The organism is Mesorhizobium sp. M0848 (genome assembly GCF_040319805.1).
Classification (GTDB): Bacteria; Pseudomonadota; Alphaproteobacteria; order Rhizobiales; family Rhizobiaceae; genus Mesorhizobium.
On record NZ_JAMYOM010000003.1, the window covers coordinates 57,672 to 171,734 of the forward strand.

Here is a 114,063-nt window from a genome sequence, read left to right on the forward strand (position 1 = left end):
GCTTGAACTCGTTGCCGACTGAGCCATGTCGATATCGAGTAACTTGGGAGGGTAGAAATGGCAGACTTGAAACGGACCCAGCCGCTGGCGCGCGATGCCATGGCCTATGTATTGGCCGGCGGCCGTGGGAGCCGCCTCAGGGAACTGACCGACCGGCGTGCCAAGCCGGCCGTATATTTCGGCGGCAAGACGCGCATTATCGACTTCGCGCTCTCCAATGCTCTGAATTCCGGCATTCGCCGCCTTGGCGTTGCCACCCAGTACAAGGCGCATTCGCTGATCCGTCATCTGCAGCGCGGCTGGAACTTCCTGCGGCCCGAGCGAAACGAGAGTTTCGACATCCTGCCGGCCAGCCAGCGCGTCTCGGAAACGCAGTGGTATGAAGGCACCGCCGACGCCGTTTATCAGAACATCGACATCATCGAGGCCTACGGGCCCGAATACATGGTGATCTTGGCCGGCGACCACATCTACAAGATGGACTACGAGATGATGCTTCGCCAGCACGTCGACGCCAATGCCGATGTCACCGTCGGCTGCCTCGAAGTGCCGCGCATGGAAGCCACCGGCTTCGGCGTCATGCATGTCGATGCCAAGGACAACATCATCGCCTTCGTCGAAAAACCCGCCGATCCGCCCGGCATTCCCGATAAGCCGGAATTCGCGCTGGCTTCGATGGGCATCTACGTGTTCAAGACCAAATTCCTGATGGAGCAATTGCGCCGCGATGCGGCCGAGCCGGGCTCAAGCCGCGACTTCGGCAAGGACATCATCCCCTATATCGTCCAGCACGGTAAGGCGATCGCGCATCGCTTCGCCAAATCCTGCGTCCGCTCGACCGCCGAGAACGAGGCCTACTGGCGCGACGTCGGAACGGTCGACGCCTATTGGGAAGCCAATATCGACCTGACCGACATCACGCCTGAACTCGACCTCTACGACCGCGACTGGCCGATCTGGACCTATGCCGAATTGAAGCCGCCGGCAAAGTTCGTGCATGACGAGGATGGCCGCCGCGGTTCGGCCGTGTCCTCGCTTGTCTCGGGCGACTGCATCGTCTCCGGTGCGTCGCTCAAAAGAAGCCTGATCTTCACCGGCGCGCGCATCAATTCCTTTTCGACGCTGGAAGAAGTCGTCATGCTGCCCGACGTTCATGTCGGCCGGAACGCAAAGTTGAAGCGCGTGGTCATCGACCATGGTGTTAGGATACCGGAAGGCCTGGTGGTCGGCGAAGATCCCGTCCTCGACGCCAAGCGCTTTCGGGTCTCGGAGAAAGGCATCTGCCTGGTCACCCAGGACATGATCGACAAGTTAGGGCTCTAACGCATGCAGGTTCTGTCGGTCACGCCCGAGATCTTTCCGCTGATCAAGACCGGAGGGCTTGCCGACGTGACCGGCGCGCTGCCCATTGCCTTGGCGGGCAAGGGCGTGACCGTGCGCACGCTCATCCCAGGGTTTCCGACCGTCATGGCCGCCTTCAAGAAGAAGCGGGCGGTTCTGCAATATCCCTTGCTGCAGGGCGGCAAGGCCTCCGTCCATTCAGTCCAACTCGCCGGGCTCGAACTGTTCGTGCTCGATGCGCCGCATCTGTTCGACCGTCCCGGCGGTCCCTACGGCAACGCCACCGGCGTGGACTGGCCAGACAATTGGCGGCGTTTCGCGGCGTTGAGCCAGGTCGGCGGCGACATCGCCGGTGGCGCCATCTCTGGCTACCAACCCGACATCGTCCATGCCCATGACTGGCAGTCGGCGATGACCCTGGCCTATATGCGCTACGGCAAGGCGGTCGGCGTGCCATCGATGATGACTGTCCACAACCTCGCTTTCCAAGGCCAGTTCGGCGCCGCCATCTTTGGCGAACTCGGCCTGCCGGCAGCGGCGATGGCGCTCGACGGCGTGGAATATTATGGCGGTGTCGGCTTCCTCAAGGCCGGCCTGCAGGCCGCCTGGGCGATCACCACGGTCAGTCCGACCTACGCGCAGGAGATCCGCTCGGCGGAATTCGGCATGGGCCTCGACGGCCTCATCAACATGCGCTCCAGCGATCTCTATGGCATAGTCAACGGCATCGACACCGACATCTGGGATCCGGAAACCGACAAGCACCTGGTGTCCACCTATACGGCTAGCACGCTGAAGGCGCGCGCGCCCAACAGGGTTGCCGTGGAAGACCGCTTCAGCCTTGAGCGCGACGACAGCCCGATCGTCTGCGTCGTCAGCCGCCTAACCTGGCAAAAGGGCATGGATACCTTGGCGACAGCGGTCGACGGCATTGTTGCGACCGGCGCGCGCCTGGCCATCCTCGGCTCGGGCGATGCCGGCCTCGAAGGCGCGCTGCTCGCCGCCGCCGCCCGGCATCGCGGCCGCATTGGGGTCGTCGTCGGCTACGACGAGGGGCTGTCGCACATCATGCAAGGCGGCTGCGACGCCATCGTCATTCCCTCGCGCTTCGAACCGTGCGGGCTGACGCAGCTTTACGGCCTGCGCTATGGCTGCGTACCCGTGGTTGCCCGCACCGGCGGCCTTGCCGACACGGTAATCGACGCCAATGAGGCTGCCGTTTCGGCCGGCGTCGCCACCGGCTTCCAGTTCGCGCCCAACAATGGCGGTGCCTTGCTGCACGCCATCCGCCGCCTCGTCGACGCACATGCCAGTCCGGCGGTCTGGGAATCGTTGCAGCGCCAGGGCATGAAGGCCGATGTGTCATGGGACAAGAGCGCGGAAAAATATGTCGAACTCTATCGCTCTCTGCTTTCGAAAAGGGTTGCCTGAAGCATGATACGCACCGTCCCCACCAAGCCTTATTCCGACCAGAAGCCCGGCACGTCGGGCCTGCGCAAGAAGGTGCCTGTCTTTCAGCAGGAGCACTATGCCGAGAATTTCATCCAGTCGATCTTCGACGCGCTCGACGGTTTCAAGGGCAAGACCCTGGTGATCGGCGGCGATGGCCGCTTCTACAACCGCGAGGTCATCCAGAAGGCCATCGCCATGGCAGCCGCCAACGGCTTCGGCAAGGTGATGGTCGGGCAGGGCGGTATCCTGTCGACGCCGGCCGCCTCGCATGTCATCCGCAAATACAAGACCTTTGGCGGCATCATCCTGTCGGCCAGCCACAATCCTGGCGGCCCGCATGAGGATTTCGGCATCAAGTACAATGCCGGCAATGGCGGCCCGGCGCCGGAAAAGCTGACCGACGCGATGTTCGAAAAGACCAGGGCGATTTCGAGCTTCAAGATCGCGGACATCGATCCGATCGACATCGACACAACAGGCACGGTCAAGGCCGCCGGCATGACGGTCGAGATCATCGACCCGGTCGCCGACTATGCCGAACTGATGGAAAGCCTGTTCGATTTCGATGCCTTGCGCAAACTGTTCAAATCCGGCTTCCGCATGCGCTTCGACGCCATGCACGCGGTGACCGGCCCCTACGCCAAGGAGATCCTGGAAAACCGGCTCGGCGCGCCCATCGGCACCTGCCGCAATTTCAAGCCGCTGCCGGATTTCGGCGGCCATCACCCGGACCCGAACCTCGTCCATGCCAAGCACCTCTATGACGAGATGATGGGACCAGACGCGCCGGATTTCGGCGCTGCCTCGGATGGCGACGGCGACCGCAATCTGATCATCGGCAAGGGCATTTTCGTCACCCCGTCGGACTCGGTTGCCATGCTTGCCGCCAACGCCCGCCTGGCGCCCGGCTACAAGGGCGGGCTGAAGGGCATCGCCCGCTCGATGCCGACCAGTGGCGCTGCCGACCGCGTCGCCGAAAAACTCGGCATCGCCCTCTATGAGACGCCGACAGGCTGGAAGTTCTTCGGCAATCTGCTCGACGCCGACATGGCGACGATCTGCGGCGAGGAAAGTGCCGGCACCGGTTCCAACCACGTCCGCGAAAAGGACGGCCTTTGGGCGGTGCTTTTGTGGCTCAACATCCTTGCCGCGCGGGGCGAAAGCTGCAAGCAGATCGTCGCCGAGCACTGGGCGACCTACGGTCGCAACTACTATTCGCGGCACGATTATGAAGAGGTTGAGAGCGACCGCGCCACCGCATTGGTCGACGAACTGCGCGCCAAGCTCGGCGCGCTGCCGGGTGCCAGCGTGCGCGGCATGACAATCGCCAGCGCCGAGGACTTTGCCTATCACGATCCCGTCGACGGTTCGATCAGCGAGCATCAGGGCATCAGGGTGCTGTTTGAAGGTGGTTCGCGGGTGGTCTTTCGGCTGTCCGGCACCGGCACGTCAGGTGCCACGCTGCGCGTCTATATCGAGCGCTACGAGTCGGACAAGTCGAGGCACGACCTCGACACCCAGGCCGCCCTTGCCGATCTGATAGCCGCGGCCGATGATATTGCCGGGATTCACAGCCATACCGGCCGCGCCGAGCCAAGTGTGATTACTTGAGGATGGCGCTGCACGCGCCCATAGCTCTCGCAGAGCGCCAGGTTAGATAATGACGGGCGTATGGCGCTGCACCCCCCTCTGGCCTGCCGGCCATCTCCCCCTCAAGGGGGGAGATCGGCAGTTTCAGCGCCTCGTTCCTCATGCTGCGTTGGCCGTTGGCGAAAGCGATGCGACGGTCCGATCTCCCCCCTTGAGGGGGAGATGCCCGGCAGGGCAGAGGGGGGTGCCTCGCGCTAACCTTGGCGGTATTTTCCAGTGACCCAGCTCGGCGCCACCGTCACCCGCGAAGGCATCCGCTTTGCCGCTTGGTCGCAGGCCGCCCGTCGGCTCTGGCTCTCGATCTTCGACGAGCAGGGCAATCGGGAAATCGAACGGCTCGAACTGCAGCCGGAAGGTGAGGGCGTCCATGCGCTGTTCGTTGCGGGCCTTGGCCAGGGCATCCGCTACGGCTTTCGCGCCGATGGCGACTACGCGCCGGAGCGCGGGCTGTGGTTCGACCCTGCCAAGCTCCTGACCGATCCTTACGCCGTCGAGATCGACAGGTCCTATGTCTATGACTGGCGGCTGGCCCAGCGCCGGGGCGAGGGCGCCGATACCGCACCGCTGATGCCGAAGGCGATTGCCGCTGCGCTGCCGAAGCCGGTGCAGGCTGCCCCGCCGCTATTCCAGCCGGGCGGCCTTATTTACGAAGTGCCGGTGCGCGCCTTCACCATGCTGCATCCGGACATTCCCGAAAAATTGCGCGGAACAGTCGCCGCACTTGCTCACCCGGCGGTTATCGAGCATCTGAAAAAACTCGGGGTTGGCGCGGTCGAACTGATGCCGGTGACCGCGTCGATCGATGAGCGACATTTGCCGCCGCTCGGGCTGCGCAATGCCTGGGGCTACAATCCCGTGACTTTCATGGCCCTCGATCCGCGTTTGGCGCCGGGCGGCATCATGGAGTTGCGAAACACGGTCGCCGTGCTGCGCGAGGCTGGCATCGGCGTCATCCTCGACCTCGTCTTCAACCACACCGGCGAGAGCGACTGGCTTGGCCCGACGTTGTCGCTGCGCGGTCTGGACAACCAGGCCTACTACCGGCACTCATCAGACGGCGGGCTGGCCAACGATACCGGCACCGGCAACACGGTCGCTTGCGACCATCCTGTCGTCCAGGAGATGGTCCTCGACACGCTTCGCCATTTCGTCAGGGATGCCGGCGTCGACGGCTTCCGCTTCGACCTGGCGCCCATTTTGGGCAGGGTCGAAGGAACATTCGATGCCGAGGCGTCGTTGCTGAGAGCGATGCGCGACGACCCGCTGCTGGCCGATCGGGTGTTGATCGCCGAGCCGTGGGACATCGGTTCCGACGGCTATCAGCTCGGTAATTTCCCGCCGCCCTTCCTCGAATGGAACGACAAGTATCGCGACGATGTCAGACGCTTCTGGCGCGGCGACGCCGGCATGGTCGGTGCGCTGGCGACCCGGCTTGCCGGTTCGTCCGATGTGTTCGCAACGAACAGGCAAAACGCCAGTCGGACCGTCAATTTCATCGCCGCCCATGACGGCATGACGCTCGCCGATATCGTGCGCTACGAGCGCAAGCACAACGAAGCCAATGGCGAGCAGAACCGCGACGGCCACAATGAAAACCTGTCCTGGAACAACGGCGCCGAAGGGGATGCGGACGATCCGGCCGTACCAACTGCTCGCCTGAACGATCAGCGCGCGCTGCTCGCCACGCTGTTTGCCTCACGCGGCACCATCATGCTGACCGCGGGCGACGAATTCGGCCGCACCCAGCAAGGCAACAACAACGCCTATGCGCAGGACAACGAGATCACCTGGCTCGTCTGGGCCGGCCGTGACCAGGCGCTGGAGCGCTACACGGTGGAACTCTCGAGGCTGCGCCGGTCGATGCCGGCGCTCTTCGATACAAGCTTCCTAACTGGCCAGCCGCAGGCAGGTTCGGGGACGCCGGACGTCGCATGGCTGACCGAAACGGGCACGCCGCTCGATGGACAAAGCTGGCAAGATCCGCAGCGGCACCGTCTTGTCATGATCCTGGGTGGCGCCAGCGACGACGAGCGCCGTCTCGCGGTGCTCGTCAACGGCGATCGTAGGGCCTGCATGTTCACCTTGCCTGAGCGTGAAGGATTTTGCTGGGTGCCAGCCCTCGAAACCGCCGAGCCAGCGGACAGCTCGCGACCGATATCGGGACGGGCGGTGATCTTCATGATCGAACGAGCGCAGGCCGGCACAGGGGAGAAGCGCAATGGCGGCAGGTGACAAGACCGGATGGTGGCGCGGTTGCGTCATCTACCAGATCTATCCGCGCTCCTTCCAGGACACGACCAGCGACGGCAGCGGCGATCTCGCCGGCATTACGTCGAGGCTCGCTCATGTCGCTTCGCTTGGTGTCGACGCAGTCTGGCTGTCGCCTTTCTTCAAGTCGCCGATGGCCGATATGGGCTACGACGTGTCGGATTACTGCGATGTCGATCCGATGTTCGGCACGCTCGAGGACTTCGATGCGCTGGTCGCCGAGGCGCATCGTCTCGGCCTGAAGATCGTCATCGACCAGGTGCTGTCGCATTCGTCCGACAAGCACGACTGGTTTGTCGAAAGCCGCGCCAGCCGCGATAACCCCAAGGCCGACTGGTACATCTGGGCCGATACCAAGCCCGATGGCGGCGCGCCCAACAACTGGCTCTCCGTCTTCGGTGGCCCGGCCTGGGAATGGGATTCGACCCGCCGGCAGTATTACATGCACAATTTCCTTGCCTCGCAGCCCGACCTGAATTTCCACAACCCGGAGGTCCAGGACGCGCTTCTCGACACGGTGCGGTTCTGGCTGGAGCGCGGCGTCGACGGCTTCCGGCTCGATACGGTCAATTACTATGTCCACGACCGCTGGCTGCGCAGCAATCCGCCGCTGGCGTCGAGCGTCGCCGGCACCAACGGCGAGACCAACACCTACCTCTACCAGGAGCATCTGTTCGACAAGACGCAGCCGGAAAACCTGGCGTTCCTGCGCCGCTTGAGGGCGCTGCTCAACGAATACGACAACCGCGCCGCGGTCGGCGAAATCGGCGATGAAGGCCGTTCGCTGCAGACGCTCGCCGCCTACACCTCCGGCGGCGACAAGCTGCATATGTGTTACACCTTCGACCTGCTCGGTCCGCAGTTCTCGGCCGCGCATGTGCGTGGCTGCGTCGCAGCCTTCGAGGCGGCCGTCTCCGACGGCTGGGTCTGCTGGGCATTCTCCAACCATGACGTCGTGCGCCATGTCAGCCGCTGGACAAGGCCGGATAGCGATCCCGACGCGGTCGCAAGATTCTCGATCATGCTGCTCGCCTGCCTGCGCGGCTCGATCTGCCTCTATGAGGGCGAGGAACTGGGCCTGGAGGAGGCGGAACTGGCCTATGAGGATCTGCGCGATCCCGTCGGCATCCGCTTCTGGCCAGGCGTCAAGGGCAGGGATGGGTGTCGCACGCCGATGGTCTGGGAGGCCGGCGCCGACAATGCAGGCTTCTCCACGGCCAAGCCGTGGCTGCCGATACCGGCCAGCCATCGCACCCACGCGGTCGACGTCCAGAATGCCGACACGGCCTCGGTGCTGAAGTCCTATCGGACCACGCTGGCCTTGCGCGGAGAGCATGAGGCGCTGGTATCAGGCTCGATCCGCTTTCTCGACGCCGAGGGTGACGTGCTCGCTTTCATTCGCGAGGGCGGCGGCGAAAGACTGCTCTGTGTCTTTAATTTCGCCGAGGGATCGGCCAATTGGCAGTTGCGGGGGGACATCGGAGCGGTTGTACAGCTGGATGGCAATGCCGCGGTCGTCGAGACCGAGCTTTTGCTGCCAGCGCTCGGAGCCTTTGTTGGCAGGCTCGACTGATACCCGGACCGTTACTGCACCAGCACCGCACGTCCGCATGTCGCGCCGGTGACCCGGACATCGGCTTCGCCGAGATGCACGCCGAGCGTATCGAGCAGATTGTAAAGCAATGTGTCGACTGGTGCGGTCACGGTTTTCAAGAGCGTCGTCACCGCAGGTTTCACTGCGCCGAGCAGGGCGGTTACGTCAAGCCCGAGGATACCCAGCGCGTTGACGGAGAGTGACAACTTGTCGACCAGTGATGTTGTCAGCGTCTGAGTCAGGTCCCGTGTCGGCGTCGTCTTGATGGTTTTGGCGGCGATCTCGGTTTTGTTGAAGACCAGGTTGGTCGGGCTGACGTTGGTGATATCGGCACCCGCCGACCCCTTCACCAGTATTAGCGGGATTTTTAGCAGCAACAGATTGAGGCTGACATCCGCTATGTTGGCGTCGGAGAACGACTGCGGGTTGCTGAAATCGGCGAAAGCGGTGGGGCTGTTATCGGCGTCGCTGGCGGCAAGGTTCACCGCGGCGACGCCGGGCTTCGCGGCAATGGTAACCTTCAGGCTGTCGGGGCCGGTCGGGCAGCTGATGTCGGTCAGCTTGGCCTCGGCGTAGGCCACTTCGACATTCAGCGGCAGCTTGACCGACAGCAGGCTGATGCCGCCGCCCAGGTTTGGATTGCCGACGCCGACCGTGACCAGCAGCTTGATGCGCGTTTGCGCGGTGCGCACCACGGTGCCGGCTTCTCCAACCGCCAGCCATGGCGAGGATTGCGGCGGTTCGCCGATGGCGATGGCGAGCGTGGTCGACAGCACCCCGGGAATGGTGGCGCCGAGGGCGACGTCGACCTGCTTCGAACCGTTTGCCAGTCCGGCAGCGGCCGTCAGCATTCCCAAGGCGCTGGCATCGACGCCGAGGCCGGCGGGCCTTTGCCCGAGGCCCAATTTGCCGACGGAGCCGAGATCGACCAGATGACTGAGCGGGATCTTTACCGTGCTGGTCGACTTGGACGCGATCGTCTGCAGGGCGACCTTGGCCGTGTTGCCAAGCCCGGGCACATTGGCCATGGCCGTGGCGATCTGGCCGACGGTCGCCTTCGATGCCAGCACATCCGAATACGACACGCCGGTCAGGTTCAGCTGTGTGGCAACGCCGTCGACGAAGGAGAGCACGCTCACATCCGCCGAGATCAGCGCGTTGTAGTCCATGACGCTGAGCGAGATGTTGCTGCCGAGAAGTCCGCCGAGAAGCGCGTTGAGGATGCCGCCATTGAGGCTGGCGAGCCTCGATCCGACCGAGAACGTCGCCTGCGGCGTCATGCTGGCGGTGGCTTGGGTGCCGATGACGGGAGTGGGGATCAGCGAACTCGCGAAATAGCGGGCAGGGATCTTCTTCAGGGTGACGCGGACGGCATTGTAGGGTGTTATGCTGGCCTGGAAACGCTGGCCCACATTGGCCCCGGATGCCACATATCTCCCGGGCGTGACCGTCACGACGGTTTTGCCGGCCGCCGGCTCGATCGTCTGTCCCGAGCTTTGAACGACAACCCCTGGCATGCCGTTGTCGGTCAGCGTGGTGACAACCGCTGTGTTGACTTTGGTCATGTTCGAGGCGGCGGTGATCGCCGCCAGATCCACCATTGCCTGTGCTTCGCGGCGCTCGGTGTAGATCGAGGCTTCGTCGATGGCCACCGCGGCCAGGGCCAGCGCCACCGGCGCGCTCAATGCCGCCATGACGGTGAAGTTCGCTTTCCTGTCACCCAGCATCAACCGGGCAAGCCGACCGATCCCATTGCACGCATGCAGCAGCATTTAAATGCCCCCGACCCTGATCGTTGACTGGCGCTTGATGGTGGTCCCGGGCATGGCTATGCCCGGGAAAAGGTTCCAGATCGGCAGGTTGCGGGCATCGTACTGGATGGCCACCACGAACTGGCTTCCATCGGCCGCGCTGTCGTTGGCCTGGTAGGTCAACTTGCTGACATCCACGAAGGGATATCCGCCGGCATTGTTGGTGACGAAGCTGGCCACGAGCGTCTGGCGCTCGGTCTGGTTCAGCCCGGCAATTGCCGTGCGGGCGGCATCCGCTGCGATCTGCTGGATCGAGTTGGCGGCGCCGAAGTATATACCATATGCAACCATTCCGAGTAGAAGAAGAATGAAAATCGGTGAAAGTAAGGCAAATTCGACCGCAGAAGTTCCACGTTCCTCTTGAAATTTTCGCACCAATTGAAAGACCTTGGGCAATTTACTTGCTCCGTTGCTCATAGCCGCCACGCGTCTGAGATCGAACTGTATAGAAGGCAATCATAATGTAACCTGTGGTTGCTTAAGAACGCATTAAGACATTCCGGCAAACTGGCGTGGCTCCGATTCGCGGTGAAAAATGACGTCGAGGTGAAGAAACCAAGTCAAGCTTCTGGTTTCGGCTGGTGTTTCAGCGGCCACGCCATAGCTTTCGTCCGCCTTACTTTGGGTGACCCAGAGAGTCTGTTGAAATAAAAATTCTCCGCGTTAGTGTCTGGGCACGAGCCGCAGGATGGGAACCAGCGGCGCGCTCAAAGGGGTCAGATATCGGCTCCAGGGCGTCAACACTTAATAGGCGCGCCAACGGCAGCGCCGACAGGGAGAACTTCATGCTGAAAAACATGCTGAAGGCGACGGTGCTCGCCACGACCATGGCGCTGGCCGCCGGCACGTTCTACACGCCGGCTTTCGCCGAGACCGTCTATAACAGAGGCAGCGCCGCCGAAGCGGAGACGGTCGATCCGCACAAGACCTCGACAGTCTACGAAGCCGATATCATACGCGACCTGTTCCAGGGCCTGGTCATGCATGACCAGAAGACGAACCTCATTCCGGGCGCGGCCGAAAGCTGGACAGTGTCCGACGACGGCACTGTCTACACCTTCAAGCTGCGCAAGGATGGCCTCTGGTCGGATGGCAGCCCGGTGACGGCGGACGACTTCGTCTATTCGTTTCGTCGGCTGGAAGACCCGGCCACCGCTGCCGAATACGCCTCGATGCTGTACCCGGTGAAGGGTGCGGAGGACGTCAACACCAAGAAGGGCAAGCCGGAGGATATGGGTGTCAAAGCGATTGATGCAAATACCCTCGAAGTCACGCTGAAGGCGCCGACGCCTTACTTCCTGGAGATGCTGACCCATCAGGCCACCTATCCGGTCAACAAGGCTTCGATCGACAAGCTCGGCGCCGACTGGATCAAGGCGGGTAATCTCGTTTCGAACGGCGCCTATACGCTGGCCGAGTGGATTCCCAACGACCACATGAAGCTGGTCAAGAATCCGAAATTCTGGGACGCCGCGACCGTCAAGATGGACGTCGTCAACTATATCCCGACCGAAGACCGCTCATCGGCGATGAAGCGCTTCGAGGCCGGCGAACTCGACAGCTACGGCGACCTGCCGACCGAACAGCTCGCTGACCTCAAGACCAAGTTCGGCGACCAGGTCCGCGTCGGACCTTATCTCGGCACCTATTATTATGCGATCAAGACCGACAAGGCGCCGTGGGACAATGTCGAACTGCGCAACGCCATCTCGATGGCGATCGACCGCGACTTCCTCGCCGAGAAGGTCTGGCAGAACTCGATGCTGCCTGGCTATTCGATGGTGCCTCCGGGCATCGCGGGCTACTCGCCGGCAACGGCCAAATACGCCGACATGTCGCAGATCGACCGCGAGGACGCTGCCAAGAAGACCCTCGAGAAACTCGGCTATACGCCCGAGCATCCCTTGAAGATGGAGATCCGCTACAACACGTCGGAAAACCACAAGAACACGGCCGTCGCCATCCAGGAACAGTTGAAGCCGCTCGGCGTCGACGTCTCGCTCGTCAACACCGACACCAAGACCCACTACTCCTTCCTCGAGCAGAAGGGCGACTACGACGTGGCGCGTGCCGCCTGGATCGCCGACTACAAGGATCCGGAGACCTTCCTCGGCATCACCCGCAAGGCCAGCGGTAACAACTATTCGAGCTATGTCAGCCCGGCATATGAAGCGGCCATGGACAAGGCGGCGGCTGCCGGCGGTAAGCCGGAAGAGCGCATGAAGGACCTCGCTGAGGCCGAGCGCATCCTTGTCGATGACGTCGGTAACATTCCGCTTCTCTACTACAGCTTCCACGACATCGTTTCCTCGAAGCTGCATGGCTTCGACGACAATGTGATGGATATCCATCCGTCCCGCTTCATCAGTAAGGACTGATCCTTAGCCGGGCCGCCGCGCAACTCAATGCGCGGCGGTGCTGGTTGGCCATCGCATCGGTCCGGAAACCGGAATCGATTTTCGGTATGTCGGTGCGAAGATTTGAAGGCTAGAGCGCAACCGTCCGGCTGGACGCGCGTTGCTCTGGATCAAGCGGGGCACCGATGCTGCGATACGTATTACGGCGGCTTCTGACCGCCATCCCGACGCTGTTCGTCATCGTGACCATGGCGTTTTTCCTGATGCGCGTCGCGCCGGGCGGCCCATTCAACCAAGAGCGGGGGCTGAGCCCCGAGATCAAGGCCAATCTCGAAGCCCAGTTCGGCCTCAACGACCCGCTCTGGCTGCAATTCGTCCATTATCTCGGCAATCTGCTGCGCGGCAATTTCGGCCCGAGCTACAACATGCCGGACTTCACCGTCACCGAACTCTTCGCCAAGGGCCTGCCTATATCGGTTCAGCTCGGCGCCTCGGCGCTCGTCCTGGCGCTGCTGCTCGGTTGTGTGCTCGGCACCATTGCGGCGCTTAACCAGAACAAGCTTGGCGACTATACGGTGATCGCGCTGGCGACGGCCGGCAGCACCATCCCAACCTTCGTCATCGCGCCGGTGATCCAACTCCTGTTCGGGCTGACCTGGAGGCTGCTGCCGATCGGTGGGTGGGGCGATGGCGCTTTCATCAACAAGGTCGGTCCGGTGTTGACGCTCGCTCTGCCGCAGATCGCCATCGTCGCCCGGCTGATGCGTGGCTCGATGATCGAATCCTTGCGGTCCCATCACATCCGCACGGCGCGCGCGCTCGGCCTGTCCGATTGGTCGGTGGTGGTCAAGCACGCGCTGCGCGGCGCCATCCTGCCGATCGTCTCCTTCACCGGTCCGGCGGCGGCGGCATTGCTGACCGGCTCGGTCATTGTCGAGACGATCTTCTCCATTCCAGGCGTTGGCCGCTATTTCGTCGATGCCGCGCTCAATCGTGACTACACGCTGGTGATGGGAACGGTGGTGGTGATCGCCATCTTTACCATTGTCTTCAACCTGATCGTCGACGTCATGTACGCGGTCGTCGATCCGAGGGTGCGCTATGACTGACATCGCAGCCACAGCCGCCCCCGCCGTCATCGGCCGTTCACTCTGGGGGGATGCCTGGGCGCGTCTCAAGGCCAATCGCGCCGCCATGTTCAGCCTGTACTACCTTGCCCTGATCGGTGTCGTCAGCGTATTCGGGCCGTGGTTCGTGCCACATCAATACACTACCATCTATGCCGACTATGTGCGCATGCCGCCAAGCCTGTCAGCCTATCCGAAGGCCGACATGGTCGAGACGGCGCTTACCGAAGCGATCAAGCGCATGCGGGTCGAGATCAAGGAGTGGCGGCAGGAAGGCAACCAGGTCTTCGTCACCGTCAAGTCGACCAGGCCGATCGACGATCGCAACATCCGTTATCTCGACCGTTCCGATGCCTTTGACGGCACCAAGATCGAGAGCAAGTCGCCCGACGGTCTTGAAGCGACGATGAGCGCCTCGATCAAGCAGCAATATTTCCTGTTCGGCACCGACAACACCGGCCGGGACCTATTGTCGCGCACGCTGATGGCCGGGCGCATATCGCTGGCCATCGGCCTGCTCGCGGGTGTCGTGGCGGTGGTCATCGGCGTGGTCTACGGGGCCGCTGCCGGCTTTGCCGGCGGCAAAATCGACGAGGTGATGATGCGCATCGTCGACGTGCTCTATTCCTTGCCCTTCATCTTCTTCGTCATCATGCTGGTGGTGTTCTTCGGCCGCAACTTCGTGCTGATGTTCCTGGCGGTCGGCGCCGTGCTGTGGCTCGACATGGCGCGGATCGTGCGCGGCCAGGCGCTGTCGATCCGCCGGCAGGAGTATGTCCAGGCGGCGGAAGCCATGGGTGTCGGCCAGCGCGGTATCCTGCTGCGCCACGTCATTCCCAATCTGCTCGGCCCGGTGGTCATCTACATGACGCTGCTGGTGCCGCAGGTCATCATCCTGGAGAGTTTCCTGTCATTCCTGGGGCTCGGCGTGCAGGAGCCGATGACCAGCTGGGGCGTGCTGATCTCGGTCGGCGCCAAGAACATCGGCACCGCCAACTGGCTGCTCCTGTTCCCCGCCTTCTTCCTCGTCTCGACGCTGTTCGCGCTGAATTTCGTCGGCGACGGCCTGCGCGACGCACTTGACCCAAGGGATCGCTAAGATGGGGATCGCCGAGATGGCTGCTTCCGAAACGATCCTCAGCGTCAAGGATCTGCGTGTCCGCTTCCGCACGCTTGACGGCGCCGTCGAAGCAGTCAAGGGCATCAACATCCATGTCAAATCTGGCGAGACCGTTGCCGTGGTTGGCGAATCCGGGTCCGGCAAAAGCCAGACGATGATGGCGGCGATGAGCCTGCTGGCATCGAATGGGGAAGCGACAGGCAGCGTCGATTATCGCGGCCGCAATCTTCTGACGCTTAGCAAATCCGAGCTCAACCAGGTTCGTGGCCGCAAGATCAGCATGATCTTTCAGGAGCCGATGACTTCGCTCGATCCGCTCTATTCGATTGGCAATCAGTTGATCGAGCCGATCCGCCGGCACCGGGGCCTGAATGCCCCCGACGCGCGGGAAGAGGCGCTCAAGCTGCTGCGGCTGGTGCATATTCCCGATCCCGAGCGGCGGATGAAATCCTATCCGCATGAAATGTCCGGTGGCCAGCGCCAGCGTGTGATGATCGCGATGGCGCTCGCCAACGACCCTGACATATTGATCGCCGACGAGCCGACGACGGCGCTCGACGTGACCATCCAGGCGCAGATCCTGATGCTTCTGGCCGAATTGCAGCGCAAGCTCGGCATGGCGATCGTCTTCATCACCCACGATCTTGGCATCGTCCGCCGCTTTGCCGACCGGGTCTATGTCATGCGCCAGGGCGAGGTTGTCGAGGAGGGGGAGGCGGAGGCCATCTTCGTCAATCCCCAGCATGCCTACACGAAAATGCTGCTGGCGTCCGAGCCGACCGGCAGCAAGGCGCCGCCGCCCGCCAATGCTCCGGTGCTGCTTGAAGGCAGAAATGTCGAAGTGACGTTCAGGATTGGCGGCGGGTTTCTTGCTGGTGAACCGCTGATGCTGCGTGCCGTCGATCACATCTCGATCCGGCTGCAGCGCAACCAGACCATCGGCATCGTTGGTGAATCCGGCTCGGGCAAGTCGACGCTCGGCCGCGCCTTGCTGCGGCTGTTGCCGAGCGACGGGCTTATCCGTTTCGGCGATCGCGACATTTCCCAAGCCGACAGGCAGGCGATGCGGCCGCTGCGGCGCCAGATGCAGCTTGTCTTCCAGGACCCGTTCGGCTCGCTGTCGCCGCGCATGACCGTCGGCCAGGTCATCACCGAAGGACTTCTGGTGCATGAGCCTGATCTCTCGGGCAAGCAGCGTGATCAACGCGCGGTCGACGCCTTGCGCGAGGTCGGCCTCGACCCCAACGCACGCAATCGCTACCCGCACGAATTCTCCGGCGGCCAGCGGCAGCGCATCGCCATTGCTCGCGCCATGATCCTGAAGCCCAGGCTGGTGGTATTGGATGAGCCGACCTCGGCGCTCGATCGCTCTGTGCAGAAACAGATCGTCGAACTGTTGCGCAAGCTGCAGGCGGACCACGAATTGTCCTATCTCTTCATCAGCCACGATCTGTCGGTCGTGCGCGCCATGGCCGACTACATCATCGTCATGAAACAGGGCAAGATCGTCGAGGAGGGGCCGACCGAGGCGATCTTCAGCGATCCGCGGCACGCTTACACACAGACGCTGATGGCCGCCGCGATCGACATGACGCGATTTCGCCTGAGCGCCTGAACCAGGCTTCGCACCGATACACTGGCTGTCCGCTCAATTTGTGGAGCTCGGGCACTTGCGTGCTCGCACAGCGGCAATGGCATCCTGTTGCTGCTTGAGCCGGTCGATCCTGGCTGTTTCACGGTTGGCCACCGCGGTCTTCACGCGTGAGCCGCCGAGCAGCCAGCGTGGAACATTGGTGTTGGCGACCTTGCCGCGCGTGATTGCCGTTTGCGAGATGTCACGGGCGACGTCTCCCATCGCCCTGTTGAGGTCGGTGCACGTCATCGAATCGTATTTCGCTGGATCGACGGTTCTGCCGAGCGATGAACAGCCAGCGACGAGAACCAGCGTCATCACGAGAATCAAGGGCGAGGCTGTGGTTGAATTCAAATTCATGTCGCACTCGGCCCGCCGTTCACTGACTCCATCAAGTTCACGACCCTAAGACCGACAGACCTTTTCGTCAAAATATGCGGCCTCGAAGAAACCTCCCACTGGGCCCGGCCTTTGCGGCCGACGCAGGAACATCTCAGTCACTGGAATTGCTATCTGCCGAGTGTTGGGCTCAATCGCTGGCAAACGGAGAGTACCGGTTCCGGCGACGTCGGGGCGGCCTTTCCTACGCTGCCTCGGCCACGAACCTCGACGGGGGGCAACCGCCGAGCACTGTCTGAGCGATGTCGGCGTCATTTTCATCGACATGCGCCGTCACCAGAACGACCCCTTCGGCAACCTCCTGATCATCCGCCTTTATGGCGGCCGTGGCGAATGTTCCAAACAGACCGGCAACGCCGCCACAGACCGCGCCAGCCACCGCTGTTGGCAATACGCCCGCAGCAACAGGATTGATGCCATAGGCCGCAACGGCACTCAGGCAGACCAACCCGCCGGCGGCAGCGCCAAATAACGATCCCAAAGCGGAAACCCGAAGAGATCCCGCCTCGTCATTGTAAGGCCCGATGATCGCGATCTGTACGCGAGGAATTCCGGCTGCCACCAAGTCGCTGGCGACCCGCGCCGCATCGACGGGGGAATCAAAAAGTCTGCAAATCGTCGGCATGGTCGCTTAACGCTTCTGGCTGTTCAGCGTCGTCTCGGTGAGGAATGACGCGGCCATCAGATCGTCAACCTCGATTGGGCCCTCGCCGCCCTCCATGATGGCTGCGACCTTCTGGAAGGTCTTCATCTCGTCTTCGGTAATCTGGGCTTCCTGCATCCTGGCTTTGATCTCTGTCATGCGCATGCTCAGGGCATAGGATTTCTTGGTCTCACGGTTCGACATGCTGCTGCTCATAGTTCATTGATCATTTTTTGCCCGCCACTCGAATTTGGGGCAAGGGCAAACGTTTCCAACCCTGGACTTCGGTCGGGGAGGGGTCGGACCTAAGTCTGGTCGTGGGCCGCAATGGTCTTGCCGACGGCGCCGCCAAAGCATGACCCAGGAATGCGTGCCAAAAGGCCTTTCGTGGCCCGACTCATCAAGAATCGGGCCGGAGATCTGCGATCAGTACCCGTCGTTTTCGATCACAACGGGATGGTGCCGATGGTGGTGACGATGGGTGGAGACGGAACCTGTCACGACAACAGTATCGCGGTGATGATGCCGGCGCCCATGGTCATAAAACGCTACGGTACCATGGCGGCGGTGGTGCAAGCGCTGGCCGTCTTCGTTGATGATCTTGACGCTTTCGTGATGTCGATGATGGGTTCTAACAACCACATCGGCTTCGGCTGCCGAAGCCACAACGGGCAGTCCAAGGGAAAGCGCCAACGCGCACATGATCATTGTTTTCATTGCAGTTTCTCCATTTTCTTAATTAGCCCTTCATTGGATAAACTGCCCCTGATCGCTTTGGTTCCGGTCGTCCGGCATCGACCCGAACGTTCACTGGTCATCGCTGGATCTCGTCAAACGGCGGAACATTAGGCGTGCCTGATGGTTTATTTCCCGCAGCCGGGATCACGATTTGGTGTCTGCTGCGGATCAGTCGGCAAAGGCTGGTCGGCCCGCGTTCTCTGCCAGAGGCGCGGGCTTCCCAGGCAACAGGAGAGAGATAATGAACAATATCATTTGGCTCGTGGGAGCTGTGGTCATCGTGATAGCGATCTTGAGCTTTTTTGGCCTCCGCTGAGGGGGACGCGCGTACCAGTCGGGATGTTTACCCGAAACTGTCCGCGAGCGCACGCATGAAGGCATCAGGCGGCCGGTTGACTGGTTACTGTCCAGTGCAACGGGCATCGCTGTCGGCCGGGTCACAGAGGCACGGCGAATAGAAATTCGCCCATCCGACTGGCGGGGGACGCGAGTAATCTCGCTTGAGGGGCAGGCGGAGCGCCGAAGTCGGGATGCGCTAACTCTTTGTTTTCTCTGGTCGGAGTGGCAGGATTTGAACCTGCGACCCCCTCGTCCCGAACGAGGTGCGCTACCAGGCTGCGCTACACTCCGTGACCAGACCGCGGGCTTATAGCCGCCACACTTGGTTCCTGCAAGCGGCACGGCGGCACTTCTGTCGCATTTCGTCGGCTTTCGTCGAGCATTGCCCGAAAGGCCCGGATTCCCTTCCGGAATAAACATGGCTTAAAGCCTTGTGTGCTAAGCCGCAGCCCTCGACAATTCGTAATTTCGGCCATTCGGAGTTTCCAGTCTTGTCCTTCAGCATCGTTGGCGACGCCCGGCCCAACAGTTTCGAATTCGAAACCACAGCGCTGATCAAGCCATCCGGCTTTCGCGAATATGATGCGCGCTGGTGGTTCGGCCATCCCGGCTCCGCGCAACGACCGGAACTCAATCTGATCGGCGTCCAGGCGCTCGGCATGGGGCTTGGTACGCTGATCCGCCGTCTCGGCGCCGGTCCCGATATCATTACCGGGCATGATTTCCGCTCCTATTCGCTGTCGATCAAACTGGCCCTGGTGTCCGGTTTGATGGCTGCAGGCGCACGGGTGAGGGACATCGGACTGGCGTTGTCGCCGATGGCGTATTTCGCTCAGTTCGCTTTGGATACGCCCTCGGTCGCCATGGTCACCGCTTCGCACAACGAAAATGGCTGGACCGGCGTCAAGATGGGTGCGGCGCGGCCGCTGACCTTCGGCCCGGGTGAGATGAGCGCGCTGAAAGCAATCGTGCTGTCCGGCGATTTTGACCTTATCGGCGGCGGCTCCTACGATTTCATCCGTGACTTTCGCGCGACCTATCTCGACGATCTGACCCGCGACAAGCGCATCGCCCGAAAACTGAAAGTGGTCGCAGCCTGCGGCAATGGCACCGCCGGCGCCTTCGCGCCGCAAGCGTTGCAGCGCATCGGCTGCGAGGTCATCGCGCTCGACGTCGAGCTCGACCATACATTTCCGCGCTACAATCCCAATCCCGAGGACATGCGGATGCTGCATGCCATCCGGGACAAGGTGCTGGCATCAGGCGCCGACATGGGCCTTGGCTTCGACGGCGATGGCGACCGCTGCGGTGTCGTCGACAATGAAGGCAATGAAATTTTTGCCGACAAGGTCGGTGTGATGCTGGCAAGGGATATTTCCAGCCAGCATCCCAACTCGACCTTCGTCGTCGACGTCAAATCGACCGGCCTGTTCCATACCGACGCAATGCTGCGCGCCAATGGCGCCGTCACTGACTATTGGAAAACCGGCCATTCCTACATCAAGCGCCGCGTCGCCGAACTCGGTGCTGTCGCCGGTTTCGAAAAGTCGGGTCATTTCTTTTTCAATCCGCCGATCGGGCGCGGATATGACGACGGCCTGGTCACCGCCATCGCCATCTGCCAGATGCTGGATCGCAGCCCGGGCAGTTCGATGGCCGATCTTTATCGCGCGCTGCCGCTGACCTTTGGCACGCCGACCATGTCGCCGCACTGCGCGGACGAGGTGAAGTATGGTGTGGTCGAACGGGTGGTTGCCGACTTTCAGGCCATGAAGCGGGATGGAAGGGTTTTCGCTGGGCAGAAGATCGCAGACCTCATCACCGTCAACGGCGTGCGCGTCGTCGCCGATGACGGCACCTGGGGGCTGGTGCGCGCCTCGTCGAACAAACCGGAACTGGTCGTGGTGGTCGAAAGCCCGGTGTCGTCGCAGCGTCGACGGGAGATGTTCGAGGCTGTCGACGCCGTGCTGCGCCGCAGCTCCGAGGTGGGCGCCTACAACCAGACCTTTTGAATGGTAGTTGAATGACCGAGCGGATCGTCAGTTTTGTCATGAGCGGTGGCGTCGGCTCGCGGCTGTGGCCGCTGTCGCGCGAGGACAACCCCAAGCAGTTCCACGATCTGTCCGGCGACGGCTCGATGCTGGCCAAGACCTTGCGTCGGCTGACCGCCCGGCTGGAAGGCGGAACGCCGATCTTCCTGATCGCCGCGGAGCGCCATGCTGATCGCGTTCACGCCGATCTTGCTGGTCTCGACCTCGCCGGCGGCGGTCCGCTGTTCGAGCCGACCGGGCGCAACACAGCCGCCGCCGTCGCACTGGCGACGCTGCGCACACTGTCCGAGTTCGGCGACAGCCTGGTGCTGGTGGTGCCGTCTGACCATGAGATATCGACCCCGCGCCAGTTTTGGCAGAGCGTCGAAGCCGGCACCGAGGCTGCGCGCGTCGGCAGGCTGGTGGTGTTCGGCATCAAGCCGACGCAACCAGAGACCGGCTATGGCTATATCGAGGTCGCGGCCGAAAGCGGCGGCACCTTCGACGTGTCGCGCTTCGTCGAAAAGCCGGATATTGCGACTGCGCAGAGCTATCTCAAGGCCGGAAATTTCTACTGGAACACCGGCATCTTCCTGTTTCGCGCCAGCACCATGCGTGACGCCTTCATAGCGTTCCAGCCGGATATCTGGCAGGCCACCGAAGCAGCCTACAAGGCGGCGACATCGGATCTGTCGGGCCTTTACATGCCGCTGGAACTCTACGCCGCCATTCCGTCGAACTCGATCGACTACGCCATCATGGAGCGGGCAAAAGACATCGCCATGGTGCCGGCGGGCTTCCGCTGGAACGATCTCGGCTCGTGGCAGTCGCTGCTCGATGTCGGCCCCGCAGACGACCGGGGCAATGTCATCATCGGCGATGTCGTCGCCATCGATTGCGAGAATTCCTACATTCGCAGCGACGGCCGCCTGCTGTCGGCGATCGGCATGAAGGATATCGCCATCGTTTCGACATCGGATGCCACCTTCGTCGCCCCGGTCAGCCACAGCCAACACGTCAAGAAGATCGTCGAGCAGCTCGAAAAATCGGGTCGCCTGGAAACCAGGTTCACGCCGGCGCATGACCGCGTCATCGAAAGCGGCGCCTGGCGCCGGCGCGTGCATCACTGGCTGTTTCAGGAGACCTTGCCGCTGTGGTCGACATCGGGGGTCGACGAACGCCATGGCGGCTTTCACGAAGCGCTCGGCCTGGACGCCTCGCCGTTGATGAAGCCCAAGCGCATGCGCACCATGGCAAGACAGGTCTATGCTTTCGCCGTCGCCCGGGCGCGCGGCTGGGACGGCCCGGCCGATCGGTTGATCAGCCACGGCATCGCCTTCATGGCCGGCAAGGGCCGCACCGACAAAGGCGGCTGGGTTCGCACGCTGAATGTCGACGGTTCGGTCGCCGACGCCACCGAGGATGCCTACGATCATTCCTGCGTGCTCCTGGCACTGGCGCATGCGCATATGTCAGGCAATCCCGACGCCTTGCGCCTCGGCGAGGAAACCTTCGCCTTTCTCGATGCGCATCTCGAAGACAGCCGCATGACCGGCTTTCTTGAGACATCGGACGGCAAAGGCGAGCGCCGCTCCAACCCGCATATGCACCTGCTCGAGGCCTTTCTCGCCTGGCACCAGGCGACCGGCGAGCGCGCCCATCTGCGGCGCGCGGCACGTATCATCGACCTCTTCCGCAGTCATTTCTTCGATCCGGAAAGCTGGACGCTTGGCGAGTATTTCGATGCCGAATGGAAACCCTCCACCGGCGAGAAAGGGTCATGGACCGAGCCCGGCCACCATTTCGAATGGGCCTCTTTGCTGGTAGATTTCGCCGGGCGTAGCGGCCAGGCCGAGTTGAGCGGCTTTGCCCGAAAACTTTACGCGTCGGCCACTGCCAATGGCCTCAACCGCGCCACCGGGCTTGCCTATGGCGCCGTCTCCAGGCAAGGCCTGCCGCTCGACCTGATATCCCGCAGTTGGCCGCAGGCCGAAGCCGTGAAGGCGGCGATCGCGCTGGATGGCTCTGGCGGCCCCGATCTCAAGCCGGAAATCGAAGCGCGCGTCGGCCGGCTGTTCCGCTGGCACATCGACCCGGCGCCGCTCGGCCTGTGGATCGATCGCATCGACGAGCGCGGCCGCTCGCTGGCATCGGACGTTCCTGCCAGCATCTTCTATCATCTGGTCTGCGCGCTGACGCAGTATCTTGATGGGACGGTGGAGAAGGGATGAGCCCGTATTGAGAGGCCGGCCTCTCAATACGGGCTCGCTACATCCCCAGTCTCGACATACACCGACTTCAGCTGCGAATAGAGTGCCAATGCCGCCAGTGAATTCTCACGTCCGATGCCTGACTGCTTGAAGCCGCCGAACGGGATTTCCACCGGCGTCAGATTGTAGGCGTTGATCCAGCAGGTGCCAGCCTGCAACTCGGCGATGACGCGGTGGGCGCGCGGCAGGTCGCGCGTGAAGACGCCGGCGGCAAGGCCGAATTCGGTGTCGTTGGCGCGGTCGATCACCTCGTCCTCATCGTCGAACTTCAGCACGCTCATGACAGGCCCGAAAATCTCTTCGCGGGCGATGCGCATTGTGTCGGCGACGCCGGTGAACACCGTCGGCTCGACAAAGAATCCGCCTTGGAAACCCTGCAGCGACGGCACGTTGCCGCCGCAGGCAAGCGTTGCTCCGTCCTGCTTGCCGATTTCGATATAGCCGACCACCTTGTCATGCTGCGCCTTGGAGACCAGCGGACCCATCTGGGTTTCGGGGTCGAGCGGGTCGCCGATGCGGATTTTTTTGGTCCGCTCGACAAGGCGTTCGACGAAGCGGTCGTGAATGCCGTTTTGCACGAAGACCCGCGTGCCGTTGGAGCAGATCTGGCCGGTCGAATAGAAATTGCCGAGCATGGCGCCGCCAATGGCGTTCTCGATGTCGGCATCGTCGAACACGATCAGCGGCGACTTGCCGCCGAGCTCCATCGTCGCGTGCTTCATTTTTGAGCCGGCCAGCGACAGCACCTTGCGGCCGGTCAGCACCGAACCGGTCACCGACACCTTGGCGACGACATCGTGGCCGACAAGCCCGGCGCCGACATCGCCATAGCCCTGCACGACGTTGAACAAGCCGTCGGGCAGCCCGGCCTCGCTGTAGATCTCCGCCAGTGCGAGTGCTGAAAGCGGCGTGTTTTCCGATGGCTTGAACACCATGGCATTGCCCATGGCGAGTGCCGGTGCCGATTTCCAGCCGGCGATCTGGATCGGATAGTTCCAGGCGCCGATGCCGACACAGACGCCGAGCGCTTCGCGCCTTGTGTAGGCGAAGGGTCCGCCGAGATCGACCGACTCGCCATTGTAGGCGGCGACGGCGCCGCCGAAATATTCAAGGCAGTCCGCGGCGGAAGGCGCGTCCGCCACCAGCGTTTCCTGGATCGCCTTGCCGGTGTCCAACGTCTCGATGCGGGCGAGGTCGGCATTTCGGGCGCGCAATATGTCGGCGGCGCGGCGCAGGATGCGCCCGCGCTCGACCGGTTTCAGCCGCGCCCAAGCGGGCTGCGCCGCCCGCGCTGCCTCGACGGCGAGCTCCAGCACGTTCGGCGTCGCCGAACGTAGCATGGCGATGGTCTCACCGGTTGCCGGATAGATGACCGGCAGCGGCGCGCCGCCTTCGTCCTCGATGTAGCGTCCATTGACATAGTGCGATGCCGTGGGCTGGGCGCGCATGGTTTTCTCCAGATGTATTCGCTACCAAGTCCGTTCGACAATGCCCTATCGATCCGCGACCTGCCAGCGCGGATTGATCCATGGTTCCTGGTTGGACGGCGCCAGCGGCGTGCGGCCAAGGATGTGGTCGGAAGCCTTTTCGCCGGTCATGATCGAGGGTGCATTGAGATTGCCGTTGGTGACGCGCGGGAAGATCGAGGAATCGGCGACCCGCAATCCTTCGACGCCGATGACCCGGCACTCCGGATCGACGACACTCATCATGTCGTCGGCGCGGCCCATCTTGCAGGTGCCGCAAGGATGGTAGGCGCTCTCTGCGTGATCCCTGATGAAGATGTCGAGATCGTCGTCCGACTGCACGTGGCTGCCAGGCGATATTTCCTTGCCCCGATAGGGGTCGAACGCCGACTGGCCGAAGATCTCGCGCGTCAGCCGGATGCAGTGGCGGAACTCCGCCCAGTCGTCGGGATGCGACATGTAGTTGAAGTGGATCACCGGCTTCGATTTCGGGTCCGGCGAGCGCAGCGTCACAGAGCCGCGCGACTTCGAGCGCATCGGCCCGACATGCGCCTGGAAGCCGTGCGACTTGGCCGCCGCCTTGCCGTCATAACGGACAGCCGCAGGGATGAAATGGTACTGGATATCGGGGTAGTCGACGCCGGCGCGCGAGCGCACGAAGGCCGCCGCTTCGAAATGGTTGGTGGCGCCAAGCCCGGTCTTGAGGAACAGCCACTGCGCGCCGATGAGCGCTTTCGAGAACGGATTCAGCACCGAATTGAGCGTGATCGGCAGCAATGATTCCTGCTGGATGTAGAGCTCCATATGGTCCTGCAGGTTGCGGCCGACGCCGGGTCTGTCGGCCACCACGGCAATGCCGTTTTCGCGCAAATGCTCGGCCGGGCCGATGCCGGACAGCATCAGGATCTTGGGCGAATTGATCGACGAGGCGGCGACGATCACCTCACGTCGCGCCTTAACGACCTGAATCTTTTTGTGAGCTTCGATCTCGACGCCGATGGCGCGTTGATTCTCGATGATCACCCGCCGCGCAAAGCCCTTGACCAGACTCACATTTTTGCGCTTCAGCGCCGGCTTCAGATAGGCTGATGCCGCCGACCAGCGGCGGCCGCCGCTGATGGTCTGCTCCATCGGCCCAAACCCTTCCTGCTTGGAACCATTGTAGTCGTCGGTCAGCTCGAACCCGGCCTGGCGTCCGGCCTCGACGAAGGCGCCGTAGAGCGGATTGCGGCGCGAGCCGCGCTGCACATGCAGCGGACCGCCGTGACCCCGCCAGCCATCCTCGCCGCCATCCGAGTCCTCCATGCGCTTGAAATAGGGGAGCACGTCGGCGAAGCTCCAGCCGGCCGCACCCTCTTCGGCCCAATGGTCGAAGTCGCGGGCATGGCCGCGCACATAGACCATGCCGTTGATCGAAGACGAGCCGCCGATGACCTTGCCGCGCGGCGTCGCCAGCACGCGGCCGCCGAGATGCGGCTCCGGCTCGCTGGCAAAGCCCCAGTCGTAGAGGCTCATGTTGAGCGGGATCGACAGTGCCGACGGCATCTGGATCAGCGGCCCGATATCGGTCCCGCCGAATTCGATGACGATGACCGAATGCTTGCCGTCCTCCGACAGGCGGTAGGCCATGGCCGAGCCGGCCGAGCCGGAGCCGATGATGACGAAATCCGCTTCAAGCATGGTTCATATGCGCCATAAAATCGGCGAGCGAGACATTGCCGCCGGTAGCCACAACCAGGACGGTTTTGCCCGCCACATCCACCTCGCCGCCGAGCAGTGCCGCCAGCGAGGCGGCGCCGGACGGTTCGAGCACCAGCTTCATGCGCTCGAACGCGATCCGCATCGCCCGGCGGACAGACGCGTCGTCGACGGTGATGCCGCGAACACCCGCGGTCTTGACCGCGGCAAACGGCGCGTCGCCTGGCCGTCGCGACATCAGTCCGTCGCAGATCGATTTCGGCCCGATTGGCATCGTCTCGATGGCGCCATGCGCCAGCGACGAGCCCATGCCGTTGAAACCTTCCGGTTCGACGCCGATGATCTCAGTGGCGGGCGACAGATAGTGGAAGGCAAGCGAAACGCCGCCGATCAGTCCGCCGCCGCCGACCGAGCAGAACAAAAGATCAGCGCTGGCACCTTTGGCTTCGAGTTGGTCGAGCGCTTCGAGGCCGGCGCCCGCCTGGCCGGCGACGATCTCCGGATCGTCGAATGGATGCAGCAGCGCCAGCCCCTCGGTCTCGGCGATCTCGCGTGCCTTGGCGGCCGCGACTTCCTCACGTGCGCGCTCGCCGTGGTCGGTCAGCACGACACGAGCGCCATAGCCTGCCGTGGCGTCGCGCTTGGCGGCCGGTGCGTCGATCGGCATGACGATGGTGACCGGAATGGCAAGCGCTTGGCCGGCGGCCGCCAGCCCTTGCGCGAAATTGCCGGAGGAGTAGGCGACGACGCCCTTCTTCGCTTCGTCAGCTGAAAGCTGCTTCAGCCGCCAATAGGCACCGCGCACCTTGAACGAGCCGGCCCATTGCAGCGATTCCGGCTTGATGAAGACGCGGGCCGCACCCGTCTCGCGGGCCAGTGCCGTCGATTCCAGCAGCGGCGTGATCTGCGTCGCCCGGGATGTGACGGCATAGGCCTGCTTGAGATGGTCGAGGGAGGGGACGAGAAGGTCTGACATCATTCGCCTCGCGGATACCTTTTGCTCTCTTCGAGATTGTCTAGGTTCATGTGATTGCGCATGTAACGCTCGGACGCTTTTTGCAGCGGCTGGAAATCCCAGGGGTAATAGGCGCCGTTGCGCAGCGCCGGATAGACGACCCAGCGGCGCGCCTGGCTTTCGCGGACAGCGGCGTCGAAGCCGGCCATGTCCCAGCGCGCCTGGACCTTGTCCATGAATACCGCCACTAGGTCCGCATTGGCCGCGTCGTCGGCCAGATTGTCCCGTTCGAGCGGATCGGCTTCGAGATCGAACAGTTGCGGCGGATCGAGTTCGCAATGGACGAATTTGTATCTGCCGTCGCGGATCGCCACCAAAGGCGCGTTGGACCCTTCGGCGGCATACTCCATCAACACCGGCGCGGTGCGCTCAATGCCCTCGGTGAGCGGCAGCAGCGACTGGCCGTCGGTCCACGGCGCGATCGCGGCGATGTCGATGCCGGCGAGGTCGCAAAGCGTCGGTGCCACGTCGAGATTGGAAACCGGCGTTTCGATCAGCCCGGCCGGCACACCCTTGCCCGCAATCATTAGCGGCACCCGCGCCGAGCCCTCGAAGAAGCTCATCTTGAACCACAGGCCGCGCTCGCCGAGCATGTCGCCGTGGTCCGAGCAGAACAGGATGATTGTGTCGTCGGCCATGCGGGTGCGCTCGAGAACATCCAGGATCTCGCCCAGCTTGTCGTCGACATAGGAGATGTTGGCGAAATAGCCCTGCCGCGAACGACGCACCTGTTCCGGCGTGATCTCGAAAGAAGGATAGTCGCTGGCGTGGTACAGCCGCTGCGAATGCGCATCCTGCTCGTCATGCGCGATGAACCCGGTTTCCGGATCCAGCGCCTGGCAATACTCATAGAGATCCCAATATTGCTTGCGCGCGACATAGGGATCGTGCGGGTGCGACAGCGAGACGGTGAGGCACCAGGGCCGATGGCTCGCATCGTCCTGTTCGCGCGAAAGCTGATAGAGCTTCTGTGTGGCCAGGAACACGACCTCGTCGTCATACTCCATCTGGTTGGTGATCTCGGCAACGCCGGCGCCGGTCACCGAGCCCAGATTGTGATACCACCAGTCGATACGCTCGCCGGGCTTGCGGTAGTCCGGCGTCCAGCCGAAATCGGCAGGGTAGATGTCGGTCGTCAGCCGCTCCTCGAAACCGTGCAACTGGTCCGGCCCGACGAAATGCATTTTGCCCGACAGGCAGGTGTAGTAGCCGGCGGCGCGCAGATGATGGGCAAAGGTGGGGATCGATGAGGCGAATTCGGCCGCATTGTCATAGACGCCGGTGCGCGACGGCAACTGTCCGCTCATGAACGAAGCACGCCCTGGCGCGCAGAGCGGCGAGGCCGTGTAGTTGTTGGCAAAGCGCGCCGAACGCGCGGCCAACGCTTTCAGATGCGGTGTGTGCAGAAACTCCGCCGGGCCGTCCGGAAACAGGGTTCCGTTGAGCTGGTCGACCATGACGATCAGAAAATTTCGCTTAATTGTCACTTTTGCGCCGCTCGCCGAGTTTTGTTTCGAGATAGTCCTCGACCAGCGCGATCGCGGTCGCGGCATCGGGCACGCCGTCTTTCAGCGCCCGCCTGATGTAGAGCCCGTCGATCATCGCCGCTGTCGCTTCGGCGGCGCGGTCGGCTTCGGCTCTGGGCAAGATGCCGACAAGCCCGCTCATCAGGTTCGAATGCAGTCGCCGCGCATAGACCCTGAGCAGTCGGCGCAACGCCGATGATTTCTGCGCCTCGACATAGAAGGCGAGCCAGGCGGCGATGGTTTCCGGCTGGAACTGGATGTCGGAGAAGTTGACGGCGACCACCGCCGAGACGCGCTCGCGCGCGGTATTGGCCGAACCAAGGGCGCGCAACGTGTCGGCGGTCAGTTCGGCCAGGATGTGGCGCATCGTTGCCAGCAGCAGCTCGTCCTTGGCGCCGAAATAGTGATGGGCAAGGGCCGACGAAACCCCTGCGCGCCCGGCGATTTCGGACATGGTCACGTCGAGCGAGCCGCGCTCGCCGATCGCCGAGATCGTCGCGTCGATAAGCGCCTTGCGGCGCAGCGGTTCCATTCCGATTTTCGGCATCTTGCAATGATCCCTTTCGAGTAGGATTATTTTTTATTGACGGGTCAATCAACAAAAAAATCAGCACTGGCGTCGCCTGTACCAAGCGATTGTCTGCTCCCAGCCCTTCACGAGGCGAGCAGGATTGTTTATATTTGAACAATAGAGGCGAAATGCGCCGTGGCCCACATGCTAGGCTGGCGCCAAGGATGGAGACCGCCATGACCGCATGCATCGTTGGCTGGGCGCATTCGCGCTTCGGCAAGCTCGAGGGCGAAACGCTCGAGAACCTCATCGTCAAGGTCGCTACGGACGCGCTCGACCATGCCGGCATCGGTCCCGACGAGGTCGACGAGATCGTGCTCGGCCACTTCAATGCCGGCTTTTCGGCACAGGATTTTACCGCCAGCCTGGTGCTGCAGGCCGACGACCGGCTGCGCTTCAAGCCGGCGACGCGCGTCGAGAACGCTTGCGCCACCGGATCGGCGGCGGTCCGCCAGGGCATCCGTGCCATCGACGCGAATGCCGCTCGCATCGTGCTGGTGGTCGGCGCGGAGCAGATGACGACAACGCCGGGGCCGGAGATCGGCAAAAACCTGCTCAAGGCGTCCTATCTGCCCGAGGACGGCGAGACACCGGCGGGTTTCGCTGGCGTCTTCGGCAAGATCGCGCAGGCCTATTTTCAGCGCTACGGCGACCAGTCGGATGCGCTGGCCATGATTGCCGCCAAGAACCACAAGAACGGCGTCGATAATCCCTATGCGCAGATGCGCAAGGATTTCGGCTATGAGTTCTGCCGCCAGGAGAGCGAGAAGAACCCGTTCGTTGCCGGCCCGCTGAAGCGCACCGATTGCTCGCTGGTCTCCGATGGCGCTGCCGCCCTTATCCTCGCCGACACCGCGACGGCACTGAAGATGCGCCGTGCCGTTGCCTTCCGCGCCAACGAGCATGTGCAGGATTTCCTGCCGATGTCGAAGCGCGACATCCTGACCTTCGAAGGCTGCGAACAGGCCTGGACCCGGGCGCTCAAGAACGCCGGCGTGACGCTCGACGATCTCTCCTTCGTCGAAACGCATGACTGCTTCACCATTGCCGAACTGATTGAATATGAGGCGATGGGCCTTGCCAAGCCGGGAGAGGGGGCCAAGCTGGCGCTGGACGGCACAACGGCTAGGGATGGTCGCCTGCCGGTCAATCCATCCGGCGGGCTGAAGGCCAAGGGCCATCCGATCGGCGCCACGGGCGTGTCCATGCATGTCTTGACCGCCATGCAGCTTGTCGGCGAGGCCGGCGGCATCCAGGTGCCGGGCGCAAAACTTGGCGGCATCTTCAACATGGGCGGTGCGGCGGTGGCCAACTACGTTTCCATTCTCGACCGGATCAGATAAACCGCCCGCATTTACGGGAGGGTTCATGACAAATCCGGTTCTGATCGAAGTGTTGCGCGGCGCGGTCGTCGAGAGCGCGCATCGCGGCTCAGTCGCGGTCTTCGATGGCGACGGCAAGCCTGTCTGGGAGATCGGCGACACGGCCAAGCCGGTGTTTCCGCGCTCGGCGGTCAAGGCGATCCAGGCATTGCCGCTGGTCGAAAGCGGGGCGGCCGATGCCTATGGTTTCGGCAACCGCGAACTGGCGCTTGCCTGTGCGTCCCATTCGGGCGAGCCGGCCCATGTCGAACTGGCGCGATCCATGCTGGCCAAGGCCGGGCTGGACGGTTCGGCTCTCGAATGCGGCACGCATTGGCCGTCCAATCATGATGCTGAGATTGCACTCGCCCGCGGCGGCGGCTCGCCGAACGCATTGCACAACAATTGTTCCGGCAAGCATTCCGGCTTCCTCTGCACCTGCGTCCACGCCGGCATTGCACATCGCGGCTATGTCAAGCCGGGACACGGCCTGCAGGAGATGGTGCGCGATGCCATGCAGTCGGTCACGGGCGCTGTCCATGGTGAGGACCAGCGAGCCATCGATGGCTGTTCGATCCCAACCTATGCGGTGCCGCTCAGGAGCTTCGCGCTCGGCTTTGCCCGCATGGCCACGACATCAGGTTTTGGCCCAGAGCGAGCCAAGGCTGCAAAGCGGCTGCTTTCCGCCTGCATGGCCGAGCCCTTCTTGGTTGCCGGCAGCGGCCGCGAAGACGTCGCGCTGATGCAGGCCGCACCAGGGCGGATTTTCACCAAAGGCGGCGCCGAGGGCGTCCATTGTGCCGCAATTCCGGAGCTCGGTCTCGGCATCGCGCTCAAATGCGACGATGGCGCCGGCCGCGCCGGTGAAGCCATGGCTGCCGCCGTCCTTGCCAAACTGTTGCGCGCCGACGAGGCCTTGGCGTTCAAGCTGAGCGAATTGGCAAACACGCCCATCGAAAACCGCAACGGTGCCAAGGTCGGGGCGCTGAGGCCGACAGCAGCCCTCAACTGACGTGATTGCGCTCGACGGTCAGATGCGCATAGCCGGTATTGTCCGATGACGTGAGATCGCCAGTCGCCGGTTCGGCCCAGCGCTGGCCGACAATGGCGCCGTTCAGCGCACCGTCGATGACATTGTCTGAAATGATGGCCGTACCGGCGCCCTCGACCACGGATACGACGATCCCGGTTCCGGCCTTGCGAATGATGTTGCCGGTGGCGACGACATTGCGCAGGTACGGGCCCCAGCCGATCTGCATGCCATAGAGCGGCGTGTTCTCGATGACGTTGTTGGAAACGGTTGTGTCGGCTTCGACGCCGATGCCAACGCCAAACCCTGGCGAGTCGGCGGGGTAGGGGCCGCTGGTCGACAGATTGCGCACAATGTTGCCCGAGCAGACGCCCATGCGGCCGCCTTCGTTGAAATTGACGATCGAGATGCCGTTGGCGGCACCGTCGACGATGTTGTTGCTGATGATGGCGCCTTCGAACGAGAATTCGGAATAGACCGCCGTTTCGCCCGAGCGCGAGCAGGTGTTGCCCGATATCTGCAGGTTGCTGGCGCTGTTGGCCCGGATCGCCGAGAAGGCGCAGTCCGAGACGATGTTGCCCGAGATGACGACATTGCCGGCGCGAAAGGCATTGATGCCGTTGCCGTTCTGCCCGGTTCCGCCGCCGCGTGCCTGGATCCGTTGGACGCGGTTGCCGGTGACCATGGTGCCGTCTTCCGCCGCCTGCCAGCGGTGCACGAGGATGCCGCCATTGGCGCAATCGGAGACGGTGTTGCCCGTGATAGACAGCCCGCCAGCCTCGACCGAGTAAATGCCGGCATCGGCGGCACCCGATATCTCGCTGCGCTCGACCCCGCCCGCCGCATGTTCCAGCGCCAGTCCGTTCTTGCCGCTGCCGGTGATCTGGCAATTGTCGATGGCGAGGTGCGCGATACGGCGCAGATCGAGCAGCCCTTGCGTGTAATCGCCCATCGTGCGGTTCGAACCATCGAAGACCAGACCGCTAAGTTCGATATGGTCGGCCTGTTCGGCCATGAACAGGTGGCCGTCACCGCCGTAGACGATGCGCGTCGCGCCCGGCACGCCGGAAAGACGCACGCGGCCGGGCAGCGAAAGATTGGAGACGACATAGGTGCCGGGCGGCAGGAATATCGGCATGTCGCGGCTGTTTGCGTCACGCAGGAGTTTGGCGAAGGCCTTGCTCTGATCGTCTGATGTGCCGGGCTGCACGCCGAGGTCGGTGGCATTGATCGAGCCGCGGATCGAGGCTTTCTCGATGCCAGTCAGGTTTGCGGCCACCGCCTTGCCAAGCGCAAGCCCCATGACGGCAAAGCCGGCGGTCCCGGTCAGCAGCGTTCGTCTGTTCAACATCGGCACAGAATCCCAGCGTTCAAGCCTGCTTATCGCAGGAATCGTGCCAGCCGTTCTGTCTCTCCTGCCGAGCGCGCGACAATGGCTTGTCGAGCAGCCTCTGCGGGCCTAAGTTCAGGAAATGAGCAGAGCTTTCACCCGCGAGGAAGACAGCGAAAATGCCATTGCCGGTGTAGGTGAACGGCCAGTCAGCCACCATCGCAATCTGGTGACGGAACGCGGCCTGGCGATGATCGACGAGAATCTTGCCGATCTGCGCGACATACTGGCGAAGGCCGAGCGCAAAGCCGACCGCGAGCGCATCGCGGTCGTGTCGCGCGACCTGCGCTATTGGACCGCCCGGCGTGAAAGCGCCGAACTCTCCGCACCGGAGCCGGGCAGCGACGTGGTGCGCTTCGGCATGGGCGTCACGATCGAAGGCGACGACGGCAGGAAGGTGCACTGGAAAATTGTCGGCGAGGACGAAGCCGATCCGGCCAAGGGTAGCATTTCGCATGTTTCGCCGATGGCCATGGCCCTGTTCGGCAAGAAGGTCGGCGACTTGGCCAGCGTCAACGGCAAGGAATGGGAAATCGTCAAGCTGTCCGAGAGCTAATCCTCGAGCTTGACGACATGGTCGCGGAAGAAAGCCGCGGCTCCAGTTTCATCGATCTCGCCAGCAGCGACCATCAAGACCAGTTGAATGACGTCCTGCTGGTCGGCCTCGACGCTCAATCCGTTGAAATAAAGAAACAGATCGGCCGCTGCAAAGGCAGTACGTTTGTTGCCGTCAACGAACGGATGATTTTTGGCGATGCCGAACAGGTATGCCGCCGCCAGTTCGCAAAGATCCGGATCGCCATAAATCTCTCGCTGCTGTGGACGGGAGAGCGCCGACTCCAGCATGCCTTCATCACGTATGCCTGCCGCCCCGCCGTGCAGGCGCAACTGCTCAGCGTGAAGCGACTCCACGAACTCCCTCAAATGATGCTCGGTCATTTCGCGAGCGCACGGTAGGCAACCTCGTACTTTTTCATCCGCTCGCGTGCGATCTTCATCTTACGCTCGAATTCCTCGGCGCTGTCTTCGGTGCGACGCAAACGAAGCTCTTCACCTTCCTGAACGATGACGATGCTGTCGCCTGCCTTCATGTTCAGACGATCGAGCAACTCCTTGGGCAGGATCACACCCTCGGAATTGCCGATCTTGCGAATGGTCGTGTTCATGACAGATATCCTGTTGCAACGCAGATTATAACTCGACCGGCGAGAAGTTGCAACAGATATTATAACAAGTCTAGGCCAGCAGCCGGTCCAGCAGGCGATCCGCTGCTTCCGGTATGACCGTGCCCGGCGGGAAGATCTCGGCAGCTCCCGCCTGCCGCACCGCGTCGTAGTCCTGCGGCGGGATGACGCCGCCGGCGACGATCAGCATGTCGCCGCGGCCGAGCTTTTTCAGCGCGTCGCGCAGTTCGGGGATCAGCGTCAGATGTCCCGCCGCCAGCGACGAGGCGCCGACGATGTGGACGTCCTGTGCGACCGCCAGCCTGGCGATCTCATCGGGTGTCTGGAACATCGCGCCGACGGTGACGTCGAAGCCGAGATCGGCGAAGGCCGTGGCGATGACCTTCTGGCCACGGTCGTGGCCGTCCTGACCCATCTTGGCGACCAGGATGCGCGGCTTGCCGCCGGTCTTCTTCTCGAAGGCGTCAAGCTTGTCCTGCAGACCCTCGACCACGGGATGATCGCCAAGCGCCTTGCGATAGACGCCCGAAATGGTCTGCACCGTGGCGACGTGGCGCCCAAAGGCTCTTTCCAACGCGAATGAAATCTCACCGACCGTGGCATTGGCGCGCGCGGCTAGGATGGCGAACTCCAGCAGGTTTTCGTTGCCCTGCGCAGCGCGGGTCAGCGCATCGAGCGCGCTTTCGACGGCGGCGACGTCGCGCGTGCCCTTCAGCCGTTGCAGCTTCGACAATTGCCGCGCCCTGACTTCGGCATTGTCGATCTTCAGCACGTCGACCTCGATGTCGGTCTCGGGCCGATGGGCATTGACGCCGACCAGCATCTGCTCGCCGGAATCGATGCGCGCCTGCGTGCGTGCGGCGGCTTCCTCGATGCGCAGCTTGGGTATGCCCTGTTCGGTCGCCGCGGCCATGCCGCCGAGCGCCTCGACCTCCTCGATATGGGCAAGGGCGCGCGCCGCCAGATCATGCGTCAGCCGTTCGAGATAGGCCGAACCGCCCCACGGGTCGATGATGCGCGTGGTGCCGGATTCCTTTTGCAGGATGAGCTGCGTGTTGCGGGCGATCCGCGCCGAATGGTCGGTCGGCAGCGCCATCGCCTCGTCGAAGGAATTGGTGTGCAGCGACTGGGTATGGCCCTGCGTTGCAGCCATCGCCTCGATCATGGTGCGGATGATGTTGTTGTAGGGATCCTGCGCCGTCAGCGACCAGCCAGAAGTCTGGCAATGGGTGCGCAGCGACAGCGAGCGCTCGTCCTTGGGCGAAAAATTCTTCTGCATCAGGGTCGCCCACAACAGGCGCGCAGCCCGCAGCTTGGCGACTTCCATGAAGAAATTCATGCCGATGGCCCAGAAGAAGGACAGGCGAGGCGCAAAGCGGTCGATGTCGAGGCCCGCCGCGACGCCGGCGCGGGCATACTCGATGCCATCGGCGATCGTGTAGGCGAGCTCAAGGTCGGCCGTCGCGCCGGCCTCCTGCATGTGATAGCCGGAGATCGATATCGAATTGAACTTCGGCATGTTCTTCGATGTGTATGAGAAGATGTCCGACACGATCCGCATCGAAGGTTTCGGCGGATAGATGTAGGTGTTGCGGACCATGAATTCCTTCAAAATGTCGTTCTGAATGGTCCCGGCGAGATCCTTCTGCGCAACGCCTTGTTCTTCCGCAGCGACGATGTAAAGCGCCATGATCGGCAGCACCGCGCCGTTCATCGTCATCGATACCGTCATCTCGTCGAGCGGAATGCCGTCGAAGAGCTGCCGCATGTCGAGGATGGAATCGATGGCGACGCCCGCCATGCCGACATCGCCGGCAACGCGCGGATGATCGCTGTCATAGCCGCGATGCGTGGCGAGATCGAAGGCGACCGACAGCCCTTTCTGGCCGGCGGCAAGGTTGCGTCGGTAAAAAGCGTTGGAATCTTCGGCCGTCGAGAAACCGGCATATTGCCGGATCGTCCAGGGCTGCTGGACATACATGGTCGGGTAGGGGCCGCGCACGAAGGGCGGCAGGCCGGGATAGGTGTCGAGATGCGGCAGCCCCTTGAGATCGCTTTGATTGTACAGATGCTTGGCAATGAGCCCTTCCGGCGTGGTCCGCTGGCCTTTGACCTCGACAGGCGTGCGCCGTGGCGGGATCCAGCCGATCTGGCCGAAGTCCGGGATCAAGAGCCGGCTCCGATCGATTGGTCGATGCGGACTGGAAACAGCGGCTCGCAGACGGCAACGCCTTCGGTGAAGGCCGGTCGCCGTTCCGCCGCCAGCGTCTCGACCGGGCGTTCGTCTTTTGATGGATAGAGCGTGGTGCCGATGATGGCCCGTTCACCTGTGCGGTAGGCTGCATTGCGCTGCTCCGCCGCTGCGTGGACGCGCTTCTGGATGTGTCCGTCCTGAAGGCTGGACAGGACACCGCCCTCGGCTTCGATCGTCTGCAATTCCGCCCAGGCCAGCTCGCACAATTCCATGGTCAGCGCCTCGACAGCGCCGGAACCATAGGCGGGATCGGCGACATGATCGATATGGCTTTCATTGGCCATGATCAGCTGCGTGTTGCGGGCAACACGACGTGCAAAACCCGCCGGCAGACCATGCGCGATCGTGTGCGGCAGGATGGAGATCGAATCGGCGCCGCCGCACGCCGCAGCAAAGCATGCAATGGTGGTGCGCAGGATGTTGGTCTCCGGGTCCATCGCCGTCATCATGCGAAACGAGGTCTCGGCATGGATACTGGCCGTGGATGTCGGGATCGAACAAGCCTCCTGCACCCGCGCCCAGAGCCTGCGCAGCGCCCGCATCTTGGCTATCGACAGCAACTGGTCCTGGTCGACGCTGAGTGCAAAACCGATATGAGGTGCGGCATAGACAAGCGGCTGCCGCGCCGTCTCGAACATTCTGAGGTAGGAGACAGCCGAAGCCAGCATGATGCCAAGCTCCTGCGCTTCCGTGGCGCCGGCATTGTGGAACACGCGCCCGTCAGCTTCCAGCAGCACGCCCGGAACGCCCATCGCGAAGAAATGCGCCAGCGACTGCGGCATGGAGGCCTGCAGCGCCTCGATCGACATGCGCAGCCGACCGGTTCCCGCGAAGATCGCCGCTGGATCGATGCCGAAGGAGAGGTTGAGCTTTGCCGGGTCCGACCGCCGCTTGCTCAGGAAAGCGACCAGCCAGTCGGCCACGGCGCGGCTCCAGGGATGGGCGTCGATGCGAACCTGGATGCGGTTGAGCGGTATGCCGTCCAGCACCGCCTCCAACGCCTCCGCCGTTCTCGGCAAGCCGTATCCGAACGCGTTCGGCGCCCCCTCGAAGACCAGCGACAATCCCGTGGCACCCTGTGCCACATCCTCCAGCGCTTGGCTTCTGGCGCGGTTGGTGTCGGGATCGTCGATTCGCTGGCTGACGATCCATGGCGATTTCGGGTTTGCGCGCACGATCGGTTCCGCCGCGGTGCTGCGGTCGTAGAGCGGTTCGATACGGATGTTGTCGTCGCTGTGCGAGACCAGCCTTTCCTCGAAGGAAGCGCCTGCCAAAGCCTTTTCCGCCAAGGCGAGCCATCGCTGGCGCTCGATGTTTTCGGGTTCCACGTCCTGGATCAAGGCTCCGGCGCCCATCCGTCCTCCTCGTTTCATGCGGCCGCACCGGCCGGGAGCGGTCCAGTCTACGGTCCCCGGTCCGATATCGCAATGCAATGCGCTTCCAGAGACCGGATTCGATCCATCAGATATAGGTCAGTCCGCGAGGACGACGATTGCCAAACAGCGGCAAAATCCGCAAGCTCCAAAAACCCGATTTGAAAGAATGGGGTGATTTGGACGAATGGCCCGGATTTGGACGAATGGCCCCGATTTGGACGAATGGCCCCGATTTGGACGAATGGCATTGTCGCTGTCCAATGGCCTCACTATACCTGCGGCAAGGCCACTGGCTTTAGACACATCAGTTTGCGGAGACCGTGCATATGGCTGACGACAGCAGTATTTTCATCGGCGCCAGCCGCAAGCCCGACGACAGCTATCAGCGTGCCGAGCAGCTGTTGCTGCAATATGGGAATCGTCATGGCCTGGTGACGGGCGCCACCGGTACCGGCAAGACAGTCACCTTGCAGATCCTGGCCGAAGGATTTTCCAACGCCGGCGTGCCTGTGTTCTGCGCCGACATCAAGGGGGATCTGTCGGGCATCGCGATGATGGGCACGGCACAGGATTTCCTCGTCAAGCGGGCCGAACAGGTCAAGCTCGATCCTTATGACTTCCAGGAATTCCCCGTCATCTTCTGGGACTTGTTCGGCGAACAGGGTCATCCGATCCGCGCCACGGTCTCGGAAATGGGGCCGTTGTTGCTATCGCGCCTGATGAACCTGACCGAGGCGCAGGAAGGCATCATGAACATCGCCTTCCGCCTGGCTGACGAGGAAGGCCTGCTGCTGCTCGACATGAAGGACCTGCAGGCGCTCTTGGCCAACATCGCCGAGCGTGCCGACGAGATCGGCTCACGCTACGGCAACGTGACGAAGCCATCGGTCGGGGCGATCCAGCGCACGCTGCTCGTCCTGGAGCAGCAGGGCGCGGCGAACTTCTTCGGCGAACCGGCACTGCGTATCGCCGATATCATGCGCACCACCCGCGACGGACGCGGGGCCATCAGCGTGCTTGCCGCCGACAAGCTGATGATGAATCCGCGGCTCTACGCGACCTTCCTGCTATGGCTGATGTCGGAACTGTTCGAGGTGCTGCCGGAAGTCGGCGACCCCGACAAGCCGAAGCTGGTGTTCTTTTTCGACGAGGCGCATCTTCTGTTCGACGAAGCACCCAAGGTGCTGATCGATCGCGTCGAACAAGTGGTCCGACTGATCCGCTCGAAAGGCGTCGGCGTCTATTTCGTCACGCAGAACCCTTTGGATATCCCTGAAAAAGTCCTGGCCCAGCTCGGCAATCGCGTCCAGCACGCGCTGCGCGCCTATACGCCGCGTGAGCAGCAGGCAGTCCGGACGGCAGCCGAGACGTTCCGGCCAAATCCCGATTTTGACTGCATGACCGCCATTACCCAGCTTGCCACAGGCGAAGCGCTGGTCTCGACGCTGGAGGCCAAGGGTGTTCCGTCCATGGTGCAGCGGACGCTTATCCGCCCGCCATCCTCGCGGCTTGGACCCATAACTGCCGCTGAGCGGCAAAAGCTGATCCAGGAAAGCCCGGTCGCCGGCCAGTACGATCAGGCCGTCGACCGCGAATCGGCTTTCGAAATGCTGCAAAAAAAGGCCAAGGACGCGCAGGATGCCGAAGAGCAGGCCCAGCAGGCCGGCAGCGGCGGCTCGCGCTGGACCATTCCGGGCTTCGGCAATGACGATCCCGCGCCGCAATCGGGTGGCAGGCGCACATCTGCACCGCGCCCGTCCAACCGCCAGACGGTGGCCGAGGCGGCGATCAAGTCGGTGGTGCGCTCGGTCGGCTCGTCGGTCGGAAGGGCAATCGTGCGCGGGATATTGGGCAGTCTTTCCAGGGGGCGGTGAGCTTCGGATCTGAGGCAGAGGCATCCGCTTTGGCGAAATGCCCGTGGCTTGAAGCCGCATCGGATAGGCGGCATTGAGCCGGTTTTGGCGGACAGACGTTGGTTGGCCGGTTCGAGGAGGGCCCGAACCGACCTTTTCTGCGTCAGGTCGCTTCGAGCACCATGTTGAGTGGGGTCTGGGCAGCCCGCCGGACACGAGAGAACCCACCCGACCGGATCACTTCCGTCAGCCGGTTCTCTCCTGCTTGAGCTCCGAGCGCGAGGCCCGTCTCCTGTGCCAGTGATGTGGGAACGCAGATCATCGTCGAGGCCGAGTAGTACAGCCGTCCGACCGGATTGATATTTTCCTCCAGAGTATCTCCCGCCATGGGTTCGACGATCATCCAGGTGCCGCCCTCTTTTAGCGATTTGCGAATATGCACCGCCGCGGCCTTTGGGTCGCCCATATCGTGCAGGCAGTCGAAGCAGGTGATCAGATCGAAGCCACGCCCGCCAAAATCTTGCGCCCGGCCGACCTCGAAATTCAGGTTCGTCAGTCCGTACGACCGGGCATGCGCGGTCGCGGCGGCAATCGAGGCCGGATGGAAGTCGTAACCTATGAAGCGGGAGGCGGGGAAGGCCTGCGCCATCAGGATCGTCGACAGACCGTGCCCACACCCAACGTCGGCCACCGATGCCCCTGCCTTCAACGTGGCGACGACACCGTCAAGCGCCGGCAGCCAGTCCTTCACCAGGGCATTGACATAACCCGGCCGAAACAGACGTGACACGGCGCAAAACAGACACCCTGCCTGATCGCCCCAGGCAACGCCTCGCCCGGTCCTGAAAGCCGATTCCACTTTTGGCTGGTTCTCGACCATAGCAGCCGCGGTGTCGAAACCGCCAATCAGATGGACCGGGCTGTCGGATTCGGCAAATACGAATGACTGCTCGGGCGTCAGCGAAAACCGTCCATGTTCATAGTGCACGTAGCCGGACGCCGCCTGCGCCGACAGCCATTCGCGAACGTAGCGACGCGCGCATCCTGCAGCATCGGCAAGTTCGTTGGCCTTCGCAGGGCCGATTTCCTTGAGCGTTTTGTAGAGACCCAGCGCATCTCCGATCCGAACCAACGGCACGCTGACCGCACCACCAAGGTCGCCCAGAACGCGGCCTACCAATTCATTGAGCCTGGTTTCATTGAGTTGCGTCATGTCGGGTTCCTCCTGATCTTCGGACGACGGCTTGTCGCTCCGCCGATTCCGAGGATGAGACCCCCTCTGATGATGGGCATGATGCAGCAGTCCCGTGGGGGAAGTGAAAGCGAATGCAAATAGGGACAGAAGTCCCTTATTTGTGGTCTGCGAGGAACTCAATCGGGCTGGGGCGCTCGCTCTCTGTCGGACAGCGTCATCACGATTGCCTGCGATCGGCTGTGGACGCCGAGCTTGCTGAAAATCATCGACAGTTGATTGCGCACGGTCTTCACGCTCTTGCTCAAGCGCTGCGCGATCGCGCGGTTGTCCAGCCCCTGTTTGACCAGATCCAGAAGCGCCGCCTCGGCAGGTGTCAGGCCGGCCTCTCGGATTGCGCGCGGCTGCCTGGGCCGCTCATGTCCGAGGAAGGCATCGAGTTCATCCTGGAACACCTTCCAGGCTGGCTCGGTCGGCAGGAGAACATGATTCTTGCTTTCAAGCGGCAGGAAGCGCGCTCCAGGGATCGCTGCGGCAAGCTTGCAGCCTTCATCGAACGGCACGCGCATGTCCCCGCGGCTGTGCGCGATCAACGTCGGGACGCGGAGTTTCACCGCGAGGTCGAGGACGTCGATCCCCTGCATCTGCCAGAGCAGGCGGGCGGCTACGTCGGCGCTTGCCGTCACGCGCTCAAGATCGCCCCACCAGCGGTGCTGTTCTTGTGTCCCGTTGGGAATGAAAAGGTTGGTGAAGAACTGGCAGAACGCAGGATTTTCGCGTCCCCAGCCAATGCGCACGAAATTGACGAGTGTTTCGGCTTCCAACCGCTCGGCCTCGGTCTGCGCTCGAACTCTCGCACCCTGGCCGTAGGCATTCAGCAGCACCAGATGCGACACCCGCTCAGGATGCCGCAGCGCATAGGCGATGCTGAGAGCGCCGCCTTGCGAAAGACCGAGCAGAACGAAACTTGGCTGCTCGATGGTCGCCGTCACGGCGTCCAGGTCTGCGTGCCACGCTTCGATCGAGAGGTCGGCGACATGGCGATCCGACAGACCGCAACCGCGTGGATCGTAGCGCACAAACTGGTTGTGGGCCGAAAGGGCCTGGAGCCATGGCCGCCAAACCGGGCTTTCGAGATCATAATCGACATGGCTCAGCCAGTGCGCCGCCCGAACGATCACCTTGCCTTCCCCGCATGATGCGACAGCGATGCGGGTACCGTCCTCGGACGTGCAGAACCGTATGCTCTGGCTGAGTTTCATCACCACAGAATATCGCAGTGGGCCGCCACGCGACAGACCGGTCTCCGCCGATGCAGAATCGGTTCCGTTTCAGAGAGACAATCCGGTGAAGGAGCGTCGTAACCGCCGCCCCTTCGCCTGCTCAGAAGATCGAATTGGTAATCGCCTTGACCGGTCCAAGTAGCACCGAACCGTCCGGCACTCCGGCGTCGATCGGGATCGCCTGTCGGTTGGCCGTCGCCACCATGGGTTGGCTGGCGTCGCTGGTCACGACGACCGGCGTCTTCGAGGGCACGCGATCATAGAGGTCGATAATGTCCTGGTTCATCAGACGCACGCAGCCTGACGATACCGACTTGCCGATCGACCGCCATTCAGGCGAGCCGTGCAGACGATAGAGCGTGTCGACATTGCCCTGGAACAGATAGAGCGCGCGTGCGCCGAGCGGGTTCTTCAGGCCGCCGGGCATGCCGCCATTGTCGGCGCTGTAGGGCTTCAATTCCGGCTGGCGGGCTATCATTTCGTCCGGCGGCGTCCACTTTGGCCATTTCTGCTTCCACTGAACGACGGCGTCGCCGGACCATTCGAAACCGGCGCGGCCAAGGCCGACGCCGTAGCGTATCGCCTGACCGCCTGGACGAACCAGATAAAGGAAGTGGCCGGTGGTATCGACGACTATGGTTCCCGGCTTCTGTCCCGTCGGGTCGGGAACGATCTGACGCAGGAACTGCGGATCGATCTTGTCGACGGGGATGGCCGGCAAATCGAAGCCGCCGTCGCTGACTGCCGCGTACATCGTCACATAATCGGTCAGGGGCGGTTCGACATAGGCTGGCGGCGGCGGCTCGACCGGGCCCGGCCCGGTAGTGGCGCATGCGGAAACCGCGATCGAAGCGGCGCCCAGGGCTGCGGCGTTGAGAAAGCCGCGACGGCTCAGGCGAAAAGATTCGATTTCGGTTATGGACATGGTTGCCTTCTTTAAGTCTCAAATCGCAACAAAGCGTGAATTCGCCGACAGTTCCGCGGGGTGCCTGACAACACCTGGGGCGATAGGCGGTTCCGATTCTGGCCCGAACGTGGGCAAACAAAGGCGAAGCTGTGACCGAGCCGCTACTGTGGCGCCAGAGACACAGGTCTCCTAGCTGCCGGGCACAAGGGCTTCGAGCGACGGCAGGATAAGGGCCGGTGGGAAATCCTGGTATTCTTCGGGCTGGTTGGAACGGTTGATCCACACCGTGCGAAAGCCGAATTTGGTGGCGCCTGCAATGTCCCAGCGGTTGGAGGACTGGAAGGAAACCGCGCCGGGGTAGAGGCGCCAGCCGGTGGCGACCATATCGTAGACAGCCGGATCGGTCTTGAAGCGCCGCACCCTGTCGACGGAATAGATGTCATCCAGAACCTGGTCGAGCGCGGCGGATTTGACCGCTGCCTGCAGCATTTCGGGCGAACCGTTTGACAGAATCGCCAGCCTCGCTCCCGAAGCCTTGAGCGCCTTGAGCACGGCCGGCACTTCCGGATAGCAATCCAGCCGCCAGTAGGCATCCAGCAATATCGCCTTGAGACCGGGGTCGGCCGAGGGAACCTTGCGCAAGGCGAAATCGAGCGCCTGTTCGGTCAGTTGCCAGAAATCGGCATAGGCGCCCATCAGCGTGCGCACCCAGGAATATTCGAGCTGCTTGGCGCGCCAGATCTCGGACAACAATTGGCCGTCCGGCCCGATCCGGTCTGCATGACGGCGCACGGCGGCATGCACGTCGAACAGCGTGCCATAGGCGTCGAAGACATAGGCGGCGTATTGCATGACAACAGTTTTGAGGGCAGGTGCGACAAGGTGCAAGCTTTGATTGCATTGCGCCCCGGCACTGGCCTCAACAAAACTCCATGATGCCGGTTGACGGCGCCCGCCAAAGCATCTTCCAATGGCCGTCACACGAGACCGATTGAGGCGGGACGACACGATGACACTGGCGGCTGCGGCGCAATCCGCGACATGGACTTTCGTCGATGGTGATTGGCACGAGGGCAACGTCGCCATTCTGGGGCCGCGCAGCCACGCCATGTGGCTCGGCACTAGCGTGTTCGACGGTGGCCGCTGGTTCGAAGGCGTGGCGCCGGATCTCGACCTCCATGCCGCCAGGGTGAATTCCTCGGCGATCGCGCTCGGCCTGAAGCCGAACATGAGCGCCGACAAGATCGTCGGGCTGACATGGGATGGGTTGAAGAAGTTCGACGGCAAGACGGCGGTCTATATCAGGCCGATGTACTGGGCCGAGCATGGCGGCTATATGGGCGTGCCGGCCGATCCCGCCTCGACCCGCTTCTGCCTTTGCCTCTATGAATCACCGATGATTCCGGCGACCGGCTTTTCGGTGACCGTGTCGCCGTTCCGGCGTCCGACCATCGAAACCATGCCGACCAACGCCAAGGCCGGCTGCCTTTACCCCAACAACGGTCGTGCCATTCTCGAAGCCAAGATGCGCGGCTTCGACAACGCAATGGTGCTCGACATGCTGGGCAACGTCGCCGAGACCGGAACCTCGAACATCTTCCTGGTCAAGGACGGTCACGTCTTTACGCCTGCGCCGAACGGCACCTTCCTGTCCGGCATCACCCGCTCGCGCACGATAACGCTGCTCGGCGAATATGGCTTCAGGACCACGGAAAAGACGCTGTCGGTGCGAGATTTCCTCGAAGCGGACGAAATTTTTTCGACCGGGAACCATTCCAAGGTGGTGCCGGTCACGCGTATCGAGGATCGCAATCTGCAACCCGGGCCGGTGGCCAAAAAGGCGCGCGAACTCTATTGGGCTTGGGCGCATTCGACTTCCCCTGCTTGAGCGGATAAAAAGGCGACCGACGCTTCATCCGGAGTTGTCCCAATCCATTCCAGACCTATCTTACTCCGGTATCGACACCGGATTTTTCCACGAGGGAGTACTATCCATGGCCTTTGAATTGCCCGCTCTGCCTTACGACTATGAGGCCTTGCAGCCTTACATGTCGAAAGAGACGCTGGAATATCACCACGACAAGCACCACAAGGCGTATGTCGATAACGGAAACAAGCTCGCCGCCGAGGCCGGCTTGGGTGATCTGTCGGTCGAAGAGGTGGTCAAGCAGTCGTTCGGCAAGAATGCCGGCCTCTTCAACAATGCTGCCCAGCACTACAACCATATCCATTTCTGGAAGTGGATGAAGAAAGGCGGCGGCGGCAACAAGCTGCCGGGCGCCTTGCAGAAGGCAGTCGATAGCGATCTTGGTGGCTATGACAAGTTCAAGGCCGACTTCATTGCCGCCGGCACGACTCAGTTCGGTTCCGGCTGGGCCTGGGTCTCGGTCAAGGATGGCAAGCTGGCGATCTCGAAGACGCCGAACGGCGAGAACCCGCTCGTTCATGGCGCGTCGCCGATCCTTGGCGTCGATGTCTGGGAGCACTCCTATTACATCGACTATCGCAACGCCCGGCCGAAATATCTCGAGGCGTTCGTCGATAGCCTGATCAACTGGGACCATGTCCTCGAATTGTACGAAAAGGCCTGATGCATGTTGCCCAAAAGTGCGCAGCGGTTTTGGGATAACGACATGCACGAAAACAAAGACTCAAACCGCGTCGTTCGAGTCCGCTTGAACACAGCGCGTTTGATGTCCTGATCGATCGTAGAGAAGCCCCGCGCGATGAACTGCTCCCCCGAAGGTTGATGCCCAACTTTCGGGGGGCAGTTCATCGAGCGGGGCTTTTCTTTTTCTGCGTCGAGATTCCCGTAACAACAAAGGTCTGGCAAAAATCATCAGGGGGAAGGGAATTTTCCCCCTGATGCATCCGTTAACGTCCTGTCCCGAAATGCCTTCATCATGGAGCCAATTGAATGAGAAAGCTTGTTATCGCCATCTCTATGCTCGCACTCGCGGCCTCGGCGGCTTTTGCCGACCCGATCCTCGATCGGCAGGCACTGATGAAGGAACGCGGAAAGATCGTCGGTGGCCTGTCGAAAGTGGTCAAGGGCGAGGAACCCTTTGATGCGGCGGCTGTGTTGACGCAACTTCAGGCGCTGCAGGCGAATGCCGACAAATTCGATGCCGATGCGCTGTTCCCGGCCGGCAGCGACACCGGCGACACCACGGCCTCGCCGAAGATCTGGGAAGACATGGCTGGCTTCAACGCAGCCGAGGACAAATATCTCGCCGACGTCAAGGCCGCGGTCGCTGCGGCTCCCGCCGATGCCGACGCGCTGAAGGCGCAAGTCGGCGCTATCGGCTCGGATTGCGGCACCTGCCATCAAGGCTACAGAATCAAGAAGGGCTGATCACCAGCCATGGCGTGGCTGAAAAAACTTGTCGGCGCCGTCGTCATTCTGGGCGGCGTCGGCGCGGTTGCCGGGTGGGTCCTGTCGGCGCCGGTGAGGCTCGACAGGGAAACTCTGGCCAAGCTCGGTCCTGGCGACGCTGCCAAGGGCAAGCGCATCTTTTATGCCGGCGGTTGCACATCCTGCCATGCAAAGCCGGGCTCACAGGGCGACACGCGGCTTCAGCTCGTTGGGGGCCTCGAACTCAAGACGCCCTTCGGAACCTTCGTGCCGCCCAACATTTCGCAAGATCCCAAGGACGGCATCGGCGCATGGTCTGTCGAGGACCTCGCCAATGCCATGCTGAAGGGCGTGTCGCCTTCTGGTGAGCATTTTTATCCAGCGTTTCCCTATGCATCCTACGCGCGCATGAATCCGGCCGACATTGGCGATCTCTATGCCTTCTTGAAGACGTTGCCGGCCGTCGCCGGCAAGGCGCCGGGCAATTCGCTCGGTTTTCCCTTCAATATCCGCCACGGCATCGGCCTGTGGAAATTGCTCTACCTCAGCGACCAGCCGGTTGTTGCCTTCCCCCAGGGCACGCCTGATCCGGTGATATCAGGCCGCTATCTGGTCGAGGGGCCAGGCCATTGCGGCGAATGCCACACGCCGCGCGATCTTGCGGGCGGCACGAAGAAGAACGAATGGCTGGCCGGCGCCGTGGCCGCGGAAGGCAATGGCGTCGTGCCGAACATCACATCAGGCGAGGGCGGTCTCGCCGAATGGTCGGAGGCCGATATCGCCAACTATCTCGAAACCGGCTTCACGCCCGATTTCGATTCGGTCGGCGGCGCCATGGTCGACGTCCAGCGGAACATGGCCGAACTGACGCCGCAGGACCGTGCGGCCATCGCCGCCTATCTCAAGGCGATCCCAGCGCAGCCAAACGGCTATCCGGCTCGCAAGAAGACGGCGAACTAGACCGAGTCTGCGGATGACAGGTGGCGGTCACCGAGAAAATCGAAGCCCGTTTCGAAGAAATGGTTGTAGTTGCATGTCAGCTCTTCGCCAGGCGCGATGTCGCGTAGCGCAAAGCTCTCCTCGGGTGAGGAGACGTCGCAGTTCGGCTCGTCGGCATGGTTCATATAGCGCGCGTCGTCGGCTTCGAAGACGATGTAGTTCGGATCGCGGCGGTCGGGATAGGAGTAGCGATCGAGATAGCTCTTCACCGGGCCGGCCGCGCGCTCATAAGTCTCGACCTTGATGAGCCGATCGAACCTTGGGTCCAGCTTCCAGATCAGAGTACCGCGAGGAATGTGGTTCTTGGCAAAGACGCCGATTCCCTGGATGGACGATTTGTCGAGATAGACGTCGACGAGCAGCATAATGGACCTTTACGCGATTGGAGGTTGTCAGGCCGGGAAAAGCCGCGCACTGGGTAGCGCGCGGTCATCGCAATTGCGAGTGAAAATGAGCAACGGGAACTTCAAAAAGTCCTGATCACCCAGCCCTCCGGAAAGGGCGCGTCGATCATCGTCTGGAGTCAGCGTTGCTGCAGCGCCAGACGGACGCCCAAAGCGCAGTAGATGCCGCCGACAACTTTGCCCTGCCATCGTAACACTGACGGATTTCGGCGCAGGAACGTGCCGAGCCGGCCAGCGCTCACGGCAAAGACGACCGTGCTGAAAAGGCCCAGTGCGACGAAGATGGCCCCCAACACGGTCATCTGAAGCATCACCGTCCCGTTTTCAGGCCGCACGAACTGAGGCAGGAAGGCGAGGAAAAACAGAGCGGTCTTGGGGTTGAGCACTTCGGTCAGGACAGCCTGTCGAAACGCCTTGCCGGCAGAGATCGCAAGCGCGCCGGCAGCCGGATTGGCCGGTGTTTTCTCCATGATCGCGCGAATGCCGAGATAGATCAGGTAGGCCGCGCCGATGTACTTTATGACGCTGAACAGCGTCGCCGACGCGGCGATGACCGCCGATATGCCGATCATCGCCATGACGGTGTGAAAGACATCGCCGGCAGCGATCCCGGCGCCCGTCGCGATGCCGACCTTGGTTCCGGAACTCGTTGCCCGGGCGATCGTCAGCAGGGTGGCGGGGCCTGGAATGAAGACGAAGCCGAGCACAACCGCGATGTAGGCGATCAGGGTGGTGAGGTCGATCATTTGTTGGTTGCTCCCGTAGGCTGCGCCTTGCCCATCACTTTCAGCGCGAAGGAATAGGTGTAGGCGATCTCTTCCAGCCGCGAAAACCGGCCGGAAGCGCCGGCATGGCCGGAATCCATGTTGATCTTGAACAGAACCGGATTGTCCCCGCTCTTGCGGTCGCGCAGCCGGGCCACCCATTTGGCCGGTTCCCAATAGGTGACGCGCGGATCGGTGAGACCGGCGAGCGCCAGGATCGGCGGATAGTCGTGATCAGCGACATTGTCATAGGGCGAGTAGGCGGCAATGGTCCGGTAGTCGTCGGCGGACGCGATCGGATTGCCCCATTCGGGCCATTCCGGCGGCGTCAGCGGCAGGGTCGCATCGAGCATGGTGGTGAGGACATCGACGAAGGGAACCTCGGCGACAATGCCGCCAAAACAATCCGGCGCCATGTTGGCGACGGCACCCATCAGCATGCCGCCGGCCGAACCGCCCTGCGCGACGATACGGTCATGCGCCGTGTAACGCTCCGTGACCAGATGGCGCGCGACGGCGATGAAATCGGTGAACGTGTTCATCTTGTTCTCCCGCTTGCCCTCATCGTACCAGCCATAGCCCTTGTCCTTGCCGCCGCGAACGTGAGCGATGGCGAAGACGAAGCCACGGTCGACCAGCGAGAACCAGTTGGTGTTGAAGGCGGCCGGCACGGTGATGCCATAGGAGCCGTAGCCATAAAGCAGGCAAGGTGCGGATCCATCCAGCGGCGTGTCGCGATGATGCAAAAGCGAGATCGGCACCAGTTCGCCGTCGCTGGCCGGCGCCATCAGGCGCCGCGTGACATAGTGGTCCGCATCATGGCCGGACGGCACTTCCTGGGTCTTCAGCAGCACCCGCTCGCGGGTGCGCATATTGTAGTCGAACACCTGCGCCGGCGTCGTCATCGACGAGTAGGAAAAGCGCATGATCTCGGTGTCGTACTCATAAGAACCCGACAGTCCGAGCGAGAAGGCCTCCTCGTCGAGGGACAGAAGATGCTCCTCGCCGCTGATCCGGTCGCGCACGACGATGCGCGGCAGGCCTTCCTTGCGTTCGAGCCGGACCATGTGGTCCCTGAAGCCGATCACCGACAGGATCAGCCGACCGGGCTCATGCGGCACCAGTTCCTGCCAGTTGGCGCGCACGGGATCGCCCGCCGGTGCCGTCATGATCTTGAAGTCCTTGGCGCCGTCGGCATTGGTCAGGATGAAGAAGATATCGCCGCCTTCTTCCAACTCGTACTGAAGGCCAATCTCGCGCGGCGACACCAGTTTCGGCTCGGCAAACGGATCGTCGGCGCGCATCAGGCGGTATTCCGAGGTCTCGTGATCGTTGATGCCGATCATGATCCACTCGTTGTTGCGGGTGCCGTCGACATTCATGAAGAAGCCGGGATCGGTTTCCTCATAGATCAGCCGGTCGCTTTGCGGGCTGTCGCCAAGCGCATGGAACAGCACCTTCGACGGGCGGTGGTTGGGATCGAGACGTGTATAGAAGAAGCCGTCATTGCCAGCGTTCCAGACACCTGAACCGCCGGTGTCGGGGATCTGGTCCGCAAGCTCCCTGCCGTCGGCAAGGTCACGCACGCGAAGCGTGTAGAATTCGGAGCCCTTGTCGTCGAATGCCCAAAGCAGCCTTGCGTGGTCGGCCGAATGGTCGACGCCGCCAAGACGGAAATAGGCCTTGCCCGCGGCCTCCGCGTCGCCATCGAGCAGGATATGCTCGGCGCCGCCGTCGCGTGGCATGCGGAAATAGCGCGGCTGCTCGCCACCAAGCTTGAAGGACGAGCCATAGGCATAGGGTCCGTCCTTCATCGGCACGGAAGAATCGTCTTCCTTGATACGGCCCTTCATCTCCTTGAAAAGCTGCTTCTGCAGTTCGGCCGTGTCGGCCATCAGCTTCGACTGGTACGCGTTCTCCGCCTCGAGTTCTGCGCGGATTCCCGCATCGAGCAATGACGGGTCGCGGAACATCTCCTGCCAGTTGCCGGCCCGCAGCCAGGCATAGTCGTCGGTTCGCGTGATGCCGTGATGCGTGTCGGAAACCGGCCGCTTCTCGGGCGTAGGCGGGCTGACGATCGGAAATATGGATGTCTTGGTCATTGCGTCTCGCTTTGCCAGTATCTTGAATGGGCCAGTATCTTGAATAGGCCAGTATCTTGAATGGACCATCTCAAATGGAGAATATCTTGAACGGCGAATGAACACGCCGCTCAGGGCAGGTTCAAGAGCCACAGCGTATGGGTTGTGTCGGCTCCAGGAGATGAGCCGGGAGGAGAGATGATGACTATTTGGTCTCGGACTGCTGCGGCTTTCGCCGTTGCTTCACTAACTCTGGCCTTTGCCGGCCAGTCTCATGCGACCGTATTCGCGGCTTGGCAAGTGGCCAATGTGCCGTTCGGCGATACGCTCAATGTACGCAAATACCCTTCGGGCACATCCCAGAAGCAGGCGGGATATCCGAACGGGACCGTTCTGCAGATGACCGGGCGATGCACCGGCGGAATAAACCTGCTCGACATCGCCAACCAGCCGGCATGGAAACAGGAACAGAAGATTCGCTATCGCTGGTGCGAAGTCTGGCATGATCCGGCCCAGAACGGCAATTTCATCACCGGCTGGGCCTATGGCAAATACATCACCCCGCATTGATTGACGCGGCAGCAATCAGCCGATCGGTTGGATGACAGGCATGCATGATTGCTTGCGTATGACCACGGCAACCTACGGTTTTGTGGATAAATGTGAACAACCAATATTGCTCGGGCGATAGCCAAGCAAGATCAAACATTAAAACCCGTGTCGTGAGTTGCCACGAATGTAACGGCGATCTGACGTTACGTCAGCCGCCGCCGGCGGGAGCGCGAAATATCGATAAATTACACAATGCACGAAAGATTGAAGCTGATCGTGGAATAATTGATCAATATCGTTCAATATAGCGCAAGGGCCGAATTGACTTACTTGGTCTGCGCGCTCATTGATGTGCCCGCGACACGAATCGTAGAAACTCTACCTGCACAAAATTCGTGCGATGCCCTGCTTGTAAAAAAGGGCGCAGATCGATGTAACTCTTGTTGGGGCCCGAAGACCATGGATATTGTCGAAACACCTTCCAGAAACAGCGATGCGCTGATCGAATTGACCGCCGATGTGGTGGCCGCCTATGTCAGCAACAATCCCGTGCCGGTCGGCGAATTGCCGAACCTGATATCCGATGTCCATGCTGCGCTCGGGCGTGTGGGCGGAACCGCCGAACAGCCGCCTGCCGACAAGCAGAAGCCGGCGGTCAACCCGAAGCGGTCGGTTCATGACGACTACATCGTCTGCCTTGAAGACGGCAAGAAGTTCAAGTCGCTGAAGCGTCATTTGATGACCCACTATGACCTGACACCGGATCAGTATCGCGAAAAGTGGAACCTTGACCCGACCTATCCGATGGTTGCACCCAACTATGCGGCTGCCCGGTCACAGCTTGCCAAGAAGATGGGCCTCGGCCGCAAGCGCAAAGCGCGGTAATCGCTGCCAGAGCAATTCCAGGAAAAATGTGAAACGGTTTTCCCGGGAAAGCGCATAGAGCTTTCCCTTGGGAATTGCGTTAAAATAAGCCAGATCGGATCGACATCAACGGCGCCTTCGGGCGCCGTTTGATTTTTGCGCGCCGCGACGCGCGGATCGGGTATGGAGGTGTCAGGCGGTCTGCTTGAGCGCTGCCTCGGCGTCGCGCTTGATGCGCTTGACCATCGAGCGAAGGCCGTTGGCGCGCTGCGGCGACAGATGTTCGTCGAGGCCGAGTTCTTTCAATGTCGCTTCCGCATCGGTCTGCTGGATTTCGCTGGCGGTCCTGCCGGAAAACAGCGCCAGCATGATCGCAACCAGTCCACGCACGATGTGAGCGTCCGAATCGCCGGTGAAGGTGACGATCGGGTCGGTCCCGGCTCCGCGTTCGGTGGTCAGCCAGACCTGGCTCACGCATCCCGGCACCTTGTTGGCGGCGCTGCGCTGCTCGTCGGGAAATGGCGGCAGCGCCTCGCCGAGTTCGATGACATAGCGATAGCGGTCTTCCCATTCCTCGAGGAACGAAAAATCGTCGCGGATCGTCTGGATCGTGGTGGTCATGGCCCGGATATAGTCACGCGGCGGCGCCGCGTCACGGAAAAAACAAGGACACCGCGGGCGTCGAGAGGGCAGACAGCCCGCGGTGCGCCGTCGAAACGGCTTAATTCTGAGGCGGCAGGTTGACGGTCTCGGGCAAGACGATTTCTTCGGGCAGGCTGCCGGTCATCGTGGATGTGTCGGGGCTGGCGGCGGACTTGTCGTCCATTATCGCTGCCGCGATCTTGGCGGTCTCCTTGGCGCGGGCGGTGATGGTGTGCATTGCCGACTTGCCGGTCTCGCAGACATCGGGCTTGCGTTCGCAAATGCCGGCGATATCGCCAACCGCTTCGCGTGCCGCAAACAAGGCCTGGATCGGCCCGACGCTTTCGCGGCCCGATTCATCGGGGCCGACAGTCAGCGGCAGCGCCAGCAGCACCAGCGAAAACCAGAAAGCCATTCTTATGAGGAAGACCATGCCCTTGCCCTCTCGTCGTGACCGGATCATGCATCCATATGGCATGACCTCTTTTGTAGGCAGGATCTTGGCACACAGGCGCAAAGGACGGCTTGCAGGCAAAGAGAGAATTTTCCTCAAATTTTAGGCAAATTCGAGACGAAGCGTTCTGCAATCGTTTTGTCTCAATTGCCAGTGATTTTCCTTAACAACAAATAACCATATATCCCCATGATTTTCCTGTATTTTTCTTGGAATGTGGAAGTCCGGGTGCCGTGTGCGTCTGTCCGATAGGTGCCGTCGCCGGATAACTCTCCGTTTACTATGGCTGCATTTGCCCGTGCTTTCGGCGGCCGGCATCCCGATATTTGCCGCAGGCCAGGGCCTTGGTCGGCCCTGCCTTATCCATTCCTTAAACGCTGGATGCGAGTTTCAAAGCCAACCAGAACCATCTGCAAAGCAGAGCTGTCCACGACAAGTGCGAGTGCGTTGAGTTGAGTTCAATCAAGGCCAGATACGTTGAATTGCCTGGCGCGATTTCTGCCGGTTGCGAACGTATGGTCCATCCGTCCATCCTTGGGCGGAGCGACCGCGAGCGCCAGCGCCGTTTCATCGGCGTCATGCTCGCCGCTCCTTTCTTTGCCGCCGGCGCCGCGGTCACGCTGGTCACTTCAGGCATGGGCGTTGCCGTCACCATGGCCGCCATCTTCGCCGCCTTTGGCCTGTGCTGGTTCGTCGCCTTGCTGGTGGCGGCGACCGGCAAGATGGCGATGGCGAGTCGGGTCGCCCTGGTGCTGGCCGGCATTTCGCTCGGCAGTCTCATTGCCGCCGCGGGCGGGTTGGGTTCGCCTGTCGCCATGCTTGTCTTGGCGCTGCCTTTCGAAGCCTGGTGGATCGGCGGCTCGCGACGTGCAGCACTGTGGGGAGCCGTGTCGGCCGCTGTCGCCATCCTGGCTCAGCCTTTGGCTGGAACCGTATTTCCTTTCGCAGGAGCGCAGATCGCGGCGTGGCACTGGCTGGTGCCGTTGGTGTGGGCGCTGACACTGATGCCGCGTGCATCGGCGTTTCAAAACACCGCCGACGCGGCTGTGGTCGACACTGCCGACCGGCTCGAAGACATCATCGATGCGGTGGTCTTGCGCGTTGCCCGTCATGGCGAGGTACTGGACGCGTCGCCAAAGGCCCGCACGCTTTTGAAACTGCCGCCCGAACTGCTGTCCGGAAACGGCCTCTTCGATCGCGTCCATCTGTCGGATCGCGTTTCCTATCTCAGCGCGATGGCCGACATGCGCGACGGTGCGCTGTCGCGCCGGCTCGAATTGCGCATCCGGCTGCCTCAGAACGGCAATAGCCTGACGGCCGACAATTACCGGCCGTTCTCGCTTGATCTGGTGCGTGGTGAGGAACAGGGTGGCGTCTTTACGCTCGTCCTGCGCGAGAATGACGAGATCAGCCGGTTGCGCGAGGATCTCGCGGCGGCCAATGAGGCGGCCGCATCCGCCGAGGTGGCGAAGGGGCGCTTCCTGGCGGTGGTCAGCCACGAACTGCGCACGCCGTTGAATGCCATCATCGGCTTCTCGGATATGCTGCTGCACGAGATGTTCGGCGCCTTCAAGGATCCGCGCCAGAAGGAATATGTCGGCTTGGTACGGGATTCGGGCCAGCATCTGCTCGCCGTCGTAACCTCGATACTCGACGTGTCCAGGATTGAATCGGGCGTTTACGCGACCGAACCCGAGCCGTTCCGGTTCGCGGAAGCGGTCGACATGTGCCAGTCGATGATGCAACTGCAGGCGCAGGCCAAGAACATCGATCTGCGGGCGCAGATCGCGCCGGACGCCGGCGACATCAATGCCGATCAGCGCGCCGTGCAGCAGATGCTCATCAACCTGGTCTCCAACGCGATCAAGTTCACCCCCGACGGCGGCGACGTCGTCGTCGGTGCCAAGCGGATCGGTTCGCGCCTGCATTTCTGGGTCAGGGACACCGGCATCGGCATCGCCGAGGAGGATTTCGCCAATCTCGGCAAGCCCTTCATGCAGATCCAGAACGACTATACCCGCCGTTTCGAGGGGACTGGTCTTGGCCTTTCACTGGTCAAGGGCCTGGTGGCGCTGCACGAAGGCACGATGTCCATCGAAAGCACGCCGGGCGAGGGCACCACGGTGACCATCAGCCTGCCGGTGAACGGACCGAAGGGACATCAGGCGGAGAAGGCCGGCGTGCTGACCATGCCTGTGGCGATGGCGAAAGGGGACAGAAATGGCTCGCTCCGCAAAACAGGCTAAGGCGGTCAAGCGCCGCAGCAACGCCTTTCAGGACGGCGCTGTCGCCGTCGGCGGCATGATCTCGCGCAACCCTGTCCTGGTGGGCGGCTCGACGGCATTCTTGGTGACGCTGTTCTACGTCTCCGCAAATGCCTTGTGGTACCAGCCTTTCCCGCATGCCGGCGCATTCTTCGCGACCCGCAGCATTGCGGGCTTTCCGCACGCGGCGCCCGACGAGCCGGAAACGACGTTCAACATCGTGCGGCCATCCGGCGCGCCGGCGCCGATCAAGGGCGATCCGGTTGTCGAGCAGGTGCAAGGCATATTGAAGGATCTCGATTTCTATTCGGGAACGGTCGACGGCATTTCCGGACCCAACACCCGCAAGGCTATCCAGGACTATCAGCAGAAGGTTGGGCTCAACACGTCCGGCGAGATCGACGCGCTTCTGCTCGATCAACTGGGCGCGACGCCGAAAACCGCTTCCGTGGTACCCAGGCCGCAGCCGCGTCCGGATACGCCGGCCGCCGTTCCGGTGTCTTTGCAGACAGGTTCGGGACAGACAAATTCCGGACAGGCGAATGCCGCGACGCAAGCGCCTGATGCCCGCATCGTCAAGATCCAGGCCGGGCTCAAGGCGTTCGGCAATGACGACATGCAGCTGGATGGTGTCGTCGGCGCGCGCACCAAGGCAGCGATCAAGGAATTCCAGTCGCTGTTCGGGCTGCCGCAGACCGGCGAGCCCGATGAGATCGTCTACGTCAAGATGCGCGAGATCGGCCTGACCAACTGACGGCTGAAACGACGGCTCGCCCAGCGGGGGAAATATCGACAAAGCAATTCCAGGAAAAGTGTGAAACGGTTTTCCGTCCGGAATCGCGTCAAACAAGGGCTAAAGTAGTTTGCCGTTTCCTTGAAACGGCAAACTACTTTAGAGAACCCGCCTGCCTTGTTCTCATGCATGCCGTTGTTCCAAAACCGGGACCCACCTTTTGGGCGACATGCATTCGCGGAGTTTTCTCATGCGTGTCACATCGGATCTGTGGGTCTCGGCCCTGTTGCGCCGGGTTTTCGGCGCCGGCGGATTTGCCGCCGTGGTCAAGCGCGGCGCGACCGAGGCCGGCGCTGTCTTCGTCCTGGCGCGGGGCAGGCTGGGCGAGGTTGCCCTGTTCGGCCCGGCGCCGCAGACAAGCTATGATTCGGCCAAGCCCGACGACCGGTTTTTCACTCTGCTCGGAGCCGGCGAGGATGCCGCGGTGCTCGACGCCAGGCTGGAAAGGGAGAAAAAGTTCGATCCCGACATCTGGGTGGTCGAGATCGAGGCCGGCACCGTGCCCGTCGAGGAGCTTATTTCCGTGAAGACGCCCTGAGGCCGGAGGTATCAGCCGCATCGTCGCTGTTTGAGGCGGTGCGTGTATCGCTGTTGGCAGGTGCTGCGCCGCGAACCGCCCTTGAAAGGGTTTCCGCCCGCCACGACCGCATCTTGTCCTGGGCCGCCTCGCGATGCAGCAGCCGGTAGCGGTCGAGGAAAGTCCGGATAGCCTGCGGATGCGGGAACTGGCCGGGATAGACGGCAACCGTGATCAGGAAGGCCCTGTCTTCGCTGAGGTCGAGCGAGCGCAAGGCGGCAAGCAGCGAGGCGTAATTCTGGTTGGCGGTGAGCGATCGCGCGATCTCGAAATCGATATCGAGTGCATCGGCGAGCGCGGTCTGGAAGAACGCGGCATTTCCCGTCAGAGCTGTCTCGCGCAATTTCACATAGGTGTCGGCGCTCTTGAAAGGATCGGCGTTCGTCGCTGCCGCCTCGTCGCCCGTGCGCATCATCGAGCGCAGCCTGCGCCGTGCATTCTCGGCTGCGATGCCGAGCGCCTGTTCCCGGGCCAGCTCGCCGGAGGCGGTTTCCGCGCTCGCTGGCGCGATCTTGTCTGCTGCAGCGGCGTTCGCATCCGGGTCCGGCGCACGCACCAGGGTTGGCCTCTCGAGGGCCCTGATCAGATCAGCAATGGTCGGGTTCAAGCTCTTGCGGCGCGCGATGGCACGCGCATGCGGCAGGCCATGTCGCCCGATCAGGGCGATGAGATCGATGTCGCTGACGGCGCGTGAGCGGATGAGCAGCGGCGCGGCAATGTCGACCGGTTCCTCGCAAAGGCGGCGCACCAGGGCGGCGGGGGCGTATTCGCATTCGGAAAGGGCGGCCGCCACGTAACGGCGAGATTCGACGGACACATTGTCGAACAGCGGCAGCGTCAGGTCTTCGAGTTGGCCAATCTCACGGCGTGAAGGGCGGGTGAGCGAGCAAAACGCCGACACTGCGGCGCGGAACAGCCTTTCGGCCTTTCCCGAGTCTTTTCGCACCGCGATTTGCCTGAAGTCCGAAGATGACACGAAGGATACGCCCGTACTCGACACAAGCTTGGCCGCGCTCGACCGGGACTGTGCCGGTTTCGCGAGCGCCAAGAACAAAGATCAAGTTAGCGGCGATCCGTTAGCGTTCCGTTAACCCTCTGCCGGCCTTAATGACATTTGGAGGCGTTGCGTTGTGCTCCGGGGAAACCGAGAGGAATGCGCGAACCATGGGCATGGTACTGTCTTTCGTGCCGCGTACGGCACCAAACACCAGAGTAAAGCAAACCGTCGAAATGCCGGCGGCTGTAATCATCTTTCCCGGCATCCGCTACGAGCGGCCATGTGCCGGCGAAGTGCGGCCGGTCGATCCCGACAAGCCGGGCTCGCCAGGAACAAAACCGGTCCCGCACCACTGAGTTTCGGCGGCCACGGACCTTTCGTCCGGGATCATGTCTAGTGCATGTCTCGCAAAAATGACTTCGGTTTTGGGATAACGACATGCATAAACAAAGATCTAAAGCGGGTCGTCTGAATCCGTTCAGACGCGACACGCTTTAGAAGTCCTGCAACTCGCAGGAACTCTGTTCGAAGAAGTGCGACACGATCGGCTTCCAGCTGCTGTCGGGCACGAAGGCGCGGATGACGAAGATGCCTTCCTCGATCGGCGCTTCGACGAAGATCGCCCCCTGAAGATCCTCTGGAAGATCCTTGCGCACGTCGATCATCTGCGCCGGCGTCAGCACGACGGCATCCAGAACGCCGCCGGTCGCTGTGTGGTCGTTGAAGGAATAGATGTTGTGGCCGCTGCGGTCATAGACCGAGACCGACCAGAACGGGACATGTCCAGGTGCCTTGACGCGGACCATGCCTTCGCCCAGATCGAACCGGCAGGCCGTCGCGTAAAACAGCGGGTCGACGGATTTCACCACGGGCGCCCCACCGGCCTCGGCATCGAGCCGCGTCATCTTGTATAGATCCGACGCCATGGACAACCGCGACCAGGCATCGCGTTCGGAAAACTCGGGCACCAGCAGCAGCACGGCGATGTGAACGATGCCGGCGCCGAGCAGGCCGAGCAGGACGGCATGCAGAAGTCCGCGCATCGCAGCGTAAAAACTACGCATTGCAGCCGACCTTGACGATATGCGGCAGCGAGACGTCCGACAGGCCGGTGCTGCTGGCGATCGGGGTGTCGTAGAAGGTCAGCACGAAATACATCCTGCCGGAGCCGTCTGTCAGCAGCCAATTGCCCGGCATCGGGTGATGGCCGGCGGAAATGATCACCGAATTGTCGGGCTGGCGCACCACCCCGTAGGATTGCAGCGCCGCCAGCCGGGGTTTGCCGGTTTCGACCACGCCGAGCGACTGGTCGGCGGCATAAAGCGTCCAGAACCGTGCCGTCGGGAAACCACCCTCGATTGTGTAGGTGCATTCGCGCTTGAGCTCGGCGCCGCCCGTGTCGCGCTCGGCGACGAAGGACAGCCCCTCGGCGCGGCCGAGCGCAAGCACACCCTCGCGCGCCACGCGGGCTTTGGAATAGGGATCGGCGGCCGGCGTGCCGATATCGGGAAAGGCCGTCCATTGGCCGATCCTGATGGCGCCGACACCATCCTGGACTTTCAGCGCATACCAGACGCTGCCGCCACCGCCGACGATGGCTATGGCAAGCGAAAGCAGCGTCAGGAAGGCATTCTTGAGCATGAGGGGCCGGGAACACGAAGAGTTGCCGCTCGGGGATATCGCGGCGCGGGGCCTTGTGGCAAGCGGGCCGATGGATTTGCCGCCCCGGACCAGTTGAAAGACCTGCCCAGTCGGAAAGATCACAGCGCCGACAGCGTCTCCGGCGGTTGCGGCGTACTGAGGACGGGGGCCGACTGGAACAGCGTGGTCATGTCCCGCAGCGTCTGGGTCGTGCGGCTGGACAGCACCGGCGGCCGCTCGGCCGCCGCATTGGCCGCCGCCTGTTCGTCGCTCTTCTTCAGCGCTTCCTCGGCCTTGGCCGCTATCTCCTCGTCGACGAAAGGTTTGTCGATGCCGGGGATCGGCTTGAGGTCGATATTCTGGTGCGCGTAGACCATCAGTCGCTGCCACACCATCGCCGGCAGCGAGCCGCCGGTCATGTTCTTGGTCGGCGTGAAGTCGTCATTGCCCATCCACACCGCCGCCGTGTAGTTGCCGGTGAAGCCGACAAACCAGGCGTCGCGGTAGGATTGCGTCGTGCCCGTCTTGCCGGCGACGACGATGTTGGGAAGTTGAGCCCGCCGCGCGGTGCCCATCACCGGCACTGCCGCCAGCATGGTGTTCATCGATTTCAGTGCCTGCTCCGACAGCACCCGGTGCGGCGGCGGCGCATCCTTGGCGAAATCATAGACCACCTCGCCGGTGCGGGTGACGAGCTGGCTGACGCCGTGCCGGGAGCCGACGAAGCCATTGTCGGCGAACACGCTGTAGCCCGTCGCCTGGTCCATCACGGTCATGCCCGAGGTGCCGAGAACCATCGTCTTGTGTGCTTCGATCGGCGATTCCACACCCATCGCCTCGGCCATGGCCTTGATCGGGCCAATGCCGAGATGATCCTTGGCCAGCCGCACCGGCACGGTGTTGATCGATTTCGCCATTGCCATGATCAGGGTGACGTTGCCCGCCGATCCGCCGTTGTAATTGTGCGGTGACCAGCTGCCCCAACTGATCGGGCCGCCGGAAATAATGGAGTTGGGAGTGAAGCCGTGTTCCATCGCCGTTGCGTAGACATAGGGCTTGAATGACGAGCCGGTCTGGCGCAGCGCCTTGGTGGCGCGGTTGAACTGGCTGGCGCCGTAGTCGCGGCCGCCGACGATGGCGCGCACGGCGCCGTTGGTCTCGATGACCACGACCGCGCCCTCGGTGACGTTATACTCCTTGCCGAACTGGCGCAGGTGGAACTCCACCGATTCTTCCGCCGCCTTCTGGATGTTGGCGTCGAAGGTGGTGTGGGCGACGAGCGAGTGCTGGCCCGGCTTGGCGATCTTCTTGACCTCGTCGAATGCCCAGTCGAGGTAATAGTCAGGGCTTTTCTGTTCGCCGCGGTCGACGACATCGGCCGGATGCAGCCTGGCCTGCAGGACCTGGCCTTCGGTCATGAAGCCGGCATCGACAAGGTTGGACAGCACCACGTTGGCGCGCGCGCGCGCCGCCGGCAGGTTGATGTGCGGCGCATATTTGGTCGGCGCCTTGAACAGGCCGGCCAGCATCGCCGCCTCGGCGAGGTTCAGGTCCTTGACGCTCTTGCCGAAATAGAAGTCGGCGGCCGCCTCGATGCCGAACGTGCCGCCGCCCATATAGGCGCGGTCGAGATAGAGCTGCAGGATCTCCTTCTTCGACAGATTGGCCTCGAGCCACAGCGACAGGAAGGCTTCCTTGATCTTGCGCTCCAGCGTGCGCTCATTGGTGAGGAACAGGTTCTTGGCCAATTGCTGGGTGATGCTCGAGCCGCCCTGGACGACGGAGTTCGCCCGCACATTCTCGAAGATGGCGCGCGAAAGGCCGAGCACATCGATGCCGTAGTGATCGAAGAAGCGACGGTCCTCGGTGGCAAGCACCGCCTTGATGACGTGATCGGGCATCTCGTCGACCGGCACGGAATCGCGCTGGATGATGCCGCGCTGGCCGATCTCGTTGCCATAGCGGTCGAGGAACGTGACGGCGAAGTCGCCCTGGGCGCGCCAGTCGCCGGCAGTGTCCTGGAAAGCCGGAATGGCCAGCGCCAGCATCACCACGATGCCGACGGCGCCGAGCGTGAAACCTTCGCTCAGCAGTTCGATGATGCCACGGCGCCAGCCGTTGACGCGGAAGCGCCGCGAGAAGATCGTCGCCGATTCCCAGAACTGGCGCGCCTTGAAGCCGATCTCGTAGAGCGAGGAATCGATCCACGCGTCGAGCGCCAGCAGCCGGGCGGCGATCGGACCTCTTCTCTTGCGCGGTTCGGGACTGGCCATTCGATATCCGGCTAGCAATTGCACGACCTGAGAACCGCAAACCGGCAATTTCAGGGCGATGCATTCCGGGAGACTATTCCTCCATTTTTCCAGCACTCACAAGGGCGGCGAAGACACAGTATTGGGTTTGTTGCTGACGGGCCGGCCCGAGAATACAGCCCGGCGCCTACAGCATGTGCCCGCGCCTCCAGCGGAGGCGTGAGCTTTTTATCACTGCAGCACGGCGCGCCTCATGCGGCTCGCAAGCTTTCTTTCGGGCGCAAATTCTGGTTCATGCGGAACAGGTTCAATGGGTCGTAGCGCTGCTTGATTTCCAGAAGCCGTCGATGGTTGCCACCATAGGCCGCTTCGACCCGGTCGACCTCGTCCTCCGGCATGAAGTTCACATAGGCGGTGCCGGCGGCATAAGGCTTGGCCGCCTCGTAGATTGAACGAGCCCAGTCGGTGCAAGCCTTGTCCATCGTCGGTTCGCGCCAGCGGGCGTGAACGTTCATGACGAAATGCGAACTGCGCTGTGGGAACGCCGTTGCGTCCGCCTTGACGCGACCTGCCGCGCCGCCGACATGGCCGATAAATATCTCGCATTCGGGTCCCGGCAGCCTGGCTATTGCCCCCCTGACGACCGCAGCCGCCTCCTCGGAAAACTCGGTGAAGTCATGGCTCTTCCAGTAGTTGCGGGCGCCGGGCGTGAGCAGTGGGTCGAATGCCTGCTGCCAGCCGGTGAACGGGCTGGGGCCCACGACATCGGCAATCGGCGTGCCGATGGCTCGAAGTTTTTGCGTCGCCTTTTCGCCTGCCTCGATGTCGCCGCAATAGCACATGGCCAGCACCAGAACCTCCTTGCCATGCCACTCCGCGGGCAGGAAGGGCAGCGGCGGCGCCTGCCGCATGACCACCCAGCAGGTCAACTCGTCAGGTGCGGTCTCGAGCGCCTTGCGATACTCCCGCAGCACCTTTTCGGCATCGGCGAAGGGATGGACGACAAGCCCCGCCAGCACTTGCGGTCCAAACTCATGGAGTTCGAACTCGAATGCCGTGACGACGCCGAAATTGCCGCCGCCGCCGCGCAGCGCCCAGAACAAGTCCGGATTTTCGGCATGGCTGGCCCGGAGCAGTTTGCCATCGGCGGTGACCACATCGACGGAGGCAAGATTGTCGATGGTCAGGCCGAATTTGCGGGTGATCCAGCCGAAGCCGCCACCCAGCGTCAGGCCGGATATGCCGGTGGTCGAGTTGATGCCGGTCGGTACCACCAGCCCGAAGGCCTGCGTTTCCTTGTCGACATCGGCAAGCGTCGCGCCAGGCCCGACCCATGCCCGCCGCGCAGCGACATCGACCCGCACCGATTTCATCAATGACAGATCAATCATCAGGCCACCATCGCAGACCGCACTTCCGGCAATGTTGTGGCCGCCGCCGCGCACCGAGACGAGAAGCCTGTTCTCCCTGGCGAAATTCACGGCACTGATGACATCGGAAGCTCCGACGCAGCACACGATCAGCCCGGGCAGCCGGTCGACCGTGGCATTCCAGACGGTCCGTGCTTCGTCATACGCGGCATCGCCTTCGCTCAGCATTTTGCCGCGCAATTGTGCCGAAAACGCTTCCAGGGCTGCGGCGTCGACTGTCGTTTTGCCGCGTTCAAGCGTGGTGAGGCTCATGGTGTTCATGGTTTCCTCCCGATTTGCAGATGAGCTGTCCTCTCCCAAAAGACGTTTTTTACTGTGCGCTTATATTAGTTATCGCGCAAGTTTCGCATCGGGCAGCGTTGCGACTCGCAAGCGGGGCACACGGTGCCGCCAGCCGGCGATCTCAGCCGTTTTGCGCGCGCGACCTTGCACCCTCGGCCGCCCGGATGCCGATCATGCTGACGAATGTGAGCGAAGCAGCGTAGCGCTATCCCACTCCTCAGGCCGGTTCGCGCTTCAGCGCCTGCGCCATGCAGTGGATGCCGCCGCCGGTCTTCGAGATCTCGCTCATGTCGACGGCCGCGACCTCGAAGCCGCGCGCCTTGAGCTGACCGATCAGCGCCTGGCTGGAGGTCGGCGCGATCACCCGGTCCCTGCCCAGCGACATGAAGTTGCAGCCGAGGGCCATCGTATCCTGGAACGGCACGTCGATGATCTCGTGGCCCTTGCCCTTCAACCAGTCGACAATGCCGGGTTCGGTGCAGGCGAGGCAGACAGCGGTCAGTTTTTCGGCGATCGGCACCACCATCAGGTCGATATGAACATAATACTCGTCGATGAAGGCGATGCGGGTTTCCCAACCTTCCCTATCGAACCAGGCCTGCACCTGGCGAGCACCTTCCTCCTGCGTACGCGCGCCGCCGCAGCCGATCAGCACGACGCCATCCTCGATGACGTTGAAGTCACCGCCCTCGAACGTGCCTGCGGTGACCATGTCGTAGATCGGGATGCCGAGCTTTTCGTAGGTGCGGATCGCGGCATAGTTCTCGCCGCGCCGCCACCAGTTGGCCATGGCGGTGATGAAGGCGCCGTAGGGCGTCATGACGCTGGAATCGCGGGAATAGACCTGCATCGGCAGCTCAGGCGTCGGCTCGTGCCAGTGGATGTTGACGCCGAAATGCTCGTAGGCGGCGACCAGGTCCTTGTGCTGCGCCTGGGCGATCTGGACGTTGCAGGGTGCCTCGCGCAGATGCTTTCGCGACAGCGAGCTGGTCGACAGATGGCGCAGGAAATTGGGCGAACCGAGCAGGACGTCGGTCAGCACGTCGGTCTCGTTGGCGAAGCCCCAGGCGGTCAGCGGCTTGGTGCCGCCGGCCGGGTTGCGGCGCTGCAGCGAAAACGGCTCGGCGACAATGCGGTCATGAACGGTCATGGGGTGCTCCTCGTGAGGGTGTCTAATTGCTCGGTATCCACCAGTCGCGTCCGCGTGGGGTGGTGACATATTCAGGCCAACGAAATCCAATCGGCGGCTCGTAGTCGCAGAGCGGCGCGATCCAGTTCGAGCCGCCTATGCCGCCGCCGGTGCGGGCGACGAATTCATTCATCGCCGCATCGCGGGCGGTTTTGTCCTCGAGCAGGCGAAGGGCGGCGAGCGCGATCGTGCGGGAGGCGCAGGCCACCATCGGGTCGATGGTGGCGGGAATACCGCCCAACGCATTCATCACCCATGACGGATAGGGATAGCCGGTCTCCGAACGCAGCGCCGGGCGGGCGACATAGAAGCGCGCCGTCGGCGCATGCCACGACATGTCGGTGTAATCGTCGGAGGTCGAGTTGACTTGCGAGGGCGGCAGGTCGCGGCGCAGGATCGCTTCCGCCGCCTGCGGCTCGATCAAGCGCTCCAACTCTTCGATGAACGGCTCGTCGCTCGCCATGCGCCCGGCATTGACCTGTATTTCGCGCGCGACTGCCTTGGCGTCCTCGTCCCAGCGCGGCGGCCCGACCGTCGACAGTGCTTCATAGGCGATTTCGGCCATTACATGATTGGTAAGTCCCGGCCGTGACTTCGACACCCAATGCCGCTCGGTGCGGCAACCACTCATCGCTGCCGCCGCCTCGGCATTGCGGTCGAGCACCGCGGTGACCTGCTCGGCCATGGCAAGCGTCGGCACGCGGATCATGTACTGGATCTCGGCCAGCCCCGCCGGCAAATTGTCGGCGGTTGCTTGTCCCGCCGTCAGGATCGCTTCGCTGATCGACCAGCCGCCCTGATGCGGCAGCATGGAATCGCGCAGAGCCTTGGAGGCCATGTACATCATCAACAATGCGTCGTTGGCGCCGGGGGCGCGCGCCGCCGAATGTGCTTGCGGAATGGGTGCAGCACCCGCAGCCAGCGCCCAGCGCTCCGGTTGGTCGCAGATGAAGCGATAGACCATCGCGTAGGCCGCGCCGCAATGTGTGTCCCAGCGCGCCGTGTTGCAGAGCGGCAGCATGTAGAACGGGTGAAAGGAGATCATGCCGGCAAGGCCGTCATAATAGCCCTTGGCGGCATGGATCGGCTTTGACCCGCGCACCTTTTCCGCCGGCTCGCCGGTGAAGCGCAGCGTGCCTGATATGCCGTGGCGCTGCATCGCCGCCTTGGTCGCCAGCAGCCCGCCGAGGCTCGAAATGCCCAGCCCGGAATGCGGGTCGGTGTGGCCGCCGGCCTGGTTGCCAAGTCCCCGGCGCGGACGCTCGACCGTAGCGGCATCCTGGCAATTGCCCGGCACCGCGTCGTATTCGGCGTACATGCCGATGGTCGGGCCGGGGCCGTTGGTCCAATGCGCGCAGAAGGCGGTCGGCATGCCGCCGGAACTTTCTTCGACGGAAAAGCCTTCGAGTTTCAGTCGCTCGACATACCAGGCGGCGGATTGATACTCCCGCCACGCGGTCTCGCCGTAATCGAAGATGGTGCGTGTCCACGCGGACAACAACGGCTGGATGCCGTCGAGACAGGCAAGGGCGGTTGCTTGCGCCGAGGTGGCCACCGGTTTCTCCATGGCATGAGAAGAAAGCAGTGAAGCGGTTCGCTAAAAAGTGATATGTTTTCCCGGTTCGTGCAAATTCGGTTCACCTGAGGCTCCTTGCGTATACCATCGACACAAGCGCTGCGCGCGCTCGACAGCTTCGCCCGCCACGGCAGCGTCTGGCGCGCCGCCGACGAGTTGCACCTGACCCGCAGCGCTGTTAGCCATCAGCTTCGCCTGCTGGAGCGCGACCTCGGCTTCGACCTGCTCGAACGCATCGGCAAGGGCGTGGCGCTGACGCCGCGCGGCCAGCGCTATGCCAGCGACGTGCGCAAGGCGCTGACCGTTCTGGGCGATGCGGTGACGCGTGATGCCGGCACCGGCGTCGGCGGCTCGTTCGCCGTCAGTTGCACGCCCGGCTTCGCCTCGCTGTTCTTGTGCACCCATATCGGCGAGTTCCGGCAGATGTATCCCGACGTGGCGCTGCGCATCCTGACGCCGCGCCGGCTCGACGATGTCAGCAACGCCGACGCCGATGCCTTCATTGCGTTCGGTGTCGGCAATTGGCCGAACCGGGCGGTCGAACCGCTCTGCGAAATCTCGTTCACGCCGCTCTGCAGCCCGACGCTGCTCAACAAGATCGGCGGCTTTTCCCGGCCGTCGGACGTGCTGCGCGCCAACCTGCTGCATCTCGATGACACCGAGGATTGGGCGCGCTGGCTGGCGTTGTCCAAGGTGGAAAACCCCGACATTGAGGGCGGCATCTTCTTTTCGGACATGAACCTCGTCTTCTCGGCGGCGATTGCCGGGCAGGGCATCGCCATGGGCGACGAACTGACCAGCCGGCGGGCGCTGAGCGAGGGCCGGCTGGTCAGGCCGTTCGACATCGCGATCAAGTCGCCGCGTTCCTATTTCCTGGTCTCCGAACACGCCAAGGCTTCGCATCCGGTGCTGGAAGCGTTCGCAGGATGGCTGCGGTCGAAACTCCAGGAGAACCGCATCCTGCCGTATTGAGTGCAGGTGGCGACATCTCGCCATAGATGAATGGAATTTGCCGATCAGGCGAAAACTATTCGGTTGCGGTGAGCCGGCACCCTGCCTACGATTTCGAAAAGCGTTAGGGAAAGGGCAGTATGCAGCAACCCGGCCGTGCCGCAGAGATCAAGGCAATCGGGATCGGCAAGAGCTTCGGCTCGTTCCGTGCGCTGGACAATCTGTCGCTCGATATCGGCCGTGGCGAGTTCCTGACCCTGCTCGGGCCGTCCGGTTCGGGCAAGACCACCTTCCTGATGATCCTTGCCGGCTTCGTGCAGCCGACCGAGGGCAAGCTGCTCAGCGACGGCGTCGACATCACCGACCGGCCGGCAGAGCAACGCGCCGCCGGCATGGTGTTCCAGGGCTACGCGCTGTTCCCGCATATGAGCGTAGAAGCCAACATCGCCTTCCCACTCAAGGTCCGCAAGAAATCGGCCGCCGACATCAAGCGCCGTGTCGGCGAGATGATCGAGCGCGTCGGCCTCAAGGGCCACGAGAAGAAACTGCCGGCGCAACTGTCGGGCGGCCAGCAGCAGCGCGTGGCGCTGGCCCGTGCGCTGGTGTTCGAACCGGGCGTGCTGTTGCTCGATGAGCCGTTTTCCGCGCTCGACAAGGGCCTGCGCGGCCAGATGCAGGCCGAAATGAAGCGGCTGCACCAGGAGACCGGCACCACCTTCGTCTTCGTCACCCACGACCAGAGCGAGGCGCTGGCGCTGTCGTCGCGCGTCGCCATCTTCAATCATGGCAAGCTGCTGCAGGTCGGAGCGCCCGACGAGGTCTACGACCGGCCGGACAACCGCTTCGTCGCCGAGTTCCTTGGCGAGATCAACATGCTGCCGCTAAAGGGGGTCAAGCCCGCCGGCAATGGCTCGACCGGCCTGTGCGAAGACCGCGCGGTCAGCATGGGCTGCAAGGCCGAACTCGTGCGCGGCGACGCCATCCTGGCGATCCGGCCCGAATACATGTCGATATCGGGCGAGGCGGCAGATGGTGAGAATGGGATCGCCGCTACCGCCACCAACTCCACCTACCTAGGTGCTGCAACGCGGCTCGACCTGACAACGCGGCAAGGCGCCAAGGTCACGGTCTCGGTGCCGAACGAGGTGGCTGCCGCGGCGTTGAGCAAGGGTAACTCCGTCTGGCTCACCTGGCCGGCGGAAAAGGGTTTCCTTCTTCCGCATGGAGGACAATGACAAGCGGTGTGGCGAGACATCGCAGACCGCTTTCCGGCACTATCAACAACAAAAAAGGGGAACTGACATGACACATGATACCAAGAAACAAGCCATCGATAGCCTGTCCGCCAGGGCAGGTCGCGGCGAGATCTCGCGCCGGCAGTTCACACAGTTGGCGGCACTCGTGCTGGCCGGCACGCCGATGCTGCTGCGCTCGACAGGTGCCTTTGCGCAGGCCAAGGAACTTGTGCTGGTCAACTGGGGTGGCGATGCCATCACCGCCTACGATGCCGCCTATGGCCAGGCCTTCACCAAGGACACCGGCATCACCGTCAAGATGGACGGTTCGGGTCCGACCGAAGGCGCCATCGCCGCACAGTTCAAGAGCGGCGCGCCGACCTGGGATCTCGTCGACGTAGACCCGTTCTCGGCCATCACGCTCGGCGCCCAAGGGGCTCTCGAGCCGATCGATTACAACATCGTCGACAAGAAGAAGATGCGGCCCGGCTTTGGTTGGGAATACGCCGCCTCGACCTATTTCTTCTCCTATGTCATCGCCTATGATTCCGAGAAGTACGGCAAGGACGCGCCGACCGGCATGGCCGATTTCTTCGATGTGAAGAAATTCCCCGGCAAGCGCTCGCTCTACAAATGGGGCGTGTCGAGCTGGGAAGCGGCGCTGCTCGCCGACGGTATCGCGCCTGCGTCGCTCTACCCGCTCGACCTCAAGCGCGCCCATGACAAGATCGCCGCCTTCAAGGAAAACGTCGTTGCCTATTGGGGCGGCGGCGCCGAAAGCCAGAGCGTGCTACTCAATGGCGAGGCCTCGATGGCGATCGTCTGGTCGACCCGTGCCTCGCTGATCGAGCAGGATTCGGGCGGCAAGATCAAGTTCATCTGGGACCAGGGCCTGATCTCGCCCGGCGCGCTGGCCGTGCTCAAGGGCAACCCCGGCGGCAAGGACGCTGCGATGAAGTTCATCGCCAGTGCCCAGGACCCTGAAAAGCAGCTGGTCATGTTCGACAAGCTCGGCCAAGGTCCTGCAAACCCGGCGGCAGACGCGCTGATCCCCGCCGACAAGAAGCGCATCAATCCGGTCGATCCCGAGAACATGAAGAAGCAGATCGCGCTCGACATGGACTGGTACGCCAAGAATTATGGGCCGGCGCTCGACGAATACACCAAGATCATCTCGGCCTGATCAGGGGCGGGGTAATCGGGTCGAAATGAGATCCTATCTCTCCGACAGGATGGGCGCGGCGCTGTTGATGGCGCCGCTGCTCCTGTTTCTTGTCCTGACCTATGCCTGGCCGTTTCTCGGCGTCGTCAAATGGAGCTTTACACTGCCGACGCCCGGCCTCGGCCAGTATGAGGCGCTGCTCACCGACGATCTCGTGCAGTCGGTGTTCATCCGCACGCTGCGCATCGCGGCGGTCGTCACTGTCGTTTCGGTGGCAGCTGCCTACGCCATCACCGTCGTCTGGGTGCGTGGAACCCCGGCACAGCGCCTGATCGCCGAGTTCTGCATTCTCGTCCCCTTCTGGATTTCCGTGCTGACCCGTGCTTTCGGCTGGGTGGCGCTGCTCTCCAATCGCGGCCTGATCAACACCTGGTTGCAGGCGATCGGCTTCATTTCCGAACCGTTGGCGTTGGTGCGCAACGAATTCGGCGTCATCGTCGGCATGACGCACTTCCTCATTCCTTTCGCCGTTTTCCCGCTGGCATCTTCCATGCGCAGCCTCGACGACCGCGTGCTTTTAGCTGCGCGTGGCCTCGGTTCCAGCCGCATGCGCACCTTCTGGACGGTGTTCGTGCCGATGACGCGCTCCGGCATCATCGGCGCGGCGATGATCGTGTTCGTCTTCTCGCTCGGCTTCTTCGTCACGCCGGCGATCCTCGGCGGCGGCCGCAGCGTCATGATCGCCGAGCTGATCTATCTCAGGATCTTCCAGAGCCCGGACTGGGGTCTGGGTGCAGCGATCAGCGTCGTGCTGGTGCTGTTCGTCGGCGCGCTGATGGCGCTTTTGTTCCGCTATGTCAGACCGAAGCAGTTGATCTGATGCCGACCTACCGCCCCGGTCCTGTCTCGCTGATCATCGCCGCCTTCGTGGCGCTGTTCCTGCTGATGCCGCTGCTCGCCGTCATCCCGGTGTCGCTGACGCCGAGCCGCATGCTGGCTATGCCGTCGGGCGAACTGTCGCTGCGCCACTACCGGGCGCTGGTCGAGGACCCGCGCTGGCTCCAATCGATCCTGCTCTCGATCCGTATCGGTGTCGTCAGCAGCGCCTTTTCAACCGTGCTCGCGCTGTGCTTCAGCCTTGGCGTCTGGATGTTCCAGCCGCGCTTTACCGCAGCCCTGGTCGGCTTCGTCCTGCTGCCGATGGTGGTGCCGCCGGTGGTCTCGGCGATCACGCTCTACTTCCTGCTGACCTCGATCTCGGGCTTCAGCGCGTTCTTCGGCTACGACACCTGGCTTGGCGTCGCCATGGCGCATTCGGTGATGACCGTGCCCTTCGCCACGGTGCTGATGCTGGTCTCGCTCAGCCAGCTCGACCGCCGCATCGACCTTGCCGCGCGGGGCTTAGGCGCCACTGTGTGGGAGCGCGCCACCCGCATCATCATGCCCAACATCAAGTTCGGCATCATTACCGCGGCGCTTCTCTCCTTCGTGCTGTCCTGGGAAGAAATCGGCGTCACCCTGTTCATCACCTCGGTCAACGCCATCACGCTGCCCAGGCTGATGTGGATGGGCCTGCGCGACAACATCGACCCGGCGATCGCCGCGCTCTCGGTGATCCTGATCATCATCACCGTTCTGGTGCTGGCGGTGCGCAGTTTCGTGGCCAGGCAGCGTGGGGGCTATTAGACAAACCGCACGGAGACGCTGCCGAACCTGCCCAAATCGCCAATGACTTCGTCGCCGGCCTCGACCCCAATCGGCGTCACGCAGGTACCTGTAATCACCACCTGTCCCGGTTGGAGCGCTATGCCCAGGCCCGACAGCTCGTTGACGATCCAGGTGAGCGCGATGCGAGGATCGCCCAACACGGCTGCTCCCGATCCGCTATGTTGCGGCCTTCCGGAAACGGAGGCGACCACGGGGTGCTTTGCAAGGTCCACGTCTCGCCAGTCGTCCGCCGCCTCGCCGATGACAAACAGATTGGCGCAGGCATTGTCCGCAATGAGTTGCGGCGCCCCGACGGCGCAAAAATCGTCATAGCGTGAGTCCGGAATTTCGATCGCCGGGTGCAAGGTCGCCACGGCTTCCATCACCTCGGCGATTTCATAGGGTGCCGGACGAGGCGGCAGCTCGCGGCCGAAGCGGAAAGCGAACTCGATCTCGGCCACGCGCATCTTGCTCGTCGCCAGGGAAACGGTCCCGCCGACCTCCACCGCTTTTTCGGCCAGGAGACGTCCGGCCATCGGGCCGTCGACGTTGATGTGCCTTTGTCCGGCCAGACTGGTGGCGGCAATCTTCCAGCCGAAAAGAGGGGCCACCGAGCGATCCATGACGTGCGACTGGATAGCGTAACCTTCGAGCCGTGTTTGTGGGCGCAACGCCTCAGGTATGGCGTCGAGACGGGTGCCCTTGTCCCGGTGGCCTACCAACAACCGCGACGCAGCCCTGGTCTTTTCTGCATCGAGCATCATCAGCTTTCGAAATGGCTTCGTGGATCAAAAACGGCAAGGAAACATTGCATCATGCGACGCTGTATGGAGCGAGAATATGTGACCAGGAATCGAGAGTCCATGTTCACAGCTCGGTGCCCGCGGACGATGGTGTTGGCAAAGTCGCCCTTTCGAGATCATCGGCATCCATCATTGCGATGACGAATCGCCATCGCCTCCGCGCGTCGAATGGCTATATCTGTCAAAACACGCAGAACGCGGACAGGCTTCCGAAAAGCAATAGTCGGCAGCGCAGGAACCAGAGGAAAAGACAAATGACCGCGCCAGGCGATTTGCAGCAGGCACTGTTTCTCAGGCTGAAAAGCGATGCATCGCTGTCTGCCTTGCTGGGCGGCGCCGGACTGCTCGAACGGCCAACCGAGAATGCCGCTTTTCCGTACGTGACCTGCGGCCATACCTCCGCTTTTGACTGGGATACGGGCGCCGAGAACACCGACGATCAGTTGATTACGCTGCATGTCTGGTCGAAAGCCCATGGCGACGCCGAAACGCTAGCCATCATGGCCGCCATCCAGGCGCGCCTTGCCGACGCAGCATTGGTGATCGGCCCTCGCGGCCAGACACGACTGTCGCTGGAATTTGCCGAAGCCCGCCATGACGAGGATCTGCTCGTGCATCACGGGCTGCTGCGTTTTCGCGCGATAACCCAGGAAAATGCCTGATGCGCTTTCAATATGGTCAAAACGGAGTCTAGACTGGGCTTTCGCGGGATTTCACCTGTTCGAGGCGGTGAAATTCCAGATTGACTGTCTCGCGTTGCAGGGGTGTGGCGAGGATGTTTTCAGCGGCGTTCACCGTTCATTTCACGTTCAGCACCGATGCGTTACAACGCCGGTCATGAAAACGCTTCGCTCCCACTTCCGAACCGCGACACTGGCGCTTTGTGCTGCCGGGCTGTTCGCGTCGCAGGCGATGGCGATGCCGGTCATCGCGCCGCCCGAGTTGGCCAGTCCGATCGTACTTGCGGCGTCCGATTGCTACGCCATCGGCCAACAGGTGGCCGAACAGAATGGCGGAACGCTGGCCAAGGCCTCGCAGTCGACGCGCGGCGGCCAGCCGGTCTGTGTCATCGTCGTGCTCGTTCCGGGCAAGGACGGACAACGTCCGCGCCGTTCCGAAATCGTCGTTCCGCTGAACTGATCCAATCAACCTTAGGCTACGTTTCCCAGGCCGCCGGAATCGGCCTATATCTGCCCCAGTCTTCAATCTGACAAAGCTCTTCAACAGGTAAAGCTCTTCAACAGGTATCGAACTCCGCATGCGTGTACTCGTCGTCGAAGATGACAAGGATCTCAATCGGCAGATATCGGATGCGCTGGTCGATGCCGGCTATGTCGTCGACCGCGCCTTCGACGGCGAGGAAGGCCATTTCCTTGGCGACACCGAGCCCTACGACGCCGTCGTGCTCGATATCGGCCTGCCGCAGATGGACGGCATCAGCGTGGTCGAGCGTTGGCGACGCGGCGGCCGCAAGATGCCGGTGCTGATCCTGACGGCGCGCGACCGCTGGAGCGACAAGGTCTCCGGCATCGATGCCGGCGCCGATGACTACGTCACCAAGCCGTTCCACATCGAGGAGGTGCTGGCCAGGCTGCGGGCCCTGATCCGGCGGGCTGCCGGCCATGCCTCGTCCGAACTGACCTGCGGGCCGCTGCGTCTCGACACCAAGGCCTCCAAGGCCGATGTCGACGGCGTGCCGTTGAAACTGACGTCGCACGAATTCCGCCTGCTTGCCTATCTGATGCACCATATGGGCGAGGTCGTCTCGCGGACCGAACTGGTCGAGCACCTCTACGATCAGGATTTCGACCGCGATTCCAACACCATTGAGGTGTTTGTCGGGCGGCTGCGCAAGAAGATGGGCATCGACATGATCGAAACCGTGCGCGGCATGGGCTACCGCATGCGTGAGCCGGAGGCGTAACTCGGAACCGCTCAAACCAACCGCGAGGACGCCGCTTTCGCTGCGTTTGTGGCCGCGTTCGCTGACGTTCCGCGTCATCGCCTTTTCCACGGTCTGGGCGATCGTGACGCTCGTTGTCATCTTCACCTTGATCACCACCCTATACCGCCAGGCCAGCGAGCGCGGCTTCGACAGCCTGCTTTCGGCGCATCTGTTCAACCTGATCGGTTCGATCGGCATCTCCGACAGCGGGGCGCTGACTGGCGCGCCAGACCTCGGCGACCTTCGGTTCTCGGAGCCGAATTCGGGCTGGTACTGGTCGGTGGAGCCCGCTTCGGAAGGTGTGCATGGTGATCTTCATTCGTCTTCGATGTTGAAAAACATCCCGTCGCCGAGCGTTGCCGATGTGCCGTTCAACGCCAGCTTCCAGCGCAGCTATCCGACCGAAGGCATCGATGGTGAGCAGCTCGAAGTGTTCGAGAGCGAATTCGTTCTCGATTCCAAGAACCGCGCCGCGCGCTTCCGCGTCATGGGCAACCAAAGCGAACTCGAACAGGAAATCGCTACCTTCCAGCGTCGCCTGCTGACTTACCTCTCCCTGTTCGGCGTCGGCATGATCGCCATCAACGCGATCGCCATCCTGCTTGGCCTGCAGCCGTTGCGCCGGGTCAGGAACGCGCTTGCCATGGTGCGCGAGGGCACCGCGCAGAGGCTCGACGGCCAGTTCCCAGCCGAGATCGAACCGCTTGCCAACGAAACCAATGCCTTGATCGAAAACAACAGGCGCATCGTCGAACGGTCGCGAACACAGGTCGGCAATCTCGCCCATTCGCTGAAGACGCCGCTGGCGGTGCTGCTCAACGAGGGCCGCGCGCTCGGCGGTGCCAAGGGGCAGCTGATCGCCGAACAGGCCGCTTCCATGCAGAAGCAGGTCGAACACTATCTCCAGCGCGCCCGCGTCGCGGCACAACGCGACAGCGTCGTCTTCCGCACGCCGGTGATGCCGCTGGTGCAGCGCATGGTGCGGGTTCTGCAGAAGCTCAATCCGCAGACAAATCTGTCGCTGTCGCTGCCGGCAACCGAGATCGTCTTCGCCGGCGAGCGCGAGGACCTTGAGGAACTGTTGGGCAATCTTCTTGAAAACGCGATGAAATGGGCAAAGAGCGCGGTGCAGGTTTCGGTCGTGCCCTTGACCGGCAAGGACGACCCGGCCGGCCTGTTCGAGATCAGCATAGAGGATGACGGTCCCGGCATTCCGGAGGACAAGGCGCGCGAGGCGCTGAAGCGAGGACGGCGTCTGGACGAGACAAAGCCCGGAACAGGTCTGGGGCTGGCCATTGTCGCAGACCTTGTCAACGAGTATGGAGGCGTTCTGGCGCTCGAACGGTCCGGTATGGGCGGATTGAAGGCGGTGGTGCGATTGCGGAGCCTTCAGTGATGTTCACTAGGGCCAATCGACATAGAGGGACGGGAGATGTTATTGGGCGGCATGTCGATTGGTCCTGCAGCGGCCAGCGGCCAAATTTCCGACAAATATCAATACTATGGCCACGCCAACTTCTCCGATGACGCGGCCCCCGGCGCATCCATGGCAGGCTCCCACTCAAGAAAATCGGTTGTTGGCATGAAGATTCGCGTCGCTCTCGTTTCCGCATTGCTGGCCGTTTCCGGCTGCACCACCTTGAGCGGCAAGGGTCCAACCGTGGCAGTGACACCGGCCTCGACACCTCCTTCCAGCGGCAAGGTGACCACGACGATCATTTCGGCGATGGGCGGCGGCCTAATCAGCGGGGCGATCGGCAACGGCCTCAGCGAGACCGAGAAGCGCAGCGCGCTCGAGGCTGAATACAAGGCGCTAGAATATACGACCAGTGGCCAGAAGGTGACGTGGAAGGGCGCTCAGGCTTCGCGCTACGGCGAGGTGGTTCCGGCCCAGCCGTACCGCGTCGGTTCGCAGGACTGCCGCCAGTACACGCAGACGGTGTTTTCCGCCGGCGCCGGGGTCACTGCGCGTGGAACCGCTTGCCGCAACGCCGATGGCAGCTGGACGCCGCTGACCTGACGACCGTCTGCCGACGATTGGCGGCTGGCGTCGTCAAAGCGTCGCAGCATGCATCTGTTGGCACGGCAGAGCTCTGCCGGTATTGGAAGAACCATGCTGTTCTGGGTCATAGCCGCCATTCTCACGCTGGGTGCAAGCCTGGCGGTGCTGCTGCCGCTGGCCGCCAGCGCCAAGGGCGCGTCGTCGAGCGGCGAACATGATCTCGAAGTCTATCGGGACCAATTGTCCGAGCTTGACCGCGACGCCGCGCGTGGCTTGATCCAGCCGGCCGAAGCCGCCGAGGCCCGCGCCGAGATCGCTCGCCGCATCCTTCGCCTTGACAATGCGGGTACCGCCGGCGGCGCAAACCCTGGCCGAGCGCCGGTCACGGCAAGGCTGGTGGCAACCGTAGCCGTGCTGGCGGTGCCGCTGGTCAGTTGGGGGCTCTATGTCAAGCTTGGCTCTCCTGACCTGCCGTCGCAACCGCTCAGCGAGCGGTTGGCCAAGAATCCCGCCGACAGTTCGCTCGACGAGCTGGTGGCGCGGGCCGAAGCCCATCTGGCCGCCAATCCCACTGACGGCAGGGGCTGGGACGTGCTGGCACCGGTCTATCTGCGCATGCAGCGCTTTTCCGACGCGGCAGGAGCCTATCGCAACGCCATTCGGCTCGATGGCGACAGCGCCCTTCGCCAGGCCGGTCTCGGCGAGGCGATCGCCAGCGCGGCAGGCGGCATTGTCTCGGCCGATGCCCAGGATGCTTTCGAGGCAGCCCTGAAGCTCGATCCGGCCAATGCGAAGGCCAGCTTCTACCTGGCCATGGCATTGGCGCAGGAGGGTCGCGCCAAGGAAGCGACCACGGCATGGCAGGCGATGCTGGGCAGATTGCCGCCGGACTCGCCATGGCGCGGTGCCGTCGAGCAGGCGCTCGCCAAATCCGGAAGCTCCGACGTCGCTTCCGGCGGCGCCACCAACGGTCCCGATGCCGGCGATGTCGACGCCGCATCCTCGATGTCGCCGCAGGATCGGGAGACCATGATCAATACGATGGTCGCCGGCCTCGACGACAAACTACGGCAAAATCCGCGCGATCCGGAAGGATGGATGCGGCTCGTTCGTTCCTATGTCGTGCTCGGCAAGGCCGATCAGGCGCGTGAGGCGCTCGGTCGCGCCATTGCCGTCTTTGGAGCCGACAGTGACCAGGCGAAGAAATTCACTGCCTTTGCCGCTTCGCTTGGGCTTGCGGCGACGGAGTAGAACAAGACATGACGCGCAAGCAGAAACGATTGTCGGTGATCGCGGGCGGGCTGGTCTTCCTGGGTGCCGCGACCGGGCTGACTTTTTACGCGCTTGGCCAGAAGGCCTCCTATTTCTACATGCCGGCCGATCTCACCACCGCCAGCGTCCAGCCTGGCCAGCGCATCCGGTTGGGTGGATTGGTCGAACAAGGCACGATCCAGCGCGGACAGGGGGCCACGGTTGGCTTTTCGGTGACCGACACGCACAAATCGGTCAAGGTCACCTACACCGGCATCCTGCCCGACCTTTTCCGCGAAGAGCAGGGCGTCATCACCGAGGGTACTTTCGGCCCGGACGGGGTTTTTGTTGCCGATAGCGTGCTGGCCAAGCATGATGAGCGCTACATGCCCAAGGAGGTTGCGGACGGCCTCAAGGCCAAGGGCGTCTGGCAGGAGAACAAGAGTGAATAGCTCCGGCAGGAGAGCGACAATGGATCACGGGCATGGTTGAAGCCGGACATTTCGCCCTCGTCCTGGCGTTTGCGCTTTCGCTGGTGCAGACGGTAGTGCCGCTGTTTGGCGCGCGCCTGAACAACCAGCGCCTCATGGCCGTCGGCGGTCCGGTCGCGGTGACCGGCTTTGCCTTGACGGCGCTGTCCTTCGCAGCGTTGGCGAGTGCCTATGCAAGCTCCGATTTCTCGGTGGCAAGCGTGTGGGAAAACTCGCATTCCTTGCAGCCGTTGATCTACAAGATCACCGGAACCTGGGGCAATCATGAAGGCTCGATGCTGCTTTGGGTGTTGATCCTGACCTTCTTCGGCGCGCTCGTCGCCGCTTTCGGCTCCAACCTGCCGGCGACGCTGCGCGCCAATGTGCTTGCGGTGCAAGGCGCCATCGGCGCCGTCTTCTTCCTGTTCATCCTGGCGACGTCCAATCCGTTCATCCGGCTCAATCCGGCGCCGATCGAAGGCCGCGATCTCAACCCGATCCTGCAGGATCTCGGCCTCGCCATTCACCCGCCTTTTCTCTATCTCGGCTATGTCGGCTTCTCGATCTGTTTTTCCTTCTCGGTTGCCGCTCTCATCGAAGGCCGCATCGACGCGTCCTGGGCGCGCTGGGTGCGGCCGTGGACGCTGGTCGCCTGGATGTTCCTGACCGGCGGCATCGCCATGGGATCGTACTGGGCCTACTACGAACTCGGTTGGGGCGGTTTCTGGTTCTGGGATCCGGTCGAGAACGCCTCCTTCATGCCGTGGCTGGCGGGGACCGCGCTGCTCCATTCGGCCATCGTCATGGAAAAGCGCTCGGCGCTGAAGATCTGGACGCTGCTGCTCGCCATCCTGACCTTTTCGCTGTCGCTGCTCGGCACCTTCCTCGTGCGTTCAGGCGTGCTGACCTCTGTGCACGCCTTTGCCACCGATCCGACGCGCGGCGTGTTTATCCTGTGCATACTGACGCTGTTTATCGGCGGCTCGCTGGCGCTGTTTGCGCTGCGCGCTTCCCGGCTGACGACCGGCGGCCTGTTCCAACCGATTTCCCGAGAAGGGGCGCTGGTCCTCAACAATCTGTTCCTGACGACGGCGACCGCGACCGTCCTCGTGGGCACACTCTACCCGCTCGCCGTCGAAGCCTTTTCAGCCGACAAGATCTCGGTCGGCGCGCCGTTCTTCAATCTCACCTTCGGACCGCTGATGGTGCCGCTGCTGCTCGTGGTTCCGTTCGGGCCGTTGCTGGCCTGGAAGCGTGGCGATGTCTTCGCCGTCGCGCAGCGCCTTATGGTGGCCTTTGCAGCGGCGCTGCTGGCGACGCTGGTCACCGTTCTGTTCATCGACGGCGCCTCGGTGTTCGCAGCCCTGGGCGTTGGCCTTGCCGTCTGGCTGATCCTTGGCGCGCTCACCGACCTCGCCGTCAAATCGGGGGTCGGCAATGTCGCAGCGGGGATCATGGTCAGGCGCTTGCTCGGCCTGCCGCGCTCGGTCTTCGGCACCGCCTTCGCTCACCTTGGCTTGGGCCTGACCACGCTCGGCATCGTCGGCACACTTTGCTTCGGCACCGAGAAGATCCTGTCGATGCATGCCGGTGAGACCGTCGAACTCTCCGGCCATACGCTGCGTTTCGTCGGGCTTTATCCGGCCCAGGGACCGAATTACAGCGAGGATCTCGGCCGCTTCGAACTGATCGGCATCAGCGGCAGCCCTGTTGGCGAAATCAGCTCCGCCAAACGGTTTTATCCGGTGCGGCAGATGACGACGACGGAATCGGGCATCAGGACGATTGGTTTCTCGCAGCTCTACATCTCGCTCGGCGACGAGGGCAATGACGGTTCCGTCGTCGTGCGTTTGTGGTGGAAGCCGCTGGTGACGTTGATCTGGGGCGGCGGCCTGATGATGATGGCGGGCGCTGCGATGTCACTGATGGACCGGCGCCTGCGCGTCGGCGCGCCGTCGCGGCGGCGCAAGCAGGCGAGCGCGGTGCCATCCGCGACCCTGCCATGAACGCGCGGCTTTCTCTGACCTCCATTATCCTGCTGCTGGCGCTGTTCTTTGCCGGCACGGCCTCGGCGGTGAAGCCTGACGAGGTGCTGCCTGATCCAACGCTGGAGGCGCGGGCGCGGGCGCTGTCGGAAGGCTTGCGCTGCATGGTCTGCCAGAACCAGTCGATCGACGAATCCGATGCCGACCTTGCCCGCGACTTGCGCGTCCTTGTGCGTCAGCGCCTCGTCGCCGGCGACACCGACCAGCAGGTCATGGACTACGTGGTTTCGCGCTATGGCGAGTTCGTGCTGCTGAAGCCGCGTTTCGACCTGCGCAATGCGTTGCTATGGGGCACGCCCGTCCTGCTGTTGCTGATAGGAGGCGTTTTCATCGTGCTGACCGCGCGGTCGCGCCGCGTGCTGGCGACCAATGCGTTGACCACTGAGGAACAGGCGGCGCTGGACAAGATACTAGGCAATTAGCTTGGCCATTCCTCCGAGGGCCAGTCTCGCGACGTGTGAATGACGCGCAGGATAACGACGCTCTGACGGCCAGCGATTGGGCGCAACTCATAGGCAATGATGTAGGGCAGGCGGTCGATGAGCTTCTCATATGTGCCTGTCACTCGGCCTGGGCGGCCCGTCGCCATCTCACCAAGGCCCTGGCCCATTTCATGAATACGATCCGCCAGGCGTCGGGCGGCAGCAGGATTGTCCTGAGCGATAAAGGCAACTTGCTGCTTAAGATCGTCCAGCGCTTCTCGCGACCAGGCGACGAACCGCTTCACGCCTTGCCCAAGCGCCTGGCTTCCGCCGATTCGATGACTGCGTCGATTTCCGCCATCGCATCGTCGTGAGGCACGACACGGCCAGCCGCCGCATCTTCCATGCCGCGTTTGATGCCTTCAATGATATCGAGTTCGCGATCGACGTAGGCCGAGACCGCCTCGGCGGCGAGGAACGATTTGCTACGCCGGGTGTCGGTGGCGATCCGCTCCAGCTTCAGCTTGGTTTCGGGAGAGACCCGGATGGTCATGGTGGTGCTTGCTGTCATTTATGAAAGCCTTGTGCTGAGTTGTGTACAAGATAGCACATCGGACATGGCAGCCAAGGGGATTGTACGTCCCCTGACTCCCAAACATTACCAAAGTTTCATGTGTCGGAAATGGCGCTGTAATGTGTGCCGCTCTAATTCTCTTTTCCTGAGGATGCCGATCAAGCAGCGTCCGTTGAAAGAGGATAAGAAATCCATGAATATTGCCCCCAATTCATATTCCGTCACCCGCAAGCGTCTCATGGCTGCCGTCGCATCTGTCGCGGTGGCCGGTGCGATCGGCGTTGGCGCGCTGACCAGCGGAACCAGCCCTGTTCTGGCCGATGCCGTGCGCGTCGAGGCGCCGCAGGTGCCGGGCTTCGCCGATGTCGTCGAGCGCGTTTCTCCCGCCGTTGTCAGCGTCAAGGTCAAGGCCAAGATCAGCCCGGCCGCCGATGATGGCTCCGACCCGTCCGACGACCAGGATGGCATGAACAACCTGCCCAACAATCCACAGCTGCGCCGCTTCTTCAAGGAATTCCGTGGCTTTGGTGACCAGGACGGCCAGGGTGGCGGCAACAGGCGCTTCAGCCACCGCGACCGCAACAACGACCAGCCGCGGCCGGTTGCTCAAGGCTCCGGCTTCTTTATCTCGGATGACGGCTATCTCGTCACCAACAACCACGTCGTTTCGGAAGGCTCGGCCTTCACCGTGGTGATGCATGACGGCAAGGAGCTCGACGCCAAGCTGATCGGCACCGACCCGCGCACCGATCTCGCCGTGCTTAAGGTCGACGGCGTCGGCAAGTTTACCTATGTCGACTTCGCCGATGACTCCAAGGTTCGCGTAGGCGACTGGGTGGTGGCCGTCGGCAATCCGTTCGGTCTTGGTGGAACCGTCACCGCCGGCATCGTCTCCGCCCGCGGCCGTGACATCGGCGCTGGCCCTTATGACGACTTCATCCAGATCGACGCATCGGTCAACCGCGGCAATTCTGGCGGTCCGACCTTCAACCTCAACGGCCAGGTCGTCGGCATCAACACCGCGATCTTCTCGCCGTCAGGCGGCAGCGTCGGCATCGCCTTCGACATTCCCGCTTCGACCGCCAAGCAGGTCGTTCAGGACCTGATGAAGAGCGGTTCCGTGCAGCGCGGCTGGCTCGGTGTGGAAATCCAGCCGGTCACCTCCGACATCGCTGAGTCGCTTGGTCTGAAGTCCAACAACGGCGCACTGGTTTCCAGTGCCCAGGACGATGGTCCCGGCAAGAAGGCGGGCATCACGGCCGGTGACGTGATCACCCAGGTCGACGGCAAGGATGTCGCTTCGCCGAAGGAACTGGCCCGGCTGATCGGCGCCTATTCGCCTGGCAAGTCGGTCGACGTCACCGTGTGGCGCGACGGCAAGAGCCAGACGGTCAAGGTCGATCTCGGCAAACTGCCTTCGAGCGACAAGCAGGCCTCTGTCGATCAGCAGCAGCCCGCCGCCCCGGCCAAGCCCGACACGCTGGCCGATCTCGGCCTGACCGTTACCAAGTCTGAAAACGGCAAGGGACTGGTGGTGACCGATGTCGATCCCGACAGCGACGCCGCCGATCGCGGCATCCAGCCGGGCGACGTCATCACGTCAGTCAATTCGACCGAAGTGAACGGCACCGAAGACGTCACCAAGGCGATGACCGAAGCAGTCAAATCCGGCCGCAAGGCAGTGCTGATGCAGATCACCCGCGACGACACCAATCGGTTCGTCGCGCTGCCCGTCGCCAAAGGCTGAGGTCGGTCCCGGAGCGTTCTCTCGGCCTTTCCAGGTGGATGAGGGCGTTCCGGCGGCAGGTTGGACTTTTCCAGTGCGGCAGTTTCAATACCCCGAGCCGCCGTGCGGGAAAGCATGGAGGAGCGCGCGTTAGTCAGTCATCGCGCCTTCCCCCGGCGGCAGCGGGCTTCCCATCGTCCGCTGCCGCACACTTTCAAAAGCGCTTCCGCGATCCGATGCAAACGACATCGGCGGCGAGCAGCTTTATCGCGCACGGCTTCGGGCAATCTTGATCGCGGTGCGCTTTGGCAAAGGCCACAATGCAGATGTCTGCCACTCAACCTTCCGGCGAAATCGCGTATAACAGCCCTATGAAGATTCTCGTCATAGAAGACGATCGCGAGGCTGCGGATTACTTGCAGAAAGCCTTTGCCGAGGCCGGTCACACCGCTCATGTCGCCGGTGACGGCGAAACCGGCTTTGCGCTCGCCGACGCCGGCGACTACGACGTGATGGTGATCGACCGGATGATGCCGCGTCGCGACGGCCTGTCGGTCATTGCCGGTCTCCGGTCCAGGGGCAACACAACGCCAGTGCTGATCCTGTCGGCGCTCGGCGAGGTCGATGATAGGGTCACGGGGCTGCGCGCCGGCGGCGACGACTACCTGACGAAACCCTATGCCTTCTCCGAGCTTCTCGCCCGCGTTGAGGTTCTGAACCGTCGCGCCAGCGCCAAGGAAGCCGAAACCGTCTACCGCGTCGGCGATCTCGAACTCGACAGGCTGTCGCATTCGGTCCGCCGTGCGTCACGCGAGATCACATTGCAGCCGCGTGAATTCCGCTTGCTCGAATATCTGATGCGGCATGCCGGCCAGGTGGTGACACGCACCATGCTGCTGGAAAATGTCTGGGACTACCATTTCGATCCGCAGACCAATGTCATCGACGTCCATGTCTCGCGGCTGCGCGGCAAGATCGAGAAGGGCTTCGACAAGCCCATCCTGCATACGGTTCGCGGCGCCGGCTATATGCTGAAGAGCGGCTAGCTGCGGCATGGCTCTTTCCGTGCCAGCCATCATGAAGACGACGGCAGCGCGGCTTTCGGCGCTCTACTTCCTGCTCTTCGCGCTCTGCGCGGTGGCGCTCGTCTTCTACATGACGTCGCTGTCGGCGCGAATGCTGACCGCACAGACGCAGGAGACCATCAATGACGAAGTGCTCGGCCTTGCCCGCGCCTATCAGCGCGGTGGCCTGCCGATCCTGGTACGCGTGGTGGAACAGCGCTCGCGCCAGCCCGGCGCCAACCTTTACCTGATCGCCGACGCCAACGGCCAAATCCTGACCGGCAATGTGCAGAGCCTGGAGCCGGGCGTTCTCGAGAACGAAGGCTGGACCAGCAGTCCGTTCTCTTATCAGCGCTTTGGCGAGGGAGAGCTCGAGCGCCTGCGCAACCTTCCCGCCGAGCAGGGTACCACCACCCAATCCGAGCAGAACGATGCGCAGGCGCAGGGCGAAAAGGGCCACAACGCCATAGCGCTGGTGCTGCGGCTGCCGAACCAGATGATCATGCTGGTCGGCCGCGACCTTGGCGAGCCGGAGCGGTTTCGTGCGGTCATCCGCCGTGCGCTGATGCTGGCGCTCGGCATGATGGGGCTGGGCGGATTGCTGATCTGGTTTTTTGTCGGCCGCGCCGCGCTGAAGCGCATCGACAGCGTGTCGGAAGCCAGCCGCCGCATTATGGGCGGCGATCTGTCGGGCAGGCTGCCCGTGACGGGGGTTGGCGATGAGTTCGACCGGCTCTCCGAAAATCTCAATGCCATGCTGGCCAGGATCGCCGCGCTGAACGAAGGCCTGAAGCAGGTTTCCGACAACATCGCGCATGATCTGAAGACGCCGCTGACCCGGCTGCGCAATCGGGCCGAAGCGACGCTTTCGGGCAAGCAAAAGCCCACCGATTACCGGCAGGCGCTGGAAGGCACCATTGCCGAGTCAGACCAGTTGATAAAAACCTTCAACGCCATCCTGATGATTTCCCGGCTGGAGGCTGGCTACTCCTCGGAGAACACCAACCGCGTCGATCTGGCGGAGGCCGTGCGCGATGTCGTCGAACTCTACGAGCCGGTGGCGGAAGAGGCAGGCGTATCGCTGGAAGCAGACGCGCGCGAGGCGGTGTCCGTCAACGGCAACCGCGAACTGATCGGCCAGGCGCTGTCGAACATCGTCGACAACGCCATCAAATATTCCACAGGCGCCAATGCCCAGCCGGCGGTGCGCGTCACGCTCGAGCGAGCCGGTGCGGACGTTCGCCTGTCCGTTGCCGACAATGGACACGGCATTCCCGACGATGGCGACCGCGCCCGCGCCACGGAACGTTTCGTGCGGCTGGAGAAGAGCCGTTCGCAGCCGGGTTCCGGTCTTGGCCTCAGCCTCGCCAAGGCGGTCATGACGTTCCACAATGGCCGGCTTGAACTCTTGCCTGGCAATCCTGGACTATCCGTGGTCATGAGTTTCCCGGCTCGGGAGGATCACTGATGAGCACTGCAGCGAAGCGGGTGGAGACTGGATGGCTGCTGAAGCCGGCTGCCAAGCTTGCTCCGCTCGACAAGGACCGTGCGCGGTTGGAACTGGCCGAGATCGCTTCCGCCGCGCGCGAAGAAGGACTGACGCGGCTGGCCAAGTTCCTGGCAGGCAAAGGGGAGGGCCAGGATTTCCTTGCCGCCGTCTTCGATCTGTCGCCGTTCCTGCGTGATACCGCACGTCGCCGGCCGCAAATCCTGGACGGGCTGTTCGAGCAGACGATCGAGGCTCGGCTGAAGGCGATCGGCGCCGCCATCGACCAGGTGCATCTAACCGAAGCAGTCTCGGAATCCGGCCTGATGATGGAGCTGCGCCAGTGGAAGGCGGAGGCGCATTTCCTGATCGCGCTGGCCGATCTTGCCGGCGAGGCCGAAACGGCGCTGACGGTCCGGCGATTGAGCGATCTTGCAGACGCCTGCACCCGTGCGGCCGTCGACTTCCTGCTGCGTGACGCGCATGGCCAGGGCAAACTCAAACTGCCAGATGTCGGCAATCCGTCGAAACAGTCGGGCTGGATCCTGCTCGGCATGGGCAAGCTCGGCGCGCATGAGCTGAATTTTTCCTCCGACATCGATCTGGTGGTTTTCTTCGATCCGGAAGCGCCCGCCGTCGTCGATCCGCTCGACGCCACCGAGTTGTTTTCGAGGCTGACGCGCCGCCTGGTGCGCATCCTGCAGGACCGCACCGAACACGGTTATGTCTTCCGCACCGATCTGAGACTGCGCCCAGACCCCGGTTCGACACCGCTGGCGATCCCGGTCGAGGCGGCATTGCGCTACTATGAGGCACGCGGCCAGAACTGGGAGCGCGCCGCGATGATCAAGGCACGCCCGGTGGCAGGCGATCTGGCCGCGGGTGCGGCCTTCCTCAAGGAGTTGCAGCCCTATATCTGGCGCAAATACATGGACTACGCGGCGATTGCCGACGTCCATTCGATCAAGCGCCAGATCCACGCCCACAAGGGCCATGGCGAGATTGCGGTCAAAGGCCACAACGTCAAGCTTGGCCGCGGCGGCATTCGAGAGATCGAGTTCTTCGTCCAGACCCAGCAGCTCATCGCCGGCGGACGCTTCCCTGAACTGCGTGGCCGCGAGACCGTGCCGATGCTCGGTGAGCTTGCGACCCGCGGCTGGATCACCACCGAGGCGCGCGATGCGCTTGCCCGCCAGTACTGGTTCCTGCGCCGCGTCGAACATGCCGTGCAGATGGTTGCCGACGAGCAGACGCACACACTGCCGGAAGATGATGAAGGCCTGGAGCGCATCGCCCGCATGCTCGCCTTTGCCGACGCTTCTGCCTTTTCCCAAGCGTTCCGTGCCTCGCTGCAGCAGGTCGAACGCCACTACGCGGCACTGTTCGAAACAGCACCCGAACTTTCGACAGGCATCGGCAATCTGGTCTTCACCGGCGATGTCGACGATCCCGATACGCTGCAGACCTTGCACGGCCTCGGCTTCCAGCGGCCAAGCGACATCTGCCGCGTCATTCGAGGCTGGCATTTCGGCCGCTATCGCGTCACCCAGTCGGCGGAGGCGCGCGAGCGGCTGACGGAACTGACGCCGGCGCTGCTGCGATCCTTCGGCCAGACGCGCCGGGCCGACGAAGCGCTGATGCGCTTCGACGAGTTTCTCGCCGGCCTGCCGGCCGGCATCCAGCTGTTTTCCCTGCTGCAGTCCAATCCGGCCCTGCTGAAGCTTCTGGCGACGATCATGGGGGCCGCCCCCCGGCTGGCGGCGATCATCACCCGCAGGCCGCATGTCTTCGATGGTTTGCTCGACCCGGCCTTGCTCACCGAACTACCGGACCGCGCCTATCTGTCGGCGCGGCTTTCCGCCTTCGTCGAGGGCGACCGACTTTACGAGGATGTGCTCGACCGGCTGCGCATTTTTGCCTCCGAGCAGAAATTCCTGATTGGTGTCCGGCTGCTCGCCGGCTCGATCGATCCGGCGCGGGCCGGCCGCGCCTTTTCCGATCTGGCGGATCTCACCATCGAGGCTGCGTTGAAGGCGGTGACGGCCGAATTCGCGGCACGCCACGGCATCATTGCCGGCGGCGTGGTTTCGCTGCTCGGCATGGGCAAGCTCGGCAGCCGCGAGTTGACTGCCGGATCGGATGTCGACCTGATCCTGCTCTACGACCACGCGCCGGATGCCGAAGAGTCCAACGGCGACAAGCCGCTGGCGCCTTCGCATTACTACACCCGCATGACGCAAAGGCTGATCGCGGCGGTGTCCGCGCCGACGGCGGAGGGGGTGCTCTACGAACTCGACCTGCGCCTGCGGCCGTCCGGCAACAAGGGGCCGGTGGCCACCCATATCGATGCCTTCAAGAAATACCAGCGCCAGGAAGCTTGGACCTGGGAACACATGGCGCTGGCCCGCGCCCGCGCCATTGCCGGCGACGCCAGCCTGTGCGGCGAGGTTGAAGCGGAAGTGGCGACGGTGCTTGGACAGCCGCGCGACGCCGCCAAGGTGATGGCCGAGGCTGCGGACATGCGGGGTATGATCGAGAAGGAAAAGCCGCCGCGCGATCTCTGGGACATCAAGCTTATTCCCGGAGGATTGATCGATCTGGAATTCATCGCCCAGGTGGCCGTCATCACCGGGCACGTCGAGACCGGGCGCCGCGCCACCGGCACCGCCGAGATCCTGTCGCGCCTCGCACCGGGCTTCGCCGATGCCGGGATAAGGCAGGAGCTTGGCGATGCCTACGCGCTCTATCTTGCACTGACCCAGATGACGCGGCTGTGCCTCACCGGAGCCTTTGAGCGCGACGACGTTCCGCCGGGGCTTTCGGATCTGCTTCTGGCGGTGACCGACTTGCCGGATTTCGGTGTTTTGGAAGCACACCTCAAGGAGACGTCGCAGAAGGTCAGGAAGGACTTTGATCTTTTGTTTCGTTCGGGATCACCGTGAAGCGATCGTCCCTTGGAATTGAAGACGTTTCGTGTTTCCAGTCTCATGCAGCTACTCTGTTCGCCGAATCTGCCGGAGCGCGCGGCGTGCGTGAGCCTGCAAAATTCTCTCCCGCAGATAGGCGTAGAAGCGCGGCGGCAGCATACCATAGTCGAATCGGGACGGTTTGCTTCCCGCGATGGGCCTGAGATCGGGACCCGGCCAGAGGAAGTCATTGGTTTCGGTCACGACGATCCATGACGGCGTGTCATCGAGGCCGAGATGGGCTTTGAGTGGCGCAGGTATTTCTACTGCATCGGCAGGATCAGCCGGTGGCGAGTGTGTGACCGGAACGACCGTTATGACTTCACGGCCCTCCACGACCCGGCGCGCGGCGACAATGGCGCATGGTCGGTTTTTGCGACCTTCTTCGGCACCCTTTCGTGTTCTCTCACCCAGAGGTAAGAATAGGAAATCACCAGACCCGGGATAGGTTTGGGCAGGCTCACGGTGTCCAGTCTTTGAGCATCGCATCGAGCCCGGCATATTCGCTCGGTACGGCGCTTTCGGCGATGGCGTTCAGCGTCTCATCATCCAGTTCTTCCGCGTTACGGGCGACTCGTCCCTTGACCAACACCTCGAACATCGCCGCCGACAGGAGTACCGTGTGGGTCCGGCCATTCTTTGTGATTGCGACCGGCGCACGCTGGGCAGCGTCCTGAAAACGCCCGACATTCTGCTGGAATTCTGTTGAAGTCACTCGCATGACAAAGTCTACCTTTCTTATCTAAGGTAGATAAAATAGATACTTTGTCAAAGCGTTTCACCTCGCGTCCATGAGGTGGGATCAGGCCTGGGATGGTGATAAAATATTCACGCTGCAACCTTGATCGCCGGCACGGCCCTCTTCACTGGAATGCGCACCGACACGATCGTGCCGACACCTTCGCTCGACCGGATCTTCAGCGCGCCGCCCTGAAGCTCGGCCAGCGAACGTGAGATGGCAAGGCCAAGGCCAGACCCGGCATGGCTCTTGGAGAACTGGTTCTGCACCTGCTCGAAGGGCCGTCCTAGCTTGCCGAGCGCCTCCTTGGGGATGCCGCAGCCATTGTCCTCGATCGTCAGCACCAACGCGCCGGATGTGTTGCGGGCCCTGACCGATATGTGGCCGCCCTGGCCGGTGAACTTCACCGCATTGGACAAAAGGTTGATGACGATCTGCTTGATCGCGCGGCGATCGGCGACCAGCGTCAGCGCATCGGCAATGCGCGTTTCCACGGTGATGGCCTTTTGCGCCGCCTGCAGCGAAACGACGCGTACGGTTTCGCTGATCAGCGGGCCGAGGTCGATTTCTTCCCGGTCCAGCGAGAATTGGCCGGCCTCGATCTTGGACATGTCGAGAATGTCGTTGATGACGCCCAGCAGATATTTTCCGCTGCTGTTGATGTCGGTGGCATATTCCTCGTAGCGCTCCGATCCGAGCGGGCCGAACAGCCCTTGTTCCATCAGTTCGGAGAAGCCGATGATGGCGTTCAGCGGCGTGCGCAACTCATGCGACATGTTGGCCAGGAATTCGGATTTGGCCCGGTTCGCAGCTTCGGCGCGTTCGGTTTCCTTCATGTATTTGCGGTTGAGGTCGACCAGTTCGCGCGAACGCTCCTCTTCGGCCCGCCGCGCGAGGCTGAGATCATGGATCGTTGCCATCAGCCGTCGCTCGCTGTCGACCAGCTTCTCCTGGTGCAGCTTGATCTGGGTGATGTCGGAGCCGACCGAGACGATGCCGCCGTCCCGGGTCTTCAGTTCGTTGACCTGCAGCCAGCGGCCATCGGCCAGCTGCCGCTCGAAAGTGGCGCCGCCCTGCAGGCCGCTGGTGTGGGCAAGCCGCCGTTCGGAAGCAAAGGCCAGCATGCGTTCTTCCAGCGCCGCGCGCGCGGTGCCCGGCATCACGTCGCGGTCCGAAAGCCCGTTGTCCTGCTGGTATTTGGAATTGCACATGATCAGGCGCTGCGTCGAATCCCACAGCACGAAGGATTCGTTGATGTTCTCGATCGCCGTTCTGAGGCGAAGGTCGGCAGCCTCGGAACGCAGCGCCAGATGACGCTGTTCGGTGACGTCGACGGCGATACCGATCAGCTGGATCTCCGGCGCTTCCGGATCGATGACCTGTGCCCGTGCGCGCATCCAGATCCATTGGCCGTCGGCATGGCGCATGCGGAACACCTGGTCGATGTGATCGATCTCGCGTGCGACGATTCTGTTGGCGAGCTCGAACAGGTCGCCGTCCTCGGGATGGATGATCTGATCGACCTCACCGAAGGACAGCATCGTTTCGCACGGCTTGTAGCCGAGCATGTCGTACATCGAGCGCGACCAGTACATCTTGCCGCGCACCATGTCCCAGTCCCACAGGCCGCAGCGGCCGCGAACCAGCGCCATGTCGATGCGCTGATGCGCTTCGAGGTAGATGCGGTCGGCCGCCTGCGCACGCGCGGCCTGGCCGAAATAAGCGTAGAGGATGACGATCAGCACGCCGGCCGTCAGCACGAACAGGGTGACGTTCAGCGAAACGGTCTTGCGCCAGGCATCGAAAACCGCGTCCTGTGGCACCAGGGCCGCCGATGCGCCCCTGCCGCCATTCGCCAGGCTGACCGCCGCGTACCAGTCCCGTCCGTCGATGTTGACGTCCATGACGCCGGCACGATCGCCGAACATGAACAAGGGCTGGCCGCCCTCGACGAGGCCGTCCAGCGAATGGCCCTGCCATGGCATCGAGCGCGGCGTCACCGCGACGATCTTGAAAGCGCTGTCGGTGATGACAAGCACATGGCTGCGGCCCATCGCGCCCTGTCGGCTGGTGGTCTCCAGCAGATCCTGTATGGCGCCGGGCGCCGTTTCCGAGGTGGTGGCGAGCGAACTGGCCAGCTGGCCCGCCGCCAGCGTCAGGATCGCCTTGGCATTGCGCTCGACATCGTCGCGCTCGTTCATCAGTGACAGCACGCGCAGCGCCGCGATGACGATCAGGAATGTGATGATGAGGGCGGGTATTGATCGGCGCAGCAGCGGCTCGGCGGCCAGAAGCCGCCGGTAGGCCGGTTCGGCGATGAGCCGCGTATTCCCGGCAAGACCGTCGCCGCGCGTCTCGCGATGCGCAAAAACCGTCCCTCCGGGCGCGCCCCACGCGTCCGCCTTCGCCATAAATGGCACTCCCCGAATTGCCTATGCTGCTTGGTGATCCGGCAAACGCCGCACATCCGAATCGTCAGTAAAGAATCAAAGGTGATTCGCCTTGTCCAGTGGTCCGGCGAAAAAAGATTAAAAATCGAGTAAAATAACGCCGAAATGGTCGATCTCCCCCACAAGGGGGAGATCGCTCTCCCTACGCCAGCGTGCGCTCGACAATATCCCGCAGATCCGCCGACAGGTTTTCGGCGCCGGCGATCGACAGCAGCGCTTCCCTGGCCTTGGCTTGCCGCAAAGGTTCGAGCGAACGCCACGATCTGAGCGCCGTCGCCAGCCTTGCCGCCACTTGCGGGTTGCGTTTTTCGACCTCGAGCACAGTCTGAGCAAAGAACCAGTAGCCTTCGCCGTCAGCACGATGGAAGCCGGTCTGGTTGGCGCTGGAGAAGGTGCCGATCAGCGAGCGAACTCGATTTGGATTGCCCATCGAGAAGGCCGGGTGGTTGGTCAGGGCCTTCACGGTGTCGACGGTTTGCGGCCCCGGAACGCTGGCCTGGATCTGGAACCATTTGTCCATGACCAGCGGGTCGGACCCATAGGTCGTCTCGAAAGCCGCCAGCGCCTCGACCGTCTCGGGCGAACCGTGGTGACGATGCGCGAGCACGGCAAGTGCTGCCGCGCGGTCGGTCATGTTGGTCGCCGACTGGAAATGCCCGGCGGCGAGTGCTGCTCCACCCGGCTGCAGCGACAGATAATCCAGCAAGGTGTTGCGCAAGGCGCGTCGTCCGGCGCTCGCCGCGTCGGGGCTGAACGCTTCTCTGTCGGCAAGGCTGCGGTAGAGGCCCGAAAAAACGTCCCGGTTCGCAGTGCCGATCGCCAACGCCAGTGCCTCGCGAGCGGCATAGATGGCATCGGGGTCGATGTTCCTGCCGATGTCGCGGGCGATGTCGGCTTCGCCGGGCAATGCCAGCGCCAGTGCTCGATAGGCCAGCTCCAGCGTCTCGTCACCGGCGATGCTGCCGGCGAGTTCGATCAGCCGCGGTGCAAAGGCCGGCTGCTTGCCGCCGAGGACCTCGCGGAAGGCTGATATCAGTGCATCAGTCAGCAATGTGTTGAAGGCCTGCCAGCGCGAGAAGGCGTCGCTGTCATGGCGGGCGAGAAAGAACTGGTCGTCGGCTTTCTGCTCGACGGACAATGTCACCGGCGCCGAAAAGCCGCGGTTGAGCGACACGGCCGGGCGCTCGGTGACGCCTGAGAACCGCACCATGTGGCGACGCTTGCGGATATGGATGACGCCGTCCTCGACGCTGGCGCCTTCGACGCCGCTATACGGCACAGGCTTGCCGCCGGCGCCGATCAGGCCGAAAGCCAGCGGGATGTGCATCAGCCGCTTGCGGCTTTCGGACGGTGTCGGCGGCACCGACTGCTCGATTTCGAGCGTGAATTCTTGCGCGGCCGGATTGTGCGTCGAACTGATCGTCAGGTTCGGCGTTCCCGCCTGATGATACCAGAGCGCGAACTGCGACAGGTCGCGGCCGGACGCATCCTCGAACACCTTGATGAAATCCTCGATCGTCGCCGCGTCACCGTCGTGCCGCTCGAAATAGAGGTCCATGCCGGCGCGAAAGACGTCGGCACCGAGAATTGTGCGGATCATGCGCACCACTTCGGAGCCCTTCTCGTAGACCGTCGCGGTGTAAAAATTGTTGATTTCGCGGTAGCGGCGCGGCCGCACCGGATGCGCCAGCGGACCTTGGTCCTCGGGAAACTGGTGGGCGCGCAAGGTGCGCACTTCGGCGATGCGCTTGACCGCGCGCGAACGCTGGTCGGCAGAGAATTCGTGATCGCGGAAAACCGTCAGGCCTTCCTTCAGGCAGAGCTGGAACCAGTCGCGGCAAGTGATTCTGTTGCCTGTCCAATTGTGGAAATACTCATGCGCGATGATCGCCTCGATATTGGCGAAATCGGCGTCCGTCGCGGTCTCCCGGTCGGCCAGCACATATTTGTCGTTGAAGATGTTAAGGCCCTTGTTCTCCATCGCGCCCATGTTGAAGTCGGACACGGCGACGATGTTGAAGACGTCGAGATCGTATTCGCGGCCGAACGCCTCCTCGTCCCATTTCATCGACCGCTTCAGAGCATCCATCGCGTAGCCGGCCAGGTTCTCCTTGCCGGGCTTGACATAGATGCCGAGTTCGATCGTGCGGCCCGATAGCGTGACGAAACTGTCCGCAAGCTGGCCGAGATTGCCGGCCACCAGCGCGAACAAATAGGACGGCTTGGGGAAAGGGTCGTGCCACACTGCATAGTGCCAGCCGTCGCCGAGGTCGCCCCTGTCGACCGGGTTGCCGTTGGACAGGAGCAGCGGCGCTTCGTCACGTATTGCCTCTATGCGCACCGTGTAGACGGACAGGATGTCGGGACGATCGAGGAAATAGGTGATGCGGCGAAAGCCCTCGGCTTCGCATTGCGTGCAGTAGACATGGCTCGAGCGGTAGAGGCCCATCAGGGCTTCGTTGCCGGCCGGCGCCACCTCGGTCTCTATGAGCAACTGGAAGCGACGCGCCGCCGGCGGCTTGAGGATGGTCAGTTGATCGGGCGTCGCCAGCAGATCCGCCGGCTTTACCTTGTTGCCGTCGATCTCTATGCGCTTGAGGGTCAGCCCGTCGCCGTCGAGCACCAGCGGTGCCGACACGGAGACGTCGTCACGACGCTCTATCGTGAGCACGGCGGTGACACGCGTTGCGTCTGGCGAAAGGCGGAAGGTAAGGTCGGTTTTCGGAATGAGGTAGTCGTTGGGGCGATAGTCTTCGAGTTTGAAGACCTGGCCGGTGTCCGTGCGCATTCCGTGGGTTTTCCTGTCGATTGCGTTGGCGGCGGATTGTGTCCGCTGGTCCAAGAAATTTGAAGTCCGCGCTCTTTACACGAAACCGCCCCTCGACAAAACTGAGGCAATGCCTATTTCAGGCGTTCCTTCTCCTGTCATCATCACGAGGCATCCATGACCGTCGTCACACCGAAATTCGGCATGGGCGCATCCGTGCTGCGGCGCGAGGATGCCGCCTTCATCCAGGGCCAGGGCCGCTATACCGACGACATCCAGCCGGCTGGCGTCCTGCATGGCTATGTCCTGCGCTCGCCGGTCGCCAAGGCCAGCTTCACCATCGGTTCGACCGAGGCGGCGAAGGCGGCACCTGGCGTCCATCTGGTGCTGACCGGCAAGGATCTTGCCCATCTCGGCGATCTGAAATCCGGCGTCATGCAGGAACAGCCGGACGGCACCAAGGCTCCGACGCGCGACATCCCGATCCTGTGCCGCGACCGCGTCAACTATGTCGGCGATGCCGTTGCCTTCGTCGTCGCCGACAGCCGAGCCTTGGCGCAGGATGCCGCCGAACTGATCGATGTCGACTATGACGGCGAAGACGCGGCCTCGGGGACGGCAAATGCACTTGCCGAAGGCACGCCGCTGGTCTGGCCGGAGCTTGGTTCCAACCGCGCCTTCAGCTACCACATGGGCGACAGGAAAAAGACCGAAGCGGCTTTCGCCAAGGCCGCCCATGTCACCCGCATCGAGTTCGTCAACAACCGGCTGGTGTGCAACTACATGGAGCCGCGCTCCGCGATCGGCGAATGGAACGTTGAGGAGAAGCGCTTCGTGCTGACCACCGGGTCGCAAGGCGTGCACTCCATGCAGTATATCCTGGCCAGCGTGTTCAAGATCAAGAAAGACCAGCTGCGCGTCATCACGCCTGATGTCGGCGGTGGTTTCGGGCCGAAGAGCTTCGTCTACCGCGAATATCCGCTGGTGCTGGAAGCGGCAAAGCGGCTTGGCCGCCCGGTGAAATGGGCCGGCGACCGCACGGAACACTTCCTGACCGACGCGCAAGGGCGCGACAATTTCGTCACGGCCGAAATGGCGCTGGACAAGGACGGCCGCTTTCTCGGCATGAAGGTGGACCTGCTCGCCAACATCGGCGCCTATATCTCGCAATACGGTCCGTTCATCCCCTATATCGGCGTCACCATGTCGACCGGTGTCTATGATATCCAGGCGCTCGACGTCTCGGTGACCGGCCTCTACACCAACACCTGCCCGGTCGATGCCTATCGCGGTGCCGGCCGACCGGAAGCAGCCTTCCTGCTGGAAAAGCTGGTCGATGCCTGCGCCCACGATCTCGGCCTGCCTGTCGAGGAGATCCGCCGCCGCAACTTCATCCGGCCGGAGCAATTTCCCTACCGGACGCAAACCGGCCGCCTCTACGACACCGGTGAATTCGAAGGCCATATGGAGCGCGCCATCGAGCAATCCGAATGGAAAGCGTTTCCGGAGCGGCTGGCGCAATCGAAGGCCGGCGGAAAAATCCGCGGCCTCGGCATGGCGACCTATATCGAGGCCTGTGCCTTTCCGGGCTCCGAACCGGCCTTCGTTGAACTCAATGGCGATGGCACGGTGACGCTGAAGATCGGCACCCAGACCAACGGGCAGGGACACGCCACCGCCTATGCGCAGTTCCTGTCGGAAAAGCTCAATCTCGACATCGACAAGATTCATGTCCGCCAGGGCGATACCGATGAGCTGAAGGCCGGCGGCGGCACCGGCGGCTCGCGCTCCATTCCGCTGGGAGGTGTATCGGCTTCCCGCGCGGGCGAGGATCTGGCCAACAAGATCAAGCGCATCGCAGCCGACGAACTGGAGGCTTCTGCCGGCGACATCGAATTGTCCGACGGTGTCGCCCGCATCGTCGGCACCGATCGCTCGCTCGATTTTTCCGCTATCGCCAAGGCCGCCAAGACGCCGGACGATCTCAAGGGCTTTGGCGAGTTCGTGCAGGACGAATGCACCTATCCCAACGGCACCCATATCTGCGAGATCGAGATCGATCCCGACACCGGCGCGACCGAGATCGTCCGCTACACCATCGTCGACGATTTCGGCGTCACCGTGAACCCGATCCTGCTCGCCGGCCAGGTGCATGGCGGCGTCGTGCAAGGTATCGGCCAGGCACTGACCGAAGACACTATCTATGGCGAGGATGGACAGCTTTTGACGGCGAGCTTCATGGATTACGCCATGCCGCGCGCCGACAATTTCCCGTTCTTCCATTTCGAGACCCGCAACGTGCCTTCGACCACCAATGCACTCGGCATCAAAGGCGCGGGCGAGGCCGGCACCATCGGCTCGACCCCGGCGGCACTCAATGCGGTGACCGACGCGCTCTGGCGCGCTTATGGCGTCAAGCACATCGACATGCCGGCAACGCCCGCGCGTATCTGGGCGACGATCCGAGAAGCGTCGGGAGCGTGACAGCAGGCCCCGGCAGCCCCCCGGCCACAGCCAGCGATGATGCCGGCGGGCACGACACGCTTACCGGCATCATGCTCAAGATCGTGTCGGTGGCGGTCTTCGTCGGCATGCAGACCTGCATCAAAGCCGCAGGCACGGTTCCGGCCGGCCAGATTGTCTTCTTCCGCTCTTTCTTCGCCATCTTCCCGATCATCGCCTTCCTGGCTTTCAGGAAAGAACTCGGCACTGCCTTCACCACCAGGCGTCCGTTCAACCACATCGCCCGCGGCCTGGTCGGCGTCTGCGCCATGGGGCTCGGCTTTTTTGCGTTGACCCGACTGCCGCTGCCGGAAGCGATCACGCTGAACTACGCGCAGCCGCTGCTGGTGGTGGTGTTCAGCTCCATCTTCCTCGGCGAGGCCATCCGTGTCTATCGCTGGAGTGCGGTCGCGGTCGGCCTGGTCGGCGTGCTGATCATCTCCTGGCCGGAACTGACGCTGCTGAGTTCAGACGAGGCGCTCGACGACCAGGAAGTGCTCGGCGTCATGGCCGCTCTTGTCGCGGCGGCGATCTCGGCCGTCGCCATGCTCTTGGTGCGCAATCTCGTGCAAAGCGAGCGCACAGCGACCATCGTGCTGTGGTTTTCGGTGACGGCGAGCGTCATGTCGCTGCTGTCGCTGCCATTCGGCTGGCAGGCGCTGACGCCGCTCCAGGCAGCTCTCCTTGTTGCCGCCGGCTTCTGCGGCGGCCTCGGCCAGATCCTGATGACGGCGGCCTATCGCCATGCCGAGGCCTCGGTGGTGGCGCCGTTCGAATACACCTCGATGATCCTCGGCGTCGTCGTCGGCTATCTCGTCTTCGGCGACGTCGCCACGCTCCATATGCTTGTCGGCGGCCTGATCGTCGTCGCCGCCGGCATCTTCATCATCTGGCGCGAACGCCAGCTTGGCCTGGAGCGCACCCGCACGCGCAAGGCGTCTTTGCCTGAAGGGTGATTACGACAGCTCGGCTCGCTCCTTCGCCAACCGAACCAGCACTGTCCTCGTCTGTTCATCGGCGGGGAAAAACGATTCGATCGCCAGTTCCGAAAGCGTCACGTCGAGCGGCGTGCCGAAGACAGTGATGGTGCTGATGAACGACAGCACCTGATCGCCATGCGCCAGCCTGAGCGGATGCACGATGGCATTCGGCTCGACGGACACCGGCCGGCTGCCTTTCAAGCCGGACGGGTAACTGCGCAATTCGCGCTCCAATTCGACCAGCACAGGGTCACCGCTCGCGTCGTTCTGGTGTTTCAGGCGCTCGAGCAGATGCGTTCGCCATTCCTGAAGGTTGACGATGCGCGGTGCGATGCCGCCGGGATGCAGGCTGAGGCGAAGCACGTTGACCGGCGGCGTCAGCAGCGAAGCCTCGCTGACATCGTCAAGGAAGGGTGCAATGGCGGCATTGGCCGAAACCAGGTTCCAGTGGCGGTCGACGGCGAGTGCCGGGAAAGGCTCGTGGCCTTTGAGGACGATCTCGACGGCCGCCATCGCCGGCGCCAGCGTCGTGTCGGTCAGGGAGCGTTCGCCGAAGCTGGGCGCAAAACCCGCGGCGAGCAGCAATTGATTGCGTTGCCTCAGCGGTATCGACAATTGCTCGGCCAGATGCAGCACCATGTCGCGCGAGGGCGCGGCGCGGCCGCTTTCGACGAAGCTCAGATGCCGCTGCGAGATCTCGGCCTCCATGGCGAGGTCGAGCTGCGACATGCGGCGGCGGGTGCGCCATTCGCGAATGAGGCTGCCGGCGGACGTTTGGGGTGTTGTCATGAGGCATGATTAGGTCGAGAGCAGACGTATTTCAATTACCTCGGAGGTTATCGGTACGGCATCCATGTCGGAGATTGGCTACTCGCCAAGCCTCAGCCAACTTCCCGCAGCTTTGCCTTCACCTCGAGAAAATCCCGCCACGCCAGCTTCTTGTGCGCGGGCGTTCGCAAGAGATAGGCCGGGTGCAGCGTGGGCATTGCCGGAATGGCGATGCCGGATGCCGTCGTGTGAACGCGCCAATTGCCGCGCAGCCGCAATATGCCCTCCGAGGTGTTGAGCAAGGTCTTGGCTGACGGGCCGCCAAGGTTGATCAGCACCTTGGGATTGACCAGTTCGATCTGCCGCTCGATGAAGGGCCGGCAGATCTCGGTTTCGTGCGGCGTCGGCGTGCGATTGCCCGGCGGCCGCCAGGGAATGACATTGGCGATATAGACTGAAGTGCGGTCGAGTCCGATCGCCGCCAGCATGCGGTCGAGCAGCCGGCCCGATCGGCCGACGAAGGGCAGGCCCTCGATGTCCTCATCGCGGCCGGGTGCCTCGCCGACCAGCATGACGGCGGCTTCCGGGTTGCCGTCGGCGAACACCAAGCTCTTGGCGGTGGCCTTGAGATTGCAGCCGTCGAACGCCGCCATGTGCTGGCGAAGCTCGTCAAGCGTTGTTGCCGTCGTTGCCAATTGGCGGGCAAGTGCTGCCTGAATTTCGTCGGGAACCGTGGCCGACGGTGCGCGCAAAACAGGTGGCGCATTTGGCCTGTCGCCCCCTTCGGGGCGATTTGTCGAACGCTGCTGTGCGGCGGTGTCACCCGAAGGCGCTGCGGTCGGCGCGCGCTCCATCGGCTTTGGCGAGACCTCGGTGAACCGGTTCACCGGCTGCTCTTCGAGCGCCTCGTCGACACCAACGCTGGCATAAAAGGCCAGCAGGTCGGCGATATCAGGTCTGTTGGTTGGGGAAGCGGCAGTCATCGATTCACATTCGTCCGCGTGGCGGCAATTTGCAAGGCTGGCAGTTTCTCTACCAGGGCAACGAACCCGGGTTAACGGGTTCCTTCGGAGCCTTTCGCCGGCGCGTTGGCTGACGGAGCATCAAACGAAAAACCCGCCTGTGTGAAATGACCCCCGAAAGTTGGACATCCACCTTCCGGGGTTTTCATGTCCAAACACAGCGAGAGTTTGAAGCGCACTGTTGTTGATCGTTATTTGAGTGGTGAAGAGAGCTATGCGAGCGCCGGTGCAGCCGACGGCGTAGATGCTGCGACGGTGCGCAAATGGGTTGCGAGCTATCAAGCGCACGGGGTTGCCGGCCTCGCTCGCAAGCTCAGCCACTATGACGGCGAGTTCAAGCTGTCGGTTCTGCACCGGATGTGGGAGGATGGACTGTCCTGCCGACAGACGGCCGCGCTGTTCAATATCCGCAACGCCGGCTGCCTTCCGGACTGGGAGAGGCGCTACGAAGCCGGTGGGATAGAGGCGCTCGCGCCGCGCCGCAGAGGAAGGCCGCGATCGATGTCAGACCAGCCGTCGCCTGGCGAGCCGCCCGTGGCGCAGAGTGATGAGACCAAGAGCCGCGAAGAGCTGCTTGCGGAACTGAACCATCTGCGCATGGAGAACGCCTACCTAAAAAAACTGGAGGCCTTAACGCAGGGACACGCGCCCAAAAAGCGCAAGCTGTCCAAGCGTTAAGGCTGCTCTATCCGCTCGATGGTCTGCTCAAACTGGCAGGGCTTTCCCGCAGCACGTTCTACTATCGACAGAAGGCGTCCCGCGTCGACCGCCATGCTGGTCTCAAGGAGAAGATCAGAGCCGTCTTCGACAGCCACAAGGGCCGCTACGGTTATCGCCGGGTGGCTGCTGCACTGCGCCGGCTCGGTCATGTCGTCAATCACAAGGCGGTGCAGTGTCGGATGGTGGAGATGGGATTGAAGTCGCTGGTCAGGCCGAAGAAGTATCGCTCCTACAAAGGCGGCATCGGAAGGACGGCTCCCGATCTCATTCAACGCCAGTTCAACGCTGACAGCGCCAACCATAAATGGGTGACCGATGTGACGGAGTTCAACCTGGCGGGCGACAAACTCTATCTCTCACCGGTCATGGACCTTTATAACGGCGAGATCATCGCCTTCGAGACCGCAAGGCGACCGCTCTTCAAGCTGGTGGAAAATATGCTCGCCAGAGCGCTGGACCGGCTCGACCAAACCCAACGGCCCATCCTACACTCCGATCAGGGATGGCAGTATCAGACGCCTGCCTACCAGCGCAGGCTCCAGGCACGAGGCATTGCCCAGAGCATGTCACGCAAAGGCAATTGCCTCGACAACGCACCTATCGAGAGCTTCTTCGCAGCTCTTCTACCCCAATACCTTCGAGAACGTTCAGAGCCTCAAGGCCAGCATCGAGGATTACATCCACTACTACAATCATGATCGCATCAAACTGAAACTGAAAGGGCTGAGCCCTGTGCAATACAGAACCCAGCCCTTAAATCTGCCGCCACCTTAAACTGTCCAACTTTAAGGGGTCAGTTCAGTGCGGCGGGTCACTGGCGCAAATCAGCACCATAGGCAAAATGTACCATAGCTGAGGTCACCGAGTCAAGAAAAAATTCCTATCGTCTATCCCGTCGGTATGCGCGGATCCTGCACCAGATAGAAGGTCCAGCGCGGCGTGTAGTCGGTCATCAGGAATTCGAACCTGGCGGTTTTCAACGGGTCGACCTTGCCATTCCGGAACAGCAGCCGGTCATAGGGTTCGAAATCGCGATCGAAATCGGCGAAATTGCTCGACAAAATATTGTCCGGCGTCTTGTTGCGCTGGTCGAAGGAAAGCCCGTCGCCGAACACGCTCGGCTGGTTCAGGATCTCCTGCAATTCGAACTGGAATTCGACCCAGGCCTGGCCGCTATTGTTGAGCACCTCGATGCGCATATACATCATGCCGTTGGCGAATTCGCCGGCCTTGCCGAAGGCCTGGATCGGCTTTGTCGTGCGGATCGTCAGCGTCACCGGCGTTGACGAATTCAGCTCTTCGGTGATGACGAACGGATCGTCCTTCGTTCCGATGCCCGAGGCGCCGGTGATGCGGAAGCCGCCAAGCTCGTCGGAGAAGGAGTAGGCGCCTGCCGCCCAGACCTTCACTTCGTCGGCGGCAGCGTGATGCGGCGCCAGCATCAGAAGGGCCAAAACGAGCGCCCGGCGGATCCGGCCGGGCGGGAAAAGAAAGCGCGTCGATGAAAAGCCGGCTGGCCCAGGAATGCGCATGGCGTGAAGTATGGCCGATAAGCAAGCCGTCGAACAATTAAAAACGCGCGCCTCGCAGGCAATGCCGGGCGAAAAGCAGTCTTCCAGCCTCGCAATGCGCGACTTTTTGGCCAAAACGGCATTGTCACGTATGCGCCGGTTTCCTGTCGTCAATTGATGCGCTATGCAGCGCGGGAGCCAGCAAGATACCCGAATGGGATAAGCCAGTGCGGAGGGGTTGATGAGCGACATCGAACGCGAAAGCATGGAATTCGACGTGGTTATCGTCGGCGCCGGACCGGCGGGCCTCGCCGCCGCGATCCGCCTCAAGCAGGTCAATCCCGAGCTTTCGGTCGTCGTCCTCGAGAAGGGCGGTGAGGTCGGCGCCCATATTCTCTCCGGCGCCGTTGTCGATCCGATCGGCATCGACCGGCTCTTGCCGGGCTGGCGCGATGAGGACGGCCATCCCTTCAAGACGCCGGTCACATCAGACCATTTCCTGGTCCTTGGCCCTGCCGGCTCGTTTCGCCTGCCCAACATGCTGATGCCGCCGCTGATGAACAATCACGGCAACTACATCGTCTCGCTCGGCAATGTCTGCCGCTGGCTGGCGACCAAGGCCGAAGCGCTCGGCGTCGAAATCTATCCGGGCTTTGCCGCTGCCGGCCTGCTCTACAATGAGCAAGGCGCCGTCACCGGTGTCGTCACCGGCGACATGGGCATCGAGAAGGACGGAACGCACGGTCCGGGCTTCGCACCCGGCATGGCGCTGATGGGCAAATATGTGCTGATCGGGGAGGGCGCTCGCGGCTCGCTCGCCAAGCAACTGATCGCCAGATACAAGCTTTCCGATGGCCGCGAACCGGGCAAATACGGCATCGGCCTGAAGGAACTCTGGCAGGTCAAGCCGGAGAACCACCGTCCGGGGCTGGTCCAGCATTCCTTCGGCTGGCCGCTTGACTTGAAGACCGGCGGCGGCTCGTTCCTCTACCATCTCGAGGACAATCAGGTGGCGGTCGGCTTCGTCCTCCACCTCAATTACAAGAACCCCTATCTGTCGCCGTTCGAGGAATTCCAGCGCTTCAAGACCCATCCGGCGATCAGCGGGACTTTCGACGGCGCCAAGCGCCTCGGCTATGGCGCGCGCGCCATCACCGAGGGCGGCTGGCAGTCGGTGCCGAAACTGTCCTTCCCCGGTGGTGCGCTGATGGGATGTGCGGCGGGCTTCGTCAACGTGCCGCGCATCAAGGGCTCGCACAATGCCGTGCTGTCCGGCATGCTGGCGGCCGAGCATGTCGCAGAGGCGATCGGTGCCGGGCGCGCCAACGACGAACTCGCTTCCTACGAGGAAGCCTGGCGCGCGACCGACATCGGCAAGGATTTGAAGAAGGTGCGCAACGTCAAGCCGCTGTGGTCGCGCTTCGGCACCATCGTCGGTGTCGGCCTCGGCGGCCTCGACATGTGGTTGAACACGCTGTTCGGTGTCTCGCCCTTCGGCACGCTGAAGCATGGCAAGGCCGACTATGCGACGCTCGAGCCTGCCGCCCAGCACAAGAAGATCGCCTATCCGAAGCCCGATGGCGTGCTGACCTTCGACAGGCTGTCCTCGGTGTTCCTGTCCAACACCAATCACGAGGAAAACGAGCCGGTCCACCTGCTTGTGGGCGACATGGAACTGCAGAAGCGGTCCGAGCACGATGTCTTTGCGGGCCCCTCGACGCGCTACTGTCCGGCCGGGGTTTACGAGTGGGTCGACAAGGATGGCAATGCCGCCGCCGATCCCACGGCCAAGGATGTGCGCTTCGTCATCAACGCGCAGAACTGCGTCCACTGCAAGACATGCGACATCAAGGACCCGAACCAGAACATCAACTGGGTGCCGCCGCAAGGCGGAGAAGGCCCGGTCTACCAGGGCATGTAGGCCCGCGCCGGCCACAGCGTGCAAAGACCCCGACGACGGCTCGGGGTCTCCCGTGGCATGTGAAACATTAGGACTGTTGAAACTGCCGCACGCTTATGGTTCCATTCCTTGACGATAAGGAGATGGCCAATGCGCCTGGCGGTTCTGGCATGCCTTGTGGCGATCGGTGCGCTGTTCGGTTTGGCTTCGGCGGCCTCGGCCGGCACCAGGGTGGTGGTTAAGACGCGGACCTACGACATCACCGGGAACACGGGGCTGGCGCTGATGCAGGCTATGGACCGCAAGGGGCCGAAGCACGGCTTCATGACGCATGCCATCGCGCTGACCGGCTACGCGGTGGATTGGGACCTTGACACCAGCCAGGACAATGGCGTTTGCCGCTCGCGGCGTGCCAACGGCACGCTCAATCTCTTCTATACGTTTCCGCGTGTCGCCTCGGCCACCACTCCGACGCTCCGGAAGCGCTGGACGCGGTTCTTCGCCGGCGTCCGCGCCCATGAGGAAACCCATGGCCGCATCGCCAGGGAGATGATGCGGGCCACGGAAAGATCGATCTCCGGCCTCAGGATTGCCGACGACCGGTTCTGCTACAAGACACGTCGCGAGGCACAGCGACGTATCAAGGCCACCAATGCCGCATATGAGGCCAAGCAGCTCGCTTTCGATGCGCGCGAGCATCGCGATGGCGGCCATGTCCAGCATCTCGTCATCGCTTTGGTCAGGCCCTGATCCTTCAGCCTGGCGTCTTGCCGGTCTGGCTTATGGCCGCGGTCGCGGTTTCATGTTCGTCGAGCGGCTTTTGCTGGTTCAGCCTGAGTGAGAACTCCACCATGACCGGGAGGTGATCCGAGCCCGTGTCCTCCAGCCGTGTCGCGGAATGGATGGTCACGCCGCCCTTGCTGAAAGCCTGGTCGATCGGCAGGCCGGCGAAGCGCCGCAGCAAGTCCGGCAGCTTGATGTGGATCCAGGTCGGGCCGGCGGACGGCATCACGGTCAGCCCGCCAAGCGCCGCGACCCGCCGCACGGCGGCACTCCACGGCGCGGCATTGCAGTCGCCCGCCATGATGGCCGTCTCGCCGAGCGCGGAAAGCGGCTCCGTCAACTCGCCGATCTGCCAGTACTGCTCGCGTGGCCACGGCCAACTGAGATGGATCGCGGCGACATCGACGTCGATGCCGCCGAAGTCGACGGTCGCTGTCGCCATGGCGCCGCGCCTTTCGCAACGCGCCTCGGTGTCGGCGGCAAAGGGCCGCCGCGAGAGCAGCGCGACGCCGAATATGCCGTTGGGATAAGGACAGAGGATCCGGTATGGATAGGCGCTGCTGATATAGCCAAGCTCGGTCGCCCACATCGCCGATACCTCGTCCAGGGTGATCACGTCGGGATTGGTCCGGCCGATCAGCGACAGCACCTTCTTCGGCGTCGGATTGTCGTAGCGCAGGTTCATCTGCAGCAGCTTGTAGATCGCGCGGTCTTCGTTCTTGGCTTCATAGGCGGCCTGAACCGGCCACAGGCGGGAGAAGGACAGCGACCCGGAAGTGGTGGCGAAGGCCGCCACGGCAAAAAGCAGTGCCACGGCCGCCTGCAGGCGAAATGTCGTGGCCAGCAGCGGCAGTGCGCAAAGCGCCATCAGCACGGCAAGGTGGACGCGGAAATGCGAGAAGGAATCGAAGGCGGGATGCAGCGTTCCGAAAAACCCGGCCACCAGCGCGATCGAACAGGCCAGCATTGCCAGGAATGCAACCGAAATCAGCAATGTCCCGACGCTCGCTCTCTCCATGCCGCCTGCTTATCGGCAGAAATGCGGCCCAATCAAGATGAGAAATGCCTACGCGATGCGTGGTATCGGCCTACTGGAACGCCGTTTCCGAAAAACTTCTGAGCTTGCGCGAATGCAACCGCTCCATCGGCATTTCCGCGAGCTTCTCCATCGCCCTGATGCCGATGGTCAGGTGCTGCGCCACCTGGCGCTTGTAGAATTCGGTCGCCATGCCGGGCAGCTTCAACTCGCCATGCAGCGGTTTGTCCGAAACGCACAGCAGCGTGCCGTAGGGAACGCGGAAGCGGAAGCCATTGGCGGCGATGGTCGCCGATTCCATGTCGAGTGCGATGGCGCGAGATTGCGACAGACGCTGGACCGGGCCACGCTGGTCGCGCAGTTCCCAGTTGCGATTGTCGATGGTGGCGACGGTGCCCGTGCGCATGATGCGCTTCAGGTCGTAGCCGGTAAGGCCGGTGACTTCGGCGACGGCTTCCTGCAACGCCACCTGGATCTCGGCCAGCGGCGGGATCGGCACCCAGACCGGAAGATCGTCGTCCAGCACATGGTCCTCGCGCACATAGGCATGCGCCAGCACATAGTCGCCCAGCGCTTGGGTGTTGCGCAGGCCGGCACAGTGGCCGAGCATCACCCAGGCATGCGGCCTCAGCACCGCAATATGGTCGGTGATGGTCTTGGCGTTGGAAGGCCCGACGCCGATATTCACCATGGTGATGCCGCCATGTCCCGATTTCTTCAGGTGATAGGCCGGCATCTGTGGCAGGCGGGGAACTGCGACGCCTTCACTGGGCGCGCTTTGCCCGCCCTTGGTGATGACATTGCCCGGCTCGACGAACTCCGTGTATCCGCCGCCGCCATTGGCCATCAGGTCGCGGGCGCGGGCGACGAATTCGTCGATGTAGAACTGATAGTTGGTGAACAGCACGAAGTTCTGGAAATGCTGCGGCGTGGTCGCCGTATAGTGCGACAGCCGGTGCAGCGAATAATCGATGCGCTGCGCCGTGAACGGCGCCAGAGGCCTCGGCTCGCCAAAGGCGACTTCGAAGGTGCCGTTGGCGATCTGGTCGTCGGTGCCATCGAGATCCGGCACGTCGAACAGGTCGCGGATCGGCCGCTTGATGCGCTCTGCCGTCGCGCCGTCGACATGGGTGCCTTCAAGGAAGGCGAAATGCAGCGGGATGGGTGTGGTCGATTCCGACACCGTGACCGCAACCCCATGATTGCGCATGATCAGGCGCAACTGCTCGACGAGGTAGCTTTCGAACAGGCCCGGCTGGGTGATGGTGGTGGAAAAATGCCCAGGCGTCGGCATATGGCCATAGGCCTGGCGCGAGTCGATCTGGGTGAATGAGTTGGTGGTGACGCCGATCTCCGGATAGAAGGCCCGGTAGCGCTTGCCATTGTCGCCGCCTGCTGCCGCCAGCTCTGCGAAGGAATCACGCAGGAACTTGGTGTTGCGGTCGTAAAGCGCCTGCAGTGCCTTGACGGCCTTTTCGGCGCTATCAAAGCTTTGCCGGCCAAAAGGCTCCGGCATGACGACAGATTCGATGGCTTGTGGGTAGATTCGCTTTTCCATGGCTCAATATAGAGACTTGGATCGGCACTTGGGAGGGGTGTCGCGACCGAAGGCGGCCAAAGCGCCGTTTTTCTTCAACCGCGCTGCAGGCTGACCAGGAGCACAAAGCCGACGCCGGACTTCTTCAGGGCAGGTGCGTCGATCGTCGAGCCGGCATCGGAGCGCATCATCGGCACGGCCAGAACCGGAGCGGCCAGAACCGCCAGGATAAGCGCCGCCCGCGGCAGAAGCCGAAGGGTCTTGAGAGCGTTGGCGGCGATGCGGTTCATGGTGTTTCAGCTTTTCTTTTCGAGGTCTTGGTTTCTTTGTTCAGTTGCGAAGATGGGTGGGGCAGGCGAGGCGGCAGGTTCCGGAACTGGCTTCGTCCCAGGCGCGGGCCGGACGGCCCGCTTCGGCGACGAGGATGGCGAAGAACATCCCAAACAGGCTCACCAGCAGGCAGACGATGGTGAAGCGGCGAGAAAGCATTGGGTCGGTCTCCTTCAACACGCCGGAGAATGCCCTGATGCAACTGAACCGGCTCTGATGCCGGCGTTCATCTGCGGTTCAAGATGATTGACGGGGTTTCGACGGCGCCGGCGTCGGTTTGGATAGCCGCCGGCGGGTATCGAGCATCACCGGCGCAGGATGTGTCGACAAAACGAAAACGGGGCCCGTCGAGGCCCCGTCATCATGTCGTAAGGGTGCGGTCGATCAGAGCTTGTGCCAGGTCTGGCTCTTGCAGATCAGTCCGCCCAGCACGCAGCCGCTCATCTTGAGAGAGCTGCCCGACAATGTCGCCTTGCCCGAATAGGTCTTGTCGTTTGCCGGATCGGTGATGTTGCCGGCATATTTGTTGTCGCCCGTCGCCTTGAGCGAGCCGATGGTCTTGCCGGCATATTTCCCGGACTTGAGGGTGATGGAAAACGAGCCGCCGCCGGCGATGGCCGCGGTTTCGCCGGCCTGCGTCTTCCAATTGCCTTCGATCGGATCGGCCCATGCCGCACCCGGCACGATCAATGTGGCCGCAAGGGCCAGGCTCAGTTTTCGAAACATGTCTTCCTCCCTGTGGATGTCCGGCCGGATGCTCCGCCTCGCCGGTCTGCCGCTTACGCAAACGTAAGCTAATCCAGCTCCCGGCAAAACAAAAGCGGTGCCGTAGCGGAAGACTTTCGGATTTTGAAGCCACCTGAAAGCGCCTCCTCGACGACGAAATGAAACGATCGGCGCATCGCCTTTGTCTGCCGTGGTTAGCGAAGTCTTGCCCCCGCGTGAGAAAACTTTCGTCAAATTTGACGCAAGCAGGCTGAATTGCTGGGTTTGTATCCTTAACGAATTTCGGCGTTTACCTCTTGTTTTAGCTTTGTTTTCCTCAGATTAAGCACGCCATTTAACGACGGATTCAAGCCTGCACGGCATTCTCGAAAGCATCGGAAGAGCAGCCGGCAAGACGAAAGAAGGCAGCTCTCGGGAGCCTGACAGGGCCGGAAAACAGGGGATTGAAATGGCACGTTTTGAAATGCTTGAAGCAGGTTTCGGCGCCATGGGAGCAACTGCCCAGGCCGACATCCTTTTCGAATTGGGCATGATGTATGCGACCGGCCGCGATTGCGAGACCGATGTCGTTGCCGCCCACAAATGGTTCAACATCGCCGCAATCAAGGGCTCGGCCCGCGCCGCCGAGCTGCGCTCGGAACTGTCGGCCGCCATGTCGAAGGTCGAGATCGCCACGGCGCTTCGCGAAGCCCGCGAATGGATGACCATGCACTGAAATCTGCCAATCGCAGAGAGGTCCATCGAAGACAGGGAAGCTCCGGGATCAAGGCCGCACAGACGGCCAGACCCGGCGAAATCGAAGGCCGCGCAAGACGGTCACGAAGGCAAGAGAAAGAACGCGGCAGGCAGCAAGGCTCAGCTGTGCGCGACACGGGGAAGGCGAGCGGGATTCTTAGGCGCGAGAGCGCCCGGAGATTGCTCGACGGACAAAAAAGCCACGACCAGCCGGAACAAGGCTGGCGTGGCTTTTTGCGTTGATGACGTCTTGCAGGCCCAATCGAGCGGCGCCAATGCGCCTAGACAGGCCGAATGAAGGATGAAATTGTCCGGCCTCTCTGGAAGAAGCGGGGCCGGGGCGGCCGCGCGTGAGTGGAGGAGTTCTACAACAATGAAAAAATTGAGTATTCTAAACGCGGCCATATTCGGCCTGATGATGAGCACGCCGGTCGCATTCGCCGACGACATCACCTTTGCGGTGATCGGCCCGATGACCGGACAGCTCGCCACCATCGGCGATCAGTTCAAGCAGGGCGCACAGGCCGCTGCCGACGCGATCAACGCCGCTGGCGGCATCAACGGGTCGATGATCAAGCTTGATATCGAAGACGACCAGTGCGATCCCAAGCAGGCCGTGTCGGTTGCCAACCGCGTCGTCGCCGATGGCGTCAAGTTCATCGACGGCCATGCCTGCTCGGGTTCGAGCATTCCGGCCTCGGCCGTCTATGCCGAAGCCGGCGCCTTGATGATGAGCCCGGCCTCGTCAAACCCGGTGCTGACCGATGCGGCAGCCAAGGCCGGCTGGCCGACGATCATGCGCCTATACACGCGTGACGATGCGCAGGGCGCCTTCATCGGCCCATGGATCGCCAAGAAGTTTGCCGGCAAGAATGTCGTCGTCCTGCACGACAAGAGCGCCTACGGACAGGGCGTGGCTGACGCCGTCAGGGCAACGATGAATGCCGGCGGCCTCAAGGAGGTCTACTATGACGGCATCAACGCTGGCGAGAAGGACTATTCGGCTCTCGTCACCAAGCTCAAGGACTTGAAAGCCGACGTCGTCTATTTCGGCGGCTACCATCCTGAAGCTGGCCTGATCCTGCGTCAATCGGCGGAACAGAACCTGAAGTTCCAGCTGATCATGCCGGACTCCATCGCCTCGCCGGAATTCTGGCAGGTCGCTGGCCCGGCCGGCGAGGGCACCATGTTCGTCTTCCCGTCGGATCCACAGGCAAAGCCGGAAGCCAAGGCAGCCGTCGAGAAGATCAAGGCCGGCGGCTTCGTGCCCGAGGGCTTCACGCTGTTCTCTTACGCCACCATCCAGGCTTTCGCCGAAGGCATCAAGCGTGCCGGCAGCGACGACCCGGCCAAGGTTGCCGAAGCGTTGAAGAACGGCACGCCGATCAGCACCGTTGTCGGTGATGTCACCTTCGACGAGAAGGGCGACCTCAAGAATGCCAGCTACGACATCAACCAGTGGCATGACGGCAAATACGCGCCGATCGCGCAGTAATCGCCGCCCTGGCGAGTGGATAGCATAGAGAAATGGCCGGGTTCGTCCCGGCCATTTTCTTGTTTGCCCTGTCGTGGCCTTCCAAACCGTCAGCTCACTGCTGTGGTCGCGGCGTTGTGCTCCTCGACGAACCGCACCAGCACCGTCCCGTCGGTCACCTGCGCGCCCTCGGTGGCGATCTCGGCGATCACGCCGTCATGCGGCGCGGCGATGGTGTGCTCCATCTTCATCGCCTCGAGGATCAGCAGCGGCTGGCCCTTGATCACCGTATCGCCCTTTCCCACGCGCACCAGTTTGACCAGTCCCGGCATCGGCGCGCGCAGGCTGCCGGTGCTTGCCGCCGCCTCATCGGCCCGTGCCAACGGGTCCGGCACGGCGAAGGTGTAGCCAACGGCGCCTTCGAACACGGTGATGTGGCCTGGCCAGTGGGCGAGGCGTGATGTTGAGCGAAAATCATGCGAATTGGTGTCGTCATAGGGCTTCTCCAGCGCGACCTGGAAGCGCCCATCCGGCCGCACCGAAACCTTCGCCGCGATATCGTCTTCACCGAACTTCAGCCATGTGCGTCGCGCCACGCTGTGGAAATGGGCATAACCGGCAAGCGACGACCACGGATCGTCTGACAACGGCGATGCTCCGGCCCCCGAGGCTGCGACTGCGGCCGCGGCTATGGTTTCTCCGCTCGGCGGCGGGACGATCGTCAAAGCCGCCTGGTGTCTGCCAATCAGGCTGGTGTCGACGTCGCCTGCAGCGAAATCCGGATCGGCGGCGAGAGCGGCAAGAAAGGCGGTGTTGACGGTCGAGCCGGCGATCTCGGTCCGGGATAGCGCCGCGCCAAGCGCTTCCAGAGCCGCCTGGCGGTCCGTGGCGTGGACGACCAGCTTGGCGATCATCGGATCGTAGTACGGCGAGATGGCGTCACCCGCCCGCACGCCGGTCTCGATGCGCATCGTGGCGCCTTGCGGGGCCGCGTCTGGAAATCTCAGATGATGCAGCGTGCCCGTTGCCGGCAGAAAACCTTTTGCCGCGTCCTCGGCATAGATGCGCGCCTCGAAGGCATGGCCGGTAAGCGCGATCTCGCTTTGCGTCTTCGGCAGCTTTTCGCCGCTGGCGACCCGCAACTGCCACTCGACCAGATCGGTGCCGGTCACCATTTCGGTGACGGGGTGCTCGACCTGCAGACGGGTGTTCATCTCCATGAACCAGAAGCGGTCGGCTTTCAGGCCTTGCGAGGCATCGACGATGAACTCGATGGTGCCGGCGCCTGAATAATTGATCGCCTTGGCGGCCTTCACCGCCGCATCCGTCATCGCCTTGCGCAAAGCCTCGGTCATGCCGGGCGCGGGCGATTCCTCGATCACCTTCTGGTGGCGGCGCTGCGCCGAGCAGTCGCGCTCGTAGAGGTGCACGGCGTTGCCGAAATTGTCGCCGAACACCTGCACTTCGATATGGCGCGGCTTGTCGACATATTTTTCGACCAGCACACGGTCGTCGCCGAACGCAGCTTTCGCCTCGCGCCGCGCGCTGGACAACGCTTCGGAAAACTCATCGGGATGCTCGACCCGGCGCATACCCTTGCCGCCGCCGCCAGCGCGTGCCTTGATCAGCACGGGATAGCCGATCTCGCGTGCCTTGGAGGCAAGTAGCACGATCTCCTGCGCCTCGCCATGGTAGCCCGGAACGACCGGAACGCCGGCTTTTTCCATCAGACGCTTGGCCGCGTCCTTCAGCCCCATGGCACGGATCGAGGCCGCCGACGGGCCGATGAAAATGAGCCCCGCCGCCGTCACCTGGTCGACGAAATCGGGATTTTCCGACAGGAAGCCGTAGCCGGGATGAATGGCTTGTGCGCCGGTAGTCAAGGCCGCGGCGATGATCTTATCACCGCGCAGATAGCTTTCGCCGACGCGCGAGGGGCCGATATGCACCGCCTCGTCGGCCATCTCGACATGCAGGGATCTCGCGTCGGCATCCGAATAGACGGCGACAGTGCGCACACCCAGTTTCCGAGCCGTGCGGATGACACGACAGGCGATCTCGCCGCGATTGGCAATCAGGATCTTGGCAAACATGGAGCCTCCGCATGTAAGGCTCGGAGTCCATGGGAAGCAGGGCGCTTGAACACCCCTCTCTGTCCTGCCGGCCCCCGCAAGGAGGGAGATTGGCAGCTTTGCCCTCGCTGCGAACTTTCAATGTTGGAATTTGGCGAAAGCGATAGCGACAGTCGATCTCCCCCAATGCGGGGGAGACGTCCGGCAGGACAGAGGGGGGTACTGTCCAGCGAGCCATTCCAGCCCTCGGCGTAGACCTCTCCCTTACCAAGGGAGTGCTCTACCTTGCGGTCGGTAGTATCTATTTCGATGACGAAATTGCGCAGCCGCCACTCGCGGTCTTGAGCTTCCACCGTGTCAAGCCGGCCTGGCAATTGCGCAGCGCCGTCTCTTCCGCCGCCTTCTGGGACGGCGCGTTGAGCTTCGTCCCGCAGACAATGTAGAGGTCGACGACACGCGAATAAAAGGTTGTGGCGTAGGCCGAATGGCCGCTCGCCGCGACGTAGCCCTTGTAGGCAACGTTGCATTCGCCCGAACCTAAGGTCGGCGGAAAACGCACGTCTCCCTTGCGTCCCGCGAGCGATTCCGCCGAGCCGATGCCGGTCGCTGTTAATATTAGAAATACAGAAAGTATCGAAGCAGCCGTTCCCTGGCAATATTTCAGTTTCATTTCCAGCCCGTCCCCATTGCCCCATGCTGGATAAGCAGTATCGAATATTTTGCCTCGCCGCCAGTTCACTGTTTGAGATTCGAAGCCGCCTATGCTGATGAATCGGTTGGTCCATACAGTTCAGCCTTTTCGCACGGCAGCAACGGCCTGCCGGTATAGTTCCGCCGTTTGTCCGTCGAAGTTGACCGTCCATTCTCACATCCGAAACACGCCGAAGCGCGTGTCCTCGATTTCGGCGTTGAGCGCGGCGGACAGGCTGAGCGCCAGCACGTCGCGGGTCTTCGCAGGGTCGATGATGCCGTCGTCCCAGAGGCGTGCGGACGAATAGAGCGGATGGCCCTCATGCTCGTATTTCATCAGGATCGGCTTCTTGAATTTCGCCTCTTCCTCGGCGCTCCATTCCCCGCCCTTGCGCTCGATGCCTTCGCGCTTGACCATGGCAAGCACCGTTGCTGCTTGCTCGCCGCCCATCACCGAGATGCGGGCGTTCGGCCACATCCACAGGAAGCGCGGCGAATAGGCGCGGCCGCACATGCCGTAATTGCCGGCGCCGAACGAACCGCCGATGATGATCGTCACCTTTGGCACGCGGGCGGTGGCGACCGCCATCACCAGCTTGGCGCCGTCCTTGGCGATGCCGCCCGCCTCATATTTTCTGCCGACCATGAAGCCGGTGATGTTCTGCAGGAAGACCAATGGGATCTTGCGCTGGCAGCACAGTTCGATGAAGTGCGCGCCCTTCACAGCACTTTCGGAAAACAGCACGCCGTTGTTGGCGATGATGCCGACCGGCATGCCATGCAGATGGGCAAAGCCGGTGATCAGCGTGGTGCCGTAATTCTGCTTGAACTCGTCGAATTCGGAACCGTCGACGATGCGCGCAATCACCTCGCGTGCGTCATAGGGCTGGCGCAGGTCGGTCGGCACGATGCCGTAGAGTTCATCCGCCGGATGAAGCGGCGGAATCGATCGCTGTAAGTTCAGGCTTACAGTCTTGTTCCGATTCAGGTTTTTGACGATGCGGCGGCAGATGGCGAGCGCATGGTCGTCGTCCAGCGCATAGTGGTCGGCAACACCGGAGAGCCTGGTGTGCACATCGGCGCCGCCGAGATCCTCGGCGCTGACATCCTCGCCGGTCGCCGCTTTCACCAGCGGCGGACCGCCGAGGAAGATGGTCGCCTGGTTGCCCACCATGATCGTCTCGTCGGACATCGCCGGCACATAGGCGCCGCCCGCCGTGCAGGAACCCATGACGCAGGCGATCTGCGGAATGCCGGCTGCCGACATGTTGGCCTGGTTGTAGAAGATGCGGCCGAAATGCTCCCGGTCGGGAAACACGTCGTCCTGATTGGGCAGGTTGGCACCGCCGCTATCGACGAGGTAGATGCAAGGCAAATTGTTCTGCAGCGCGATCTCCTGCGCCCGCAGATGCTTCTTCACCGTCAGCGGGTAATAGGTGCCGCCCTTCACCGTGGCGTCGTTGACGACGACCATCACCTCGGTGCCCTCGACGCGGCCGACGCCGGCGATCATGCCGG

At 62.6% G+C, this 114,063-nt stretch carries 100 protein-coding genes, 1 tRNA gene and 1 pseudogene (2 of these 102 running past the window's edge); 53 read left to right on the forward strand and 49 right to left on the reverse strand.

Going from position 1 to position 114,063, the window contains the following annotated elements:
- The 6 genes from glgB to bglA all read left to right on the forward strand — a co-directional run.
- Positions 1-22: the 3' portion of a 1,4-alpha-glucan branching protein GlgB gene (glgB, locus tag NKH95_RS03995; protein WP_352891111.1), read on the forward strand. 2,192 nt of this gene lie to the left of the window's left edge; only the last 22 of its 2,214 coding nucleotides appear in the window; its start codon lies off the left edge, out of view; it ends in the stop codon at positions 20-22.
- Positions 23-57: 35 nt separating this feature from the next.
- Positions 58-1,323, forward strand: coding sequence for a glucose-1-phosphate adenylyltransferase (gene glgC, locus NKH95_RS04000; RefSeq protein ID WP_023808506.1), 1,266 nt, complete (start codon positions 58-60; stop codon positions 1,321-1,323).
- Positions 1,324-1,326: 3 nt separating this feature from the next.
- Positions 1,327-2,772 (forward strand): glycogen synthase GlgA, encoded by a 1,446-nt coding sequence (gene glgA, locus NKH95_RS04005; RefSeq protein ID WP_128302923.1) that lies wholly within the window; start codon positions 1,327-1,329, stop codon positions 2,770-2,772.
- Between the two features lie 3 nt (positions 2,773-2,775).
- A complete protein-coding gene (locus tag NKH95_RS04010; protein WP_352795229.1) occupies positions 2,776-4,404 on the forward strand; it encodes an alpha-D-glucose phosphate-specific phosphoglucomutase in 1,629 nt (542 codons plus the stop codon).
- A 255-nt stretch (positions 4,405-4,659) separates the two neighbouring features.
- Positions 4,660-6,675, forward strand: a complete 2,016-nt coding sequence (gene glgX, locus NKH95_RS04015; RefSeq protein ID WP_352461321.1) for a glycogen debranching protein GlgX — start codon at positions 4,660-4,662, stop codon at positions 6,673-6,675.
- A complete protein-coding gene (gene bglA / locus NKH95_RS04020; protein WP_352441327.1) occupies positions 6,662-8,284 on the forward strand; it encodes a beta-galactosidase BglA in 1,623 nt (540 codons plus the stop codon). The genes glgX and bglA overlap by 14 nt, the downstream gene beginning before the upstream one ends.
- Positions 8,285-8,295: 11 nt before the next feature.
- On the opposite strand, the gene NKH95_RS04025 is transcribed toward bglA, so the two are convergent.
- Together NKH95_RS04025 and NKH95_RS04030 are read right to left on the reverse strand one after the other, a co-directional pair.
- On the reverse strand, positions 8,296-10,077 hold the full coding sequence (locus NKH95_RS04025; protein ID WP_352752537.1) for a TadG family pilus assembly protein: 1,782 nt from the start codon (positions 10,075-10,077) through the stop codon (positions 8,296-8,298).
- Positions 10,078-10,533 carry a TadE/TadG family type IV pilus assembly protein gene (locus NKH95_RS04030; protein ID WP_164780233.1) on the reverse strand — a complete coding sequence of 152 codons (456 nt, stop codon included), beginning with the start codon at positions 10,531-10,533 and terminating at the stop codon, positions 10,078-10,080. It abuts the gene before it with no gap.
- Between the two features lie 368 nt (positions 10,534-10,901).
- On the opposite strand from NKH95_RS04030, the gene NKH95_RS04035 reads away from it, so the two are divergent.
- The 4 genes from NKH95_RS04035 (at position 10,902) to NKH95_RS04050 (ending at position 16,335) form a co-directional block, all read left to right on the forward strand.
- The gene (locus NKH95_RS04035) at positions 10,902-12,494 is read left to right on the forward strand and encodes a peptide ABC transporter substrate-binding protein (RefSeq protein WP_023808499.1); all 1,593 of its coding nucleotides are present in this window, start codon (positions 10,902-10,904) and stop codon (positions 12,492-12,494) included.
- A 164-nt stretch (positions 12,495-12,658) separates the two neighbouring features.
- Positions 12,659-13,582 (forward strand): ABC transporter permease subunit, encoded by a 924-nt coding sequence (locus NKH95_RS04040; RefSeq protein WP_027035849.1) that lies wholly within the window; start codon positions 12,659-12,661, stop codon positions 13,580-13,582.
- Positions 13,575-14,699: an ABC transporter permease gene (locus NKH95_RS04045; RefSeq protein WP_352441325.1), complete on the forward strand. Its 1,125-nt coding sequence runs from the start codon at positions 13,575-13,577 to the stop codon at positions 14,697-14,699. Before NKH95_RS04040 ends, NKH95_RS04045 begins: the two co-directional genes overlap by 8 nt.
- A gap of 16 nt (positions 14,700-14,715) precedes the next feature.
- Positions 14,716-16,335, forward strand: a complete 1,620-nt coding sequence (locus NKH95_RS04050) for an ABC transporter ATP-binding protein (protein ID WP_023808496.1) — start codon at positions 14,716-14,718, stop codon at positions 16,333-16,335.
- Positions 16,336-16,368: 33 nt separating this feature from the next.
- Here NKH95_RS04050 and NKH95_RS04055 read toward each other — a convergent pair whose 3' ends face one another.
- The 3 genes from NKH95_RS04055 to NKH95_RS04065 form a co-directional block, all read right to left on the reverse strand.
- On the reverse strand, positions 16,369-16,713 hold the full coding sequence (locus NKH95_RS04055; RefSeq protein WP_023808495.1) for a hypothetical protein: 345 nt from the start codon (positions 16,711-16,713) through the stop codon (positions 16,369-16,371).
- Positions 16,714-16,936: 223 nt separating this feature from the next.
- The gene (locus NKH95_RS04060; RefSeq protein WP_023808494.1) at positions 16,937-17,377 is read right to left on the reverse strand and encodes a hypothetical protein; all 441 of its coding nucleotides are present in this window, start codon (positions 17,375-17,377) and stop codon (positions 16,937-16,939) included.
- Between the two features lie 6 nt (positions 17,378-17,383).
- Complete coding sequence (locus tag NKH95_RS04065) at positions 17,384-17,599, reverse strand: hypothetical protein (protein ID WP_352891112.1); 216 nt, start codon at positions 17,597-17,599, stop codon at positions 17,384-17,386.
- A 183-nt stretch (positions 17,600-17,782) separates the two neighbouring features.
- On the opposite strand from NKH95_RS04065, the gene NKH95_RS04070 reads away from it, so the two are divergent.
- On the forward strand, positions 17,783-18,244 hold the full coding sequence (locus NKH95_RS04070; RefSeq protein ID WP_352891113.1) for a hypothetical protein: 462 nt from the start codon (positions 17,783-17,785) through the stop codon (positions 18,242-18,244).
- A 442-nt stretch (positions 18,245-18,686) separates the two neighbouring features.
- On the opposite strand, the gene NKH95_RS04075 is transcribed toward NKH95_RS04070, so the two are convergent.
- Positions 18,687-18,763, reverse strand: a tRNA-Pro gene (locus NKH95_RS04075).
- Positions 18,764-18,963: 200 nt separating this feature from the next.
- Here NKH95_RS04075 and NKH95_RS04080 point away from each other — a divergent pair.
- Entirely contained in the window at positions 18,964-20,484 is a 1,521-nt protein-coding gene (locus tag NKH95_RS04080) for a phosphomannomutase/phosphoglucomutase (protein WP_352441323.1), read from the forward strand.
- Positions 20,485-20,495: 11 nt separating this feature from the next.
- Entirely contained in the window at positions 20,496-22,733 is a 2,238-nt protein-coding gene (locus tag NKH95_RS04085) for a mannose-1-phosphate guanylyltransferase/mannose-6-phosphate isomerase (protein ID WP_352441322.1), read from the forward strand.
- Between the two features lie 23 nt (positions 22,734-22,756).
- Here NKH95_RS04085 and betB read toward each other — a convergent pair whose 3' ends face one another.
- Genes betB through betI form a run of 5 tightly spaced genes read right to left on the reverse strand, consistent with a single transcriptional unit; the run spans position 22,757 to position 29,024 of the window.
- Positions 22,757-24,220 carry a betaine-aldehyde dehydrogenase gene (gene betB / locus NKH95_RS04090; RefSeq protein ID WP_352441321.1) on the reverse strand — a complete coding sequence of 488 codons (1,464 nt, stop codon included), beginning with the start codon at positions 24,218-24,220 and terminating at the stop codon, positions 22,757-22,759.
- Positions 24,221-24,265: 45 nt separating this feature from the next.
- A complete protein-coding gene (gene betA / locus NKH95_RS04095) occupies positions 24,266-25,918 on the reverse strand; it encodes a choline dehydrogenase (RefSeq protein WP_352441320.1) in 1,653 nt (550 codons plus the stop codon).
- Positions 25,911-26,912 carry a threonine/serine dehydratase family protein gene (locus tag NKH95_RS04100; RefSeq protein WP_352441319.1) on the reverse strand — a complete coding sequence of 334 codons (1,002 nt, stop codon included), beginning with the start codon at positions 26,910-26,912 and terminating at the stop codon, positions 25,911-25,913. The genes betA and NKH95_RS04100 overlap by 8 nt, the downstream gene beginning before the upstream one ends.
- Positions 26,912-28,438 carry a choline-sulfatase gene (betC, locus tag NKH95_RS04105; protein WP_352441318.1) on the reverse strand — a complete coding sequence of 509 codons (1,527 nt, stop codon included), beginning with the start codon at positions 28,436-28,438 and terminating at the stop codon, positions 26,912-26,914. The genes NKH95_RS04100 and betC overlap by 1 nt, the downstream gene beginning before the upstream one ends.
- Positions 28,428-29,024: a choline-binding transcriptional repressor BetI gene (gene betI / locus NKH95_RS04110; protein WP_352441317.1), complete on the reverse strand. Its 597-nt coding sequence runs from the start codon at positions 29,022-29,024 to the stop codon at positions 28,428-28,430. The genes betC and betI overlap by 11 nt, the downstream gene beginning before the upstream one ends.
- Positions 29,025-29,224: 200 nt before the next feature.
- Between betI and NKH95_RS04115 the strand changes: the two genes are divergently transcribed.
- Both NKH95_RS04115 and NKH95_RS04120 read left to right on the forward strand, forming a co-directional pair.
- Entirely contained in the window at positions 29,225-30,391 is a 1,167-nt protein-coding gene (locus NKH95_RS04115; protein ID WP_127292472.1) for an acetyl-CoA acetyltransferase, read from the forward strand.
- A gap of 25 nt (positions 30,392-30,416) precedes the next feature.
- Positions 30,417-31,421, forward strand: coding sequence for an asparaginase (locus tag NKH95_RS04120; RefSeq protein WP_352441316.1), 1,005 nt, complete (start codon positions 30,417-30,419; stop codon positions 31,419-31,421).
- Here NKH95_RS04120 and NKH95_RS04125 read toward each other — a convergent pair.
- Positions 31,414-32,790, reverse strand: coding sequence for a TIGR03808 family TAT-translocated repetitive protein (locus tag NKH95_RS04125; RefSeq protein ID WP_352441315.1), 1,377 nt, complete (start codon positions 32,788-32,790; stop codon positions 31,414-31,416). The genes NKH95_RS04120 and NKH95_RS04125 overlap by 8 nt on opposite strands.
- A gap of 121 nt (positions 32,791-32,911) precedes the next feature.
- On the opposite strand from NKH95_RS04125, the gene greA reads away from it, so the two are divergent.
- Positions 32,912-33,385: a transcription elongation factor GreA gene (gene greA, locus NKH95_RS04130; RefSeq protein WP_352441314.1), complete on the forward strand. Its 474-nt coding sequence runs from the start codon at positions 32,912-32,914 to the stop codon at positions 33,383-33,385.
- On the opposite strand, the gene NKH95_RS04135 is transcribed toward greA, so the two are convergent.
- The 4 genes from NKH95_RS04135 to NKH95_RS04150 all read right to left on the reverse strand — a co-directional run bounded on the left by NKH95_RS04135 (position 33,382) and on the right by NKH95_RS04150 (position 37,622).
- Positions 33,382-33,768 (reverse strand): type II toxin-antitoxin system death-on-curing family toxin, encoded by a 387-nt coding sequence (locus tag NKH95_RS04135; RefSeq protein WP_352441313.1) that lies wholly within the window; start codon positions 33,766-33,768, stop codon positions 33,382-33,384. The genes greA and NKH95_RS04135 overlap by 4 nt on opposite strands.
- Positions 33,765-33,995 carry an AbrB/MazE/SpoVT family DNA-binding domain-containing protein gene (locus NKH95_RS04140; RefSeq protein ID WP_023760503.1) on the reverse strand — a complete coding sequence of 77 codons (231 nt, stop codon included), beginning with the start codon at positions 33,993-33,995 and terminating at the stop codon, positions 33,765-33,767. The genes NKH95_RS04135 and NKH95_RS04140 overlap by 4 nt, the downstream gene beginning before the upstream one ends.
- A 70-nt stretch (positions 33,996-34,065) precedes the next feature.
- Positions 34,066-36,183, reverse strand: a complete 2,118-nt coding sequence (scpA, locus tag NKH95_RS04145) for a methylmalonyl-CoA mutase (protein ID WP_352441312.1) — start codon at positions 36,181-36,183, stop codon at positions 34,066-34,068.
- Positions 36,180-37,622 carry a methylmalonyl-CoA mutase subunit beta gene (locus NKH95_RS04150; protein ID WP_352441311.1) on the reverse strand — a complete coding sequence of 481 codons (1,443 nt, stop codon included), beginning with the start codon at positions 37,620-37,622 and terminating at the stop codon, positions 36,180-36,182. Before NKH95_RS04150 ends, scpA begins: the two co-directional genes overlap by 4 nt.
- A 347-nt stretch (positions 37,623-37,969) precedes the next feature.
- On the opposite strand from NKH95_RS04150, the gene NKH95_RS04155 reads away from it, so the two are divergent.
- Entirely contained in the window at positions 37,970-39,517 is a 1,548-nt protein-coding gene (locus NKH95_RS04155) for a helicase HerA-like C-terminal domain-containing protein (RefSeq protein ID WP_023812775.1), read from the forward strand.
- Positions 39,518-39,659: 142 nt separating this feature from the next.
- Here NKH95_RS04155 and NKH95_RS04160 read toward each other — a convergent pair whose 3' ends face one another.
- From NKH95_RS04160 to NKH95_RS04175, 4 genes are all read right to left on the reverse strand, one after another.
- A complete protein-coding gene (locus NKH95_RS04160) occupies positions 39,660-40,709 on the reverse strand; it encodes a class I SAM-dependent methyltransferase (protein WP_352891114.1) in 1,050 nt (349 codons plus the stop codon).
- Positions 40,710-40,867: 158 nt separating this feature from the next.
- Positions 40,868-41,950, reverse strand: a complete 1,083-nt coding sequence (locus tag NKH95_RS04165) for an alpha/beta fold hydrolase (RefSeq protein ID WP_352441365.1) — start codon at positions 41,948-41,950, stop codon at positions 40,868-40,870.
- A 121-nt stretch (positions 41,951-42,071) separates the two neighbouring features.
- Positions 42,072-42,896, reverse strand: a complete 825-nt coding sequence (locus NKH95_RS04170; protein ID WP_023812778.1) for a L,D-transpeptidase — start codon at positions 42,894-42,896, stop codon at positions 42,072-42,074.
- A gap of 171 nt (positions 42,897-43,067) precedes the next feature.
- Positions 43,068-43,730, reverse strand: a complete 663-nt coding sequence (locus NKH95_RS04175) for a haloacid dehalogenase type II (protein ID WP_023812779.1) — start codon at positions 43,728-43,730, stop codon at positions 43,068-43,070.
- A gap of 157 nt (positions 43,731-43,887) precedes the next feature.
- On the opposite strand from NKH95_RS04175, the gene NKH95_RS04180 reads away from it, so the two are divergent.
- From NKH95_RS04180 to NKH95_RS04195, 4 genes are all read left to right on the forward strand, one after another.
- Positions 43,888-44,766 carry a branched-chain amino acid aminotransferase gene (locus NKH95_RS04180; protein WP_023812780.1) on the forward strand — a complete coding sequence of 293 codons (879 nt, stop codon included), beginning with the start codon at positions 43,888-43,890 and terminating at the stop codon, positions 44,764-44,766.
- Between the two features lie 106 nt (positions 44,767-44,872).
- Positions 44,873-45,469, forward strand: coding sequence for a superoxide dismutase (locus NKH95_RS04185; protein WP_023812781.1), 597 nt, complete (start codon positions 44,873-44,875; stop codon positions 45,467-45,469).
- Positions 45,470-45,795: 326 nt separating this feature from the next.
- Positions 45,796-46,233 carry a c-type cytochrome gene (locus tag NKH95_RS04190; RefSeq protein WP_127292506.1) on the forward strand — a complete coding sequence of 146 codons (438 nt, stop codon included), beginning with the start codon at positions 45,796-45,798 and terminating at the stop codon, positions 46,231-46,233.
- Between the two features lie 9 nt (positions 46,234-46,242).
- Entirely contained in the window at positions 46,243-47,193 is a 951-nt protein-coding gene (locus NKH95_RS04195; protein WP_352891115.1) for a cytochrome c, read from the forward strand.
- On the opposite strand, the gene NKH95_RS04200 is transcribed toward NKH95_RS04195, so the two are convergent.
- From NKH95_RS04200 to NKH95_RS04210, 3 genes are all read right to left on the reverse strand, one after another.
- The gene (locus NKH95_RS04200) at positions 47,190-47,597 is read right to left on the reverse strand and encodes an SET domain-containing protein (RefSeq protein ID WP_127292511.1); all 408 of its coding nucleotides are present in this window, start codon (positions 47,595-47,597) and stop codon (positions 47,190-47,192) included. The genes NKH95_RS04195 and NKH95_RS04200 overlap by 4 nt on opposite strands.
- A gap of 158 nt (positions 47,598-47,755) precedes the next feature.
- The gene (locus NKH95_RS04205; protein WP_352891116.1) at positions 47,756-48,382 is read right to left on the reverse strand and encodes a LysE family translocator; all 627 of its coding nucleotides are present in this window, start codon (positions 48,380-48,382) and stop codon (positions 47,756-47,758) included.
- Complete coding sequence (locus NKH95_RS04210) at positions 48,379-50,502, reverse strand: S9 family peptidase (protein ID WP_352609869.1); 2,124 nt, start codon at positions 50,500-50,502, stop codon at positions 48,379-48,381. The genes NKH95_RS04205 and NKH95_RS04210 overlap by 4 nt, the downstream gene beginning before the upstream one ends.
- A 180-nt stretch (positions 50,503-50,682) precedes the next feature.
- Here NKH95_RS04210 and NKH95_RS04215 point away from each other — a divergent pair, with 180 nt between their 5' ends.
- Together NKH95_RS04215 and NKH95_RS04220 are read left to right on the forward strand one after the other, a co-directional pair.
- Entirely contained in the window at positions 50,683-51,051 is a 369-nt protein-coding gene (locus NKH95_RS04215; protein ID WP_023812787.1) for an SH3 domain-containing protein, read from the forward strand.
- A gap of 441 nt (positions 51,052-51,492) precedes the next feature.
- The gene (locus NKH95_RS04220) at positions 51,493-51,918 is read left to right on the forward strand and encodes a Ros/MucR family transcriptional regulator (protein WP_013532660.1); all 426 of its coding nucleotides are present in this window, start codon (positions 51,493-51,495) and stop codon (positions 51,916-51,918) included.
- Between the two features lie 171 nt (positions 51,919-52,089).
- Here the strand turns inward: NKH95_RS04220 and NKH95_RS04225 are convergent, their stop codons facing one another.
- Together NKH95_RS04225 and NKH95_RS04230 are read right to left on the reverse strand one after the other, a co-directional pair.
- Positions 52,090-52,518 (reverse strand): SufE family protein, encoded by a 429-nt coding sequence (locus NKH95_RS04225; RefSeq protein ID WP_352550684.1) that lies wholly within the window; start codon positions 52,516-52,518, stop codon positions 52,090-52,092.
- Positions 52,519-52,618: 100 nt separating this feature from the next.
- Positions 52,619-52,972, reverse strand: a complete 354-nt coding sequence (locus tag NKH95_RS04230) for a DUF5330 domain-containing protein (RefSeq protein WP_023812789.1) — start codon at positions 52,970-52,972, stop codon at positions 52,619-52,621.
- A gap of 536 nt (positions 52,973-53,508) precedes the next feature.
- Here NKH95_RS04230 and NKH95_RS04235 point away from each other — a divergent pair.
- From NKH95_RS04235 to NKH95_RS04245, 3 genes are all read left to right on the forward strand, one after another.
- Positions 53,509-55,239 (forward strand): ATP-binding protein, encoded by a 1,731-nt coding sequence (locus tag NKH95_RS04235; protein ID WP_352891117.1) that lies wholly within the window; start codon positions 53,509-53,511, stop codon positions 55,237-55,239.
- Positions 55,214-56,011, forward strand: a complete 798-nt coding sequence (locus NKH95_RS04240; protein WP_023812791.1) for a peptidoglycan-binding domain-containing protein — start codon at positions 55,214-55,216, stop codon at positions 56,009-56,011. Before NKH95_RS04235 ends, NKH95_RS04240 begins: the two co-directional genes overlap by 26 nt.
- Positions 56,012-56,240: 229 nt before the next feature.
- Positions 56,241-56,588, forward strand: coding sequence for a DUF1491 family protein (locus tag NKH95_RS04245; RefSeq protein ID WP_127292524.1), 348 nt, complete (start codon positions 56,241-56,243; stop codon positions 56,586-56,588).
- On the opposite strand, the gene NKH95_RS04250 is transcribed toward NKH95_RS04245, so the two are convergent.
- A complete protein-coding gene (locus tag NKH95_RS04250; RefSeq protein ID WP_352891118.1) occupies positions 56,566-57,603 on the reverse strand; it encodes a hypothetical protein in 1,038 nt (345 codons plus the stop codon). The two genes, NKH95_RS04245 and NKH95_RS04250, sit on opposite strands and share 23 nt — an antisense overlap.
- Positions 57,604-57,857: 254 nt before the next feature.
- Between NKH95_RS04250 and NKH95_RS04255 the strand changes: the two genes are divergently transcribed.
- Positions 57,858-57,980: a hypothetical protein gene (locus tag NKH95_RS04255; protein ID WP_352678651.1), complete on the forward strand. Its 123-nt coding sequence runs from the start codon at positions 57,858-57,860 to the stop codon at positions 57,978-57,980.
- A gap of 138 nt (positions 57,981-58,118) precedes the next feature.
- On the opposite strand, the gene NKH95_RS04260 is transcribed toward NKH95_RS04255, so the two are convergent.
- The 6 genes from NKH95_RS04260 to NKH95_RS04285 form a co-directional block, all read right to left on the reverse strand.
- Positions 58,119-58,688, reverse strand: coding sequence for a DUF1254 domain-containing protein (locus NKH95_RS04260; RefSeq protein WP_128302988.1), 570 nt, complete (start codon positions 58,686-58,688; stop codon positions 58,119-58,121).
- Positions 58,681-59,265: a DUF1214 domain-containing protein gene (locus NKH95_RS04265; RefSeq protein WP_352795220.1), complete on the reverse strand. Its 585-nt coding sequence runs from the start codon at positions 59,263-59,265 to the stop codon at positions 58,681-58,683. The genes NKH95_RS04260 and NKH95_RS04265 overlap by 8 nt, the downstream gene beginning before the upstream one ends.
- A 119-nt stretch (positions 59,266-59,384) precedes the next feature.
- Complete coding sequence (locus NKH95_RS04270; protein ID WP_023812797.1) at positions 59,385-61,538, reverse strand: transglycosylase domain-containing protein; 2,154 nt, start codon at positions 61,536-61,538, stop codon at positions 59,385-59,387.
- 230 nt (positions 61,539-61,768) lie between these two features.
- Entirely contained in the window at positions 61,769-63,208 is a 1,440-nt protein-coding gene (locus tag NKH95_RS04275) for an FAD-binding oxidoreductase (protein WP_352441303.1), read from the reverse strand.
- A gap of 238 nt (positions 63,209-63,446) precedes the next feature.
- Positions 63,447-64,379 carry a dimethylarginine dimethylaminohydrolase family protein gene (locus NKH95_RS04280; RefSeq protein WP_128302992.1) on the reverse strand — a complete coding sequence of 311 codons (933 nt, stop codon included), beginning with the start codon at positions 64,377-64,379 and terminating at the stop codon, positions 63,447-63,449.
- Positions 64,380-64,401: 22 nt separating this feature from the next.
- A complete protein-coding gene (locus tag NKH95_RS04285) occupies positions 64,402-65,985 on the reverse strand; it encodes a zinc-binding metallopeptidase family protein (protein ID WP_352441302.1) in 1,584 nt (527 codons plus the stop codon).
- An 84-nt stretch (positions 65,986-66,069) separates the two neighbouring features.
- Between NKH95_RS04285 and NKH95_RS04290 the strand changes: the two genes are divergently transcribed.
- The 5 genes from NKH95_RS04290 to NKH95_RS04310 all read left to right on the forward strand — a co-directional run bounded on the left by NKH95_RS04290 (position 66,070) and on the right by NKH95_RS04310 (position 71,028).
- Complete coding sequence (locus NKH95_RS04290; RefSeq protein WP_023812801.1) at positions 66,070-66,966, forward strand: LysR substrate-binding domain-containing protein; 897 nt, start codon at positions 66,070-66,072, stop codon at positions 66,964-66,966.
- Positions 66,967-67,085: 119 nt separating this feature from the next.
- Positions 67,086-68,180, forward strand: coding sequence for an ABC transporter ATP-binding protein (locus NKH95_RS04295; protein WP_128302994.1), 1,095 nt, complete (start codon positions 67,086-67,088; stop codon positions 68,178-68,180).
- A 67-nt stretch (positions 68,181-68,247) separates the two neighbouring features.
- A complete protein-coding gene (locus tag NKH95_RS04300; protein ID WP_128302995.1) occupies positions 68,248-69,363 on the forward strand; it encodes an ABC transporter substrate-binding protein in 1,116 nt (371 codons plus the stop codon).
- Between the two features lie 25 nt (positions 69,364-69,388).
- Positions 69,389-70,222 (forward strand): ABC transporter permease, encoded by an 834-nt coding sequence (locus NKH95_RS04305; RefSeq protein WP_128302996.1) that lies wholly within the window; start codon positions 69,389-69,391, stop codon positions 70,220-70,222.
- Complete coding sequence (locus tag NKH95_RS04310) at positions 70,222-71,028, forward strand: ABC transporter permease (RefSeq protein ID WP_023812805.1); 807 nt, start codon at positions 70,222-70,224, stop codon at positions 71,026-71,028. Before NKH95_RS04305 ends, NKH95_RS04310 begins: the two co-directional genes overlap by 1 nt.
- Here the strand turns inward: NKH95_RS04310 and NKH95_RS04315 are convergent.
- Positions 71,025-71,810 (reverse strand): 2-keto-4-pentenoate hydratase, encoded by a 786-nt coding sequence (locus NKH95_RS04315; RefSeq protein ID WP_352891141.1) that lies wholly within the window; start codon positions 71,808-71,810, stop codon positions 71,025-71,027. The genes NKH95_RS04310 and NKH95_RS04315 overlap by 4 nt on opposite strands.
- Before the next feature lie 14 nt (positions 71,811-71,824).
- Here NKH95_RS04315 and NKH95_RS04320 point away from each other — a divergent pair, with 14 nt between their 5' ends.
- The 9 genes from NKH95_RS04320 (at position 71,825) to NKH95_RS04360 (ending at position 79,987) form a co-directional block, all read left to right on the forward strand.
- On the forward strand, positions 71,825-72,514 hold the full coding sequence (locus NKH95_RS04320) for a DUF3168 domain-containing protein (protein ID WP_352891119.1): 690 nt from the start codon (positions 71,825-71,827) through the stop codon (positions 72,512-72,514).
- 175 nt (positions 72,515-72,689) lie between these two features.
- Positions 72,690-72,992, forward strand: a complete 303-nt coding sequence (locus NKH95_RS04325; protein WP_127257297.1) for a hypothetical protein — start codon at positions 72,690-72,692, stop codon at positions 72,990-72,992.
- A gap of 118 nt (positions 72,993-73,110) precedes the next feature.
- On the forward strand, positions 73,111-73,776 hold the full coding sequence (locus tag NKH95_RS04330; protein ID WP_023812809.1) for a response regulator transcription factor: 666 nt from the start codon (positions 73,111-73,113) through the stop codon (positions 73,774-73,776).
- Complete coding sequence (locus NKH95_RS04335; protein WP_352891120.1) at positions 73,760-75,193, forward strand: ATP-binding protein; 1,434 nt, start codon at positions 73,760-73,762, stop codon at positions 75,191-75,193. Before NKH95_RS04330 ends, NKH95_RS04335 begins: the two co-directional genes overlap by 17 nt.
- 186 nt (positions 75,194-75,379) lie before the next feature.
- Positions 75,380-75,817 carry an RT0821/Lpp0805 family surface protein gene (locus NKH95_RS04340; protein ID WP_023812810.1) on the forward strand — a complete coding sequence of 146 codons (438 nt, stop codon included), beginning with the start codon at positions 75,380-75,382 and terminating at the stop codon, positions 75,815-75,817.
- Between the two features lie 93 nt (positions 75,818-75,910).
- Positions 75,911-77,050, forward strand: coding sequence for a c-type cytochrome biogenesis protein CcmI (ccmI, locus tag NKH95_RS04345; RefSeq protein ID WP_352891121.1), 1,140 nt, complete (start codon positions 75,911-75,913; stop codon positions 77,048-77,050).
- 8 nt (positions 77,051-77,058) lie between these two features.
- Positions 77,059-77,502: a cytochrome c maturation protein CcmE gene (ccmE, locus tag NKH95_RS04350; RefSeq protein WP_352891122.1), complete on the forward strand. Its 444-nt coding sequence runs from the start codon at positions 77,059-77,061 to the stop codon at positions 77,500-77,502.
- 32 nt (positions 77,503-77,534) lie between these two features.
- Positions 77,535-79,526 carry a heme lyase CcmF/NrfE family subunit gene (locus tag NKH95_RS04355; protein WP_352891123.1) on the forward strand — a complete coding sequence of 664 codons (1,992 nt, stop codon included), beginning with the start codon at positions 77,535-77,537 and terminating at the stop codon, positions 79,524-79,526.
- Positions 79,523-79,987, forward strand: coding sequence for a cytochrome c-type biogenesis protein (locus NKH95_RS04360; RefSeq protein ID WP_128303002.1), 465 nt, complete (start codon positions 79,523-79,525; stop codon positions 79,985-79,987). Before NKH95_RS04355 ends, NKH95_RS04360 begins: the two co-directional genes overlap by 4 nt.
- Here NKH95_RS04360 and NKH95_RS04365 read toward each other — a convergent pair.
- A complete protein-coding gene (locus tag NKH95_RS04365) occupies positions 79,984-80,292 on the reverse strand; it encodes a type II toxin-antitoxin system RelE/ParE family toxin (RefSeq protein WP_128303003.1) in 309 nt (102 codons plus the stop codon). The two genes, NKH95_RS04360 and NKH95_RS04365, sit on opposite strands and share 4 nt — an antisense overlap.
- Positions 80,289-80,558 (reverse strand): CopG family ribbon-helix-helix protein, encoded by a 270-nt coding sequence (locus tag NKH95_RS04370; RefSeq protein ID WP_023812816.1) that lies wholly within the window; start codon positions 80,556-80,558, stop codon positions 80,289-80,291. Before NKH95_RS04370 ends, NKH95_RS04365 begins: the two co-directional genes overlap by 4 nt.
- A gap of 196 nt (positions 80,559-80,754) precedes the next feature.
- On the opposite strand from NKH95_RS04370, the gene NKH95_RS04375 reads away from it, so the two are divergent.
- The 4 genes from NKH95_RS04375 to NKH95_RS04390 all read left to right on the forward strand — a co-directional run bounded on the left by NKH95_RS04375 (position 80,755) and on the right by NKH95_RS04390 (position 87,779).
- On the forward strand, positions 80,755-82,308 hold the full coding sequence (locus NKH95_RS04375) for a Do family serine endopeptidase (protein WP_352441296.1): 1,554 nt from the start codon (positions 80,755-80,757) through the stop codon (positions 82,306-82,308).
- 350 nt (positions 82,309-82,658) lie between these two features.
- Entirely contained in the window at positions 82,659-83,333 is a 675-nt protein-coding gene (locus NKH95_RS04380) for a response regulator transcription factor (RefSeq protein ID WP_023812818.1), read from the forward strand.
- Between the two features lie 7 nt (positions 83,334-83,340).
- Complete coding sequence (locus NKH95_RS04385; protein WP_023812819.1) at positions 83,341-84,819, forward strand: sensor histidine kinase; 1,479 nt, start codon at positions 83,341-83,343, stop codon at positions 84,817-84,819.
- Entirely contained in the window at positions 84,819-87,779 is a 2,961-nt protein-coding gene (locus NKH95_RS04390) for a bifunctional [glutamine synthetase] adenylyltransferase/[glutamine synthetase]-adenylyl-L-tyrosine phosphorylase (protein WP_352891124.1), read from the forward strand. Before NKH95_RS04385 ends, NKH95_RS04390 begins: the two co-directional genes overlap by 1 nt.
- 484 nt (positions 87,780-88,263) lie before the next feature.
- Here NKH95_RS04390 and NKH95_RS04395 read toward each other — a convergent pair whose 3' ends face one another.
- The 3 genes from NKH95_RS04395 to pepN all read right to left on the reverse strand — a co-directional run bounded on the left by NKH95_RS04395 (position 88,264) and on the right by pepN (position 93,780).
- On the reverse strand, positions 88,264-88,524 hold the full coding sequence (locus NKH95_RS04395; RefSeq protein ID WP_023812822.1) for a type II toxin-antitoxin system prevent-host-death family antitoxin: 261 nt from the start codon (positions 88,522-88,524) through the stop codon (positions 88,264-88,266).
- Between the two features lie 107 nt (positions 88,525-88,631).
- Positions 88,632-90,953, reverse strand: a complete 2,322-nt coding sequence (locus NKH95_RS04400; protein WP_352891125.1) for a PAS domain-containing sensor histidine kinase — start codon at positions 90,951-90,953, stop codon at positions 88,632-88,634.
- Positions 90,954-91,134: 181 nt separating this feature from the next.
- Positions 91,135-93,780, reverse strand: coding sequence for an aminopeptidase N (gene pepN / locus NKH95_RS04405; RefSeq protein WP_352441292.1), 2,646 nt, complete (start codon positions 93,778-93,780; stop codon positions 91,135-91,137).
- A 156-nt stretch (positions 93,781-93,936) separates the two neighbouring features.
- Here pepN and NKH95_RS04410 point away from each other — a divergent pair, with 156 nt between their 5' ends.
- Together NKH95_RS04410 and NKH95_RS04415 are read left to right on the forward strand one after the other, a co-directional pair.
- The gene (locus NKH95_RS04410; RefSeq protein ID WP_352891126.1) at positions 93,937-96,243 is read left to right on the forward strand and encodes a xanthine dehydrogenase family protein molybdopterin-binding subunit; all 2,307 of its coding nucleotides are present in this window, start codon (positions 93,937-93,939) and stop codon (positions 96,241-96,243) included.
- A complete protein-coding gene (locus NKH95_RS04415) occupies positions 96,240-97,217 on the forward strand; it encodes a DMT family transporter (RefSeq protein WP_128303009.1) in 978 nt (325 codons plus the stop codon). Before NKH95_RS04410 ends, NKH95_RS04415 begins: the two co-directional genes overlap by 4 nt.
- On the opposite strand, the gene NKH95_RS04420 is transcribed toward NKH95_RS04415, so the two are convergent.
- Positions 97,218-98,030: a helix-turn-helix domain-containing protein gene (locus NKH95_RS04420; protein WP_023812827.1), complete on the reverse strand. Its 813-nt coding sequence runs from the start codon at positions 98,028-98,030 to the stop codon at positions 97,218-97,220. It lies immediately after the preceding gene.
- 92 nt (positions 98,031-98,122) lie between these two features.
- Positions 98,123-98,992 (reverse strand): uracil-DNA glycosylase, encoded by an 870-nt coding sequence (locus NKH95_RS04425; protein WP_352630804.1) that lies wholly within the window; start codon positions 98,990-98,992, stop codon positions 98,123-98,125.
- Positions 98,993-99,178: 186 nt separating this feature from the next.
- On the opposite strand from NKH95_RS04425, the pseudogene NKH95_RS04430 reads away from it, so the two are divergent.
- Positions 99,179-100,525, forward strand: a pseudogene (locus NKH95_RS04430) (IS3 family transposase).
- Between the two features lie 113 nt (positions 100,526-100,638).
- Here the strand turns inward: NKH95_RS04430 and NKH95_RS04435 are convergent.
- A complete protein-coding gene (locus NKH95_RS04435) occupies positions 100,639-101,283 on the reverse strand; it encodes a hypothetical protein (RefSeq protein WP_352441286.1) in 645 nt (214 codons plus the stop codon).
- Positions 101,284-101,293: 10 nt separating this feature from the next.
- On the opposite strand from NKH95_RS04435, the gene NKH95_RS04440 reads away from it, so the two are divergent.
- The 3 genes from NKH95_RS04440 to NKH95_RS04450 all read left to right on the forward strand — a co-directional run bounded on the left by NKH95_RS04440 (position 101,294) and on the right by NKH95_RS04450 (position 103,912).
- Entirely contained in the window at positions 101,294-101,440 is a 147-nt protein-coding gene (locus tag NKH95_RS04440) for a hypothetical protein (RefSeq protein WP_155930595.1), read from the forward strand.
- A 63-nt stretch (positions 101,441-101,503) separates the two neighbouring features.
- The gene (locus NKH95_RS04445; protein WP_352441285.1) at positions 101,504-103,183 is read left to right on the forward strand and encodes an electron transfer flavoprotein-ubiquinone oxidoreductase; all 1,680 of its coding nucleotides are present in this window, start codon (positions 101,504-101,506) and stop codon (positions 103,181-103,183) included.
- 129 nt (positions 103,184-103,312) lie between these two features.
- Positions 103,313-103,912, forward strand: a complete 600-nt coding sequence (locus NKH95_RS04450; protein WP_352891127.1) for a DUF922 domain-containing protein — start codon at positions 103,313-103,315, stop codon at positions 103,910-103,912.
- Between the two features lie 4 nt (positions 103,913-103,916).
- On the opposite strand, the gene NKH95_RS04455 is transcribed toward NKH95_RS04450, so the two are convergent.
- From NKH95_RS04455 to NKH95_RS04475, 5 genes are all read right to left on the reverse strand, one after another.
- Positions 103,917-104,963, reverse strand: a complete 1,047-nt coding sequence (locus tag NKH95_RS04455; protein ID WP_352891128.1) for an endonuclease/exonuclease/phosphatase family protein — start codon at positions 104,961-104,963, stop codon at positions 103,917-103,919.
- Between the two features lie 70 nt (positions 104,964-105,033).
- A complete protein-coding gene (locus tag NKH95_RS04460) occupies positions 105,034-106,497 on the reverse strand; it encodes an AMP nucleosidase (protein ID WP_245273264.1) in 1,464 nt (487 codons plus the stop codon).
- Between the two features lie 116 nt (positions 106,498-106,613).
- Entirely contained in the window at positions 106,614-106,808 is a 195-nt protein-coding gene (locus tag NKH95_RS04465) for a hypothetical protein (RefSeq protein ID WP_127292634.1), read from the reverse strand.
- 40 nt (positions 106,809-106,848) lie between these two features.
- Positions 106,849-107,007: a hypothetical protein gene (locus NKH95_RS04470; RefSeq protein WP_352441283.1), complete on the reverse strand. Its 159-nt coding sequence runs from the start codon at positions 107,005-107,007 to the stop codon at positions 106,849-106,851.
- Positions 107,008-107,232: 225 nt separating this feature from the next.
- Positions 107,233-107,574, reverse strand: coding sequence for a DUF2147 domain-containing protein (locus tag NKH95_RS04475; protein WP_352441282.1), 342 nt, complete (start codon positions 107,572-107,574; stop codon positions 107,233-107,235).
- 448 nt (positions 107,575-108,022) lie between these two features.
- Between NKH95_RS04475 and NKH95_RS04480 the strand changes: the two genes are divergently transcribed.
- Both NKH95_RS04480 and NKH95_RS04485 read left to right on the forward strand, forming a co-directional pair.
- Positions 108,023-108,289 (forward strand): SEL1-like repeat protein, encoded by a 267-nt coding sequence (locus NKH95_RS04480; protein WP_013532614.1) that lies wholly within the window; start codon positions 108,023-108,025, stop codon positions 108,287-108,289.
- A gap of 393 nt (positions 108,290-108,682) precedes the next feature.
- Positions 108,683-109,804 (forward strand): ABC transporter substrate-binding protein, encoded by a 1,122-nt coding sequence (locus NKH95_RS04485; protein ID WP_023812840.1) that lies wholly within the window; start codon positions 108,683-108,685, stop codon positions 109,802-109,804.
- Positions 109,805-109,893: 89 nt separating this feature from the next.
- Here NKH95_RS04485 and NKH95_RS04490 read toward each other — a convergent pair whose 3' ends face one another.
- The 3 genes from NKH95_RS04490 to NKH95_RS04500 all read right to left on the reverse strand — a co-directional run.
- Entirely contained in the window at positions 109,894-111,876 is a 1,983-nt protein-coding gene (locus NKH95_RS04490) for an acetyl/propionyl/methylcrotonyl-CoA carboxylase subunit alpha (RefSeq protein ID WP_352891129.1), read from the reverse strand.
- A 280-nt stretch (positions 111,877-112,156) separates the two neighbouring features.
- Positions 112,157-112,525: a hypothetical protein gene (locus NKH95_RS04495; protein ID WP_352891142.1), complete on the reverse strand. Its 369-nt coding sequence runs from the start codon at positions 112,523-112,525 to the stop codon at positions 112,157-112,159.
- 195 nt (positions 112,526-112,720) lie between these two features.
- On the reverse strand, positions 112,721-114,063 hold the 3' portion of the coding sequence (locus NKH95_RS04500) for a carboxyl transferase domain-containing protein (protein ID WP_352891130.1). 265 nt of this gene lie beyond the right edge of the window; only the last 1,343 of its 1,608 coding nucleotides appear in the window; its start codon lies beyond the right edge, outside the window — the gene reads right to left on this strand; it ends in the stop codon at positions 112,721-112,723.

Excerpts from the sequence above, each read along its gene's own strand:
- glgC (WP_023808506.1), top strand. The coding sequence starts at position 58 with ATGGCAGACTTGAAACGGACCCAGCCGCTGGCGCGCGATGCCATGGCC.
- NKH95_RS04420 (WP_023812827.1), bottom strand. The coding sequence starts at position 98,030 with ATGACAACACCCCAAACGTCCGCCGGCAGCCTCATTCGCGAATGGCGC.
- NKH95_RS04040 (WP_027035849.1), top strand. The coding sequence starts at position 12,659 with ATGCTGCGATACGTATTACGGCGGCTTCTGACCGCCATCCCGACGCTG.
- NKH95_RS04380 (WP_023812818.1), top strand. The coding sequence starts at position 82,659 with ATGAAGATTCTCGTCATAGAAGACGATCGCGAGGCTGCGGATTACTTG.
- NKH95_RS04150 (WP_352441311.1), bottom strand. The coding sequence starts at position 37,622 with ATGGGCGCCGGAGCCTTGATCCAGGACGTGGAACCCGAAAACATCGAG.
- NKH95_RS04170 (WP_023812778.1), bottom strand. The coding sequence starts at position 42,896 with ATGTCCATAACCGAAATCGAATCTTTTCGCCTGAGCCGTCGCGGCTTT.
- NKH95_RS04175 (WP_023812779.1), bottom strand. The coding sequence starts at position 43,730 with ATGCAATACGCCGCCTATGTCTTCGACGCCTATGGCACGCTGTTCGAC.
- NKH95_RS04475 (WP_352441282.1), bottom strand. The coding sequence starts at position 107,574 with ATGTTTCGAAAACTGAGCCTGGCCCTTGCGGCCACATTGATCGTGCCG.
- NKH95_RS04160 (WP_352891114.1), bottom strand. The coding sequence starts at position 40,709 with ATGACGCAACTCAATGAAACCAGGCTCAATGAATTGGTAGGCCGCGTT.
- NKH95_RS04315 (WP_352891141.1), bottom strand. The coding sequence starts at position 71,810 with ATGCTCGATGCAGAAAAGACCAGGGCTGCGTCGCGGTTGTTGGTAGGC.
- NKH95_RS04115 (WP_127292472.1), top strand. The coding sequence starts at position 29,225 with ATGACCGCATGCATCGTTGGCTGGGCGCATTCGCGCTTCGGCAAGCTC.
- pepN (WP_352441292.1), bottom strand. The coding sequence starts at position 93,780 with ATGCGCACGGACACCGGCCAGGTCTTCAAACTCGAAGACTATCGCCCC.
- NKH95_RS04010 (WP_352795229.1), top strand. The coding sequence starts at position 2,776 with ATGATACGCACCGTCCCCACCAAGCCTTATTCCGACCAGAAGCCCGGC.
- NKH95_RS04035 (WP_023808499.1), top strand. The coding sequence starts at position 10,902 with ATGCTGAAAAACATGCTGAAGGCGACGGTGCTCGCCACGACCATGGCG.
- NKH95_RS04275 (WP_352441303.1), bottom strand. The coding sequence starts at position 63,208 with ATGAACACCATGAGCCTCACCACGCTTGAACGCGGCAAAACGACAGTC.
- NKH95_RS04470 (WP_352441283.1), bottom strand. The coding sequence starts at position 107,007 with ATGCTTTCTCGCCGCTTCACCATCGTCTGCCTGCTGGTGAGCCTGTTT.
- NKH95_RS04360 (WP_128303002.1), top strand. The coding sequence starts at position 79,523 with ATGAACGCGCGGCTTTCTCTGACCTCCATTATCCTGCTGCTGGCGCTG.
- NKH95_RS04265 (WP_352795220.1), bottom strand. The coding sequence starts at position 59,265 with ATGCTCAAGAATGCCTTCCTGACGCTGCTTTCGCTTGCCATAGCCATC.
- NKH95_RS04425 (WP_352630804.1), bottom strand. The coding sequence starts at position 98,992 with ATGACTGCCGCTTCCCCAACCAACAGACCTGATATCGCCGACCTGCTG.
- betB (WP_352441321.1), bottom strand. The coding sequence starts at position 24,220 with ATGCGCGCCCAGCCCACGGCATCGCACTATGTCAATGGACGCTACATC.
- NKH95_RS04125 (WP_352441315.1), bottom strand. The coding sequence starts at position 32,790 with ATGTTGAACAGACGAACGCTGCTGACCGGGACCGCCGGCTTTGCCGTC.
- NKH95_RS04385 (WP_023812819.1), top strand. The coding sequence starts at position 83,341 with ATGGCTCTTTCCGTGCCAGCCATCATGAAGACGACGGCAGCGCGGCTT.
- NKH95_RS04330 (WP_023812809.1), top strand. The coding sequence starts at position 73,111 with ATGCGTGTACTCGTCGTCGAAGATGACAAGGATCTCAATCGGCAGATA.
- NKH95_RS04370 (WP_023812816.1), bottom strand. The coding sequence starts at position 80,558 with ATGACAGCAAGCACCACCATGACCATCCGGGTCTCTCCCGAAACCAAG.
- NKH95_RS04140 (WP_023760503.1), bottom strand. The coding sequence starts at position 33,995 with ATGAACACGACCATTCGCAAGATCGGCAATTCCGAGGGTGTGATCCTG.
- NKH95_RS04455 (WP_352891128.1), bottom strand. The coding sequence starts at position 104,963 with ATGGAGAGAGCGAGCGTCGGGACATTGCTGATTTCGGTTGCATTCCTG.
- NKH95_RS04165 (WP_352441365.1), bottom strand. The coding sequence starts at position 41,950 with ATGAAACTCAGCCAGAGCATACGGTTCTGCACGTCCGAGGACGGTACC.
- NKH95_RS04395 (WP_023812822.1), bottom strand. The coding sequence starts at position 88,524 with ATGCGAGTGACTTCAACAGAATTCCAGCAGAATGTCGGGCGTTTTCAG.
- NKH95_RS04025 (WP_352752537.1), bottom strand. The coding sequence starts at position 10,077 with ATGCTGCTGCATGCGTGCAATGGGATCGGTCGGCTTGCCCGGTTGATG.
- NKH95_RS04310 (WP_023812805.1), top strand. The coding sequence starts at position 70,222 with ATGCCGACCTACCGCCCCGGTCCTGTCTCGCTGATCATCGCCGCCTTC.
- NKH95_RS04300 (WP_128302995.1), top strand. The coding sequence starts at position 68,248 with ATGACACATGATACCAAGAAACAAGCCATCGATAGCCTGTCCGCCAGG.
- NKH95_RS04200 (WP_127292511.1), bottom strand. The coding sequence starts at position 47,597 with ATGCTGCTCGTCGACGTCTATCTCGACAAATCGTCCATCCAGGGAATC.
- NKH95_RS04445 (WP_352441285.1), top strand. The coding sequence starts at position 101,504 with ATGAGCGACATCGAACGCGAAAGCATGGAATTCGACGTGGTTATCGTC.
- NKH95_RS04190 (WP_127292506.1), top strand. The coding sequence starts at position 45,796 with ATGAGAAAGCTTGTTATCGCCATCTCTATGCTCGCACTCGCGGCCTCG.
- NKH95_RS04460 (WP_245273264.1), bottom strand. The coding sequence starts at position 106,497 with ATGCCGGAGCCTTTTGGCCGGCAAAGCTTTGATAGCGCCGAAAAGGCC.
- NKH95_RS04435 (WP_352441286.1), bottom strand. The coding sequence starts at position 101,283 with ATGCGCATTCCTGGGCCAGCCGGCTTTTCATCGACGCGCTTTCTTTTC.
- NKH95_RS04185 (WP_023812781.1), top strand. The coding sequence starts at position 44,873 with ATGGCCTTTGAATTGCCCGCTCTGCCTTACGACTATGAGGCCTTGCAG.
- NKH95_RS04030 (WP_164780233.1), bottom strand. The coding sequence starts at position 10,533 with ATGAGCAACGGAGCAAGTAAATTGCCCAAGGTCTTTCAATTGGTGCGA.
- NKH95_RS04155 (WP_023812775.1), top strand. The coding sequence starts at position 37,970 with ATGGCTGACGACAGCAGTATTTTCATCGGCGCCAGCCGCAAGCCCGAC.
- NKH95_RS04135 (WP_352441313.1), bottom strand. The coding sequence starts at position 33,768 with ATGACCGAGCATCATTTGAGGGAGTTCGTGGAGTCGCTTCACGCTGAG.
- NKH95_RS04375 (WP_352441296.1), top strand. The coding sequence starts at position 80,755 with ATGAATATTGCCCCCAATTCATATTCCGTCACCCGCAAGCGTCTCATG.
- NKH95_RS04220 (WP_013532660.1), top strand. The coding sequence starts at position 51,493 with ATGGATATTGTCGAAACACCTTCCAGAAACAGCGATGCGCTGATCGAA.
- NKH95_RS04060 (WP_023808494.1), bottom strand. The coding sequence starts at position 17,377 with ATGCCGACGATTTGCAGACTTTTTGATTCCCCCGTCGATGCGGCGCGG.
- NKH95_RS04480 (WP_013532614.1), top strand. The coding sequence starts at position 108,023 with ATGGCACGTTTTGAAATGCTTGAAGCAGGTTTCGGCGCCATGGGAGCA.
- NKH95_RS04400 (WP_352891125.1), bottom strand. The coding sequence starts at position 90,953 with ATGGCGAAGGCGGACGCGTGGGGCGCGCCCGGAGGGACGGTTTTTGCG.
- NKH95_RS04195 (WP_352891115.1), top strand. The coding sequence starts at position 46,243 with ATGGCGTGGCTGAAAAAACTTGTCGGCGCCGTCGTCATTCTGGGCGGC.
- NKH95_RS04490 (WP_352891129.1), bottom strand. The coding sequence starts at position 111,876 with ATGTTTGCCAAGATCCTGATTGCCAATCGCGGCGAGATCGCCTGTCGT.
- NKH95_RS04255 (WP_352678651.1), top strand. The coding sequence starts at position 57,858 with ATGCCGGCGGCTGTAATCATCTTTCCCGGCATCCGCTACGAGCGGCCA.
- NKH95_RS04230 (WP_023812789.1), bottom strand. The coding sequence starts at position 52,972 with ATGGTCTTCCTCATAAGAATGGCTTTCTGGTTTTCGCTGGTGCTGCTG.
- NKH95_RS04355 (WP_352891123.1), top strand. The coding sequence starts at position 77,535 with ATGGTTGAAGCCGGACATTTCGCCCTCGTCCTGGCGTTTGCGCTTTCG.
- NKH95_RS04485 (WP_023812840.1), top strand. The coding sequence starts at position 108,683 with ATGAAAAAATTGAGTATTCTAAACGCGGCCATATTCGGCCTGATGATG.
- NKH95_RS04210 (WP_352609869.1), bottom strand. The coding sequence starts at position 50,502 with ATGACCAAGACATCCATATTTCCGATCGTCAGCCCGCCTACGCCCGAG.
- betA (WP_352441320.1), bottom strand. The coding sequence starts at position 25,918 with ATGCTTGAAGCGGATTTCGTCATCATCGGCTCCGGCTCGGCCGGCTCG.
- NKH95_RS04465 (WP_127292634.1), bottom strand. The coding sequence starts at position 106,808 with ATGAACCGCATCGCCGCCAACGCTCTCAAGACCCTTCGGCTTCTGCCG.
- NKH95_RS04045 (WP_352441325.1), top strand. The coding sequence starts at position 13,575 with ATGACTGACATCGCAGCCACAGCCGCCCCCGCCGTCATCGGCCGTTCA.
- NKH95_RS04325 (WP_127257297.1), top strand. The coding sequence starts at position 72,690 with ATGAAAACGCTTCGCTCCCACTTCCGAACCGCGACACTGGCGCTTTGT.
- NKH95_RS04050 (WP_023808496.1), top strand. The coding sequence starts at position 14,716 with ATGGCTGCTTCCGAAACGATCCTCAGCGTCAAGGATCTGCGTGTCCGC.
- NKH95_RS04245 (WP_127292524.1), top strand. The coding sequence starts at position 56,241 with ATGCGTGTCACATCGGATCTGTGGGTCTCGGCCCTGTTGCGCCGGGTT.
- NKH95_RS04320 (WP_352891119.1), top strand. The coding sequence starts at position 71,825 with ATGGCTTCGTGGATCAAAAACGGCAAGGAAACATTGCATCATGCGACG.
- NKH95_RS04340 (WP_023812810.1), top strand. The coding sequence starts at position 75,380 with ATGAAGATTCGCGTCGCTCTCGTTTCCGCATTGCTGGCCGTTTCCGGC.
- ccmI (WP_352891121.1), top strand. The coding sequence starts at position 75,911 with ATGCTGTTCTGGGTCATAGCCGCCATTCTCACGCTGGGTGCAAGCCTG.
- NKH95_RS04085 (WP_352441322.1), top strand. The coding sequence starts at position 20,496 with ATGACCGAGCGGATCGTCAGTTTTGTCATGAGCGGTGGCGTCGGCTCG.
- NKH95_RS04240 (WP_023812791.1), top strand. The coding sequence starts at position 55,214 with ATGGCTCGCTCCGCAAAACAGGCTAAGGCGGTCAAGCGCCGCAGCAAC.
- NKH95_RS04235 (WP_352891117.1), top strand. The coding sequence starts at position 53,509 with ATGGTCCATCCGTCCATCCTTGGGCGGAGCGACCGCGAGCGCCAGCGC.
- greA (WP_352441314.1), top strand. The coding sequence starts at position 32,912 with ATGAGCAGAGCTTTCACCCGCGAGGAAGACAGCGAAAATGCCATTGCC.
- betI (WP_352441317.1), bottom strand. The coding sequence starts at position 29,024 with ATGCCGAAAATCGGAATGGAACCGCTGCGCCGCAAGGCGCTTATCGAC.
- NKH95_RS04205 (WP_352891116.1), bottom strand. The coding sequence starts at position 48,382 with ATGATCGACCTCACCACCCTGATCGCCTACATCGCGGTTGTGCTCGGC.
- NKH95_RS04285 (WP_352441302.1), bottom strand. The coding sequence starts at position 65,985 with ATGGAGAAACCGGTGGCCACCTCGGCGCAAGCAACCGCCCTTGCCTGT.
- glgA (WP_128302923.1), top strand. The coding sequence starts at position 1,327 with ATGCAGGTTCTGTCGGTCACGCCCGAGATCTTTCCGCTGATCAAGACC.
- NKH95_RS04305 (WP_128302996.1), top strand. The coding sequence starts at position 69,389 with ATGAGATCCTATCTCTCCGACAGGATGGGCGCGGCGCTGTTGATGGCG.
- NKH95_RS04215 (WP_023812787.1), top strand. The coding sequence starts at position 50,683 with ATGACTATTTGGTCTCGGACTGCTGCGGCTTTCGCCGTTGCTTCACTA.
- NKH95_RS04390 (WP_352891124.1), top strand. The coding sequence starts at position 84,819 with ATGAGCACTGCAGCGAAGCGGGTGGAGACTGGATGGCTGCTGAAGCCG.
- ccmE (WP_352891122.1), top strand. The coding sequence starts at position 77,059 with ATGACGCGCAAGCAGAAACGATTGTCGGTGATCGCGGGCGGGCTGGTC.
- NKH95_RS04260 (WP_128302988.1), bottom strand. The coding sequence starts at position 58,688 with ATGCGTAGTTTTTACGCTGCGATGCGCGGACTTCTGCATGCCGTCCTG.
- NKH95_RS04225 (WP_352550684.1), bottom strand. The coding sequence starts at position 52,518 with ATGACCACCACGATCCAGACGATCCGCGACGATTTTTCGTTCCTCGAG.
- NKH95_RS04120 (WP_352441316.1), top strand. The coding sequence starts at position 30,417 with ATGACAAATCCGGTTCTGATCGAAGTGTTGCGCGGCGCGGTCGTCGAG.
- NKH95_RS04065 (WP_352891112.1), bottom strand. The coding sequence starts at position 17,599 with ATGTCGAACCGTGAGACCAAGAAATCCTATGCCCTGAGCATGCGCATG.
- NKH95_RS04410 (WP_352891126.1), top strand. The coding sequence starts at position 93,937 with ATGACCGTCGTCACACCGAAATTCGGCATGGGCGCATCCGTGCTGCGG.
- bglA (WP_352441327.1), top strand. The coding sequence starts at position 6,662 with ATGGCGGCAGGTGACAAGACCGGATGGTGGCGCGGTTGCGTCATCTAC.
- NKH95_RS04055 (WP_023808495.1), bottom strand. The coding sequence starts at position 16,713 with ATGAATTTGAATTCAACCACAGCCTCGCCCTTGATTCTCGTGATGACG.
- NKH95_RS04280 (WP_128302992.1), bottom strand. The coding sequence starts at position 64,379 with ATGACCGTTCATGACCGCATTGTCGCCGAGCCGTTTTCGCTGCAGCGC.
- NKH95_RS04270 (WP_023812797.1), bottom strand. The coding sequence starts at position 61,538 with ATGGCCAGTCCCGAACCGCGCAAGAGAAGAGGTCCGATCGCCGCCCGG.
- NKH95_RS04100 (WP_352441319.1), bottom strand. The coding sequence starts at position 26,912 with ATGTCAGACCTTCTCGTCCCCTCCCTCGACCATCTCAAGCAGGCCTAT.
- NKH95_RS04180 (WP_023812780.1), top strand. The coding sequence starts at position 43,888 with ATGACACTGGCGGCTGCGGCGCAATCCGCGACATGGACTTTCGTCGAT.
- NKH95_RS04295 (WP_128302994.1), top strand. The coding sequence starts at position 67,086 with ATGCAGCAACCCGGCCGTGCCGCAGAGATCAAGGCAATCGGGATCGGC.
- NKH95_RS04495 (WP_352891142.1), bottom strand. The coding sequence starts at position 112,525 with ATGAAACTGAAATATTGCCAGGGAACGGCTGCTTCGATACTTTCTGTA.
- NKH95_RS04440 (WP_155930595.1), top strand. The coding sequence starts at position 101,294 with ATGGCCGATAAGCAAGCCGTCGAACAATTAAAAACGCGCGCCTCGCAG.
- NKH95_RS04450 (WP_352891127.1), top strand. The coding sequence starts at position 103,313 with ATGCGCCTGGCGGTTCTGGCATGCCTTGTGGCGATCGGTGCGCTGTTC.